Source organism: Parageobacillus sp. G301 (assembly GCF_030268025.1).
Lineage (GTDB): Bacteria > Bacillota > Bacilli > Bacillales > Anoxybacillaceae > Parageobacillus_B > Parageobacillus_B toebii.
The window spans coordinates 135172-250514 of the sequence record NZ_BSDB01000002.1; the positions used below are offsets into that span (position 1 = coordinate 135172).

General features: G+C 44.3%; 118 protein-coding genes (2 of these 118 only partly in view). 95 read left to right on the forward strand and 23 right to left on the reverse strand.

Going from position 1 to position 115343, the window contains the following annotated elements; genetic code table 11:
- The 6 genes from QSJ37_RS09380 to QSJ37_RS09405 form a co-directional block, all read left to right on the forward strand.
- On the forward strand, positions 1 to 647 hold the end of the coding sequence (locus QSJ37_RS09380; RefSeq protein ID WP_285754891.1) for an ATP-binding protein. Its footprint begins 736 nt before the window's first position; only the last 647 of its 1383 coding nucleotides appear in the window; the start codon falls outside the window, past its left edge; its stop codon occupies positions 645 to 647.
- Positions 648 to 835: 188 nt separating this feature from the next.
- Positions 836 to 1180, forward strand: coding sequence for a lmo0954 family membrane protein (locus QSJ37_RS09385; protein ID WP_285754893.1), 345 nt, complete (start codon positions 836 to 838; stop codon positions 1178 to 1180).
- 15 nt (positions 1181 to 1195) lie between these two features.
- Positions 1196 to 1825, forward strand: a complete 630-nt coding sequence (locus QSJ37_RS09390) for a PspA/IM30 family protein (RefSeq protein ID WP_285754895.1) — start codon at positions 1196 to 1198, stop codon at positions 1823 to 1825.
- A gap of 103 nt (positions 1826 to 1928) precedes the next feature.
- On the forward strand, positions 1929 to 2657 hold the full coding sequence (liaF, locus tag QSJ37_RS09395; RefSeq protein WP_285754896.1) for a cell wall-active antibiotics response protein LiaF: 729 nt from the start codon (positions 1929 to 1931) through the stop codon (positions 2655 to 2657).
- Positions 2654 to 3691 (forward strand): sensor histidine kinase, encoded by a 1038-nt coding sequence (locus QSJ37_RS09400; protein ID WP_285754898.1) that lies wholly within the window; start codon positions 2654 to 2656, stop codon positions 3689 to 3691. The genes liaF and QSJ37_RS09400 overlap by 4 nt, the downstream gene beginning before the upstream one ends.
- Positions 3688 to 4320: a response regulator transcription factor gene (locus QSJ37_RS09405; protein WP_081189689.1), complete on the forward strand. Its 633-nt coding sequence runs from the start codon at positions 3688 to 3690 to the stop codon at positions 4318 to 4320. Before QSJ37_RS09400 ends, QSJ37_RS09405 begins: the two co-directional genes overlap by 4 nt.
- Before the next feature lie 134 nt (positions 4321 to 4454).
- On the opposite strand, the gene pflA is transcribed toward QSJ37_RS09405, so the two are convergent.
- From pflA to QSJ37_RS09420, 3 genes are all read right to left on the reverse strand, one after another.
- Complete coding sequence (gene pflA, locus QSJ37_RS09410; protein ID WP_285754899.1) at positions 4455 to 5204, reverse strand: pyruvate formate-lyase-activating protein; 750 nt, start codon at positions 5202 to 5204, stop codon at positions 4455 to 4457.
- Positions 5205 to 5259: 55 nt separating this feature from the next.
- Complete coding sequence (gene pflB, locus QSJ37_RS09415) at positions 5260 to 7509, reverse strand: formate C-acetyltransferase (protein ID WP_285754901.1); 2250 nt, start codon at positions 7507 to 7509, stop codon at positions 5260 to 5262.
- A gap of 257 nt (positions 7510 to 7766) precedes the next feature.
- The gene (locus QSJ37_RS09420) at positions 7767 to 9161 is read right to left on the reverse strand and encodes an amino acid permease (RefSeq protein WP_285754902.1); all 1395 of its coding nucleotides are present in this window, start codon (positions 9159 to 9161) and stop codon (positions 7767 to 7769) included.
- 358 nt (positions 9162 to 9519) lie between these two features.
- Between QSJ37_RS09420 and QSJ37_RS09425 the strand changes: the two genes are divergently transcribed.
- The gene (locus QSJ37_RS09425; protein ID WP_285754904.1) at positions 9520 to 10233 is read left to right on the forward strand and encodes a TrmH family RNA methyltransferase; all 714 of its coding nucleotides are present in this window, start codon (positions 9520 to 9522) and stop codon (positions 10231 to 10233) included.
- 135 nt (positions 10234 to 10368) lie between these two features.
- Here the strand turns inward: QSJ37_RS09425 and QSJ37_RS09430 are convergent, their stop codons facing one another.
- The 3 genes from QSJ37_RS09430 to QSJ37_RS09440 form a co-directional block, all read right to left on the reverse strand.
- Positions 10369 to 11091 carry an amino acid ABC transporter ATP-binding protein gene (locus tag QSJ37_RS09430; protein ID WP_285754905.1) on the reverse strand — a complete coding sequence of 241 codons (723 nt, stop codon included), beginning with the start codon at positions 11089 to 11091 and terminating at the stop codon, positions 10369 to 10371.
- Positions 11088 to 11744, reverse strand: coding sequence for an amino acid ABC transporter permease (locus QSJ37_RS09435; protein WP_285754906.1), 657 nt, complete (start codon positions 11742 to 11744; stop codon positions 11088 to 11090). The genes QSJ37_RS09430 and QSJ37_RS09435 overlap by 4 nt, the downstream gene beginning before the upstream one ends.
- Before the next feature lie 72 nt (positions 11745 to 11816).
- Positions 11817 to 12641 (reverse strand): basic amino acid ABC transporter substrate-binding protein, encoded by an 825-nt coding sequence (locus QSJ37_RS09440; protein WP_285754907.1) that lies wholly within the window; start codon positions 12639 to 12641, stop codon positions 11817 to 11819.
- A gap of 400 nt (positions 12642 to 13041) precedes the next feature.
- Here QSJ37_RS09440 and putP point away from each other — a divergent pair, with 400 nt between their 5' ends.
- Positions 13042 to 14496 carry a sodium/proline symporter PutP gene (gene putP / locus QSJ37_RS09445; RefSeq protein WP_285754908.1) on the forward strand — a complete coding sequence of 485 codons (1455 nt, stop codon included), beginning with the start codon at positions 13042 to 13044 and terminating at the stop codon, positions 14494 to 14496.
- Positions 14497 to 14539: 43 nt separating this feature from the next.
- Here putP and QSJ37_RS09450 read toward each other — a convergent pair whose 3' ends face one another.
- From QSJ37_RS09450 to QSJ37_RS09470, 5 genes are all read right to left on the reverse strand, one after another.
- A complete protein-coding gene (locus QSJ37_RS09450; RefSeq protein WP_285754909.1) occupies positions 14540 to 15211 on the reverse strand; it encodes a GNAT family N-acetyltransferase in 672 nt (223 codons plus the stop codon).
- A 16-nt stretch (positions 15212 to 15227) separates the two neighbouring features.
- A complete protein-coding gene (locus QSJ37_RS09455; protein WP_081188532.1) occupies positions 15228 to 16079 on the reverse strand; it encodes a carbon-nitrogen hydrolase family protein in 852 nt (283 codons plus the stop codon).
- A 110-nt stretch (positions 16080 to 16189) separates the two neighbouring features.
- Positions 16190 to 17002, reverse strand: a complete 813-nt coding sequence (pdxK, locus tag QSJ37_RS09460) for a pyridoxine/pyridoxal/pyridoxamine kinase (RefSeq protein WP_285754910.1) — start codon at positions 17000 to 17002, stop codon at positions 16190 to 16192.
- 134 nt (positions 17003 to 17136) lie between these two features.
- Complete coding sequence (gene ald / locus QSJ37_RS09465; RefSeq protein WP_285754912.1) at positions 17137 to 18270, reverse strand: alanine dehydrogenase; 1134 nt, start codon at positions 18268 to 18270, stop codon at positions 17137 to 17139.
- 114 nt (positions 18271 to 18384) lie between these two features.
- Entirely contained in the window at positions 18385 to 19623 is a 1239-nt protein-coding gene (locus QSJ37_RS09470) for a PucR family transcriptional regulator (RefSeq protein ID WP_285754913.1), read from the reverse strand.
- 430 nt (positions 19624 to 20053) lie between these two features.
- On the opposite strand from QSJ37_RS09470, the gene QSJ37_RS09475 reads away from it, so the two are divergent.
- The 14 genes from QSJ37_RS09475 to QSJ37_RS09540 all read left to right on the forward strand — a co-directional run bounded on the left by QSJ37_RS09475 (position 20054) and on the right by QSJ37_RS09540 (position 32936).
- Complete coding sequence (locus tag QSJ37_RS09475; RefSeq protein WP_285754914.1) at positions 20054 to 20557, forward strand: PTS sugar transporter subunit IIA; 504 nt, start codon at positions 20054 to 20056, stop codon at positions 20555 to 20557.
- Between the two features lie 26 nt (positions 20558 to 20583).
- The gene (locus QSJ37_RS09480) at positions 20584 to 21414 is read left to right on the forward strand and encodes a PRD domain-containing protein (RefSeq protein WP_285754916.1); all 831 of its coding nucleotides are present in this window, start codon (positions 20584 to 20586) and stop codon (positions 21412 to 21414) included.
- A 189-nt stretch (positions 21415 to 21603) separates the two neighbouring features.
- The gene (locus tag QSJ37_RS09485; protein WP_285754917.1) at positions 21604 to 22977 is read left to right on the forward strand and encodes a sucrose-specific PTS transporter subunit IIBC; all 1374 of its coding nucleotides are present in this window, start codon (positions 21604 to 21606) and stop codon (positions 22975 to 22977) included.
- Positions 22978 to 23026: 49 nt separating this feature from the next.
- On the forward strand, positions 23027 to 24472 hold the full coding sequence (locus QSJ37_RS09490) for a sucrose-6-phosphate hydrolase (protein ID WP_285754918.1): 1446 nt from the start codon (positions 23027 to 23029) through the stop codon (positions 24470 to 24472).
- Between the two features lie 79 nt (positions 24473 to 24551).
- Positions 24552 to 26171 carry a M20/M25/M40 family metallo-hydrolase gene (locus tag QSJ37_RS09495; protein ID WP_285754919.1) on the forward strand — a complete coding sequence of 540 codons (1620 nt, stop codon included), beginning with the start codon at positions 24552 to 24554 and terminating at the stop codon, positions 26169 to 26171.
- A 97-nt stretch (positions 26172 to 26268) separates the two neighbouring features.
- On the forward strand, positions 26269 to 26694 hold the full coding sequence (locus QSJ37_RS09500; RefSeq protein WP_285754920.1) for a MarR family winged helix-turn-helix transcriptional regulator: 426 nt from the start codon (positions 26269 to 26271) through the stop codon (positions 26692 to 26694).
- Complete coding sequence (locus tag QSJ37_RS09505) at positions 26682 to 27023, forward strand: DUF3147 family protein (protein ID WP_285754922.1); 342 nt, start codon at positions 26682 to 26684, stop codon at positions 27021 to 27023. The genes QSJ37_RS09500 and QSJ37_RS09505 overlap by 13 nt, the downstream gene beginning before the upstream one ends.
- A gap of 70 nt (positions 27024 to 27093) precedes the next feature.
- Entirely contained in the window at positions 27094 to 28290 is a 1197-nt protein-coding gene (locus tag QSJ37_RS09510; protein ID WP_483313592.1) for an MFS transporter, read from the forward strand.
- 89 nt (positions 28291 to 28379) lie between these two features.
- Positions 28380 to 29201: a glycosyltransferase family 2 protein gene (locus QSJ37_RS09515; protein WP_015865374.1), complete on the forward strand. Its 822-nt coding sequence runs from the start codon at positions 28380 to 28382 to the stop codon at positions 29199 to 29201.
- Between the two features lie 308 nt (positions 29202 to 29509).
- Complete coding sequence (locus tag QSJ37_RS09520) at positions 29510 to 30892, forward strand: glycine--tRNA ligase (protein WP_285754923.1); 1383 nt, start codon at positions 29510 to 29512, stop codon at positions 30890 to 30892.
- A gap of 232 nt (positions 30893 to 31124) precedes the next feature.
- Positions 31125 to 31799 carry a uracil-DNA glycosylase gene (locus QSJ37_RS09525; protein ID WP_015865372.1) on the forward strand — a complete coding sequence of 225 codons (675 nt, stop codon included), beginning with the start codon at positions 31125 to 31127 and terminating at the stop codon, positions 31797 to 31799.
- A gap of 67 nt (positions 31800 to 31866) precedes the next feature.
- Positions 31867 to 32124 carry a YwdI family protein gene (locus QSJ37_RS09530; protein WP_015865371.1) on the forward strand — a complete coding sequence of 86 codons (258 nt, stop codon included), beginning with the start codon at positions 31867 to 31869 and terminating at the stop codon, positions 32122 to 32124.
- A 68-nt stretch (positions 32125 to 32192) separates the two neighbouring features.
- Positions 32193 to 32474 (forward strand): hypothetical protein, encoded by a 282-nt coding sequence (locus QSJ37_RS09535; protein ID WP_015865370.1) that lies wholly within the window; start codon positions 32193 to 32195, stop codon positions 32472 to 32474.
- Between the two features lie 90 nt (positions 32475 to 32564).
- A complete protein-coding gene (locus tag QSJ37_RS09540; RefSeq protein WP_062754481.1) occupies positions 32565 to 32936 on the forward strand; it encodes a DUF423 domain-containing protein in 372 nt (123 codons plus the stop codon).
- 92 nt (positions 32937 to 33028) lie between these two features.
- Here the strand turns inward: QSJ37_RS09540 and QSJ37_RS09545 are convergent, their stop codons facing one another.
- From QSJ37_RS09545 to hemQ, 5 genes are all read right to left on the reverse strand, one after another.
- Positions 33029 to 33958 carry a prenyltransferase gene (locus tag QSJ37_RS09545; protein WP_483313593.1) on the reverse strand — a complete coding sequence of 310 codons (930 nt, stop codon included), beginning with the start codon at positions 33956 to 33958 and terminating at the stop codon, positions 33029 to 33031.
- 27 nt (positions 33959 to 33985) lie between these two features.
- On the reverse strand, positions 33986 to 34486 hold the full coding sequence (locus QSJ37_RS09550) for a hypothetical protein (RefSeq protein WP_285754926.1): 501 nt from the start codon (positions 34484 to 34486) through the stop codon (positions 33986 to 33988).
- Between the two features lie 180 nt (positions 34487 to 34666).
- A complete protein-coding gene (gene gerQ, locus QSJ37_RS09555; protein WP_285754927.1) occupies positions 34667 to 35230 on the reverse strand; it encodes a spore coat protein GerQ in 564 nt (187 codons plus the stop codon).
- Between the two features lie 23 nt (positions 35231 to 35253).
- Positions 35254 to 35676, reverse strand: a complete 423-nt coding sequence (locus QSJ37_RS09560; protein ID WP_285754929.1) for a cell wall hydrolase — start codon at positions 35674 to 35676, stop codon at positions 35254 to 35256.
- Positions 35677 to 35863: 187 nt separating this feature from the next.
- A complete protein-coding gene (gene hemQ, locus QSJ37_RS09565) occupies positions 35864 to 36610 on the reverse strand; it encodes a hydrogen peroxide-dependent heme synthase (RefSeq protein ID WP_285754930.1) in 747 nt (248 codons plus the stop codon).
- A 202-nt stretch (positions 36611 to 36812) separates the two neighbouring features.
- Between hemQ and pta the strand changes: the two genes are divergently transcribed.
- Together pta and lipL are read left to right on the forward strand one after the other, a co-directional pair.
- Complete coding sequence (gene pta / locus QSJ37_RS09570) at positions 36813 to 37787, forward strand: phosphate acetyltransferase (RefSeq protein WP_285754932.1); 975 nt, start codon at positions 36813 to 36815, stop codon at positions 37785 to 37787.
- 83 nt (positions 37788 to 37870) lie between these two features.
- Positions 37871 to 38707, forward strand: coding sequence for an octanoyl-[GcvH]:protein N-octanoyltransferase (gene lipL / locus QSJ37_RS09575; RefSeq protein WP_285754934.1), 837 nt, complete (start codon positions 37871 to 37873; stop codon positions 38705 to 38707).
- 32 nt (positions 38708 to 38739) lie between these two features.
- On the opposite strand, the gene QSJ37_RS09580 is transcribed toward lipL, so the two are convergent.
- The gene (locus tag QSJ37_RS09580; protein WP_062754472.1) at positions 38740 to 39399 is read right to left on the reverse strand and encodes an RsfA family transcriptional regulator; all 660 of its coding nucleotides are present in this window, start codon (positions 39397 to 39399) and stop codon (positions 38740 to 38742) included.
- 266 nt (positions 39400 to 39665) lie between these two features.
- Here QSJ37_RS09580 and QSJ37_RS09585 point away from each other — a divergent pair, with 266 nt between their 5' ends.
- The 3 genes from QSJ37_RS09585 (at position 39666) to QSJ37_RS09595 (ending at position 41873) form a co-directional block, all read left to right on the forward strand.
- Entirely contained in the window at positions 39666 to 39893 is a 228-nt protein-coding gene (locus QSJ37_RS09585; protein ID WP_015865362.1) for a YuzB family protein, read from the forward strand.
- Between the two features lie 146 nt (positions 39894 to 40039).
- On the forward strand, positions 40040 to 41341 hold the full coding sequence (locus QSJ37_RS09590; RefSeq protein ID WP_285754937.1) for an HD domain-containing protein: 1302 nt from the start codon (positions 40040 to 40042) through the stop codon (positions 41339 to 41341).
- A 13-nt stretch (positions 41342 to 41354) separates the two neighbouring features.
- Entirely contained in the window at positions 41355 to 41873 is a 519-nt protein-coding gene (locus QSJ37_RS09595) for a YwgA family protein (RefSeq protein ID WP_285754939.1), read from the forward strand.
- 24 nt (positions 41874 to 41897) lie between these two features.
- Here QSJ37_RS09595 and QSJ37_RS09600 read toward each other — a convergent pair whose 3' ends face one another.
- Positions 41898 to 43199 carry an NCS2 family permease gene (locus QSJ37_RS09600; protein ID WP_285754940.1) on the reverse strand — a complete coding sequence of 434 codons (1302 nt, stop codon included), beginning with the start codon at positions 43197 to 43199 and terminating at the stop codon, positions 41898 to 41900.
- Between the two features lie 117 nt (positions 43200 to 43316).
- Complete coding sequence (locus QSJ37_RS09605) at positions 43317 to 43502, reverse strand: 2-hydroxymuconate tautomerase (protein ID WP_015865358.1); 186 nt, start codon at positions 43500 to 43502, stop codon at positions 43317 to 43319.
- 130 nt (positions 43503 to 43632) lie between these two features.
- Here QSJ37_RS09605 and QSJ37_RS09610 point away from each other — a divergent pair, with 130 nt between their 5' ends.
- Both QSJ37_RS09610 and QSJ37_RS09615 read left to right on the forward strand, forming a co-directional pair.
- Complete coding sequence (locus QSJ37_RS09610) at positions 43633 to 44304, forward strand: site-2 protease family protein (RefSeq protein ID WP_285754942.1); 672 nt, start codon at positions 43633 to 43635, stop codon at positions 44302 to 44304.
- Between the two features lie 22 nt (positions 44305 to 44326).
- Complete coding sequence (locus tag QSJ37_RS09615) at positions 44327 to 44839, forward strand: YwhD family protein (protein ID WP_285754943.1); 513 nt, start codon at positions 44327 to 44329, stop codon at positions 44837 to 44839.
- A gap of 175 nt (positions 44840 to 45014) precedes the next feature.
- On the opposite strand, the gene QSJ37_RS09620 is transcribed toward QSJ37_RS09615, so the two are convergent.
- Entirely contained in the window at positions 45015 to 47066 is a 2052-nt protein-coding gene (locus tag QSJ37_RS09620; protein WP_285754945.1) for a transglycosylase domain-containing protein, read from the reverse strand.
- A gap of 198 nt (positions 47067 to 47264) precedes the next feature.
- Between QSJ37_RS09620 and speE the strand changes: the two genes are divergently transcribed.
- From speE to QSJ37_RS09650, 6 genes are all read left to right on the forward strand, one after another.
- Positions 47265 to 48092 (forward strand): polyamine aminopropyltransferase, encoded by an 828-nt coding sequence (gene speE, locus QSJ37_RS09625; RefSeq protein ID WP_285756097.1) that lies wholly within the window; start codon positions 47265 to 47267, stop codon positions 48090 to 48092.
- Positions 48093 to 48107: 15 nt separating this feature from the next.
- Positions 48108 to 48992, forward strand: a complete 885-nt coding sequence (gene speB / locus QSJ37_RS09630) for an agmatinase (protein WP_081188512.1) — start codon at positions 48108 to 48110, stop codon at positions 48990 to 48992.
- A gap of 217 nt (positions 48993 to 49209) precedes the next feature.
- Complete coding sequence (locus tag QSJ37_RS09635; RefSeq protein ID WP_285756098.1) at positions 49210 to 49581, forward strand: cytochrome-c oxidase; 372 nt, start codon at positions 49210 to 49212, stop codon at positions 49579 to 49581.
- A 263-nt stretch (positions 49582 to 49844) separates the two neighbouring features.
- Entirely contained in the window at positions 49845 to 50276 is a 432-nt protein-coding gene (locus QSJ37_RS09640; protein ID WP_062678157.1) for a YwiB family protein, read from the forward strand.
- A gap of 4 nt (positions 50277 to 50280) precedes the next feature.
- Positions 50281 to 51951, forward strand: a complete 1671-nt coding sequence (gene argS / locus QSJ37_RS09645; protein WP_062678156.1) for an arginine--tRNA ligase — start codon at positions 50281 to 50283, stop codon at positions 51949 to 51951.
- Between the two features lie 148 nt (positions 51952 to 52099).
- Positions 52100 to 52267 (forward strand): XapX domain-containing protein, encoded by a 168-nt coding sequence (locus QSJ37_RS09650; protein ID WP_015865350.1) that lies wholly within the window; start codon positions 52100 to 52102, stop codon positions 52265 to 52267.
- 47 nt (positions 52268 to 52314) lie between these two features.
- On the opposite strand, the gene cls is transcribed toward QSJ37_RS09650, so the two are convergent.
- Complete coding sequence (gene cls, locus QSJ37_RS09655) at positions 52315 to 53502, reverse strand: cardiolipin synthase (RefSeq protein ID WP_285754949.1); 1188 nt, start codon at positions 53500 to 53502, stop codon at positions 52315 to 52317.
- 201 nt (positions 53503 to 53703) lie between these two features.
- Here cls and QSJ37_RS09660 point away from each other — a divergent pair, with 201 nt between their 5' ends.
- The 9 genes from QSJ37_RS09660 to QSJ37_RS09700 all read left to right on the forward strand — a co-directional run bounded on the left by QSJ37_RS09660 (position 53704) and on the right by QSJ37_RS09700 (position 67062).
- A complete protein-coding gene (locus tag QSJ37_RS09660; protein ID WP_285754950.1) occupies positions 53704 to 55803 on the forward strand; it encodes a heterodisulfide reductase-related iron-sulfur binding cluster in 2100 nt (699 codons plus the stop codon).
- 179 nt (positions 55804 to 55982) lie between these two features.
- Positions 55983 to 57161, forward strand: coding sequence for an acetyl-CoA C-acetyltransferase (locus tag QSJ37_RS09665; protein ID WP_015865347.1), 1179 nt, complete (start codon positions 55983 to 55985; stop codon positions 57159 to 57161).
- A gap of 241 nt (positions 57162 to 57402) precedes the next feature.
- Entirely contained in the window at positions 57403 to 58254 is an 852-nt protein-coding gene (locus QSJ37_RS09670; protein WP_015865346.1) for a 3-hydroxybutyryl-CoA dehydrogenase, read from the forward strand.
- A 21-nt stretch (positions 58255 to 58275) separates the two neighbouring features.
- Complete coding sequence (locus tag QSJ37_RS09675) at positions 58276 to 59415, forward strand: acyl-CoA dehydrogenase (protein WP_285754951.1); 1140 nt, start codon at positions 58276 to 58278, stop codon at positions 59413 to 59415.
- A 20-nt stretch (positions 59416 to 59435) separates the two neighbouring features.
- Positions 59436 to 60575, forward strand: a complete 1140-nt coding sequence (locus QSJ37_RS09680) for an acyl-CoA dehydrogenase (protein ID WP_062678150.1) — start codon at positions 59436 to 59438, stop codon at positions 60573 to 60575.
- Between the two features lie 27 nt (positions 60576 to 60602).
- Positions 60603 to 61235 (forward strand): TetR/AcrR family transcriptional regulator, encoded by a 633-nt coding sequence (locus tag QSJ37_RS09685; RefSeq protein WP_015865343.1) that lies wholly within the window; start codon positions 60603 to 60605, stop codon positions 61233 to 61235.
- Between the two features lie 16 nt (positions 61236 to 61251).
- Positions 61252 to 64509, forward strand: coding sequence for a fused isobutyryl-CoA mutase/GTPase IcmF (gene icmF / locus QSJ37_RS09690; RefSeq protein ID WP_285754952.1), 3258 nt, complete (start codon positions 61252 to 61254; stop codon positions 64507 to 64509).
- A gap of 236 nt (positions 64510 to 64745) precedes the next feature.
- Complete coding sequence (rpoE, locus tag QSJ37_RS09695) at positions 64746 to 65297, forward strand: DNA-directed RNA polymerase subunit delta (RefSeq protein WP_201030664.1); 552 nt, start codon at positions 64746 to 64748, stop codon at positions 65295 to 65297.
- 169 nt (positions 65298 to 65466) lie between these two features.
- Positions 65467 to 67062, forward strand: coding sequence for a CTP synthase (locus QSJ37_RS09700; RefSeq protein ID WP_285754955.1), 1596 nt, complete (start codon positions 65467 to 65469; stop codon positions 67060 to 67062).
- 55 nt (positions 67063 to 67117) lie between these two features.
- Here QSJ37_RS09700 and QSJ37_RS09705 read toward each other — a convergent pair whose 3' ends face one another.
- Positions 67118 to 67648, reverse strand: a complete 531-nt coding sequence (locus tag QSJ37_RS09705; protein WP_285754956.1) for a DUF2529 domain-containing protein — start codon at positions 67646 to 67648, stop codon at positions 67118 to 67120.
- A gap of 148 nt (positions 67649 to 67796) precedes the next feature.
- Here QSJ37_RS09705 and QSJ37_RS09710 point away from each other — a divergent pair, with 148 nt between their 5' ends.
- The 13 genes from QSJ37_RS09710 (at position 67797) to QSJ37_RS09770 (ending at position 80430) form a co-directional block, all read left to right on the forward strand.
- Positions 67797 to 68159: a response regulator gene (locus QSJ37_RS09710; RefSeq protein WP_062678145.1), complete on the forward strand. Its 363-nt coding sequence runs from the start codon at positions 67797 to 67799 to the stop codon at positions 68157 to 68159.
- Between the two features lie 168 nt (positions 68160 to 68327).
- Positions 68328 to 69191 carry a class II fructose-bisphosphate aldolase gene (locus QSJ37_RS09715; RefSeq protein WP_015865337.1) on the forward strand — a complete coding sequence of 288 codons (864 nt, stop codon included), beginning with the start codon at positions 68328 to 68330 and terminating at the stop codon, positions 69189 to 69191.
- Between the two features lie 104 nt (positions 69192 to 69295).
- The gene (gene fsa / locus QSJ37_RS09720) at positions 69296 to 69937 is read left to right on the forward strand and encodes a fructose-6-phosphate aldolase (protein ID WP_015865336.1); all 642 of its coding nucleotides are present in this window, start codon (positions 69296 to 69298) and stop codon (positions 69935 to 69937) included.
- Between the two features lie 33 nt (positions 69938 to 69970).
- Positions 69971 to 71257, forward strand: coding sequence for a UDP-N-acetylglucosamine 1-carboxyvinyltransferase (locus QSJ37_RS09725; RefSeq protein WP_089098262.1), 1287 nt, complete (start codon positions 69971 to 69973; stop codon positions 71255 to 71257).
- Between the two features lie 27 nt (positions 71258 to 71284).
- Entirely contained in the window at positions 71285 to 72247 is a 963-nt protein-coding gene (gene glpX, locus QSJ37_RS09730; protein WP_062754452.1) for a class II fructose-bisphosphatase, read from the forward strand.
- Positions 72248 to 72512: 265 nt separating this feature from the next.
- Positions 72513 to 73787: a transcription termination factor Rho gene (rho, locus tag QSJ37_RS09735; RefSeq protein ID WP_015865333.1), complete on the forward strand. Its 1275-nt coding sequence runs from the start codon at positions 72513 to 72515 to the stop codon at positions 73785 to 73787.
- Between the two features lie 160 nt (positions 73788 to 73947).
- A complete protein-coding gene (gene rpmE / locus QSJ37_RS09740; protein WP_285754958.1) occupies positions 73948 to 74148 on the forward strand; it encodes a 50S ribosomal protein L31 in 201 nt (66 codons plus the stop codon).
- 259 nt (positions 74149 to 74407) lie between these two features.
- Positions 74408 to 74566 carry a hypothetical protein gene (locus tag QSJ37_RS09745; RefSeq protein WP_171698835.1) on the forward strand — a complete coding sequence of 53 codons (159 nt, stop codon included), beginning with the start codon at positions 74408 to 74410 and terminating at the stop codon, positions 74564 to 74566.
- 289 nt (positions 74567 to 74855) lie between these two features.
- Positions 74856 to 75479, forward strand: a complete 624-nt coding sequence (locus QSJ37_RS09750) for a thymidine kinase (protein WP_062678141.1) — start codon at positions 74856 to 74858, stop codon at positions 75477 to 75479.
- 57 nt (positions 75480 to 75536) lie between these two features.
- The gene (locus QSJ37_RS09755) at positions 75537 to 75980 is read left to right on the forward strand and encodes a hypothetical protein (RefSeq protein WP_285754959.1); all 444 of its coding nucleotides are present in this window, start codon (positions 75537 to 75539) and stop codon (positions 75978 to 75980) included.
- Between the two features lie 178 nt (positions 75981 to 76158).
- On the forward strand, positions 76159 to 77307 hold the full coding sequence (locus tag QSJ37_RS09760) for an iron-containing alcohol dehydrogenase (RefSeq protein WP_285754960.1): 1149 nt from the start codon (positions 76159 to 76161) through the stop codon (positions 77305 to 77307).
- A gap of 2 nt (positions 77308 to 77309) precedes the next feature.
- Positions 77310 to 78956, forward strand: coding sequence for a sensor histidine kinase (locus QSJ37_RS09765; RefSeq protein ID WP_285754961.1), 1647 nt, complete (start codon positions 77310 to 77312; stop codon positions 78954 to 78956).
- Positions 78957 to 78975: 19 nt separating this feature from the next.
- On the forward strand, positions 78976 to 80430 hold the full coding sequence (locus QSJ37_RS09770; RefSeq protein WP_285754962.1) for a sigma-54-dependent transcriptional regulator: 1455 nt from the start codon (positions 78976 to 78978) through the stop codon (positions 80428 to 80430).
- 30 nt (positions 80431 to 80460) lie between these two features.
- Here QSJ37_RS09770 and adhP read toward each other — a convergent pair whose 3' ends face one another.
- Entirely contained in the window at positions 80461 to 81483 is a 1023-nt protein-coding gene (gene adhP / locus QSJ37_RS09775) for an alcohol dehydrogenase AdhP (protein WP_285754963.1), read from the reverse strand.
- Positions 81484 to 81757: 274 nt separating this feature from the next.
- Here adhP and prfA point away from each other — a divergent pair, with 274 nt between their 5' ends.
- From prfA to QSJ37_RS09965, 38 genes are all read left to right on the forward strand, one after another.
- Positions 81758 to 82834, forward strand: a complete 1077-nt coding sequence (prfA, locus tag QSJ37_RS09780; RefSeq protein ID WP_015865328.1) for a peptide chain release factor 1 — start codon at positions 81758 to 81760, stop codon at positions 82832 to 82834.
- Positions 82824 to 83690 carry a peptide chain release factor N(5)-glutamine methyltransferase gene (prmC, locus tag QSJ37_RS09785; protein ID WP_285754964.1) on the forward strand — a complete coding sequence of 289 codons (867 nt, stop codon included), beginning with the start codon at positions 82824 to 82826 and terminating at the stop codon, positions 83688 to 83690. The genes prfA and prmC overlap by 11 nt, the downstream gene beginning before the upstream one ends.
- A gap of 96 nt (positions 83691 to 83786) precedes the next feature.
- Complete coding sequence (gene spoIIR, locus QSJ37_RS09790; protein WP_285754965.1) at positions 83787 to 84569, forward strand: stage II sporulation protein R; 783 nt, start codon at positions 83787 to 83789, stop codon at positions 84567 to 84569.
- A 199-nt stretch (positions 84570 to 84768) separates the two neighbouring features.
- Positions 84769 to 85815 (forward strand): L-threonylcarbamoyladenylate synthase, encoded by a 1047-nt coding sequence (locus QSJ37_RS09795; protein ID WP_285754966.1) that lies wholly within the window; start codon positions 84769 to 84771, stop codon positions 85813 to 85815.
- A gap of 63 nt (positions 85816 to 85878) precedes the next feature.
- Positions 85879 to 86433, forward strand: coding sequence for a manganese efflux pump MntP (locus QSJ37_RS09800; protein WP_285754967.1), 555 nt, complete (start codon positions 85879 to 85881; stop codon positions 86431 to 86433).
- A 150-nt stretch (positions 86434 to 86583) separates the two neighbouring features.
- Positions 86584 to 87030, forward strand: coding sequence for a low molecular weight protein arginine phosphatase (locus QSJ37_RS09805; protein ID WP_062754430.1), 447 nt, complete (start codon positions 86584 to 86586; stop codon positions 87028 to 87030).
- An 11-nt stretch (positions 87031 to 87041) separates the two neighbouring features.
- On the forward strand, positions 87042 to 88337 hold the full coding sequence (locus QSJ37_RS09810) for a methyl-accepting chemotaxis protein (protein WP_285754968.1): 1296 nt from the start codon (positions 87042 to 87044) through the stop codon (positions 88335 to 88337).
- A 90-nt stretch (positions 88338 to 88427) separates the two neighbouring features.
- The gene (gene rpiB / locus QSJ37_RS09815; protein ID WP_015865321.1) at positions 88428 to 88874 is read left to right on the forward strand and encodes a ribose 5-phosphate isomerase B; all 447 of its coding nucleotides are present in this window, start codon (positions 88428 to 88430) and stop codon (positions 88872 to 88874) included.
- A gap of 19 nt (positions 88875 to 88893) precedes the next feature.
- Positions 88894 to 89472: a TIGR01440 family protein gene (locus QSJ37_RS09820; protein ID WP_285754971.1), complete on the forward strand. Its 579-nt coding sequence runs from the start codon at positions 88894 to 88896 to the stop codon at positions 89470 to 89472.
- 92 nt (positions 89473 to 89564) lie between these two features.
- Positions 89565 to 90800, forward strand: coding sequence for a serine hydroxymethyltransferase (gene glyA / locus QSJ37_RS09825; protein ID WP_285754973.1), 1236 nt, complete (start codon positions 89565 to 89567; stop codon positions 90798 to 90800).
- A gap of 122 nt (positions 90801 to 90922) precedes the next feature.
- Positions 90923 to 91552: a uracil phosphoribosyltransferase gene (upp, locus tag QSJ37_RS09830; protein ID WP_285754974.1), complete on the forward strand. Its 630-nt coding sequence runs from the start codon at positions 90923 to 90925 to the stop codon at positions 91550 to 91552.
- A 261-nt stretch (positions 91553 to 91813) separates the two neighbouring features.
- Positions 91814 to 92035: an AtpZ/AtpI family protein gene (locus tag QSJ37_RS09835; RefSeq protein ID WP_285754975.1), complete on the forward strand. Its 222-nt coding sequence runs from the start codon at positions 91814 to 91816 to the stop codon at positions 92033 to 92035.
- Positions 92036 to 92039: 4 nt separating this feature from the next.
- A complete protein-coding gene (locus QSJ37_RS09840; RefSeq protein WP_285754976.1) occupies positions 92040 to 92423 on the forward strand; it encodes an ATP synthase subunit I in 384 nt (127 codons plus the stop codon).
- Between the two features lie 18 nt (positions 92424 to 92441).
- Positions 92442 to 93155 carry a F0F1 ATP synthase subunit A gene (gene atpB / locus QSJ37_RS09845; protein ID WP_285754978.1) on the forward strand — a complete coding sequence of 238 codons (714 nt, stop codon included), beginning with the start codon at positions 92442 to 92444 and terminating at the stop codon, positions 93153 to 93155.
- A 53-nt stretch (positions 93156 to 93208) separates the two neighbouring features.
- Positions 93209 to 93421 (forward strand): F0F1 ATP synthase subunit C, encoded by a 213-nt coding sequence (gene atpE / locus QSJ37_RS09850; RefSeq protein ID WP_017436872.1) that lies wholly within the window; start codon positions 93209 to 93211, stop codon positions 93419 to 93421.
- A 151-nt stretch (positions 93422 to 93572) separates the two neighbouring features.
- Complete coding sequence (locus QSJ37_RS09855; RefSeq protein ID WP_285754981.1) at positions 93573 to 94106, forward strand: F0F1 ATP synthase subunit B; 534 nt, start codon at positions 93573 to 93575, stop codon at positions 94104 to 94106.
- A complete protein-coding gene (locus QSJ37_RS09860; protein WP_015865313.1) occupies positions 94103 to 94639 on the forward strand; it encodes a F0F1 ATP synthase subunit delta in 537 nt (178 codons plus the stop codon). The genes QSJ37_RS09855 and QSJ37_RS09860 overlap by 4 nt, the downstream gene beginning before the upstream one ends.
- 24 nt (positions 94640 to 94663) lie before the next feature.
- Positions 94664 to 96172 carry a F0F1 ATP synthase subunit alpha gene (atpA, locus tag QSJ37_RS09865; protein WP_015865312.1) on the forward strand — a complete coding sequence of 503 codons (1509 nt, stop codon included), beginning with the start codon at positions 94664 to 94666 and terminating at the stop codon, positions 96170 to 96172.
- A 79-nt stretch (positions 96173 to 96251) separates the two neighbouring features.
- A complete protein-coding gene (locus QSJ37_RS09870) occupies positions 96252 to 97109 on the forward strand; it encodes a F0F1 ATP synthase subunit gamma (protein WP_015865311.1) in 858 nt (285 codons plus the stop codon).
- 199 nt (positions 97110 to 97308) lie between these two features.
- Positions 97309 to 98730, forward strand: coding sequence for a F0F1 ATP synthase subunit beta (atpD, locus tag QSJ37_RS09875; protein WP_285754982.1), 1422 nt, complete (start codon positions 97309 to 97311; stop codon positions 98728 to 98730).
- A 25-nt stretch (positions 98731 to 98755) separates the two neighbouring features.
- Positions 98756 to 99157, forward strand: a complete 402-nt coding sequence (locus QSJ37_RS09880; protein WP_062678125.1) for a F0F1 ATP synthase subunit epsilon — start codon at positions 98756 to 98758, stop codon at positions 99155 to 99157.
- A gap of 189 nt (positions 99158 to 99346) precedes the next feature.
- On the forward strand, positions 99347 to 99715 hold the full coding sequence (locus tag QSJ37_RS09885) for an NADH-quinone oxidoreductase subunit A (protein ID WP_285754983.1): 369 nt from the start codon (positions 99347 to 99349) through the stop codon (positions 99713 to 99715).
- Positions 99706 to 100218 carry a NuoB/complex I 20 kDa subunit family protein gene (locus tag QSJ37_RS09890; protein WP_285754984.1) on the forward strand — a complete coding sequence of 171 codons (513 nt, stop codon included), beginning with the start codon at positions 99706 to 99708 and terminating at the stop codon, positions 100216 to 100218. The genes QSJ37_RS09885 and QSJ37_RS09890 overlap by 10 nt, the downstream gene beginning before the upstream one ends.
- Positions 100219 to 100221: 3 nt before the next feature.
- Entirely contained in the window at positions 100222 to 101565 is a 1344-nt protein-coding gene (locus QSJ37_RS09895) for an NADH-quinone oxidoreductase subunit C (protein ID WP_285754985.1), read from the forward strand.
- Positions 101566 to 101567: 2 nt separating this feature from the next.
- Positions 101568 to 102668, forward strand: coding sequence for an NADH-quinone oxidoreductase subunit D (locus tag QSJ37_RS09900; RefSeq protein WP_015865305.1), 1101 nt, complete (start codon positions 101568 to 101570; stop codon positions 102666 to 102668).
- Positions 102665 to 103666 carry an NADH-quinone oxidoreductase subunit NuoH gene (nuoH, locus tag QSJ37_RS09905; protein WP_015865304.1) on the forward strand — a complete coding sequence of 334 codons (1002 nt, stop codon included), beginning with the start codon at positions 102665 to 102667 and terminating at the stop codon, positions 103664 to 103666. The genes QSJ37_RS09900 and nuoH overlap by 4 nt, the downstream gene beginning before the upstream one ends.
- Before the next feature lie 19 nt (positions 103667 to 103685).
- Positions 103686 to 104105: an NADH-quinone oxidoreductase subunit NuoI gene (nuoI, locus tag QSJ37_RS09910; RefSeq protein ID WP_285754987.1), complete on the forward strand. Its 420-nt coding sequence runs from the start codon at positions 103686 to 103688 to the stop codon at positions 104103 to 104105.
- Positions 104102 to 104623, forward strand: coding sequence for an NADH-quinone oxidoreductase subunit J (locus tag QSJ37_RS09915; protein ID WP_062754408.1), 522 nt, complete (start codon positions 104102 to 104104; stop codon positions 104621 to 104623). The genes nuoI and QSJ37_RS09915 overlap by 4 nt, the downstream gene beginning before the upstream one ends.
- A complete protein-coding gene (gene nuoK, locus QSJ37_RS09920; protein WP_062754406.1) occupies positions 104620 to 104934 on the forward strand; it encodes an NADH-quinone oxidoreductase subunit NuoK in 315 nt (104 codons plus the stop codon). Before QSJ37_RS09915 ends, nuoK begins: the two co-directional genes overlap by 4 nt.
- 57 nt (positions 104935 to 104991) lie before the next feature.
- A complete protein-coding gene (nuoL, locus tag QSJ37_RS09925) occupies positions 104992 to 106845 on the forward strand; it encodes an NADH-quinone oxidoreductase subunit L (RefSeq protein ID WP_285754988.1) in 1854 nt (617 codons plus the stop codon).
- The gene (locus tag QSJ37_RS09930; protein ID WP_285754990.1) at positions 106845 to 108371 is read left to right on the forward strand and encodes an NADH-quinone oxidoreductase subunit M; all 1527 of its coding nucleotides are present in this window, start codon (positions 106845 to 106847) and stop codon (positions 108369 to 108371) included. The genes nuoL and QSJ37_RS09930 overlap by 1 nt, the downstream gene beginning before the upstream one ends.
- Before the next feature lie 5 nt (positions 108372 to 108376).
- Entirely contained in the window at positions 108377 to 109885 is a 1509-nt protein-coding gene (gene nuoN, locus QSJ37_RS09935) for an NADH-quinone oxidoreductase subunit NuoN (RefSeq protein WP_285754992.1), read from the forward strand.
- 84 nt (positions 109886 to 109969) lie between these two features.
- The gene (locus tag QSJ37_RS09940) at positions 109970 to 110212 is read left to right on the forward strand and encodes a DUF1146 family protein (protein WP_285754994.1); all 243 of its coding nucleotides are present in this window, start codon (positions 109970 to 109972) and stop codon (positions 110210 to 110212) included.
- Positions 110213 to 110337: 125 nt separating this feature from the next.
- The gene (locus QSJ37_RS09945) at positions 110338 to 111099 is read left to right on the forward strand and encodes a YwmB family TATA-box binding protein (protein WP_285754995.1); all 762 of its coding nucleotides are present in this window, start codon (positions 110338 to 110340) and stop codon (positions 111097 to 111099) included.
- A 31-nt stretch (positions 111100 to 111130) separates the two neighbouring features.
- The gene (gene murA, locus QSJ37_RS09950; RefSeq protein ID WP_285754997.1) at positions 111131 to 112438 is read left to right on the forward strand and encodes a UDP-N-acetylglucosamine 1-carboxyvinyltransferase; all 1308 of its coding nucleotides are present in this window, start codon (positions 111131 to 111133) and stop codon (positions 112436 to 112438) included.
- Between the two features lie 324 nt (positions 112439 to 112762).
- A complete protein-coding gene (gene spoIID, locus QSJ37_RS09955; RefSeq protein ID WP_097354011.1) occupies positions 112763 to 113791 on the forward strand; it encodes a stage II sporulation protein D in 1029 nt (342 codons plus the stop codon).
- A 124-nt stretch (positions 113792 to 113915) separates the two neighbouring features.
- Complete coding sequence (gene spoIIQ / locus QSJ37_RS09960; protein WP_062678113.1) at positions 113916 to 114824, forward strand: stage II sporulation protein SpoIIQ; 909 nt, start codon at positions 113916 to 113918, stop codon at positions 114822 to 114824.
- A 128-nt stretch (positions 114825 to 114952) separates the two neighbouring features.
- On the forward strand, positions 114953 to 115343 hold the 5' portion of the coding sequence (locus tag QSJ37_RS09965; RefSeq protein ID WP_285754999.1) for a gamma-glutamyltransferase family protein. Its footprint extends 1214 nt past the window's final position; 391 of the gene's 1605 nt are visible here — the first part of the coding sequence; its start codon is at positions 114953 to 114955; its stop codon lies off the right edge, out of view.

The following is a 115343-nucleotide window of genomic DNA, read 5'->3' on the forward strand; positions in this document are numbered from 1 at the left end:
CGAATCCAGAACGAACTGTCGTGATATTATATCCGTTCGATTTTCCAGATGAAACAGCTGCATCATATGAAACAGATATATATCAAGATATAGAACAGCATGATGATAGTGAAATGGATCTTACGTTAACGGAAGAAGACCTGAACTCCATAAATAAGCAGCAAAACTCCGTAAATAACGAAGATAGCTCTATAAATAGCGAAGAAAACTCCGTAAATAAACGAGAAAACTCCGTTAATAATCCGTCGGAATCCATAAATAACGGTGTTGACTCCGTAAATAACGAAGAAAACTCCGTGAATAACGAACCTAACTCCATAAATAAACGTCTTAACTCCGTAAATAATGAACTATCTTCATCTGATCCGTACAAAGAAAAGAGTGAAATCGATGAAAAACTATGGAACATTGCGGAGTTAGCGAGAAAGAAAAAACGATTGCCTCCAAGTGTGATGGAAAATATTATTTTGCAGCTTTGCGAGCAAAGGCCGCTGATGTTAAAGGAACTAGCAGCACTATTGGAAAGAACGCCAGATGGACTAAGGAATAACTATTTAGGAAAACTGATAGAGGAAGGAAAAATTCGTTTAAAATATCCAGATCAGCCGAACCATCCGAAACAAGCGTATATGAAAGCGACCGAATAGGAAGGCGCCCGTTAGGCAGCCTTCTTTTTTTATGTCATATCGGAGCCTTTTGCGATGTGTGATAAATGGTGCGATAACAGATGTTGATTAGAAAATACGACTCAGGTCTTAGAGAAAAATAACGCCTCGGCTCATTATCGAAATATGAAACGGTTGGTAGGATGGAGACAGAAAGGAGGGAGAAAAAAGTGAAAAAAATCGGATTGTTTATCATCGGTGCGATTGCGGCGGTTACGCTTTTTGCCAACCTTGGTTCTCTCGCTGTTTTGGCAGTGAGCCTTGTCATTTTGTATTACGCTTGGAAACGATGGATGAAAGCGGAAACAACGATGAAAAAACTGTTTTGGATCGCGATCGGAATCATCGCTTTCGTTGCTTCCGCTTCGAACGCGCCCGCGCTTATTGCGGTGGCCGCGGCGTATGTGTTGTATGTAGTTTATAAGAAATGGAATGAAACAAAACAGACGAAAGAAATCGATGACCCGTTTGCTCATTTTGAAAAGCAGTGGGCAGAGTTAGAACGAAGCTTTTAAAGGAGGAAAACCGTGATGGCTGATTTATTAACGAGAATCAAAAATATCATCATGGCTGATTTGCATGAGATGATCGATCAAAAAGAAAAGCAAAATCCAATTGCCTTATTAAATGAATATTTACGGCAATGCGAAAAGGAAGTAGAAAAGGTTCGTCATCTGCTTGAGCGGCAACACCTATTGAAGACAGAACTTATGCGTGAATACAATCAGGCGAAAGAGCTTGCGGATAAGCGGAAGTACCAAGCGCAAATCGCTTCCCAAGCGGGGGAAAATGAACTATATGAATTCGCCGTTTCGGAACAGACAAAATATGAAGAAAGAGCATCGCAAATACAAGAGTTGCTTCAAGAAGCAACAAACGAGTTAGAACAGCTGGAAAGAAAATATGAAGAAATGAAACATAAATTAAAAGATATGTACATTCGCCGCATGCAGCTCATGGGTCGGGAGAATGCCGCCCGCGCGCATTATCGAATGGATAAAGTGCTGCAAGCAGGATGGAACGATACCGCTTATTCTCGTTTTAACGAAACGGAACAATACTTAGAACGCCTGGAACAAAATATCAAAGCCAATTACTATGCAAGCACGATTGACGCACGCATCGCGCAATTGGAGAAAAAGCTAAATTCAATTTCATAACGAAACCGTGGAATTCCAAAAGGGCGTATACATATTAGCGCCCTTTTTTCACTAGCTGTATAATGGAGATGCGGCAATCGTTATAAAGGAGGGAGGAAAAAAGATGTTTCGTCAGCAAAAAACAGATTACGCCGCTTGGCTTGTCATGATCGCCATCGTTCTCTTTTTGGCAGAGTTGCTATTGTTTCAACATGGAAGTGTTTTCTTCCTGCTCTTCGCGATTGGCTGTATGTATATAGGGCGAAAGCGGATGCCGAAGCTGTCAGGTGTTGTTCTGTTTTGGTTTGGACTCATTAGTTTCATTATTTCGCTAGCTAGCATGGTGACATTTCGCATTTCATTGTTTTTTATTTTGGTGTATATCATTTGGCAGTACATGCAATCGAAAAAAGCTCCTGTGCAGATACAGCCAATCATGACCGAGCGAAAGCATGAGGAATCCTCCCTCCTTGAGCGAAAACCGCGTTGGAAAAACAGCTTCTTTAGCAGTCAAAAAACACCTGAACATGTTTATGAATGGGAAGATATTAACATTCAAGGCGGGATTTCCGATGTGGTGATTGATTTAAGTTATACGGTGCTTCCGAAAGGAGAAGCCGTCATTGTCATCCGCCATTTGATCGGGAATGTACAAATTCTTGTGCCATATGAGGTGGAAGTGCTCCTGCACCATTCAGTGATCTATGGCTCCGCTATCGTTTTTGAGCGAAAGGAAGCGAATTTGTGGAACGAAACCATTTGTTTTCAAACAAAAGGATATGAGGAAGCGGAGCAAAAGGTCAAAATAATCACCTCGATGATCATCGGAACAATCGAGGTGAAGCATGTATGAATATAATGCAGCGTTATATTGTCATGGGAATTGGCTTTTCGTTGTTCGTTTTCATCGTTACGGCGGTGCTCATATTTATCACGTATCCGTTACCAAAATGGTCTTTATTATGGGAAAAAGAAATAATGGGTGTTCCGTTTCTTTTATTTATGGCGGGGGTTAGTGTTGCCGCAGGAACAGCGTTTGGCACTGTGTTCGGATTTTTTTGGCAAAAACAGTGGCGAACGGTGATGGATTCGCTTCGCCAGCTCGAACATGGCCAGCCTGTTTCCTCTATAGAGCCTTCAAAGCTGAAAGAAGTGGCGTCGGTGGTAGCGCACATTCAAAAAATTCAAAAGCAGATGACGGAACAAGTGAAATTGTCGCAGCGGCTTGCCAATGAAAAGGCGGAAGAGCAAGAAAAGCGGATTCAAGAGATCATTTCCCAAGAACGGCATCGGCTTGCGCGCGAGCTTCATGATTCGGTCAGCCAGCAGCTGTTTGCCGCTTCGATGCTTATTTCCGCCATCAATGAAACAAAGACGTTTTCTGATGAGCGCGAAGAAAAACAGTTTCGTTTAATTGAGGAAATGATTCACCAATCGCAATTAGAAATGCGGGCGTTATTGCTTCACCTTCGCCCGATAGCCCTCAAAGGCAAATCCCTAAAAGAGGGAATTCAAGAGTTATTGATGGAACTAAAGCAAAAAGTGCCGTTGCACATTGAGTGGAAAGTGGAAGACATTCCGCTTGATAAGGGAGTAGAAGACCATTTATTTCGCATCTTGCAAGAGTCCATTTCCAATACGCTTCGTCATGCAAAGGCGACAAAATTGGAAGTATTGTTGGTAAAACGAGACCAACTTGTCATTTTGCGTGTATCGGATGATGGTGTCGGTTTCGATGTTGATCAAGTGAAAGCAGGATCGTACGGCTTGCAAAATATGCATGAGCGCGCGCTGGAGATCGGCGGGACGCTGCAAATCGTCAGTGTGCCGAATCAAGGAACACGGTTAGAGGTGAAAGTACCGATCATAGAGGAGGGGACATTGTGATCCGTGTCTTATTGGCCGATGATCATGAAATGGTGAGAATCGGCGTTTCTGCGTTTTTGGCGTCGCAGCCGGATATGGAAGTGGTGGGAGAAGCCGATAGCGGCAAACGAGCTGTAGAGCTGGCACTAGAGCTGCGGCCAGATATTATTTTAATGGATTTAGTGATGCCGGAGATGGACGGAATTGAAGCGACAAAGCAGATTATCGCCCAATGGCCGGAAGCAAAAATTATCGTTGTAACGAGCTTTTTAGATGATGAAAAAGTGTATCCGGCTTTGGAAGCTGGAGCAACGAGCTATATGCTAAAGACGTCGAAAGCGAACGAAATCGCCAACGCGATCCGTGCGACGTTTTACGGCCAATCGGTGTTAGAACCGGAAGTGACGAATAAAGTAATGACAAAAATGAAACAAAAGAAAGAACTTCTTCCTCACGAAGAATTGACGAACCGGGAGATGGAAGTGCTTTTATTAATGGCGCAAGGAAAAACGAATCAAGAAATCGCTGATGAATTGTTTATTGCCGTAAAAACGGTTAAAGTCCACGTCAGCAACATATTAAGCAAATTAGGAGTACAAGATCGGACACAAGCGGTCATTTACGCGTTTAAACATTCTCTAGTCAAATAGCTTCCGTTATTCGGTTCGTTGTTAAAATATTTGCTCCTTCCCCATAGAAAGAGGATGGCACATATATGAAGCAGCGGCCATCCTTTTATGTGGAAAAAGTTTCCATGGAAGGAAGGAGGTTATCATAAAAACAATTACGTAAGAGGCACTGTATCTTCTGTTCCGTTTAGGATTCGTTGTGCCATTTCCACGCTTTCTTCCGAAGGAGGTTCAATTCCTTCCAAAGGATACTTCAATCCAAGCGCTTTCCATTTGTATACTCCTAATTTATGATATGGGAGAATTTCAATTTTTTCTACATTATTTAACGTGCGAATAAAAGCGGCGAGACTGCGCAAATCATTCGGGTCGTCTGTAATGGTTGGAACGAGAACATGTCGGATCCAAACAGGAAGGTTTTTTTCGGATAAGAACCGAGCAAATTGTAAAATATGTTGATTTGTTTTTCCTGTCAGCTTCCGATGTTTTTTTTCGTCAATATGTTTTAAATCAAGCAAAATTAAATCAGTATAGGAAAGCAATTCGTTTAATTTTTGCTGGAACGACGCTTCCGCCGTGTAGCATCCTCCTGACGAATCGATCGCTGTATGAATGCCGAGTTTTTTGCATGCTTTAAATAGCTCGATTAAAAAGTCGATTTGCAACAAAGGTTCCCCGCCGCTGACGGTAATTCCGCCGCCGGAAGCGTTGATAAACGGCAAATACGTTTTTACATCATCGATAATTTCTTCTACGGTCATTTCTTTTCCTTTTCCGATTTCCCATGTGTCGGCGTTATGACAATATTGACAGCGCAGCAAGCATCCTTGTGTGAAGATGACATAGCGAAGGCCTGGGCCGTCGACGGTGCCGCATGTCTCAATCGAATGAATAAACCCTTTCATCGGATGGTCTCCTTCCTAAGAGAAATATACCCCCTCAAGAAGGAGGGGGAGATCGTTACATCGTTTCGTGGAACGTGCGGTTAATGACGTCAATTTGTTGTTCACGAGTTAATTTAATGAAGTTGACGGCATATCCAGAGACGCGAATCGTTAATTGCGGATATTTTTCTGGATGTTCCATTGCATCTAATAACGTTTCACGATTCAACACGTTAATGTTGAGATGGTGTCCGCCTTTTTCCATGTAACCATCTAAAATGGCGACAAGATTGCGAACACGGGTTTGCTCTTCTTTTCCTAAAGCTTTCGGCACGATTGAGAACGTATTAGAAATGCCATCTAATGCATGTTCAAATGGCAATTTCGCGACAGAGCTTAACGAAGCGAGCGCTCCCTTCGTGTCACGGCCGTGCAGCGGGTTCGCTCCCGGAGCAAACGGTTCGCCAGCGCGACGGCCATCTGGCGTATTTCCTGTCTTTTTCCCGTATACGACGTTCGATGTAATCGTTAAAATCGATAACGTATGTTTTGAATCGCGATACGTTTTATGTTTTTTCAATTTCGTCATAAAACGTTCGACTAAATCAACCGCAATTTGGTCGACGCGATCATCGTTATTTCCGTATTTCGGGAAATCTCCTTCGATTTCAAAATCAACGGCAATGCCGTTTTCATCTCGAATCGGTTTGACTTTTGCGTATTTGATCGCACTTAACGAATCAGCGACAACCGATAGTCCGGCGATACCAGTTGCCATCGTGCGTAAAATATGCGAATCATGAAGCGCCATTTCAATGCGTTCATAACAATATTTATCGTGCATGTAATGAATGACATTGAGTGTATTAATATAAAGTTCCGCAAGCCATTCAAGTACATGATCAAACTTACGCATGACTTCATCGTAATCTAAATATTCGGATGTAATTGGCGCAAACTCAGGACCAACTTGTATTTTTAATTTTTCATCAACGCCGCCATTAATCGCATATAACAATGCTTTCGCAAGGTTGGCGCGCGCTCCGAAAAATTGCATTTGTTTGCCAATTCTCATTGGCGATACGCAGCAAGCAATTCCGTAGTCATCGCCGAATTCAACGCGCATTAAGTCGTCATTTTCATATTGAATCGAGCTTGTTTTTATCGACATTTTCGCGCAATATTCTTTGAACGCTTCCGGCAATTGTTTCGACCAAAGTACCGTTAAGTTTGGCTCTGGCGCAGGTCCTAAGTTATCCAACGTATGAAGGAAGCGGAACGAGTTTTTCGTGACTAACGGACGACCATCGATCGCCATTCCGCCGATCGATTCTGTTACCCATGTCGGGTCGCCGCTGAATAGTTCGTTATATTCCGGCGTTCTTGCGAATTTGACAAGGCGCAATTTCATCACAAAATGGTCGACAAGTTCTTGCGCTTCTTTTTCTGTTAGCGTACCTTCTTGTAGGTCGCGTTCGATATAAATGTCTAAGAAGGTGGACACGCGGCCTAAGCTCATCGCTGCGCCGTTTTGTTCTTTAATAGCGGCGAGATAAGCGAAATAGAGCCATTGGAATGCTTCGTGTGCGTTTTGCGCTGGTTGGGAAATGTCGTAACCGTAGCTTAATGCCATTTGTTTCAATTCGTTTAACGCGCGAATTTGTTCAGCAATTTCCTCGCGAAGACGGATAATGTCTTCCGTCATCGTTCTTGCGCCAGTGTTTTTCAAATCCTTTTGTTTTTCTTCAATCAGACGATCGACGCCGTATAATGCTACGCGGCGATAGTCGCCAATAATGCGGCCGCGTCCGTACGCATCTGGAAGACCGGTGATGATTCCCGCTTTGCGCGCTAATTTCATCTCTTCGGTGTAAACGTCAAATACACCTTGGTTATGGGTTTTTCGGTATTCGGTAAAAATTTTTTTCACTTCGTCGCTTACTTTGTAGCCGTATGCTTCGCATGATTGTTGCGCCATGCGGATGCCTCCGAACGGCATTAATGCGCGCTTAAACGGTTTATCTGTTTGAAAACCAACGATTTTTTCCAAGTCTTTGTTTAAATAACCCGGTCTGTGGGAAGTGATGGTAGAAACAATGGATGTATCCATATCGAGAACGCCGCCTTTTTCGCGTTCTTGTTTCGACAATTCCATCACTTGTTCCCACAATTTTTTCGTTGCTTCCGTAGGTCCTTCTAGAAATGATTCATCCCCATAGTAAACGGTGACGTTGTTTAAAATAAAGTCACGGACGTCAATGGACTTTTTCCATTTTGACCCTTTAAAACTACGCCACGGGTCTAATACAGCAGTAGCTTGTTTCATAACAGATCCCCTCCCAATCGCCTGTAACTATAACAGACTGAAAAAATATATATAACAGATTTCAACTATACAATACTATATTTATTGACGCCTAGAACTATCTATTATTGAATAGTTTGTGAAATGTTGAACAATATTAATTGAATGACGGTGTTGGTATGTAACAGGGGGAAGGGAGAAATGATCATCAATGAACATGAAGAAGGATGTAAAAAAATAAACATCTCCATCCCTATAAAAGGGATGGAGACGGTTGTTTAGCTAACTTGCCTTTTATCAGAAGGGGAGGCATGGCGCTTATGCATGCCTTTTGCATAATAGACGACAACGAGCAAGATGAGCCAGGCTGGTCCAATGATAAGTGCGATTCGTGTGTCAGGGAAATATGCCATTAAACCGGTAACTCCGACTAAAAAGGCGAGAGCGATATAAGAGCTAAAAGGATAAAGCGGCATTTTATACTTTAATTGTTTTTGCTTTTCTAGGCTTAAACGTTTACGGAACTGCAATTGCGAAAGCAAAATAATCGCCCATGTCCAAATCGCGCCGAATGTAGCGACACTTGTGACCCATTGGAATACTTTTTCGGAAACGTAGTTTAAATACACACCGACTAACATCGCTAACGCCGTGACGATGAGGGCGACGCCTGGAATTCCGCGCTTCGTCAGTTTAGCGAAGGAAGATGGCGCTTCTTTTTGCTCAGCCAAGTTGAAGAGCATGCGGCTTGTGCTGAAAATTCCACTGTTGCAGGAAGACAACGCAGCCGTTAAAACGACAAAGTTGATGATTCCCGCAGCGGCGTGAATGCCGATTTTTTCAAATGTTAAGACAAACGGGCTTCCTTTTTCGCCGATTTCGTTCCAAGGGTAAATGGACATGATGACAAATAATGCGCCCACGTAGAAAATTAAAATGCGCCAAAATACGCTATTGACCGCTTTAGTCAGCGATTTTTCCGGATTTTTCACTTCGCCGGCCGTAACGCCGAGCATTTCGATTCCTAAGTAGGCGAACATCACCATTTGCAAAGACATTAACACACCGGTAAAGCCGTTCGGGAAAAATCCACCATGTTCCCAAAGGTTGCTGATGCCTGTGGCGACTCCGCCATTGCCGATTCCGAATAGAATCATGCCCAAGCCAACGATGATCATAAATACAATGGTGACAATTTTAATAAGCGCAAACCAAAATTCTAATTCCCCATACGCCTTGACAGCGAGGAAATTGATTAATGTCATCATCATTAAAGCGGCTAGCGCCCATATCCATCTTGGCGTATCAGGGAACCAAAATTGCATATAAATGCCGGCAGCGGTGATTTCCGCGATGCAAGTAACTACCCATAAAAACCAATAGTTCCACCCGGTTAAATAACCAGCAAGCGGTCCTAAATAGTCATGCGCGTAGCGGCTGAATGAACCGGCAACCGGGTTTTCCACGGCCATTTCGCCGAGCGCGCGCATAATAAAGAACATAATCACGCCGCTTACCGCATAAGCAAGCAAAATCGCCGGTCCCGCTAATTTGATGGAAGATGCAGAGCCAAGAAATAGCCCCACCCCAATCGCTGCCCCAAGAGACATAAGAGAAATATGTCTTTCCTCTAATCCACGATGTAATTTTTGTTCATTTTTTGGAGTTTGCATAATCGTTTCCTCCTATCGATCGGGACAATTTTGTAAAAAGCAAATAAAAAAATAAATTATTTTAAAAATTTTTTAAAGCGTTTACATTTAATATAGTACATGCTGAATAAATATTTGTAAATGTATTTATATATGAAATAAATGGTATTTTTGTTATTTAAATAAAATTAATAATATCCTAATAAATATATCATTTGCTTTGTAATATGTATTATGGTTCATGATAGGCAATAAAAAAATGGGAATGTATGGATTTATTAAGAAGTTTTTCGGCTTGTTGTGTTTGCTCGCATTGTCAAAATTTTGTACAATGAGATTCGTTCTAGGTAGATTATTAGAAGAAACGAAGGTGATGGCAATGAACGAGCAAGAAGCAAAAGCGTTCATTGAACAGCTGCAAAAAGATGGGTTTTTGACGGAAGAAACGCGTCTTATTTGGGAAATGATTTTACCCGAACGGTTAAAGCGGATGTATAATGTACTTCAAAAGCGGACGCGTTATATTACGGTATTGACTGAAGCAGTCGATGATCCGCACAACCAAGCGGCGGTGTTGCGGACAGCGGAAGCGTTTGGCGTGCAGGATGTGTATGTCGTCACTGGAAAAGCGCCGTTTCAGCCGAACCCGCTTGTGACGCGACATGCTGATAAATGGCTGACGCTGCAGCAAAAACCGGATATTGTAACGACGATTAAAGAGCTGCAAGCAAAAGGGTATCAAGTGTATGCCAGCTATCTCGGCGAAGGCACGCTTCGCCTTGGCGACATCGATGTGTCGCGGCCGACGGCGCTTCTATTTGGCAACGAGCATAGCGGTGTGTCGCAAGAGGCGATTCGTGCCGCTGATGCGACGTTTATGATTCCAATGTATGGGTTTGTCCAAAGTTTTAATATATCAGTGGCGGCAGCGCTTGCGTTATACGATGTAACCGAGAGAGCGCGCCAACAAGCAGGCGAGCGCTACCATTTATCATTTCAAGAAAAAAAGGAGCTATTTGAAAAATGGATGTGGCAAACGTTAAATCCGCGCATTCGCGAACGGCTGGCAAAGCAGCTGGGTCGTTCTGTTTAGCCTTCCCTAAATGCGAGGGAAGGCTTCTTTTTTTTGTTTGCGGATGGAAGCAGCATGGCGAAGACCAGCCTCTTTCTGTTGTGGTCCGTAAAAAAACCTCGCCGCTTTGTTGCGGCGACAAGGCAAATACAAAAGTTACAGCACCTTTGACAAAAACGATTTTGTCCGTTCATGTTTCGGATTGTCAAAAATTTCGCCTGGCGTGCCTTCTTCGATGATGTAGCCGCCGTCCATAAACAGGACGCGGTCGCCGACTTCGCGGGCAAAGCCCATTTCGTGCGTGACAACGACCATGGTCATTCCTTCATTTGCGAGCTGTTTCATGACGGCCAGCACTTCCCCGACCATTTCCGGGTCTAAGGCGGACGTCGGCTCGTCAAACAGCATCACTTTTGGTTCCATCGCCAGGGCGCGAGCGATCGCGACGCGCTGCGCTTGTCCGCCCGATAACGAATCCGGGTAGGCGTTTGCCTTTTCTTGCAGCCCGACTTTTTTAAGCAGCTCCATTGCTTTTGCTACTGCTTTTTCGCGCGGCCATTTCCGCACTTTTACGGGAGCAAGCGTGATGTTATCGAGCACGGTCATATGCGGGAATAAGTTAAAACGCTGGAACACCATTCCGACTTCTTCACGCACTTTGTTAATGTTTGTCTGCTTTTCTTTTATGTTGATTCCGTCAATGATGATTTCTCCTTCATCGAAGTCTTCTAAAAGGTTTAAGCAGCGCAAAAAGGTTGATTTCCCGGAACCGGACGGGCCGATGACAACAACGACTTCCCGTTCGCGGACATGGGCATTAATTCCTTTCAGCACTTCTAGGTTGCCAAATGACTTTTTTAAATTGCTTACTTTAATCATTGGTTTGAATACTTCCTTTCCAAATAATGTAGTAGTTTACTGAGGGAAAGGGTTAAAAGCAAATAAATAAACGCCACGGTTAAATATGGTTCCCAAACGCGGTAGTACTCTCCGGCAGCCGCTTTTCCCCAATACATAAGTTCTGGGGCGGCAATGACAAGGCCGAGGGACGAGTCTTTAATTAAAACGATAAACTCGTTTCCAAACGGCGGAATCATCCGTTTTAACGCTTGCGGCAAAATAATGTAGCGCATCGCCTGCGCATGCGTCATACCGAGCGAGCGGGCGGCTTCCATTTGCCCTTTATCAATCGATTGAATGCCGGCGCGGAAAATTTCCGCCACATACGCTGCCGAGTTTAAGGACAGCGATACAACCAGCGAGACGGTCGCGCTTGGCTGGGCAAAAAACAGCGGCATAACTCCAAAGTGTACAAGCAGCATTTGTACGACAAGCGGCGTGCCGCGGAAAAAGTTAATGTACCATTCAAACGGGAACCGGACGAGCCGCTTTGTTGACATTTTGCCAAGGCCGATCATAAGACCGAGAATCGAGCCAGCAATGATGGCGGCGATCGAAACCCCGATAGTTAATAGCACCCCTCTCAGGAAAAACGGGGCGTATTCCTGAATAATTTCAAAACGAAAATCCATCAGTCCTCACCTTTCTTATAAAAAATGCGTAACTAAAATAAAGTAGTTACGCATTTTTCGATGTTCGCGCGCTTATTGTTGTTTCAATAAGTTATCGACGTTTGGCTCTGTTCCAAACCATTTTTTATAAATCTCGGCGTATTTGCCGTTTTCCATCAGTTTTTTCAATGCTTTGTCTATTTTTGGCTTTAAGTCGCTTCCTTTCGGGAACATCATGCCGTAAAACTCCGATTCAAAGTGTTTTGAATCTGGAATGACTTTAATTTTTTTGTTTGGATTGTTTTTTACATATTCGCTTGCCACCGCGTTGTCCGTGACGACTGCATCGACGCCGCCGTTCAATAATTCCATAATCGCCACAACCGTGTTTTCGAATTTTTTAATGTTTTTATTGCCTTTGCCTAGCAATTTCTCTACTGCTTCCTGTCCAGTCGTAGCGTTTTGGACTCCGATCGTTTTGCCTTTTAAGTCAAGCGCGTTTTTGATTGGACTATTTTGTTTCACCATAATCATATGAGTGGATTCAAAATAAGGAATGGAGAAATCGTATGTTTGTTTCCGCTTATCATTGATCGTGATGCCGGAGATCGCCATATCGATTTCTTTGCTTTGCAATGCGGCAAAGAGCGGATCCCAGCCGATATTTTTCAGTTCATAGTCGATGCCAGCTTCTTTCATAACCGCATCTAACAAGTCAACGTCAAAACCGACAATTTCCCCTTTATCCATGTACTCAAACGGTGCAAACGCAGCGTCTGTTCCGACGATAATTTTTTTCTTTGTTTCCTCTTTTCCCGAAGAGGAAGAAGAACTCGGTTCCGCTGATTTTCCGCCACATGCAGCCAACGCTGTAAGCAACGCAAGCACTACAGCGAGAATTGCTCCTTTTTTTATCATGATAAACATCCCCCTTTGTGCGACCTTTGATGAATAAATACATACTATCAATCTATCAATATTTTTACATTTATGCAATACTATTTATAAAAATAATTATTTGAATATTTTGGTTAATATACATCGTGTTAATAAACCTCTTCACTATTATATTCTATTAGTTGAATTTCAATTTATAATATTCTTGAAATAAATGAATATTCATTTTTATAAAATAATGTAGCAGAAGTGGGTTGGTTTATTTTTATATTATAAATTAAATGAATATTCGTTTTGTTTTTTGGAAAACCTTATAATATATTTATGTTCTAAACAATTGGAAAATTATAATTATTATTGTAAAAATAATATTCTTTCGTTATGATGATAAAGAAGGCAACAAAGGAAAGGGGAGAATGCTTTGGTATTGATTTCTGTCGCAGTGTATATGATTGGGATGCTTCTTATTGGGTATTGGGCTTATAAACGTACGTCCAACCTTTCCGATTATATGCTTGGGGGAAGGACGTTAGGCCCTGCGGTCACAGCGCTCAGTGCGGGGGCTTCCGATATGAGCGGTTGGCTGTTGATGGGGCTTCCAGGAGCAATGTATGCGCAAGGATTAAGTGCATCATGGATTGTTATTGGGCTTACGCTCGGAGCATATGCGAACTGGTTGTATGTTGCGCCTCGTTTGCGTGTATATACGGAAGTGGCAAATGATTCGATTACGATTCCAGAATTTTTGGAAAATAGATTCGGCGATACATCGAAGCTGCTTCGGTTAATTTCCGGTCTTGTTATTATGATTTTCTTTACCTTTTATGTATCTTCCGGTCTTGTATCTGGAGCGGTGCTGTTTCAAAACTCATTTGGCACAAGTTATCATGCAGGGCTATGGATTGTTGCTGGTGTCGTTGTTGCGTATACATTGTTTGGAGGATTTTTGGCTGTTAGTTGGACCGATTTTGTGCAAGGAACGATTATGTTTATTGCTCTTATTCTTGTTCCGGTCGTAACGCTTTTCCATACGGGCGGTGTCGGCGATACGTTTACTACCATTAAAAACATTGACCCTAATTTGCTCGATTTATGGAAAGGAACTAGCTTCCTCGGTATTATTTCGCTGTTTGCGTGGGGGCTCGGTTATTTCGGACAACCGCACATTATTGTCCGTTTTATGGCGATTTCATCGGTCAAGGAAATGAAAAATGCCCGCCGCATTGGAATGGGGTGGATGATTTTCTCCGTTGTCGGCGCGATGTTGACAGGGTTATTTGGAATCGCTTACTTTTCTGAGCACGGTCCGAAGCTTGGCGATCCGGAGACCGTCTTTGTCAAGCTCGGAGAAATTCTATTTCATCCGCTCATTACCGGATTTTTGCTTTCAGCGATTTTAGCGGCGATTATGAGCACGATTTCTTCGCAGCTTCTGGTGACGTCAAGTTCCTTAACGGAAGATTTATATAAAGTATTATTCCGCCGTTCGGCTTCGGATAAAGAATTAGTTTTCGTCGGCCGGCTTTCCGTGCTCATTGTAGCGTTAGTAGCGTCGGCGTTGGCGTATACGAAAAACGACACGATTTTAAACTTGGTCGGCTATGCGTGGGCAGGTTTTGGCGCTTCGTTCGGTCCCGTCATTTTATTAAGTCTGTTCTGGCGGCGCATGACGAAATGGGGTGCACTTGCCGGCATGGTCGCAGGAGCAATGACCGTTATTCTCTGGACGCAATCAGCGTATTTAAAAAACTTGCTTTATGAAATGATTCCAGGCTTCGCTGCGAGTTTGGCGGCGATTGTGATCGTCAGCTTGTTAACAAAGGCGCCGGAAGGTAAAATTGCTGAGCAGTTTGACCGTTTCAAAGCATCGTTATAAGAAAAAAACCCGGACGTGTTGTCGCATCCGGGTTTTTTTTTCGTTAAATCGGCAGCAATTCCACTTCCGTTTTCGTTTTTAAGTTTTCTATCATGTCATGCCAGGCGTCTGATTTGTTTGGCAAAATCGCATAGTACGTTTGAAGAAAGCGGATGATGAGATCGGCCGGCAGCGTGTCTCCCTTATGGCTATAAGATAGGAAGCAAAAATCAAGGGCGGATACCGCTTCCCCATCATTTTTCCACGAAGGGTGGACGTACGGAAAGTTAAGCTTGCGGTAGCCGATATGGGATAACACTTCGCGGCGGACGTAAGGGTCCATCGGTTTAATGCCGCCGAACGAATGATCTTGCACGCGATAAGGATCGTAAATTTCCGCAAACATGCCCAATAGCTCGTTGCCGTGCTTTGCGGCCATCCCTAGCAAATCTTTCTCGCGGTGTTCCATTAAAAAGCGGCCGATGCCAAGCCCTTCTTTGCCGATGATTGTGAAGTCCGTCATCGCGACGTTCATGTCCGGGTAGTAGCGGTATTCGGTCGCGCCGACGACATTATCGTCTAGTATGGCGACACAGACGCGTAAATTCTGGTCTTGGAGCGGTTCTTTCCACAGCTCAAACTCGAGCACTTCTTCTTCCGGAAATACCGTTTTTAGCAACTCATACATTTTTGCAAAAAGCGGGTCGTCAATGCTTGTAATTCGTACGTATTTCATCGATTCGTCCTCTCCCTTATTTCCAGTCTGGGTACAAGTCGGTGCGGCGGTCGCGCCATGTCGTCACCGAACCTTTTTCCCGCACTTTATACAACAGCGACAAGTCGAGGTCGGCGGTGACAATCATGTCGTCGTTGATTTCCCCTTCGACTAAAATGCCGCGCGGTGGGAACGGAATATCGTTTGGTGTAATGACCGCGGCTTGGCCAAAGTTGGCGCGCATGAAGTCGACGGTTGGCAGCGAGCCGACCGTGCCTGTCGTGACGACATACACTTGGTTTTCGACGGCGCGCGCGTGGCAGCAATACCGTACGCGATGGAATCCATGACGGTCATCGGTGCATGATGGGCAGAAGATGACGTCTGCTCCTTTGGCGCGAACGATGCGAACGGCTTCCGGAAACTCAATGTCATAGCACGTCAACAGCGCGATCGTCCCTTTTTCTGTTTCGAACACATTGATGCTTTCTCCCGGAGTAATGCCCCATTCTTTTACTTCCGTCGGAGTAATATGCAGCTTTGCTTGTTGATGAATTTGTCCGTCTGGTGTAAATAAATGGGCGACATTATATAACTTTCCGTTTTTGCGAATAACATGTGTGCCGCCAATTAAGTACATGCCCGTTTGTTTCGCTAACGAAGTGAATAGCTCGTAATACGGTTCTGTATAATTTGGCAAGTCATCAATGGTTGCGGCTTTTCCTGAATTGGTCGGAATGGATAACAGCTGGGTGGTTATAAATTCGGGAAACAGGACAAATTCCGCTTCGAACTCTTGTGCGGTTTTTACGTAATGGGTTACTTGATCGGCAAATTGCTGGAACGAATCAATGGTATGGAGATGGTATTGAACAGCAGATACTCTCAATCGATTCACACATCCTTCTTTTAATAAATTATTTGTTTTTTTTATAATATTATCACGTTTGTTTTTTTGTATAAAGCAAAAGGAAAGCAGGAGATATTCCTCCTGCCTCATTATTGATGATAGCGGCGGTACGCGCCATGATTTGTTGGCCCGACATATTGGTTGAGCGGGAAAGAATGGCGAATTGCTTCCGTAATGAACTCCTTCGCCGTTGCGATCGCTTCTTTCACCGGCTTTCCTTTCGCAAGTTCTGCAGCGATCGCAGCGGAGAACGTGCAGCCTGCGCCGTGTGTATAGGTTGTTTCGATGCGATCGGATTCCAACAATTCGAACGTTTTTCCATCGTATAGGACGTCGATCGCTTTTTCATGAGGAATTTTGCGTCCGCCTTTTACGATTACATATTTTGCGCCAAGCTCATGGATTCTTCCCGCCGCTTCCTTCATATCTTCCACCGTTTCAATGCGGCTTAGCCCGCTTAATTGTGCTGCTTCGAATAAGTTTGGTGTTACTACTGTCGCTTTTGGCACAAGCACTTCGCGATAGCATACTGTGTTTTCCGGATGAAGCGGTTCGTCCGCTCCTTTACATACCATTACCGGGTCAATGACAACATTGGTCAATTGATGTTTTTCAATCGTTTTTGCGGCAAGTTCAATGATATCTGTTGTCGGAAGCATGCCGGTTTTCATCGCGTCGATTCCGACGCCAACAATAATGGTTTCGAGCTGCGCTTCGATAGTAGCGAGATCGACCGGAAACACTTGATGAAACCATTGTTTATGTGGATCCATCGCGACGATCGTCGTAATCGCGGTCATTCCGTATACGCCAAGTTCTTGAAACGTTTTTAAGTCCGCTTGAAGGCCAGCGCCGCCGCTGCTGTCAGAACCGGCGATGGTCAGTGCTTTAGGCATTGCCATGGTGCATTCCTCCCTCGTATGTATCATGATTCTTTAATAATAGCATAAAATCACTTCGATAAGATAGAAAAGTGATTGTGGCAAAGGAATAAAAAACCGGCACTGCGCCAGGCGCGCAGTACCGGTATGATGGATTAATTTGCGATTAGTTGTTTTCCTAGCGCTTCTTCCACTGGGACATAGTTGTAGCCAAGGTCGCGGGCAACTGCTTCGTAAGTGATTTCGCCGTTTGCGACGTTGACGCCAAGTTTTAACGCCGGGTTGTCTGCGATGGCTTGATGAACACCTTTGTTAGCGATTTGCAGAGCGTATGGAATCGTTACGTTCGTTAATGCGAGCGTGGACGTTCTTGGAACCGCCCCAGGCATGTTGGCAACCGCATAGTGAACGACACCGTGTTTGACGTATGTTGGGTTGTCGTGCGTCGTGACGTGGTCGCTTGTCTCGACGATACCGCCTTGGTCAATCGCGACATCGACAATGACAGAACCTGGTTTCATCGCTTTGACCATTTCTTCTGTAACAAGTTTTGGTGCTTTTGCTCCTGGGATTAAAACAGCGCCGATCACAAGATCGGACTCTGCGACCGCTTGAGCGATGTTCATTGGGTTGGACATTAATGTCGTAATTTGGTGGCCGAAAATGTCATCTAGCTCGCGAAGGCGGTCTGCGCTTAAATCAATGATCGTTACATCTGCGCCTAAACCAACTGCGACTTTTGCCGCATTCGTTCCGACAGTACCACCGCCGATGATCGTCACTTTACCGCGGCTTACTCCTGGAACACCACCGAGAAGAATGCCTTTTCCGCCTTTTGGTTTTTCTAAAAATTGTGCGCCGATTTGCGCCGCCATGCGTCCTGCTACTTCGCTCATCGGCGTAAGAAGCGGAAGGGTGCGGCCGACTTGTACAGTTTCGTATGCGATCGCAATTACGCCTTTTTCTTTCAGTGCACGCGCCAATTCCGGTTCTGCAGCAAGATGCAAATACGTGAATAAAATTAGTCCTGGGCGGAAATAGTTATATTCGCTTGGCAGCGGCTCTTTTACTTTCATGATCATATCCGCTTTTGCCCATACGTCTTGTGCTTGATCGATAATTTGCGCTCCAGCGCTTGCATAATCTTCATTAGTGAAACCGCTTCCAATTCCTGCGTCTTTTTCCACTAACACCGTATGTCCAGCTTGAACGAATGACATAACGCCCGCCGGCGTGATCGCAACGCGGTTTTCGTTATTTTTAATTTCTTTTGGTACCCCAATAATCATGAGTGAAATTCCTCCCTCGTATTTTGGCCTTAATTATATTATAAATGGTCGTAATGATTTTTTCTTTGTTAAGAAGAAAAAAAGAAGCGCTATCATTTTGTGGATTTCCACAAATTAATGGAGCGCTTCATATTTGGCAAGTTTAATATCGATATATAGTTTTACTTTTTGATTGATATCATGTAAGTCAATTTCACCAATTTCGGCGATGCGTTTTAGTCGGTAAGCAAGGGTGTTTGGATGAATGTTTAACGCTTTCGCCGTTTCATTGACATTGCTGTCGTGGTCGAAAAAGATTTCAAATGTTTCGACTAAATCGCTATGATGTTTTTGATCATACGATTGTAATTTGAGTAAAGCCGTGTTGGTAAACTCTCCTTGTCGTTTTTTCTCTAACAATAAATCAAAAAATTGATAAATGCCCAATTGTTGATATCCATAAATGGAGCTAATTTGCGCCGGAAACTTTTCTTTCATTTTCAGCACTGTTAAAGCTTCCTTGTAGCTTTTTTCGATGCATGTATACGTTTCGTATATACCGCCGAAGCCGCTTTGAATGCTGTTAATGTGAAATCGCTCCTTCATTTTCGTCGCGAATGATTGGATAAAGCAGTTAAACTCTTGCAGCGGTTGATTTACATTTTTCGGTGTTGCCAATAAAATGACATCACTCCGGTCTGTCGTATACAGAAGAAGTTGAATTTGTTGAGTTGTCTGTAACAGATAAGAAATTTGTTTTTCAATCTCTCTCGTAATTTCGTTGGCAAGCCGAAAAACGATGACGGAAAATAAAGGAGCGGTCGGGATTTGCATTATCTCGAAATTTTCTTTAATTTCTTCCTCTGTCGTCATATGTCCCGTCAACAGCTTCCAAAAAAATTCTTGAACCCGTTCTTCTTTTTTATTTTTGCGCATATACAGCTGCAATACTTTATTTTTCGCCGCTTTTGCTGCTTTTTTTAACAGCTCCATATCCTCTTTCGATAACGTGCGGTCTGTTTCCAATGCCCAAATAAATCCGATTACTTCGTCGTTTTTCCAAATCGAGACGGCGACACGACTGCCGAGACCGACTTCGGAAATAGCCGCGACACGGACAGGGTCACGACTGTTTAATAACGCCGGGATCGCCCCTTGCTTCCATAAACTATTAATCACTTTTTCGGGTACGCGCCGGCTGATAATTGTTGCGGTACGCGCCGGATCGGTATAGTCATCGTGAGCGCTATAGGCGATGAGCCGATGGTTTGCGTCTTCAATCGTAATCGGACATTGCAACAGATCGCTAATATGGTCCGCAAATTCTTCGAGGCTGTCGAAGTTCCCTTGAAATGGGTCGTCGTGATGATTCATATCCGTTTCCCTCGTTTCATAACGTGAATTTGTGGAAATGCACAAACAAAAAATTGTTTGTTTTTATTTTAGCACGAAACCAATTTTTGAGAGGAGTGTGCAGGGGCTTTATTATAAAGGAACCGATTATCAAAGTGTAGCAACAGATGGCATAAAAACTTCTGACATCGGCGGGAAATTGACTATCCGTGAAGTGGCGGACGAGATTTGCCGACGCTTAAGACAATGAGCATAGCCAAAATATGAATTTCCAATGAACTTATATCGTTATTCTTTGACAAATGTGGCATTTCCATTTACCCTAAATATGAAAAAGGATGGGATTGTGACTGCGACTGCAGGCAAGACCTAAGACGAACACGATGGTGGCGTTTTAGGTCTTTTTTGTTCATTTATCTCGTTTATTTAAAAAGAAGAAAGGATGAACTACATGTTTAAAAAATGGTTTGGCAAAAAAGAAAAGCCGATTCATGAAGATGTGGTTGCGCCGTTGGCAGGCACAATCAAGCCTCTAGAAGAAGTTCCTGATCCCGTTTTTTCGCAAAAAATGATGGGAGACGGTATCGCGATTGAACCAACGGAAGGAGAAGTCGTTGCGCCTGTCAATGGGGAAGTCGTACAGGTATTCCCAACAAAACACGCGGTCGGTTTGCGTTCGGAAGCGGGCGTAGAGCTGTTAATTCATGTGGGATTGGAAACGGTTTCGATGAATGGCGAAGGATTTACAGCGCATGTAGCAGCCGGAGACCGTGTCAAAGCCGGCCAGCGTTTATTAACGGTAGACCTAGATCTTGTCAAACAAAAAGCGAAAAGCACGATCACACCGATTATCGTGACAAACGGCGATGCCGTGGCAAGCTTGCAAAAAACGTCTGAAACGAAGGCAACAAAAGGAGAAACAGTCATTTTTCATATCGAAACGAACAATGCGTAATAGCGAATCAATCGGGGGATGAAGCCATGGCGTTAAGAATCCATAAAATTTTAAATAACAATGCGGTTGTCGTGGTAGATGATGGAAAAGAAAAAATTGTCATGGGAGCTGGGATTGCCTTTCAAAAAAGAAAAAACGATATTATTCCTCCTTCGAAAATCGAAAAAATTTTTGTGATGGAGGAGGAAAATGAAAAGTTTCAACAATTATTGCGGACATTGCCGGAAGAGCATATTGAAATTGCCGAAGAGATTATTAGCTACGCGGAGGGACAGCTGCAAGCCCCGTTAAACAATCATATTCATATCGCGTTAACGGATCATTTATCATTTGCGCTTGAGCGACTGGAGCAAGGTTACCGCATCCAAAATAAATTGCTCAATGAAATTAAAGTGCTGTACAAAAAAGAATATCAAATTGGACTATGGGCGAAACAACTCATTAAAGAGAGGCTCGGCATCGAAATTCCAGACGATGAGGTAGCACATATTGCGCTTCATATCCATACTGCTAAGATGGATGCCGCCAGCATGAATAAAACGCTTCGGCAAACCACGCTTATTCGCGAAATGATCGATATTATTCAAGCTGAACTAGGCATTGATATTGATGAAGAAAGCATTTCGTACCAGCGGCTGCTTACCCACTTGCGTTTTGCGATCAACCGCATTGAAGACCATGAACGGCTTCATTCGATGGATGATGAAATGCTTATGCTTATTCAAACAAAATATGAAAAAGAATATGCTTGCGCAAAAAAGATGGCCGAGCATGCAAAAAACGAATATGGTCTCGAGTTTCCTGATGCGGAGCTTGCTTATATCGCTCTTCATATTCAACGGTTACAAAAACGTTGACGAACGATTTCGAGTCGATTATAATGAAAGCGCATTACAAAAAAAATATTGTGGGATTGTGACTGCGAGCGCAGGCAAGACCTAAAACGTATGAAGGGAATGGCAGATTGTTTCTGTCATATATGCCCTTTGTATGTTTTAGGTCTTTTTGTTTTTCTTCAAAAAATATAAAAAGAGAGGGGTTCACAAATGAATTACGAACACGTCGCAAAACAACTCATTCCATTATTAGGCGGGAAAGAGAACATCATCAGTGCCGCCCATTGTGCGACAAGGCTTCGCTTAGTGTTAAAAGACGACAAGAAAGCGGACACAAAAGCGATCGAGAACATCGAAGGAGTGAAAGGGGCGTTTTCTAGTTCCGGGCAATATCAAATTATTTTTGGTACTGGTGTTGTCAATAAAGTATACGACGCGTTTGTAAAAGAAACGGGATTGCAGCATGTAAGCGCGGATGTTCATCAAGAAGCGGTCAAGCAAAAAATGAATCCATTAGCACGCCTGGCGAAAACGTTATCCAACATTTTTGTTCCGATTATTCCTGCGATTGTCGCCAGCGGTCTATTGATGGGACTATTAGGAATGATGAAAGCGTTCAAATGGGTTGCGCCTGACAGCCCATGGTATGTGCTGCTCGATATGTTTTCCAGCGCAGCGTTTATCATCTTGCCAATTTTAATTGGCTTTAGCGCTGCAAAAGAGTTCGGCGGCACTCCGTTTTTAGGAGCAGTCATTGGCGGGATTATGACACACCCTGCGCTATTGAATCCGTGGGGATTGGCAGAAGCAAAACCGGAATATATGCATTTTCTCGGCTTTGATATTGCAATGATTGGTTATCAAGGAACGGTCGTTCCGATTTTGCTTGCAACTTATGTGATGTGTAAAATCGAGCGGGGGCTGCGAAAAGTCGTTCCACATGCGGTCAGCTTGCTTGTTGTTCCGTTTGTAACGGTCATTGCGACAGGGTTTATTACGATTTTAGCGATAGGTCCGTTAGGGAATCTACTTGGCGATGGGATTACAACGGTGCTCAACTTTATTTACCATTATGGCGGCGCGCTTGCTGGACTGCTTTTCGGCGGCTTGTATTCGATGATTGTCATTACCGGCGTGCATCATAGTTTCCACGCGATCGAAGCAAATTTACTAGCGAAGCTCGGTGTGAACTATTTACTGCCGATTTGGTCAATGGCTAATGTGGCGCAAGGAGGTGCAGGCTTGGCGGTATTTGCGAAAGCAAAACGAGCCAAAACGAAAGAAGTCGCTCTACCATCAGCATTGTCAGCATTTTTAGGAATTACCGAACCAGTCATTTTCGGGGTGAACTTAAAATACCGTAAGCCGTTTATTGGCGCAGCAATCGGCGGCGCGTTAGGAGGGGCGTATGTTGTGTTTACCAACGTTGTCGCGAACGCCTACGGATTAACCGGTATCCCGATGATTGCCATCGTTGCTTCGGAAGGAATGCAAAATTTAGTAAACTATTTAATCGGGTTTGCTATTGCGGTAGGCTCTGCGTTTGTTGCAACATTATTGCTCGGATTTCATGAAGAAGAATGAATCAGGCAAGAAGGATCTTGCCTGATTGGTTGCAATAGAGGTGAGCAAAATGAAATCGGAAAAAGAACAACAACTAATCGAACAGGCGTATGCCGAAATCGAAAAATATCAAGACATGGTAGAAAAAGACTACTATCGTCTTCATTATCACTTAATGCCGCCGGTCGGGCTAATGAACGACCCGAACGGATTGATTCATTGGAACGGAGTTTACCATGTGTTTTATCAATGGATGCCATTTCATACTGGGCATGGCGCCAAATTTTGGGGGCACTACACATCTTGTGACCTCGTTCATTGGAAACAAGAAAACATTGCGCTTGCCCCCAGTGAATGGTTTGATAAAAACGGATGCTATTCCGGAAGTGCAATTGACAATAATGGTGTATTAACATTATTTTATACGGGAAATGTGAAGGATGAACACGGCAACCGCCAGACGTACCAATGTATGGCCGTGTCAAAAAACGGCATTGACTTTGAGAAAAAAGGGGTTGTGGTGAAGCTTCCTGACGGCTATACGGCGCATTTTCGCGACCCGAAGGTTTGGAAAAAAGGCGAAAACTGGTACATGATTGTCGGAGCCCAAAGCAAAAGTTTAGATGGGCTTGCGGTGTTATTTCGTTCAAAAAATCTTTTTGATTGGGAACATCTCGGCGCGATTGCCGGAGGAAACTTGAATCAATTAGGCGATTTTGGCTACATGTGGGAATGTCCCGACTTATTTGAATTGGATGGACAAGAAGTGCTCCTTGTTTGTCCGCAAGGGTTAAAAGCGGAAGGAATGAAGTATCATAACGTATATCAGTCCGGTTATTTTGTCGGTCGTCTTGATTACGAAACGGCCCAATTTCTTCACGGACCATTTACCGAATTAGACCGCGGTTTTGAATTTTACGCCCCGCAAACGATGCTTGATGCAAAAGGACGGCGCATTTTAATCGCCTGGATGGGAGTTCCCGGTCAAGATGAGGATAAGCATCCGACCATTGCGCATCGCTGGATTCATGCACTAACATTGCCGCGTGAGTTGAAACTGAAAAATGGTAAGTTATATCAAACACCAGTTGAAGAGTTACAAATGTTGCGAAAGGATAAAATTGCATATTCAAATGTCACGATTGCGAACGAAGAAATGATGTTAGAAGGAATCAGCGGGGATGTTATCGAGCTTAATCTAGAGAATATTCGATTATTAGGGGGCATAATGGAAATTGCTATTCGCAATACGGCGCGCATCATTTACAACAGCGGTGAACGCGTGCTAACGTTGGAGCGCAAAAGTTTTGCCAACGGTCTGACCGAAAAAAGACAATGCCGTTTGGAACGTTTGCATTCGCTGCATATGTTTTTAGACACGTCCTCGATTGAGGTATTTGTGAATGAAGGGGAAGAAGTATTTACGGCACGGTTCTTTCCGTATAAAAATAATCAAACGATTTCATTCGCCGCAAATGGGCACCTTGTTTTTGACATCCAAAAATGGAGTTTGTAACGCCGCACCTGCCATAGGTGGCGGCGTTATTTTTTGCTAAAATAAGGGAGAACGATATCAAAAATAATGGGGGATCGGGATGAAATGGCAAACGACGCAACAATTAAAGCAATTGCTTTGTCATTTAGTTGAATATCCAAGCATTAGCGGGACAGAAGCGGAAGTGTTACTTGCACAATACATCACGGAACAGTTGCGCACACTTGATTATTTCCGGGGAAATAATAATTTTGTGCAATTGCATCCGACAGGTGATGGCCGTTATTTTGTAACCGCACTGGTGAAGAAAGCGGAACAAGTGCGCGATACCGTCATTCTCATCAGCCATTTTGATGTGGTCGATGTGCAAGATTACGGGGCATGGAAGGACGCCGCGTTTTCTCCCGAAAAGCTGACGGAGCGGTTTTACGAACAGAAACAACAGCTTCCTTCTGATGTGCAAGCTGATATGGAAGAAGGGGAATGGTTATTTGGCCGCGGCGTGATGGATATGAAGTGCGGTCTTGCTCTTCATATGTCGCTGATCGAGCAAGCATGCCAAGGAAAGTTTGAAGGAAATTTACTGCTGCTTACGGTACCGGATGAGGAAGTGAGCTCGGTAGGAATGCGTGCGGCCGTGCCGATCCTTGTCGAAATGGCAGAAAAATACGGATTAACCTATCGGCTTGTGCTTAATTCCGAACCGATGTTTACTCGCTACCCAGGGGACAAAGCGAATTACATTTACACCGGCTCGATTGGAAAAGTGCTGCCGGGCTTTTATTGTTACGGAAAAGAAACGCATGTCGGAGAACCGTTCGCAGGGCTAAATGCCAATTTCATGGTGGCGCAAATCGCTAATGAATTAGAATTTAACACTGATTTTTGCGAAGTGTTTAGTGGGGAAGTCAGTCCGCCGCCGACAAACTTATTGCAGACCGATTTAAAAGAAGAATATTCTGTGCAAATACCGCATCGCGCGGTAACGTTATTTAATTTATTTTTGCAGAAAAGGTCGCTCGACGACGTGACGAACTCGTTAATCGCGATCGCAAAGCGGGCGGCAAAACGCATCGAAGAGCGTTATAACGATGAAGCGTCCCGCTTTGCGAAACTCGAAAAATGGGCGCCGAAACCGCTGTCTATCAACGTATTCACTTTTTCAGAGTTAAGAAAGAAAGCAGTGGAGATGGTTGGATTAGAAAGAATCGAACAGCTTGAAGCAAGCGTTTTATCAACGGAAGCAGCGAAAGACGAGCGGGAGAAAACGATCAAACTAGTCGACCGGCTTGCTATACTTTGTAAAGATTTCGCGCCGATGATCGTTCTTTTTTATGCTCCTCCGTATTACCCGGCTGTCAACGCCAGCAGCGATCCGCTCGTTCAGCGTCTTGTTGCGAAGCTGCAAAAATACGCGCAAGAAAAGCATGGTATTTCTCTTGTGCAGCAACATTACTTCGGCGGAATTTCCGACTTAAGCTATGTCGGCTTGCAGCAATCTTCATCTTCTTTACAAGTCCTTACCGATAACATGCCGGTGTGGAATCGCGGCTATCATTTGCCGTTTGATGCGCTTGCAAAATTCAATGTGCCGGTGCTTAACATTGGTCCGATCGGACGCGACGTCCATCAATGGACGGAACGCCTCAACGTTCGTTTTGCGTTTACGACGGTGAAATCGTGGCTGGAGTATACAATTAACGAAGTATTTGCAAGATAGCATAGCTGAGGATAAGTCAAATGGCTTATCCTCTTTTTATATCTTTACTTAAGATTATATCGTATATTAAGATATATTTGAAAGAGGAGGGACAAAAATGCAGATTGACGACATGATCGAAACGATTAACGAGCAATGGACCGATATTTATTACTTGCTGCACTATGTAAACGAGGACAATCTTACACATCAAGCCATTCGCTTGCTGCAGTATATTGAAAAAAACGGAGAGGCAACAATTGGAGATTTAGCAAAGCATTTGGCAGTATCTCATAACACGGCTTCCGAACATACAAAGCGGTTGATAAAAAAAGGCCTGGTTAGTAAAAAAAGAGGCAGCCTTGATGAGAGGAAAGTATTTGTTGTGTTAACGGAGAAAGGAAGACATATCTTATATCGGCATACCCGATTAGACAAAGACAAACTAAAAGAAGTTTTCAAACAAATGGATGAATCTGATTTAGAACTCATACAAAAAGCGTTTACCATTCTTAGTGAGGGAGCGAAAAAATGTTTGCGCTAGTCAAAGTAGTTGTTTCCGCTATTGTGATCGGCTTTGTAACAGAAGTGGCCCGGAGATATCCAGCCATTGGAGGAATCATTGCGGCATTACCGCTAGTCAGCTTGCTAAGTTTATTTTGGTTATATTTTCAAGGAGAAGAGGCAAAAATTTTAAGTAAGTTTGTGTATGGGGTGTTATGGGGATTTCCGGCAACCGCGTTTTTATTGCTGATTATCGCTTTATGTTTAAAAGCTTCTTTTCCATTCATTTTATCAATCGGGCTAGGGATAGGCGGTTGGGGAATATTTCTTATGATGCAAAACATTCTATTTAAAAATATCTTTTATTGAATCATCCGGCAAAACCCCCTATAATGATGTAAAATGATGTCTTTACACTTGTAAAAATAGGGGGATTTACATGATTCAACAAACGATTTCACAGCGAAAGCTGTTAGGAGTTGCCGGGCTTGGCTGGATGTTTGACGCGATGGATGTTGGCATGCTGTCGTTTATTATCGCGGCGTTGCGAAAAGATTGGAACTTAAGTGTCGAACAAATGGGATGGATCGGCAGCGTCAACTCCATCGGTATGGCAGTCGGCGCGCTGTTATTCGGATTGTTGGCCGACCGCATCGGCAGAAAAAACGTGTTTATTATTACACTATTATTATTCTCGATCGGAAGCGGGCTATCTGCCTTAACGACGACATTGACGGCGTTTTTAGTTTTACGTTTTCTTATAGGAATGGGCTTAGGCGGAGAACTGCCGGTTGCTTCGACGCTTGTATCAGAAAGCGTGTCGGCGCAAGAACGCGGAAAAACTGTTGTACTGCTGGAAAGCTTTTGGGCAGTCGGCTGGTTGTTATCCGCATTAATTTCGTATTTTGTCATTCCAACATACGGTTGGCAAACAGCGCTATTGCTTGCGACGATTCCGGCGTTATACGCCCTATATTTACGATGGGGATTGCCTGATTCGCCAAGGTTTACAAGTGCGCGCAAAGAAGAAACCGTATGGGACAACATCGTCAAGGTTTGGTCGTCTTCTTACCGGAAAGAAACGTTCATGCTTTGGGTGCTTTGGTTTTGCGTCGTATTTTCTTACTACGGTATGTTTTTATGGCTGCCAAGCGTAATGGTCATGAAAGGGTTTAGCTTAATTAAAAGCTTCGAGTATGTCTTGATTATGACGCTGGCGCAATTGCCTGGCTATTTTAGCGCCGCATGGCTTATTGAACGAGCGGGGCGGAAATTTGTGCTCATCACGTATTTGATTGGTACGGCCGCGAGTGCCTATTTCTTTGGCAACGCGGATTCGCTTGCGCTGCTCATGACCTTTGGCATTTTACTATCGTTTTTTAACCTTGGCGCATGGGGAGCGTTATACGCCTATACTCCAGAGCTTTACCCGACTTCGATTCGCGGCACGGGAGCTGGGATGGCGGCGTCATTTGGACGCATAGGCGGCATTTTAGGACCGCTTTTCGTCGGCTATCTTGTCAATAGCCATATTACGATTACAACGATTTTTCTGATTTTCTGTATTTCTATTTTCATTGGCGTTATTGCGGTATGGGTGTTAGGAAAAGAAACGAAGCAACAGGAATTGGCATAGCGGTTGACAAAAAGGGGAAGGAGCTTATACCTTAAGGGTAATTGCTCCTTCTTTTTTGTGGGGAGAAAAAGAGAGGCGGTGAGCGGACTTTGCGTCCCTTTGTATCGGTTGTCGTTCCCACCTATAATCGTCTGTATCCGCTTGCGGAATTATTAGAATCATTAAACAGACAGACATATCGTTATTTTGAAGTGATCGTTGTAAATGATGGTGGCGAGCGTGTTGATGATATTGTCGCGTTATATCCAGAGTTGCGCGTCCATCTCATCCATTGCCGCGACAATGTCGGACATGTCGAGGCGAGAAATATCGGCGTTAAAGCGGCAAAAGGGGAACTCATTATGCTTTGCGATGATGACGATATATTGCTTCCTTGTCATATAGAGCAAATGGTTGCGGAAATTGCCGATGTGGACTTCGTTTATTCAGATGTAGAAATTTTCCATTATCGAATCGAAAACGGACAGCGTATCCCGACAGACCGCTTCTTATTCGCTTATGAATATGACCGGGAAGCGATGCGGAGATTTTCTACATACGTTCCATCCGGGAGTTTATACCGAAAATCGATTCATGATCACCTCGGTTATTTTGATCCGAATGTTCACCATTATTGGGATTGGGACTTTTTTTTACGCGTGTCCGAGGCGTTTCGCATCAAGCGTGTCGCGGTCGCGAGCGTATTGTACGCTTTTTCCAATGATGGAGACAACTTGTCGCGACAGATGAGCGACAAACGACAAATGTACTTAAATCGGTTAAGCGAAAAGCACGGGCTTGGAAATTTGCCGATGAAAAACTTTTGGTTGCTGCTTGATGAGCCGGAAGTGAAAAAACGAAGAGCAAAAAGCAAGATTGTTTGGGATGGAACGCCGATAATATCAAGACTGTGTCGTTTAAAACATGTTTAAAAAATGGTGTTGGCCATTGACGAGCGTTTTTTGATTTTGCTATTATAATTAGCAAAATGGAATATGCTGTAACGATGATGGATCGATAGTAGTTAGCCCTCTCTTCCATAGCGAGCCGGGGACGGTGGAAGCCTGGCGAAGATGGTTAATGAAACGGCAGTCCGGAGTTACTTTCCTGAAAAAGTGGATGCGCAGGTCGCATCAACTAGGGTGGAACCGCGGGAGTCACGCTCTCGTCCCTAGGCATAAGGCCTAGTGGCGAGAGCGTTTTTGTATGTCTAAAGAAAATAGTAAAGGAGGAAACAGTTATGTCAGTGACAATGGAGCAAATTGTTGCACATGCAAAACATCGCGGCTTTGTATTTCCAGGTTCAGAAATTTACGGCGGCTTAGCAAACACATGGGATTACGGCCCATTAGGAACGGAATTAAAAAACAACATTAAGCGGGCATGGTGGAAAAAGTTCGTTCAAGAATCACCTTATAACGTCGGTTTGGACGCGGCGATTTTAATGAATCCAAAAACGTGGGAAGCATCCGGCCATTTAGGCAACTTCAATGACCCAATGATTGACTGTAAACAATGCAAAGCTCGTCACCGCGCTGACAAGCTGATCGAAAATGCGTTAGAAGAAAAAGGAATCGAAATGGTCGTCGATGGTCTTCCGTTTGAAAAAATGGAAGAGCTCATTAAAGAGCATAATATCGCTTGCCCAGAATGCGGCAGCCATGATTTTACGAACATTCGTCAATTTAATTTAATGTTTAAAACATATCAAGGAGTAACGGAATCAAGTGCAAACGAAATTTATCTCCGCCCGGAAACGGCGCAAGGCATTTTCGTGAACTTTAAAAACGTCCAGCGTACGATGCGAAAAAAACTGCCGTTCGGCATCGCGCAAATCGGCAAAAGCTTCCGCAATGAAATTACGCCAGGAAACTTTACGTTCCGTACCCGCGAATTCGAGCAAATGGAGTTAGAATTTTTCTGTAAACCTGGTGAGGAGCTAGAATGGTTTGATTATTGGAAACAGTTTTGCAAGCAATGGCTGTTGTCATTAGGCATGAAGCCGGAAAACATCCGTCTTCGCGACCATACGAAAGAAGAATTGTCGCACTACAGCAACGCCACAACCGATATTGAATATAAATTCCCGTTTGGCTGGGGCGAGCTATGGGGAATTGCGTCACGTACGGATTATGATTTAAGACAACATATGGAATATTCCGGCGAAGATTTCCGATATATTGACCAAGACACGAACGAACGTTATATCCCTTATTGCATTGAGCCATCTCTTGGGGCGGACCGCGTGACGCTTGCGTTCATGATTGACGCCTACGATGAAGAGGAGCTGGAAGACGGTACGACACGGACAGTGATGCGTCTGCATCCGGCGCTAGCTCCTTATAAAGCAGCTGTCTTCCCGCTGTCGAAAAAACTATCGGAAGGCGCGCGCCGCATTTATGAAGACCTATCGAAATATTTCATGGTGGACTATGACGAGTCTGGTTCGATCGGCAAACGTTATCGCCGTCAAGATGAAATTGGTACACCGTTCTGTATTACGTACGATTTCGATTCCGAGCAAGACGGCAAGGTGACGGTGCGCGACCGCGACACAATGGAACAAGTGCGAATCCCGATTTCAGAGCTAAAAAACTTTTTAGAAGGAAAAATTCAATTTTAAGTTCGAAGGAGAGCGCCTTTATTGATAAGGCGCTCTCAGCTTATCGACAAGCTGGAGACGGTTGGCAAGTGCTTCAACATCATCGGTTTTATCTGCGCCGAATTCACCGATCGTGCTAGCTTGCAGCGATTTGGTGCTGTTCATTTGCCTGTTTCGGTTCATTGCTGAATGGTTTTATATTGAAGTCGGCTGTGGTACATTAATGGTGAACAAACGAGAAGGAGTTATGCGTATGGCGATTTTAAAAAATGACTGGGCTCCATTGCTCGAAGAAGAGTTTCACAAGCCGTATTACATCAAACTGCGCGAATTTTTGAAAGAGGAATACCGTACGAGAACGATTTACCCTGATATGTATGATATTTTTAATGCACTTCATTATACGCCGTATGCGCAAGTGAAAGTGGTCATTCTAGGGCAAGACCCGTATCACGGACCAGGACAGGCGCATGGATTGAGTTTTTCCGTCAAACCGGGAGTTCCGATACCACCATCGCTAGCCAATATTTTTAAAGAGCTTCATGACGATTTAGGGTGTTACATACCGAATAACGGTTATTTAGTAAAGTGGGCAAAGCAAGGAGTATTATTGCTAAACACTGTATTAACAGTAAGGCGCGGGGAAGCGAATTCACATAAAGGAAAAGGATGGGAATTTTTTACGGACCGTGTGATAGAGCTTGTTAATGAAAAAGAAGATCCCGTTGTCTTTCTTTTATGGGGACGGCATGCGCAAGCGAAAAAAGAACTGATTACCAATCCGCGTCATCATATTATTGAAGCGCCTCACCCAAGCCCATTTTCCGCAGCGCGGGGCTTTTTTGGGCATCGTCCTTTTTCGCGAACAAATGCCTTTTTGCAAAAAGTGGGGCGCGAACCGATTGATTGGCAGATTGAAAATATTTAAAACGAGCGGGAAGAGATGACAGCGCTAGGAGTTCAGCGTGATTTTATGTAGATAGGAGTGAAAGGAGTTGCATATACCGATCACCACCATTTTAACGAAAATGGAGGAACAGCTGCGGCAGGCGAAGACGACTGCCAGCCCGCAGCATCTGCGCGAGCATATCGCCATTGTCCGTGCTCTTTGCGATTTGGTGTTAGAAGAAGAAACAAAAGAAATGACCGTTTCTCCTTCCGTGGAGGTGTCGCCGCTTTCCATCTCACAAGGGAAAAGTGAGCGGATCGAAATCGGAGATGACGCAAACGGACCATCGTTATTCGATTTTTAAGTTAAGATTTTCTTTTCTCATAATCGGTAGACAAAAGGGAATAATGGTCAATAAGCGGAGGTGACCATATGCCAGATCGTTTTGATTTTTTCCCTTTTGTCGATACCGATGCAAATGAAGTAAAATTGACCCATGATCGTTACGAAGTATACGTAAACGGCGATTTTGTCGGATATAAAACATTGTTTAGCCCAAAAGAGGAAATCATTGATATTGAAGAGTTTTTGCATCATCAAGGATTTTCGAATGTGACGGCAAAAGTGGATGGAGATCACTATGAAATTCATGCCGATCGCGATTCGGCGGAAAAAGTAAAACAAGTATTAGAGATGTATTTGCAGCAGCGATAATGCGGCCCTTCCTGAGCAGAAGGGTTTTTCTTTTGTGTGGAAATACGTTATCATAGTGATGGAAAATTGTTCATGAGAGGACGGAGATCAATGAAAATGTTTGTGCTCCTTGGAGCGATCAATGCATTTTTAGCGGTTGCGCTCGGGGCGTTCGGAGCGCATGGGTTAGAAGGAAAAATTCCGGACCGTTACTTAGAAATATGGAAAACGGGCGTACAATATCAAATGTTCCACGCGCTCGGCTTGTTTGTCGTTGGTCTATTGCTCGGTAAGTTTCCGAATATCAGCCTATTGACAACAGCTGGCTGGATTATGTTTATTGGCATTGTGCTTTTTTCCGGAAGCTTATATGTGTTAAGCGTGACGCAAATCAAACCGCTTGGGATGATCACCCCATTTGGCGGCGTTGCCTTTTTAATCGCGTGGGTGCTGATCGGTTATGCGGCAATGAAAATAAGTTGAAAGGAGCGTTTCCATGAAGCGCTCCTTATTTTTTGGAATATAAACGGTTCTTTGCGGGTGGCAAATGGCCGAAAGTTTTTTCTGACGTTCGTTTACAGGGATATGCCAAAAACAAAGAGCAATCCGAAGACCCAGTGATGCCAGGCCGCCCATTTCATACCGCTAATTTCATCCATCCGTTCGGCCCCATGGCGGAAACACCAGCGAAGCCGAATGGCTAGCGGTAGAGCGAGCAAGGCCGCTCCCGCTGTCCATGGAACGATATGAAAAGCGATCAAACTAATCATGGACAAGTAGGCGAGAGTGAGTATAACGGAAAGAAGATGTACAGCGCCCGCGCGTCCAAGAACGATCGCTAAGGTGTGACGAAATGTCCGGTCTTTTTCGATGTCGCGTATATTGTTAGATAAAATCATGGAAGCGATCAGCAGAGCGAAAGGGAGAGAAACGGCAAAAACTTGGACATCGGGCGGATCGCCTTGCACGGTATAGGCGAGGGCCGTGGTCACCGGACCCATGAATACAGCAGCGACAAGCTCCCCTAAACCTAGCGATGATAAAGGACGAGGACCGGCCGAGTAGGCGTAACCGAACAAGATTCCTAACGCGCCGGCGATGGCAATCCATAAATGGCTGTGCCAGGCTAAGTATGCGCCAAGCAGCGCCGCCGCAGCGAGCATGACGCCGGCGACAGCAGGAATAGCATGATGGGCGGGACCGCGGCCAAATGATGGATCTCCGGGTGCCGCCCACTTGTCGCGGTCTTGACCGCGCAGGACGTCAAAATAATCATTTAACATATTTGTCGCCGCTTGTACCAACAGAGAGGCGACAAACATCGCCGCAAACATGTCGGCGCGGACGTGCCCTTTTTTAGCGGCTAAGACGGTGCCGGCCAGCACCGGGCCGATCGTACCAGTGAAGGTCAGCGGCCGCATGAGGTGAACCCACGAAAATCGATAAGACCAGTTATGACGACGATAACCAGAACGATGTTCCTTCTTGATGCCCAATCTGTTCACCTCCTTGCAGCGTAAGTAACTCTTCTATCAGCGCAGCAAAAGCATACAGATGATCAAAGCGACAAAGCCGATCGCTTCTACCGACTCTACGGCGACGATGGTCGCCATTGCCTTCGCCAGCGGCGCGGTGTCACCGCTTTCTGCTTGTTGCCAAAGGGAATCGTCGGTAAAAATGTTCATTGCCTGCCGATAGCCGACAAACACTCCCCATACCAAGGTCGCAATGCCGATGAGAAGAGCGGCCAGCCATATATGGCCGTATGTCGTGTTCCACAAGTCATGCCAGTGGCGGATCGGTCCAGCGACGGTACCGAGCAAAATGCCGGTTATGATCACTCCGGAGCCTGCCAATGTAAGCGGCCAATGCGTCCATCGCATAAGAGAACGAAAAAATAGCTGCTGCTGGGAAGTCGGCATTGTTTTCGCTACGGGGTAGATCCCCCAACCGATAAAGAAAATGCTTCCTACCCAAATCACCGCGAGAAAGATATGCATTCCTAGCAGAATTTCATGAACTGTCCAGGCCATGCCAGGCCACCTCTTTTGCTTTGTTCGAGACCATTATACAATGCAGCATGCGGGCTAAGTGTGATTGGCATCACATAATTGGGGTGAATATGCGGCCAGGTTGAAGCTTTTCCCTGAGGCGGCGCGGCGTGGGATGGCATAAAAAAATAAGGTTGCCGCTAGCAACCTTATTTTTTGCGGTTATCGCGGGGAATAGCTGCTCAATTGCGCTGTCGCCCCAGCAAACGGATATTCGTAGGCAATTTCCCCGTCAAACGTAATATAATCAAGGTAAATCATCGGCAATAAGTAGCGCATTTCCGTTTGCGGGTCTCTCAAGATTAAATGGTCGCGCCCCGCCGCTTCGATGGTTCCGCGGAATATTTTTGCGTTCCACTCGCGGTTGTTTTCAAACGTCATATATACGGTAACGAGTTTTCCTTTGTTGAGGCGCAAAATGTTTTCAATGTAAGACTCTTCGATTGGCAGCATGCCAGGGATGGACGGCTGGCTTGCCATTGTCGGTGTTTGCGCCGCGAAAGAAGGCGCCTGCAAACCAAATTCAGAAGTTGGCGCCATCATTGGCTGTTGGTACGCTGTCATTGGTTGTTGGTAGTATGGATAAGCCATTGGGTAGTAGGTTTGTGGGTACATATATCCATATGGATACTGCTGATAAGGTTGATAAAATTGATAAGGTTGATACGGTTGTTGACGCTCATCTTCTAGCGGGTTATACGCATTTTCATATGAATTATTGGACATAGGGGAACCTCCTCTATGAAAATTTAATATACTCTTGGGCAATCACTACGCGATGGCGCATAAAAACAATGCGACTTATAACGACCGACGTTCCATTGGTTAAACCATTGCGGTGGACATTCTCCTGCCGGTTTAAAAAACCAAAGCGCGTTTGTCGCAGGATGGTATCGCCAGCCGCGAATCACTTGACGGGCTAATTGAATGTCTAGTTGTCTTGCTCGTTGATAAAAATATCCTTTTTGCACTGCTTCAAAACCGCCCGGGCTTTGAAATACCATTTGGCGGATGGTGCGTATTCCCCGAAAGTCAAGGCAATCGGCAATGCAACGGTTCACTCCGACGTTTCCTACCATTAACATGCCAAGTCTTCCGTCACCTTCTGCTTCTGCCCGCATCAGTCTTGCCAGCAATTTGACGTCCTCATCTGTGTGTGCCACAACAGCCATGTCGTCACCTCAAATATCATTTTTCTCGACAATAATAGGCTATTGCGGAAGCGAGAAATGGTGACAAATTTATAAACGAATTTCTGATTTTATATTTATGGGGAAGAAAAACGGTATATGACAGAAAAAACGGAGATTGTCCAAAAAAAATCGGGAATGCTTAAAAAGCAAAGCATCCCCGTCGAGGTTACACGTGTAAAAATACCGGTACTTTTTCTACTGTTAAACGATTTCCAACAAAGAACGATCCAAATTCTCCGTAGCGGGCGCTCACTTCGTCAAAGCGCATCTCATAAACAAGCTTTTTAAATTGCAATGCGTCATCAGAGAATAAGGTAACGCCCCATTCAAAGTCATCTAAGCCGACGGAGCCGGTGATAATTTGCGTCACTTTGCCGGCATATTTGCGGCCGGTCATGCCATGGGCGCGCATTAAATTGCGGCGTTCTTCCATGGAAAGCATATACCAGTTGTCATTGCCTTGACGACGCTTGTCCATAGGATAGAAGCAAACATGTTTCGTTTTCGGCAAAATTGGATAGAGGCGGCGGCGCACTTCCGGAATTTGATAAGGATCCTCGTCGCCGGAGGCTAAGTAGTTGCTTAGCTCGACAACAGAAACATATGAATAGGCTGGCACCAAAAATTCGGCTAGTTTTGTTTTGTTTAGCGCCGTTTCGATTTCATTTAATTCTTCGATCGTCGGACGTAAAATCATAAACATAATATCTGCCTTTTGACCGACGATTGTATAAATGGCGTGGCTGCCTTCTTGTTTATCTTCTGTTTCTTGCCATTTTTCGACTAAAGATAAAAACTCACGAATCGCTGCTTCACGCTCATCACTCGTTAACGTTTTCCAAGCGCTCCAGTCGATCGAGCGGAAATCATGAAGACAATACCAACCATCGAGTGTTTGTGCAGCTTCACTCATTATATTCACTCCTTATATGTAATTTACAGTTCTACTATACCATAGTTTAGCCAAAAAACACGCGAATGTCGCATGTAGAAGCCAGTAAACTGAATTATTTTAATAAATCGACTATTCATTGCGAGTGCTTAAATTGGTTGCGTTTCTACATAATAAGAGTATCCTAGTATATGGGGATTTTTTATATTGAGGAGGATTATTCGTGAGTAGCGATTTATTTTCTGCCTTAAAACAAAAAGTAGTAGGAAAACAACGGAAAATTGTGTTTCCAGAAGGTCTTGACGAGCGTATTTTAACTGCGGTAAGCCGTCTGGCCAATGAACAAGTTGTCATACCGATTGTGATCGGCAACGAGGAAGCGGTAAAACAAAAAGCAAATGAGCTTGGATTGACCCTTCCAAATGTTGAAATCATCGACCCGCATCAATACGAGGAAATGGACGAGCTTGTCAAAGCATTTGTCGAACGCCGCAACGGAAAAGTGACAGAAGAAGCGGCGCGGGAAATGCTTCTGGATGAAAATTACTTTGGCACCATGCTTGTGTACATGGATAAAGCGCATGGGCTTGTAAGCGGTGCGGCACATTCGACTGCCGATACAGTAAGACCTGCTTTGCAAATTATTAAAACGAAACCAGGTATCCGCAAAACGTCAGGCGTATTTATTATGGTGCGCGGTGACGAGAAGTACGTGTTTGCCGATTGCGCAATTAACATTGCGCCAGACAGCCAAGATTTAGCGGAAATTGCTGTAGAGAGCGCCAACACCGCAAAAATGTTCGATATCGAACCACGTGTGGCGATGTTAAGCTTTTCGACAAAAGGATCGGCGAAATCACCGGAAACGGAAAAAGTCGTCGAAGCGGTGCGGCTTGCGAAAGAAATGGCGCCAGACTTAGTGTTAGACGGCGAGTTTCAATTTGACGCGGCATTCGTTCCATCTGTCGCGAAAAAGAAAGCGCCGGATTCGGTCATTCAAGGAGATGCGAATGTATTTATCTTCCCAAGCTTAGAAGCGGGAAATATCGGTTATAAAATCGCTCAGCGTCTCGGTAATTTTGAAGCAGTCGGTCCGATTTTGCAAGGGCTGAATAAGCCTGTTAACGACCTGTCTCGCGGCTGCAATGCGGAAGATGTATACAAGCTTACGCTCATTACCGCGGCGCAATCGCTATAATCGAAAAAAGGGTGACAAGTGGTCACCCTTTTTTCATATTGTGATATAATTTTTTGCAGATTACTTCGTTAAGGAGAAAAGCAATGGTTCACGAATTGTTGCAACAGGCGAAATGGCGCATTATTGATCAGTCGAATTTCGGCCCGATGTTTGATGCGAAACAATCGTTTGCGATCGATGATACACTTTGCACATCGGTAGGAACGGGACAGTCTGATACGGTCGTTCGTACATGGGTTCATTACAATACGGTAGTATTGGGGATTCAAGATGCGAAGCTCCCCTATTTGCACGAAGCGGTGTCATTTTTAAAGACGCAAGGGTATCACGTCATTGTCCGTAATTCTGGGGGGCTTGCCGTCGTGCTGGATGAAGGGGTGCTCAATATATCCCTCATTTTTCCGGAAACGACGAAAGCAATTGATATCAACCAAGGATATGAAGCGATGTGGCAGCTTATACAGGCGATGTTTTCGGCTTACAATAAAACGATTGAAGCGAGGGAAATCGTCGGTTCGTATTGTCCGGGAAGCTATGATTTAAGCATTGCTGGAAAAAAATTTGCCGGTATTTCTCAGCGGCGCGTGCGCGGTGGAGTCGCGGTGCAAATTTATTTATGCATAAATGGAAGCGGATCAGCGCGAGCGGAGTTAATCCGGCAGTTTTATGAGCTTGGACTAAAAGGAGAAACGACGAAGTTCGTATACCCGACGATTGTTCCAAGCACGATGGCATCGCTTTCCGAATTGTTAAACGAGGATTTGACAATACCGTCGGTCATGCTTTTGTTGCTTCGCACGCTGCAATCGTTTGGCGGCGAGCTTTATTCGTCCGCTTTGACCGGGGAGGAGCTATCGCTATACGAATATTATTGGGATCGGATCGTCAAGCGGAATGAGAAAGCGTTGATGACACAATAATGGCTGCCTCGATGGAACCGGGCAGCCATTATTTATTCTGCGATTTTTTCCAGATTTCCGTTTTGGTCCATTCGGAATTTGAGCGTTTGCCGCTCTTCTTCCTCTTGCAAGACAAGTTTGCGGGCTCTATTAATAATTCTTACTAATGTTTCATAATCTTCTTGAATCGTGGAAGAGTTTTCTTCTAATTTGGCAATTTTCTTTTCTAATTCTTCATTTTTTGCGCGCATTTCTTCATTTTCTTTTCGTAAACGCTCGTTTTCTTTTGCTAATGCTTCGTGGTTGCGGTGAGTTGTTTTTAATGTTTGTAAAAAGGCAATCACGTGATCGATCGTCATCGACGCTGTTTCATTGGAAGGAGATACAACAGCTGGTAATTGGGCGATTTCTCCTATTTCCTCCAAAGAAGGAACCGGTGGATTGTACAACAATTTTTTCTTCCCGCCTTGCTGTTTTCCTAAAAGGCGCTGCCGTTCTTTTCGCTGCCGTTTGGCGAGCTGCAATGCTTGCTCATAGCGACGCCGGACAACCGCGTTCCAGCGGAATCCGCAGGCAGCTGATGTTCGGTTTAGTTTGTCTCCAACTTCTTCAAACGCGTTAAGCTGTGTACTTCCTTCCCGCACATGCCGCAGCACCGTTTCCGCTAATAGCAAATCATCTTCTTCTGTCCATGCATCTTGACGTTGTTTCATTATTCTCAACTCCCTTTTTTTCTTGTTTGCTAGTAGAAGCATGGACAAAAATAGTAAATTTTATACTATTTTTAGTTTCCGTGAATAAAAATTTGCAAGAGTTGCTGTCTATGCGAAAAAAGAACTTGCTGACTTTCGTTATACAAACATAAGGAAGTAAATGGAATCAAGACTTCAAGCAAACAAACTTGCATTGGCGAAAAAGAAGCGTTAGAATACACGTTAGTGTAATCCACAGGGCAAGCGAAGAGAAAGGGTGACAAGAGATGGCGAATGAATTTCGCGTCTGTGACGATTGTAAAGCACCAAATTTAAAAACGTTGATTCCCCGTTTGAAAAAGCTAGATCCAAACGCGACGATTAAAATTGGCTGCCAGTCGTATTGCGGTCCCGGCCGCAAAAAAACGTTTGCCTTTGTCAATAACCGTCCAGTCTCCGCGCTGACAGAAGATGAGCTTATTGAAAAAATTGCCGAAAGATTAAAGAAAAGCTAAAATCGCCTTCATTTTTTAAGAAGAAGGTGATTTTTTGTTTCTATTTTTAGGAAATACTGATAGTTGAAGGGGGAAAAATCAAGTATTTTTTTATCATTTGAAACGGCTTATAATAGATTCATGTTAGAAATGAAAGAGGGGATAACATGGTATATCCCGGCGGGCAACTTAGTGAGGAGAAAGTATTTAAAGATCCAGTTCATCGATATATACACGTTCGCGACAAAGTTATTTGGGATTTAATCGGAACGAAAGAATTTCAACGATTGCGCCGCATTAAACAGCTCGGTACGACGTATTTGACGTTCCACGGCGCCGAACATAGCCGCTTTAACCATTCGCTTGGAGTCTATGAAATTATTCGCCGCATTGTTGATGATGTGTTCGTCGGCCGCGAACATTGGGACCATAGTGAACGGCTCCTATGTTTATGTGCGGCCCTGCTGCACGATTTAGGCCACGGTCCGTTTTCCCATTCATTTGAAAAAGTATTTCATCTTGATCATGAAGATTTTACCCAGGCGATTATTTTAGGAGATACGGAAGTAAATGAAGTGCTTCGGCGCGTAGGAGAAGATTTTCCAAAAAAAGTGGCCGAAGTCATTGCGAAAACATACCCGAATAAACTTGTTGTCAGCTTAATTTCGGGTCAAATTGACGCTGACCGAATGGATTATTTGTTAAGAGATGCGTATTATACCGGCGTCAGTTATGGCAATTTTGATATGGAGCGGATTTTGCGCGTCATGCGCCCGCGCGAAGATCAAGTGGTCATTAAGCGAAGCGGCATGCATGCGGTGGAAGACTATATTATGAGCCGCTATCAAATGTATTGGCAAGTATATTTTCATCCAGTGACGCGCAGTGCCGAAGTCATTTTAACGAAAATTTTGCATCGGGCGAAAAAGTTGTATGAAGAAGGATACAATTTTCAAACGAAACCGATTCATTTTTATTCTCTCTTTACTGGAAAGGTAGATTTGCAAGATTATTTAAAGCTTGATGAAGCGGTCATATTATTTTATTTCCAGCAATGGCAAGACGAGCGTGACGCGATTTTAAGCGACCTATGCCGTCGTTTTGTGAATCGTCATTTATTCAAATATGTCGAATTTAATCCAACAAATGAACAGATGACAAAGCTGATCGAACTGACAAACTTATTTAAAAAAGCGGGCATTGATCCGGAATATTACTTAGTTGTCGATTCTTCTTCCGATTTGCCGTACGATTTTTATCGTCCGGGCGAAGAAGGGGAGCGGCTGCCGATTTACTTGTTAATGCCGAACGGAGAGCTCCGCGAACTGTCACGGGAATCGGTGCTTGTCGATGCGATTTCCGGAAAGCGGAGAACTGACCATAAGCTATATTTTCCAGCTGATTTCATTTATGATTTTTCAACGAAGCGGACAACCAAGAAAAAAATTATCGAAATTTTAGAGGGTTAGGAGATGACGGGGAGTGTTCACAGAGCATGCAAAAGTGATGAAGGCGTTGGCGGCAGCTGGGGAAATTGTTGGTCGCAAAAAGCTACAAAAAATGATTTACATCGCGAAAAAATTACAGTTTCCGTTTTACGAGAAGTTTGACTTTCACTTCTATGGACCGTATTCCGAAGAATTGACATGCCGCGTTGAGGAGCTTTGCGATTTAGGATTTTTGCATGAAGTAAAAGAGAAAAAGGGCGGTTATTTCCAATATCGCTACACGTTGACGGAAGCAGGAAAGCAGTTTTTAAACCACTACGAGTTGGACATGCCTCATTTACAAGAATGTATGCAAGATATGAATGAACAAAATTCGCGGTTTTTGGAACTCGTATCGACATTGCTGTATTTTGAGCATTTAACGAAAGAAGAAGTGAAAGAAAAAGTATTTTTATTAAAAAGCAAGCAGCGTTATACGGAAGAAGAAATTGAGCAAGCGTATGCGTACATAGAGAAATTGCGCGCCAAAGTAAAAAACGAAGTCCACGCCTGAACGGGACTTCGTTTTTTTGTTGCGTTAATGCGGCAGGAAGGCAAGCTGATAGAAGAAGAGGACGGCAAAGATATAAACGAGCGGATGTACTTCACGCCATTTACCGCGCGTGATTTTTAACAGCGGGTAGGAAATAAAGCCGAGCGCGATTCCCGTTGCAATGCTTGAAGTAAGCGGCATGCTTAAAATAATGAGAAACGCTGGGAATGCCTCATCGAGCTGATCCCATTGAATCCGGGCGATGTTTCCCATCATTAAGCTGCCGACGATAATAAGCGCCGGCGCGGTAATCGCTGAAATGCCGGATACGGCGCTAACAAGCGGCCCGAAAAAGGCGGATAATATAAATAATATAGCGACCGTTAACGCTGTAATACCTGTGCGCCCTCCGGCGGCGACGCCCGAAGAAGATTCGATATAAGCGGATGTTGGGCTAGTGCCGAACATTGCTCCGATCGTGGTTGCGATAGAGTCGGAAAGCAATGCTTCACGGACGCGTGGCATCGTTTTTCCTTTCATCAGTCCGGCTTGCTGGGCTACGCCAATCATCGTTCCCGTCGTGTCAAAAATCGTCACAAGCAAAAAGGAAAATACAACGGCATACAATCCGTAATGGATGACATCGCTAATGGCGGTAAGCGGATTGGCGACAACAAGCCCTTCCGGAAGCGATGGCATAGAAACGAAGCCTTTTTCAAATTTCAATTGTCCGGTGAAATAAGCAATCACTCCGGTGATGACCATCCCGAAAAAGAGCGCGCCGTTGACGCCAAGCGACATAAGCACAAGCGTAGCCGCTAAACCGACTAACGTCAGAATGACCGATGGGGAGTGCAAATCCCCTAGCGCGACTAAGTTTTGTGGATGCGCTTGAATAATGCCGGTGAGGCGCATGCCGATAAATGCGATAAACAAGCCGATTCCAGCGGTAATGCCATGTTTTAAGTTTTCTGGAATCGCTTCGATCAGCTTGCTGCGAAATGGCGTCAGCGACAAAATGACGAAAATGATTCCGGCAACGAACACAGCCGAGAACGCCACTTCGTAGGAAATATTGCCATGCGAACCAACAACGGAGTAGGCAAAATATGCGTTTAACCCCATTCCCGGCGCAATTGCGATCGGATAGTTCGCAAACAGCGCCATCCATAGCGTTCCGATGACGGTAGCGATAATCGTGGCGGTGAACACTTGGGAAAATGGAACGCCGGCATCCGATAATACAACAGGGTTCACGACGATGATATATACCATTGTTAAAAACGTCGTAAATCCTGCAATGATTTCTGTTTTTAAATTCGTGTTATGTTTCGTTAAATCAAACATCGTTTACCTCCAAAAAACGAACATTTTTAAATGCATATATAATAATATTCGTTTTTAAAAAAATTAGCAATAAAAAAAAGCAAGGAACATAATAAAAGTTTCTTGCCTTCATGCTTATTATTCGTCGCTCAAACGTTTTCCGCCAATAGCGTAATGATTTTTTGACATTTCTTCAATAAAAACGACAATTTTGTCTTTTGAGGCGCCTGTTGTTTCGGCGACCGCTTCTGTTACTTTTTCGACAAGCGCCTTTTTCTGCTCTTCCGTACGTCCTTCGAGCATTTTGATCGTAACATAAGGCATGGCCCGTCCCGTCCTCCTTTTGGTCATCTGTCGCGTTTATTATATCATGAAAAATGGAACTTTAGTCCACTTTTTCTGTCAAATCATGTATACTTAAGTAATAAATGAATGGAAAAAGGAGTTAAAAAAAGTGGAACAATTATTGCCTTATTCGCTTAATGAAATTCCATATGTGTTTATGACGCTTGCGATTGCTTTTTCAATTCACGAATTTGCCCATGCCTATGTCGCTTATAAGTTCGGAGACCCGACGGCAAAAAACGAAGGAAGATTAACGTTATCGCCGTTTGCCCATCTTGATTTGCTCGGTACATTGCTTATTTTTCTCGCTGGACTTGGCTGGGCAAAACCTGTTCCAGTGAATCGTTTTCACTTTAAACATCCTCGCCTTGCCGGGATTCTTGTATCAGTTGCAGGCCCCTTAAGCAATTTATTGCTTGCCGCCCTTGGTTTTCTTGTGTGGTATAGCATGATTTATTTCGGAATTATGCAGGCGATCCCAGATTGGTTTGCTGCGGGATTTGATTTATTTTTTCAAATTTTTATTGGCTTAAATACGGTATTGTTTGTATTTAACTTGCTTCCATTTCCACCGCTCGATGGTTATCGGATTATCGAGGATTTGGCCCCGCAAGGCATTCGCGCGAAAATGGCGCAGTGGGAAAGTTACGGAGCGCTTATTTTTCTTATTCTTGTGTTGACGCCGCTTGACCGCTATACGATACAGCCGATTTTTCATGTGGCGATTCCGTTTGTATTAGAAAACTTGCAATCATTTTTTTCTACATTATTCTTTTTTTAAGTCGTGAAGGAGGCGTTTTTGGATGGAGAAGAAAAAGAAAACGATCGGGTTTAATATCATTAAAGATGATCCAACGGGCGGCCACGGCGGGTTTGGCGCAGGGGTATTAAGCTTGGAAAATGTTTCTCCGGTGATTATCGATGTCGAAGCGGGGGAAGCGTTCGTAGATATGGGAGCGATGCATGCCCGGAGCGCAGTGGAACGGGGAATTAAATTTTTGCCAAATCGCGATGAAGTGCCAAACGGAAAACCGTATTGGATCGTATGGGTAACGATTGAGCGAAAAGAAGATGGACCGTATTATGCCGGCGTAACGGCGTGCGAAATGACGGTCGACAGGGAGGCTCGCCGCGGCTATAAACTGCTTCCAGAGCATGTAAATCGTTTAGATAAGTCATTAAAGCGCCATATTATCGTGGATCATATGGATGAGAAATCAAAACGGGTGCTTGCGGACTTTTTAAAGCAACACGATATCGAAATGTGGAATCGTTCGAGTGAGGAATTGAAAAAAGGACTCGAAGGCGAAAAATAACAAGAGAAGATGTCCAATGCTTTCATGAAATTCCATATATGTGACATTTTTGTGAATGTTATGTGACGAATACTTGTCGTCTAACAGGAAAAAGGGTAAACTAGACCTAAATGTATAACACAATAAAACTAGGACAGGAAAACCCCTCAAGCGATTTCGCTTGAGGGGTTTTCCTTTAGAACCAAGGAAACAGTTTTTCAAACCAATTTTTCTTTTCTTCTTTTTTCTTTGATTTCTTTTGATGTAAATGGTCGGTGCAGTAGTCGTTCGGTTCTGAGCCAGAGATATAATAAGTAAGACGCTTTACCGGACATGACTTTGTCGCAAGTTTGCCGTTATCCGGGTCGACATAGACCCCAACGACCCCTTTGGTTGGTTTAAACTTTTTCTTTGGTTTTCCTTGCAAACTTTTTTCCATAAATTGCACCCAAATTTGTTTTGCATATTGTTTTTCCGCAATTTTATCAATCGTTTCCCCGCGGTCGTAACCGGTCCATACCCCTGCAACTAGTTGTGGCGAAAATCCAATCATCCAGCTATCTGTTTCTGTTGTTCCCGATTTTCCTGCGTATGGGCGTGTGATCTCCTTTCGAATCGATTGCCCGGTGACTGTTGTATAATCATTTAATTTCGGATCAAACATGCCTGTCATCAGCTGAGTCGTTACATATGCGGCGTCCGGATCTAGCACTTGTTTGCTTGATGGTTTGTATTCGTAAATTGTTTCTCCATGATGATTGACGACTTTTTTAATAAAAACTGGCTCGACTTTTTTGCCGTTATTGGCAAATACGCTGTAAGCTTTCACCATATCGATCACTTTCACCGGCGATGTTCCGAGCGCGAGTGAAGGAACAGCTTTTAATTTGCTTGTAATGCCTAGTTTTTTCGCTGTCTCTACCAGTTTTTCCTCACCGATAAATAAATGCGTTTTTACAGCAAAGACGTTATCCGATAACGCGATGGCTTGAGCGAGGGTAATCGAGTCGTTCGCATAGTAGTTATTGTAGTTATGTGGTGTATACGTTGCTTTTCCATTGTCAAAGGCAAAGGTGGTCAACTCGCTTCGCATTTGTGTCGACGGCGTAAATCCCTGTTGAATGGCTGCGTAGTATAGAAATGGTTTAAACGTAGAGCCCGGCTGCCGTTCCGCTTGCACGGCGCGGTTGAAAGGGCTTTTGTTGTAATCTCTGCCGCCGACGAGCGCTTTTACTTCTCCTGTGCGCGGATCCATCGCTACAAGTGCCGCTTGAATGTTCGAGTGAGGGTCAATGATGTTATGAATGTTTTGTTCCGCAATTTCCTGCATTTTCGTATTCAGCGATGTATACACGCGCAATCCGCCCATTTCAATCGTGCGTTCATCCAATCCTAATTGATTTCGCAGCACATATTTCACTACATCTTGAAAATAAGGGGCGATCTTTTTCGTTTCTATTTTGTGATGGGGAGAATAAACAAGCGGTTCTTTATACGCTTGTTCTGCTTCTCTTTTGCTGATGTATCCAGTTTGCGCCATTGACAAAAGCACCGTTTTTTGCCGCGCTTTTGCCCGCTTCTCATCAATAAGTGGCGAATAGTAATATGGACCTTTCGGAATTCCGGCTAACATTGCCGCTTCGCTTAAGGTAAGCTGTTTTGCCGGTTTTCCAAAATAATAATGAGCAGCCGCTTCAATTCCGTAAGCGCCATGGCCGTAGTAAATGGTGTTTAAGTATCCTTCTAAAATTTGTTTTTTGCTGTAATTCGCTTCGAGGCGAATCGTATATAATGCTTCTTGCAATTTCCGCGTCCATGTTTTTTCGTGATTCAAAAATAAATTTCGCGCATATTGCTGGGTGATGGTGCTTGCTCCTTGCACTTTCGCCATCGCCTTTATATCGGCGATAATGGCCCCGATAATGCGCTTTATATCAAAGCCGTGATGTTCATAAAATTTCCGGTCTTCTACAGCAACCGTTGCTTGTACAATATAGGGGGATATATCATCAAGGTCTACCCAGTAACGCGTCTGCCCGTTATCGCTCTCGCCGATTTTTGTGCCATCATCTGCATAAAAAATTGTCGTTTGCGGCACGGCTAAAGGTGGGGCTCCTTTTAATTTGGCAAACGCGATCAAACCGGCAAGCGTAACGACGAATAAGATTGCTAGGATAAAACTAATAAAAACGAATGCCCGAATGTATTTCCATGTTCCGCGAAACCGGCTGCTTGGAATGATTTCCAACGTTCATCACCTCATGATCGTCTTTGTATTAGTATGCAAAAATTTTTTTTATTTTAAACATTTTTCTATTAAGTTTCGCTTGCATTTTTGCTAGATTGCTCTATACTTTTTCATGTTTGGTTTTTTCTTTACCAGGGAAAGATGAAAAGTAGTATATAGTTATGATAGACGAAATGAGTAAAGGAAGGGTTGTTGAAGATGGAATTATGGTTTACGGAAAAGCAGACAGAGCATTTTGGCATTACAGCGAGAATTAAACGAACTTTACATACAGAGCAAACCCCATTTCAAAAGCTGGACATGGTGGAGACAGTAGAGTTCGGCAATATGCTTATTTTAGACGGAATGGTGATGACAACGCAAAAAGATGAGTTTGTGTATCACGAAATGGTTGCACACGTTCCGCTCTTCACCCACCCGAATCCGGAAAATGTGCTTGTCGTTGGCGGCGGCGATGGCGGTGTTATTCGTGAAGTATTAAAACACCCGAGCGTAAAAAAAGTGACATTGGTGGAAATTGATGGGAAAGTTATTGAATGCTCAAAAAAATACCTTCCGGAAATTGCTGGAAAGTTAGATGACCCGCGTGTAGAAGTAAAAGTGGATGACGGTTTTATGCATATTGCGAAAAGTGAAAACGAATATGACGTCATTATGGTCGATTCGACAGAGCCAGTCGGTCCGGCTGTCAACTTATTTACAAAAGGTTTCTATGCTGGAATCGCAAAGGCTTTGAAAGAAGACGGCGTTTTTGTCGCGCAAACAGACAACCCTTGGTTTAAAGCAGACTTAATCCGTAATGTTTATCGCGATGTTCGCGAAATTTTCCCGATTACGCGTCTATACACTGCCAATATCCCGACATATCCAAGCGGTCTATGGACGTTTACGATCGGCTCGAAAAAATACGATCCGCTTGAAGTAAGCGATGAACGCTTCCACGATATTGAGACGAAATATTACACAAAAGAGCTTCATAAAGCTTGCTTTGTTCTGCCGAAATTTGTCGCTGATTTATTGAAGTAAGGGAGGGGCATGACGATGCGATTTGATGAGGCGTATTCGGGCAATGTGTTTATTAAAAGCCATCCGAATTTTGAGGAAAGCGAAGCGGTGATTTACGGAATGCCGATGGATTGGACGGTGAGCTACCGCCCTGGTTCCCGCTTCGGTCCGGCACGCATCCGCGAAGTATCGATCGGCTTGGAAGAATATAGCCCGTATTTAGATCGCGAACTTGAAGAAGTAAAATATTTTGATGCGGGCGATATTCCGCTTCCGTTTGGAAACGCGCAGCGCAGTTTAGAGATCATTGAAGACTTCGTGGATAAAATTTTAGCGGCCGATAAATTCCCGCTTGGCATCGGCGGCGAACATCTCGTTTCTTGGCCGGTCATTAAAGCGGTGTATAAAAAATATCCCGATTTAGCGGTCATCCATATGGACGCTCATACCGACTTGCGTGAACATTATGAGGGCGAACCGCTGTCTCATGCGACGCCGATTCGCAAAGTAGCAGAGCTTATCGGCCCGACCAACGTATTTTCGTTCGGCATTCGTTCTGGCATGAAAGAAGAATTCGAGTGGGCGAAAGAGAACGGGATGTACATTGCGAAATTTGAAGTGCTCGAGCCGCTAAAAGAAGTGCTTCCAAAGCTAGCTGGGCGTCCGGTGTACGTGACGATTGACATCGACGTTTTAGACCCTGCCCACGCCCCGGGCACGGGAACGGTCGACGCCGGCGGCATTACGTCTAAAGAACTGTTGGCGGCGATCCATGAAATCGCGAAATCGGATGTTCGCGTCGTCGGAGCGGATTTAGTGGAAGTAGCGCCTATCTATGACCATTCGGAACAAACCGCCAACACCGCAAGCAAACTCATTCGCGAAATGATTCTCGGCTGGGTGCAAAAACGGAACGCATAAACGAGGTGGAAGGTCGTTTTTCTGGTGCAGGCAAAAAGCATCCTTGCTATGGTAGCGAGATATGCTCATGACAAAATATTTGCAACGAAAATCCTGCCTTTGATTGAAAAAGGCAGGATTTTTTATATTTTTTTGGGAATATAGACGGGTACGGAATAATATAGTTTAGTATCATTATCACTGTATGAATGTTAATAAATAGTGAAAAAGGAGGAATATTACATTGGGGGTTCGATTGATTAAAATTTCCGCAATTTATTTTGCCATCGGCGTTTGCCTTGGATGGTACATGTCCATTTCCCACTCGTTTACATTAACACCTGTCCATGTTCATATTAATTTGCTTGGCTGGACCGCGTTAACGCTAGCCGGAATTATTTATCATCTATTCCCGCAAGCGGCGGCGACGAAATTAGCAAAAACCCATTTTTGGCTTCATAATATCGGGTTGCCGCTTATGATGATTGGACTTATTTTTGTCGTTTATGGCAACCATGCGTTTATTCCCGTTACTGCAATCGGAGGCACGCTTATCGTTATTGCTGTTATTATATTTACTATTAATGTTTTACAACATGTAAAAGAATAGTTATGTAAGAAGGCGGCATCTTTGAAAGATGCCACTTTTGTTTTGTTCATCATAATGGTCCCCAATCAAACGATTCATTTAGGAAATGTTGAAGATAGAATGGCGGCTCCAAGCATGAATATATTAGGAGCGGATAATCATTCATCATTTTTATGATTTATTCATGATCCGCACGTCTCATCCTCTTGAACATTAGGAAACGATTCCTTTATACTTAATAAAGTTAGTTATTACTTGTTTTTGATCATAAGGATGTGTCCTTGATGGAAAAGCAACACGGAATTCCTATTCGCCTCAAGCAAATTACCAATATTCGCGACGGATTTCGCAAAGAAACGGTTGCTTTGGAAACGGAAGGATTTTACTACATAAAAGAAAATGCCGTTTATTTGCAATTTGAGGAACAGCAAGAACTAGGCAAAGTAAACACGGTGATGAAAATAACGGATCATGAAGTTGTCGTAATGCGGTCCGGAGCGGTTCGGATGCGCCATGTCTTTCGCAAAACAGAAGAAACGACTGGACACTACCATACTCCGTTTGGACAGTGGACGATAAAAACAAAAACGGACAATATTGAATTTCGGTATAATGAAAAAAGAAAGAAAGGACACCTATTTTTATCGTATCAATTGGAGATGCAAAACGAACAAGCAGGACGTCATGCGATGACGATCATGTTTAAGGAGGCATAGATTCATGAATATTGTCGAACAAATGAAAGAACGCATTAAAGAGGAAATTAAACGCGCTGTCGTAAGCGCAGGGCTTGCTGCGGAGGAAGAAGTGCCAGATGTCATTTTGGAAGTACCGAGAGAGAAAGCGCATGGGGATTACTCGACAAATATGGCGATGCAGCTAGCGCGCATTGCAAAAAAACCTCCGCGCGCAATTGCTGAAGAAATCGTCCAGCATATGGATAAAACAAAAGCGTCGATTGAAAAAATTGATATTGCCGGTCCTGGCTTCATTAACTTTTACATGGACAACCGTTACCTTACGGAGCTCATTCCAACGATTATTCAAGCCGGCGCATCTTACGGTGAAACAAATGTCGGAAAAGGACAAAAAGTCCAAGTGGAGTTTGTTTCCGCGAATCCGACTGGGGACTTGCATTTAGGGCATGCGCGCGGCGCGGCGGTTGGCGATTCTTTATGCAATATTTTAGAAAAAGCGGGGTTTGACGTAACGCGCGAATATTATATTAACGATGCCGGAAATCAAATTTACAATTTGGCGAAATCGGTGGAAGCTCGTTATTTCCAAGCGCTCGGGATCGATAAAGAAATGCCGGAGGACGGCTATTATGGCGAAGATATTATCGAAATCGGGAAAAAGCTCGCCGAGGAGCATGGCGACAAGTATGTTCATATGGATGAACAAGAACGTCTCGCCTTTTTCCGCGAGTACGGACTCAATTATGAATTAGAAAAGATTAAAAAAGATTTGGCAGACTTCCGCGTGACGTTTGACGTTTGGTATTCGGAGACATCTTTATACACAAGCGGAAAAATTGATGAAACGTTAGCCATATTGCGCGAACGCGGGCATATTTACGAAAAAGATGGCGCGACATGGTTCCGTTCGACAACGTTTGGCGACGACAAAGACCGCGTCTTAATTAAGAAAGACGGTACATATACGTATTTGTTGCCGGATATCGCCTACCACCAAGACAAGCTGCGTCGCGGCTTTACAAAAATCATTAACATTTGGGGCGCAGACCACCATGGTTATATTCCTCGGATGAAGGCGGCAATTGAGGCGCTTGGCTATGATCCTGACGTGCTCGAAGTCGAAATCATTCAATTAGTCAATTTGTATCAAAACGGCGAAAGAGTGAAAATGAGCAAACGGACCGGAAAAGCGGTGACCATGCGCGAATTAATGGAAGAAGTCGGTCTTGACGCGACGCGTTACTTCTTTGCGATGCGCTCAAGCGACACCCATTTAGACTTTGATATGGACCTTGCCGTATCGCAGTCGAATGAAAACCCAGTGTACTACGTACAATACGCTCATGCGCGCGTTTCTAGCATTCTTCGTCAAGGGGAAGAACTGCAGTTATCGTACGAAGGAGATTTGCAGCTTGATTATATCCAAACCGAAAAAGAAATCGAGCTATTGAAAAAACTAGGGGAATTTCCAAGCGCAGTTTCGGAAGCGGCGATCAAACGGATGCCGCATCGGATCACTGGCTATGTTTTTGAATTAGCGTCAGCATTGCATAGCTTTTACAATGCAGAAAAAGTACTGGACCCAGAAAACATCGAAAAAAGCCGTGCCCGTTTAGCGTTAATGAAAGCTGTCCAAATCACGCTACAAAACGCTTTAGCGCTCATTGGCGTATCCGCTCCAGAAAAGATGTAAGAGAAGTGAAAGCCGGAAAGCCGAAAAAACCGAAGACGTTTTTTTACAATAATGATACAATAGATACGGGATCGAGGGGGAACTTTGCGAGTGACCCCTCTTTCTTATGGGCATAATGACAATAAAAAACACACATGGAGGAAAACTGATGAAAGAAGTGATTTTATCATTAGTGACAGGCATCGTGGTCGGTTTCTTATTTACGCTGTTTCGTTTGCCGATCCCTGCTCCTCCAGCATTAGCGGGCATTGCTGGCATTGTTGGAGTATACCTAGGAATGAAAGTGTTTGAATGGGTAAGTTATTTTTGGAAATAAAACAATGTTGAGGGCGATTCCTCAACATTGTTTTTTTAAATCATACGCTACAGCCATGCAGAAAGGAGGGTAGATATCGATTCTTTGCCGCGCTGCCATAATGTGCGCTTTTTCCAAAAATCGAGCGTCAGCGGTTCCGAGCGAGCCAGATCATGCCTGATCGCTTCTTTTACTTGCTGCACAAAATTGCGATCATAAATATAACAATTGATTTCGCTATTTAAGAAAAAGCTTCGTTTATCAAAGTTAGTCGTACCGATATCACAACAATCTTCGTCAATGACCATCGTTTTGGCGTGATAAAATCCTTGATAAAACCGATAAATATGTGCTCCAGCTTTTAAAAGGCGGTAAAAGTAAGGATATGCGGCCTCTTTGACAAATAAGTGATCGGCTTTTAACGGTACGAGAATCGTCACCTTTACTCCGCGGGATAGTGCATCAAGCAGTGCGTTCATCACAGCGCTGCTAGGGATAAAATACGGACTTCCAATGATCAATTCTTTTTTCGCTTGGCGAATGAAATCGATGAATTGTTGTTCTAACAAATAACCGTTCGTGGCAGCAAGCTGGTGAGAAACCGTTCCTTTTTGAAGAGGAGGAAAATATTGATCTTCCACAATCGATGTATTTGTCGCTTCTTTCCAATCACGGCAAAACTGCATTTGTAAATCGCCAACCCCTTCTCCTACTATTTTCAAATGGTAATCACGCCACTCGCCGAATTTTGGATCTTGTCCAACATATTCTTTGCCGATATTAAAGCCGCCGATATATCCGATTTTTCCATCAATGACGGTAATTTTCCGGTGATTCCGCCGGTTTAGCCGATAAAAGAAAAATGGAAAACGCGGTTTATGTGCATACGCGAATTCGATGCCGCTTTCTTTTAAGGAACGTATCAATTTTTTTGGCAATCCGAAGCTGCCGACCCAATCGACAAGAAGACGAACGCGAACGCCTTCTTCTGCTTTTTGTTTTAACAATTGAAAAAATTGCTGGCTAATTTCATCCGTCTTCACGATATAAAACAAAATGTGTATATGATGTGTTGCCTTGCGAATTTCTGCAAAATAATCGGCAAATAGATGTGTACCGTTTATGAAAAAAGAAAGATCGCTTTGGCGTTCTGGATACACGATTTTTTCTTTTTTCTTTTTGTAAAAGTATTCTCCCAGCTTGTCATCGAGATAAATTAGCGCTAATATAATAACAATAACGAAAAGTACAATCATTTCGTGCCCTCCTGATTACATCGTTATTTATTAATGTACCCGTCATGAGAAAAAATAGCAGGACAACTTGTAAAAACATTATTGACTGAATGCTCATTCATTATGTAAAATAAACACAAGGTTATAATTCTGAAAATTTATTCTGTTGTAAATATTTTTGATGATCATCTCATCGATTTAAAGGGGGAAGGGGAGACAATAATGAATTCACTGTTAGTCATTAATTTTCTCGCATTTTTAATTGTAACCGCTTACGCTGTCTACTTGTTTGTCTACTTGGTTAAAACTCGCGCCGCTTACATTAAACTCGGTAAAAAAGTCGAGTTTGATGACAAGGTAAAAGAGCGTCTCCAAAAAATTTGGGTGAACGTATTTGGACAGAAAAAGCTATTAAAGGATAAAAAAAGTGGAATCATTCACGTTATGTTTTTCTACGGGTTTATTCTTGTTCAATTCGGGGCGATTGACTTTATTATTAAAGGTCTTGTCCCTGGGGCGCATCTTCCGTTAGGGCCGCTTTATCCAGGCTTTACGTTTTTCCAAGAAATCGTTACTTTGCTCATTTTGATCGCAGTGTTCGCCGCGTTTTATCGCCGCTATATTGAAAAACTCGTTCGTTTAAAACGAGATTTCAAAGCTGGTCTAGTGTTGATTTTTATCGGCGGATTAATGATCTCCGTCTTGTTTGGAAATGGAATGAGCATGATTTGGCACGGTGAGGAAGCCTCGTGGAGCGAACCGGTCGCATCATTCATCGCTGGCGCTTTCAGCTGGGTCGGCGAAACAGGTGCAGCAGTATTGTTCTTTATCGCTTGGTGGGTGCACTTATTGATTTTGCTTACATTTTTAGTATATGTACCACAATCGAAGCATGCTCATTTAATTGCTGCGCCGATTAATGTCTTTTTCAGCCGTTTGTCCCGGCCAAAGCTATCGAAAATCGATTTTGAAGATGAAACGCAGGAAGCGTTTGGCGTCGGAAAAATTGAAGATTTTACGCGAAAGCAGCTCATCGATTTATACGCCTGTGTCGAATGCGGAAGATGCACAAGCATGTGTCCGGCAACAGGAACTGGGAAAATGTTGTCGCCAATGGATCTAATTTTAAAACTGCGCGACCACCTGACTGAAAAAGGGGCGGCCGTTACGTCCCGCGCTCCGTGGGTGCCGACGTTTGCCTTTAAAAATACGAGAGGTAACCAATTGGCGTTTGCCGCGCAAGGAGTGCAGGAACAAGCGGCGGCATTGGAGATGCCAAGCCTCATCGGCGACGTCATTACCGAAGAGGAAATTTGGGCCTGTACGACATGCCGCAACTGTGAAGACCAATGCCCGGTCATGAACGAGCATGTCGACAAAATTATTGATTTGCGCCGCTATCTTGTGCTGACGGAAGGAAGAATGAACCCAGATGCGCAGCGGGCGATGACCAATATCGAACGCCAAGGAAACCCATGGGGATTGAACCGCAAAGAGAAAGAAAACTGGCGCGAGCTTCGCGATGATGTGCATATTCCAACAGTAAAAGAAGCGAAAAAAGCTGGCGAAGAGTTTGAATATTTATTCTGGGTCGGCTCAATGGGGGCATTTGACAACCGCAGCCAAAAAATCGCTTTGGCGTTTGCGAAATTGTTAAACGAAGCTGGCGTGAAATTTGCGATTTTAGGAAATAAAGAGAAAAACTCTGGAGACACGCCACGTCGCTTAGGAAACGAATTTTTATTCCAGGAACTCGCGGCCAACAATATCGCGGAATTTGAAAAAGCGGGCGTGAAAAAGATTGTGACGATCGACCCGCACGCATATAACACGTTTAAAAACGAATATCCTGATTTTGGATTAGAAGCGGAAGTATACCATCATACAGAACTGCTTGCGAAGCTTATTGAAGAAGGCAGATTAGTACCAAAATACGAAGTAAAAGAAAGAGTTACTTTCCATGACTCCTGTTATTTAGGCCGCTACAACGATGTGTACGATGCGCCACGTAAAATTTTGCAAGCAATTCCGGGCGTGGAGCTCGTGGAAATGGAACGTAACCGCGAACGAGGCATGTGCTGCGGTGCAGGCGGCGGTTTAATGTGGATGGAAGAAACAACAGGCAATCGGATTAATGTTGCTCGTACAGAACAAGCGCTTGCCGTCAACCCAACGGTCATCAGCGCTGGCTGTCCATACTGCTTAACGATGTTAACCGACGGTACAAAAGCAAAAGAAGTCGAAGATCGCGTCACTACTTACGACGTCGCAGAACTGCTTGCTAAATCCGTATTTGGCGAAGAAAAGGAAGCTGCTTCATAAAAAATAATTGAATATATAATTCTCATTTTTTAAAATATTAGTATAATAGATAGAGAGGGTGTGCGCTCAAATGTACACCTTCTCTTGACCATCAACATCGAGCGAGCGTTCAGTCTGCATTGTTGTAATCGCTTTCTTGAGCTGGTGGTCAAGACATATAAACAAAGGGGAGAGGTTTTATGGGAAAAACGGTTATTTTAAGTGGGGTTCGCACACCGTTTGGAAAATTCGGTGGAGCACTGCAGCCGCTTACGGCACCTGAGCTTGGCGGCATTGCGATCAAAGAGGCGCTTCGTCGAGCTAACATTAGCGGTGAGCAGGTCGATCAGGTGATTTTAGGAACGGTGCTGCAAGGTGGACAAGGACAGCTTCCATCCCGTCAAGCGATGCGTTATGCCGGCATTCCATGGGAGGTGCGGACGGAAACGATTAATAAAGTATGCGCTTCAGGAATGCGGAGCGTTACTCTTGGTGATCAAATTATCCGCCTAGGAGATGCGGAAGTCATCGTCGCAGGCGGAATGGAATCGATGAGCAACGCGCCATATATTTTGCCAAATGCTCGTTGGGGATTACGAATGGGCGATTCTACCGTAAAAGATTTAATGGTGTATGACGGGCTGACATGCAGTTTCACCGGTGTGCATATGGGTGTGTACGGTGGTGAAACGGCGAAAGAATTAGAAATTTCCCGCAAAGAACAAGATGAGTGGGCATACCGCAGCCATCAGCGGGCGATCGCCGCGATGGAAGCCGGATTATTAGCGGAAGAAATCGTACCAGTGGAAGTTCCGCAACGTAAAGGAGCGCCGCTATTGGTGGAGCATGACGAAGCACCAAGAAAAGATACATCTCTCGAAAAGCTGGCGAAGCTCCCGCCTGTATTTGATCCAGAAGGGACGGTAACAGCGGGGAATGCACCTGGGGTCAATGATGGTGCTGCGGCGCTCGTGTTAATGAGCGAGGAAAGAGCAGCGCGGGAAGGAAGAAAGCCGCTCGCAACGATTTTGGCACACACATCGATTGCAGTGGAAGCAAAAGACTTTCCGAAAACGCCAGGGCTTGTGATTAACGAATTGCTTCGCAAAACAGGGAAAACGGTCAATGACATCGATTTATTCGAAATTAACGAAGCGTTTGCCGCAGTTGCATTGGCTAGCATCAAAATCGCTGGCATCGATCCAGAAAAAGTGAACGTCAACGGCGGCGCGGTCGCATTAGGCCATCCGATCGGCGCAAGCGGTGCGCGCATTATCATTACATTGATTCACGAATTAAAACGCCGTGGCGGCGGCATCGGAATCGCGGCGATTTGCAGCGGCGGCGGTCAAGGCGATGCCATTATGGTGCAGGTATAGAAAAGCTGAGGTCGCCCCAATTTCGCCTAAAGGCGGCCCGCATCCTGCGGGCAACGGCGAAATATCGCCGTTCTAGCTCCCCCGAAGCGAAATGTTCTTTGCGCGCGGAAGTGCTTGCACTTCAAGGGCGAAGGTTATTTCGCACAAGGGAGCTAGACAATAAGAAAAGCAATAGTCTCGATATTCCATCAGACAAACTGTACTTCACTTGGAAATGACTAAGGATAGGGGATGTGGAACAATGGACGTCAAAACGATTATGGTTATCGGTGCAGGACAAATGGGATCTGGCATTGCGCAAGTGTGCGCGATGGCAGGATACGACGTTTTCTTGCATGATATTAGCCAACAACAGCTCGACAAAGGATTGGCGAATATCGAAAAATTGCTGTCACGCCAAGTCGAAAAAGGAAAATTGACAGAAGAGGAAAAAGAGGCGACATTGTCGCGGCTTACTCCTTCAACCGATTTGCAAAACGCCGCGAAAGCCGATTTAGTCATTGAAGCGGTCGTCGAAAACATGGATGTTAAAACAAAGTTGTTTGCCCAGCTTGATGAAATTGCTCCGCCGCACACGATTTTGGCGACAAACACGTCTTCGCTGCCAATTACGGAAATCGCAGCGGCGACGAAGCGGCCGGAAAAAGTGATCGGCATGCACTTTATGAATCCGGTTCCTGTAATGAAACTTGTAGAAATTATCCGCGGATTGGCTACCGCCGATGAAGTATATGAAACGATTGAAGCGATTACGCGCAAGCTGAACAAAGTTCCGGTGGAAGTCAATGACTTCCCAGGCTTTATCTCGAACCGCGTGCTCATGCCGATGATTAACGAAGCGATTTACGCGTTATATGAAGGGGTCGCGACAAAAGAAGCGATTGATGAAGTAATGAAGCTTGGCATGAATCATCCGATGGGACCGTTGACATTAGCGGATTTTATCGGGCTGGACACGTGCTTATACATTATGGAAACACTTCATGAAGGATTTGGCGATGATAAATACCGCCCATGCCCGTTATTGCGCAAATATGTGAAAGCCGGCTGGCTTGGCCGCAAAACAGGCAGAGGTTTTTACACGTACGATTAATCAGCAAAGAAGGTGGCATACATGAATTTACACTTTACAGAAGAGCAAGAAATGATGCGGAAGATGGTGCAAGAATTCGCGCAAACGGAAATCGCTCCATTTGTTGAACGCATGGAACAAGGCGAATTTCCGCGCCCGATTTTAAACAAAATGGCCGAACTCGGTTTGATGGGAATTACCGTTCCTGAAGAGTACGGCGGTGCGGGAATGGACTTTATTTCCTATATTATCGCCATCCATGAAATTTCGAAAATTAGCGCTACAGTTGGTGTCATTTTATCGGTGCATACGTCGGTCGGCACCAATCCGATTTTATACTTTGGAACGGAAGAGCAGAAGAAAAAATACGTTCCAAAATTAGCCAGCGGCGAATATTTAGGCGCTTTTTGCCTTACTGAACCGGGCGCCGGATCGGATGCGAAAAGTTTAAAAACGAAAGCGGTCCGCCAAGGAGACTACTACATTTTAAACGGCTCGAAAATTTTTATCACCAACGGCGGAGAGGCGGATACGTATATCGTATTTGCCCGCACCGATCCGAATGAAAAAGGAAGCCGCGGCATTTCCGCCTTTATCGTCGAAAAAGATACGCCGGGATTTATCATCGGCAAAGACGAGAAAAAAATGGGGCTTCATGGTTCACGGACGGTGCAAATTACGCTGGAAGACGCGAAAGTGCCGGCAGAAAACTTGCTTGGCGAAGAAGGGCAAGGCTTTAAAATCGCAATGGCCAACCTCGATGTCGGGCGCATTGGCATCGCCGCGCAATCGCTAGGCATTGCCGAAGCGGCGCTCGAACATGCGACCGCTTATGCGAAAGAACGCATCCAGTTTGGCAAACCGATCGCCGAACAGCAAGGCGTTGCTTTTAAGCTTGCCGATATGGCGACAGCGGTCGAAGCGGCGAAACTGCTTGTCTATCATGCCGCGTTTTTGCGCGCGCAAGGCCTCCCATGCGGAAAAGAAGCATCGATGGCGAAATTGTTTGCCTCCAGAACGGCGATGGAAAACGCCATTGAAGCGGTGCAAATTTTCGGTGGCAATGGCTATACGAAAGATTATCCGGTCGAGCGGTTGTTCCGCGATGCAAAAATTTGTGAAATTTACGAAGGAACAAGCGAAATTCAACGTCTAGTCATTAGCAAATATTTATATCAATAAATAAATGGGGGATCGGGATTATGAACTTTCAGTTAAGTGAAGAGCATGAAATGATAAGAAAAATGGTGCGCGAATTTGCTGAAAAAGAAGTAGCACCGACTGCAGCCGAACGGGATGAAGAAGAACGATTTGACCGCGAAATTTTTAATAAAATGGCTGAATTAGGCCTTACCGGAATTCCATGGCCGGAAGAGTACGGAGGTATCGGCAGCGATTATTTAGCGTATGTCATCGCAGTAGAGGAGCTATCGAGAGTATGCGCGTCTACCGGGGTAACGTTGTCTGCGCACATTTCACTCGCAAGCTGGCCGATTTACAAATTCGGCACAGAAGAACAAAAGCAAAAATATTTGCGCGCGCTTGCGACAGGTGAAAAACTTGGCGCATATGGCCTTTCGGAACCAGGTGCCGGTTCGGACGTCGCCTCCATGAAAACGAGGGCTGTAAGAGATGGCGACTATTACGTGCTAAACGGCTCGAAAGTATGGATCACCAACGGCGGCGAAGCGGAAATTTACGTGGTGTTCGCCGTAACCGATCCAGAAAAGCGCCATAAAGGAATCAGCGCCTTTATCGTTGAAAAAGGCACACCAGGCTTTTCGATCGGGAAAAAAGAGAAAAAACTCGGCATTCGTTCATCGCCGACAACCGAGCTTATTTTTGAAGATTGCCGCATTCCGAAAGAAAACCTTCTCGGGCAAGAAGGGGAAGGATTTAAAATCGCGATGATGACGCTTGACGGCGGCCGAAATGGAATCGCTGCACAAGCGGTCGGTATCGCGCAAGGAGCCTTAGACGCAGCGATTGAATATGCAAAACAACGGGTGCAATTTGGCAAACCGATCGCTGAACAGCAAGGAGTTGCTTTTAAACTTGCTGATATGGCGACCGCCATCGAAGCGGCGCGCCTGCTTACGTATCAAGCGGCATGGCTCGAAACAAACGGTCTTCCGTACGGCAAAGCATCGGCGATGGCGAAATTGTTTGCCGGCGATACAGCGATGAAAGTAACGGTCGATGCCGTGCAAATTTTCGGAGGCTACGGCTATACGAAAGATTATCCAGTCGAACGGTTTATGCGCGACGCAAAAATTACACAAATTTATGAAGGAACGCAAGAAATTCAACGTCTCGTTATTTCGCGGATGCTTACAAGATAAGCATTCCGCGGCATACAGGTGATGCATATGAAAAAACGGGAAGTGATAGCGTCCGTAAAAGATGAAAAACTGGTGAAAAAACGCCGTAATCAAATGATTAAAGGGGCCATTGCCTTGTTTAAACAAAAAGGATTTCACCGCACGACAACGAGAGAGATCGCGAAAGCCTCGGGGTTTAGCATTGGAACGCTTTATGAATACATTCGCCAAAAAGAAGATGTGTTATATCTTGTCTGTGACCGTATATATGACGAAGTGCGCGAACGGATGGAAAAAGATATCGACACCCATCACGGGACATTGGAAAGCTTTAAATTAGCGATTGCCCGTTATTTTAAAGTCATCGATGATTTGCAAGACGAAGTGCTTGTAATGTATCAAGAAGCAAAATCGCTTAGTAAAGAATCGCTGCCATATGTGCTCAATAAGGAAATACAAATGGTCGCGATGTTTGAAAAAATTTTGCAGACGTGTGTCGACAATGGGGTATTTCAGTTAACAGAACAAGAAATTAAATTGTTCGCCCATAACATCTTTGTTCTAGGGCAAATGTGGGCGTTCCGCCGCTGGGCGCTGCAAAAAATGTATACGCTCGATGAGTACATTGCATTGCAAACGGAATTATTGCTAAAGGGAATTATGGAGAAACGGTCATCATGACAAAGGGGGAGAAAGGATGGCACATATTTACCGTCCAAAGCATCATGTTCGTTTTGTGACAGCTTCTAGCTTATTTGACGGACATGACGCATCGATTAACATCATGCGCCGCATTTTACAAGCAAGTGGAGCGGAAGTGATTCATTTAGGACATAACCGTTCCGCTAATGAAATTGTGAACGCCGCTATTCAAGAAGATGTGCAAGGAATTGCGGTATCTTCCTATCAAGGCGGACATATGGAATTTTTCAAATATATGTATGACCTGCTTCAAGAACGTGGCGCTTCCCACATCCGCATTTACGGCGGTGGCGGCGGCGTCATTATTCCAAGAGAAATAAAAGAGTTGCACGAATACGGAATTGCGCGTATCTTTTCGCCGGAAGATGGCCGCAAGCTCGGATTGCAAGGCATGATTAACCTCATGCTCGAAGAATGTGATTTTCCGACTGTAACAGAAATTACCGATGAATTAGAGCGGCTGCCAAAAGGGGACGTTCAGGCGATCGCTCGCTTGATCACGCTATGTGAAAACCGTGTTGATGTGACGAATGAAGCAGCTGCGGCGATGGAAACAGTGCTGGAAAAAGTAAAAGAGCTGACGAAACCGGTGCCAGTTATCGGAATTACCGGTACAGGCGGATCCGGGAAGAGTTCGCTTACCGATGAGCTTGTCCGCCGTTTCTTAAACGAAATACCAGATATTAAAATCGCGATTTTATCGATTGACCCGACGAAACAAAAAACAGGCGGCGCGCTTTTAGGTGACCGCATTCGCATGAATTCGATCAACACACCGCGCGTGTATATGCGCAGTTTAGCGACGCGAAATTCCCGTTCCGAATTGTCGCTTGCGATTAAAGATGCCATCTCGGTCGTCAAAGCGGCAGGGTTTGATTTAATTATCGTCGAAACGAGCGGGATCGGCCAAGGTGACGCGGCGATTGCCGAAGTATGTGATATTTCGATGTATGTGATGACAAGTGAATTCGGAGCGCCAACACAGCTTGAAAAAATCGATATGATTGATTATGCGGATTTAATCGTCATTAACAAATTTGAACGAAAAGGCTCCGAAGATGCGAAGCGTCAAGTGCAAAAACAATATCAGCGCAGCCATCAATTATTTGATAAAGACCTTTCCGAAATGCCGGTATATGGCACGATTGCGAGTCAATTTAACGACCCGGGAACGAATACGCTATTTGTGGCGCTTGTTGATCTCATTAATCAAAAAGCAGGAACCAATTGGAAAACAAGCTTAAAAACCGTATCGAATGTCGAAAAACATAACGTCATTATTCCGAGCGAACGCCGCTACTATTTGCGCGAAATTACCGAAACCGTTCGCAACTATCATAAACGCGTCGAACGGCAAGTAGAAATCGCGCGCCGCTTATTCCAAATCGAAGGAGCGATTGAAGCGGCAAAAGAGCGCGGTGAAAGCGAAGACGTCATCGCGTCTTTAGAGACGCTCAAACAACATTACGAAAACGAACTAACGCCGGAATCAAAACGAATTCTTGATTCATGGGAAGACTTGAAGGCAAAATACTCCGCAAAACAATTCGTGACTAAAGTTCGCGATAAAGAAATCGTAACGGACTTAACGACCAAAAGTTTATCAGGATTAGATATTCCAAAAGTGGCGCTGCCGAAATTCAAAGACTATGGCGAAATTTTGCGCTGGGTGTATAAAGAAAATGTTCCGGGTTCGTTCCCATATACAGCAGGCGTCTTTCCATTTAAACGGCAGGGAGAAGATCCGAAACGGCAGTTTGCCGGGGAAGGAACGCCAGAACGGACGAACCGTCGCTTCCATTATTTATGTAAAGAAGATAAAGCGAAGCGCCTAAGCACCGCGTTTGACTCGGTAACGCTTTACGGTGAAGACCCAGATTACCGGCCAGACATTTTCGGGAAAATTGGGGAAAGCGGCGTCAGCGTCTGTACGCTCGATGACATGAAAAAATTATATAAAGGCTTTGACTTATGCGACCCGCTAACGTCCGTATCGATGACAATCAACGGTCCAGCACCGATTATTTTAGCGATGTTTATGAACACGGCAATTGACCAGCAAGTCGAAAAGCGGGAAAAAGAGCTAGGCCGCCCGCTTACGAAAGAAGAGTACGAAGAAGTAAAAGCATATACGCTGCAAACGGTGCGCGGTACGGTGCAAGCTGATATTTTAAAAGAAGACCAAGGACAAAATACGTGTATTTTCTCCACCGATTTCGCCTTAAGAATGATGGGCGACATTCAAGAATACTTTATTAAAAATAAAGTTCGCAACTATTACTCTGTTTCGATATCGGGATATCATATCGCCGAAGCAGGAGCAAATCCGATTACACAGCTTGCATTTACGCTTGCCAACGGCTTTACGTACGTCGAATATTATTTAAGCCGCGGCATGAAAATTGATGATTTCGCGCCAAACCTTTCGTTCTTCTTCAGCAACGGCTTAGATCCGGAATATTCGGTTATCGGCCGGGTGGCGCGCCGCATTTGGGCGATCGCCATGCGGGAAAAATATGGAGCAAACGAACGCAGTCAAAAGCTGAAATATCATATTCAAACATCAGGCCGGTCGCTTCATGCGCAAGAGATTGATTTTAATGATATCCGCACAACATTGCAAGCGTTAATAGCGATTTATGATAACTGCAACTCGCTGCACACCAATGCCTATGATGAAGCGATCACAACACCGACCGAAGAGTCGGTCCGTCGAGCAATGGCGATTCAGCTGATCATTACGAAAGAATTTGGTCTCGCGAAAAACGAAAACCCGCTTCAAGGCTCTTTCATTATTGAAGAGCTTACCGATTTAGTCGAAGAAGCAGTGTTAAAAGAGTTTGAGCGCCTCAACGACCGCGGCGGCGTGTTAGGCGCGATGGAAATGCAATATCAGCGCGGAAAAATTCAAGACGAATCGATGTATTATGAAATGAAAAAACATAGCGGCGAGCTTCCGATTATTGGAGTGAACACATATCTCAATCCGAACCCGCCGTCTGAAGAAGAGCTGAACAATATACAGCTAGCGCGCGCGACATATGAAGAAAAAGAATTGCAAATTAAGAACTTGCGTGAATTCCAAGAGAGAAATAAAGATAAAGTAGATGCGGCGCTAGAGCGTCTCAAACAAGTCGCGATTAGCGGCGGCAATATTTTCGAAGAGTTAATGGAAACCGTAAAAGTCGCAAGCCTTGGACAAATTACGCGCGCTCTCTATGAAGTTGGCGGTCAATATCGCCGCAATATGTAACGTTGAAAAAAGGAAATCGCTTGCCGATTTCCTTTTTTCATGGCATAAAAAATATGGGTTATGATTTACAGTTCGCTGCAAAACATGCTTTCTACGATTGTCAAAACAATTTTATGAGGAAATTCGCATTTTTTTCAGTAAACATCTAGCATAAACAACGAGAATTTGTTTATAATGAATGGTATGTATTCGAATCGCATTCATCGCCAGTTTACATAGGAAAGGGAGTGCCGAATTTGAGTTTGCAGCAATACTCTCAAGAGGAATTGCGAGAAATGTCGTTTGTGGAACTCGCTAGTCTCGTTTTATCTGAAAAAAGGGAAGCGTTATCGTTCCAACAGCTTGTGAATGAAGTTGCTGCGCTAATTGGTTTATCGGAGCAGGAAGTAAAACAGCGGCTTGCTCAATATTATACAGATTTAAATATTGACGGTCGTTTTATTTGTGTTGGAGAAAATGTCTGGGGTCTGCGCGTTTGGTATCCGTTCGATCAAACAGAAGATGAAACGGTAATGATCGCCAAGCCGAAGAAGAAGAAAAAAGCGCTTGATGATTATGAGGATTACGATGATATTATCGATGATGAAGATATCGATTATGATGATCTTGACGAATATGATGAAGACGAGCTTGATCTTGATGAAGACGAGCTTCTTGATGATGACGAATTTGATCTCGACGACGACGAAGCGTTTGATGACGAACTTCTTGATGACGATGAATTTGACTTAGGAGATGACGAACTGGACGAAGATTTAGATATAGACGTCCCGGAAGAAGATGAGTAATATTCTCTTGACTTTATCCATGGAACTATGTAAAATCTTATCTGGGCTCTTAAAAACAGACGGTACAAATATATCGCTCCCTTACATATACGTAAGCGGAGCGTTTTTTATTTTTGTATTTGGCACACACTTAAACTGTTATATATATTTCGGCAGGGGGGAACACAATATGACAAAATATATTTTTGTTACCGGCGGTGTCGTATCATCGTTAGGAAAAGGGATTACGGCGGCGTCGTTAGGCCGGTTATTAAAAAATCGCGGCTTGAACGTAACGATTCAAAAGTTTGACCCATATATCAATGTAGACCCGGGAACGATGAGTCCGTATCAACATGGAGAAGTGTTCGTTACTGACGATGGCGCAGAAACGGACCTCGATTTAGGACACTACGAGCGCTTTATTGATATTAACTTAAATAAATATAGCAACGTAACAACGGGAAAAATTTATTCCGCTGTGATCAAAAAAGAGCGCCGTGGGGATTATTTAGGAGGAACGGTACAAGTTATTCCGCACATTACGAACGAAATTAAAGAACGAGTATTTCGGGCCGGTCAAGAAACCAATGCGGATGTTGTCATTACGGAAATTGGCGGAACGGTCGGCGATATTGAGTCGTTGCCATTTTTAGAAGCGATTCGCCAAATCAAAAGCGACGTTGGCCGCGACAATGTAATGTACATTCATTGTACGCTTGTTCCATATATTAAAGCGGCTGGCGAAATGAAAACAAAACCAACCCAACATAGCGTAAAAGAACTACGGAGCCTTGGCATTCAACCAAACGTCATCGTCGTTCGCACCGAGATGCCAATTTCTCAAGATATGAAAGAGAAAATTGCGCTATTTTGTGATATTGATCCGAAAGCGGTCATTGAAGCGCGCGATGCGGATACTTTATACGCTGTTCCGCTTATGCTACAAGAGCAAAAATTGGATCAAATCGTTTGTGAACATTTGAAGTTAGACTGTAAAGAAGCGGACATGACGGAATGGAAGGCGCTTGTCGAAAAAGTGCGCAATTTGTCGCGGACAACGAAAATCGCGCTTGTCGGAAAATACGTGGAATTGCAAGATGCGTACATTTCTGTAGTAGAAGCGTTGCGTCATGCCGGATATGCGTTTGACACCGATATTGATATTAAATGGATTAACTCCGAGCATGTAAATAAAGAAAACGTAGCCGACTTATTGAGCGATGCGGACGGCATTCTCGTGCCAGGCGGATTTGGCGACCGCGGCATTGAAGGAAAAATTGAAGCGATTCGTTACGCGCGCGAGCAGAAAGTTCCATTCCTCGGAATTTGTCTCGGAATGCAGCTTGCTTCGATTGAGTTTGCCCGCAATGTAGTGGGGCTGAAAGAAGCTCATTCCGCTGAATTTGACCCGAATACACCTCATCCAATTATCGATTTATTGCCGGAACAAAAGGATATAGAAGATTTAGGCGGAACGCTTCGACTAGGTCTTTATCCTTGCAAATTGTCAGAAGGAACGCTTGCCTACGAAGCATATCAAGATGAAGTCATTTATGAACGCCATCGCCATCGTTATGAGTTCAACAATCAATATCGTCAAATAATGGAACAGCACGGATTCGTCTTTTCCGGTACAAGTCCGGACGGCCGTCTCGTCGAAATTATTGAGCTAAAAGATCATCCTTGGTTCGTCGCTGCCCAATTCCATCCGGAATTTACATCACGGCCGACAAGACCGCAGCCATTGTTCCGTGATTTTATTAAAGCATCATTAAAACAATAATCGTGATTGCACAAAAAAGGACTATCTTCCGCATAGGTTAGATAGTCCTTTATTATTACTCATATTCTTCTAAAATGTCATAAATGGTAAGCAACAGACAATAGTATGCAAACGAGGCTGTAATGACCGTCGGGAAGCCAATGCGGCTGCCATCCTCTTTCGGAACGATCGGCTTTAGCAATTTGCTGTCGATATGGACATCGACAATGTCAACTAGTGACGGTTGCTCATCTTTGACCACAGCGGAAATGGCGGCAATTTCAAGACCTTGTTCTTTTAATCGTTCGGCAAGACTGATGGCGTCTTTATCATTGGAAAATCGCGCAATCAATAAAACGCGATCCGTTTCATCGATATCATTGCGAAGATGTCCATTTTCCATTAAGCGTACCGCTTTTGGCAGTTTATCTTGTCCGCAGAGAGCCTCGATGACAACGGCTTCCATTTCGTGAAATCCGTGAAGCAAAATGCGCCCTTCTCCGATGATCGCCTGTGCGAGCAGACGCGCTCCATCCTCGAATGCCATTTCTTCTTCTTCGGCAATTTTTTTCAAATAACCGATCATTTGAGTCGTAAAAATTTTCACTGTTCGTCCTCCTTTCGTTGCTATTATATAATAAAATGATTTGCTAATTGGAATTTATCCAAATGCAAAAAATTTGGCAGGAAAATAACTGAACGATGCGAAACTAATAACATGGAAGAAAAACAAAGAATTGAGGTGCATAATAGCGATGGGAAGTAAAATTTTAATTGTTGATGATCAATACGGGATTCGCATTTTGTTAAATGAAGTGTTTCAAAGAGAAGGATATACGACATATCAAGCCGCTAATGGCATGCAAGCGCTGGAAATTGTCCGCAAACATCAACCCGATTTAGTGTTATTAGATATGAAAATTCCTGGAATGGATGGAATTGAAATATTAAAGCGATTAAAAGAAATTGATCCAGATATTAAAGTGATTATTATGACTGCTTACGGAGAACTCGATATGATTCAGGAAACAAAAGAATTAGGCGCGATTATGCATTTTGCGAAACCGTTTGATATCGATGATTTGCGCGAGGCAGTAAAAAAGCATTTAGTTTCGTAAGAAAGTTGTCATAGTTTGCTCTAAGTTACAATGTTGCTGTTTTGTTTATAAGTTGGTATGCTTATTAACGTAAGACTATTGACGCCTTTCATACATATCCCCCGTTGGAATGACGCATAGCTATATTGAAGAAAGGCGAAGACGTTAAAGCATAAGGAGGATTTTACTATGCCTTTAGTATCCATGAAAGAAATGCTTAATAAAGCGTTGAAAGAGAAATACGCTGTCGGTCAATTCAACATTAATAACTTAGAATGGACGCAGGCGATTTTAGCCGCGGCAGAAGAAGAAAAGTCACCGGTGATTCTCGGAGTGTCTGAAGGCGCGGCGCGTTATATGAGCGGTTTTAAAACGGTAGTAAATATGGTTAAAGGATTAATGGAAGATATGAATATTACCGTTCCGGTAGCGATTCATCTTGACCATGGTTCTAGCTTCGAAAAATGTAAAGAAGCAATCGATGCCGGTTTTACTTCTGTCATGATTGACGCCTCCCATCATCCATTTGAAGAAAACGTCAAAATCACCTCTCAAGTGGTGGAATATGCTCATGCACGCGGTGTATCGGTAGAAGCAGAATTAGGTACGGTCGGCGGCCAAGAAGATGATGTTATTGGGAAAGACATTATTTATGCGGATCCGAAAGAATGTGAAGAATTAGTCAAACGGACGGGAATTGACTGCTTGGCTCCTGCATTAGGTTCTGTGCACGGTCCGTACAAAGGGGAGCCAAAATTAGGTTTTGCGGAAATGGAACAAATTCGTGATCTAACTGGCATTCCGCTCGTGCTTCACGGTGGTACAGGCATCCCAACAGAACAAATTCAACGTGCTATTTCTCTCGGTACATCCAAAATTAACGTCAATACAGAAAACCAAATGGCATTTACAAAAGTCGTCCGCGAATTGTTAGCGAAAGACGAAAAAGTATATGACCCTCGCAAAATTATCGGTCCTGGCCGCGATGCGATTAAAGCGACAGTAATCGGGAAAATGCGCGAGTTTGGTTCTTCCGGAAAAGCAGTCCAATAACATTTTCAGGTAAAAAGGAAAAACCGCCTAACGGAACAACGAACGTTGTGACGTTATCGCGGTTTCCTTTTCTTGCCCCATCAATGATAAGGGAGGATATCGCCATGAAATTTTTTATCGATACGGCAAATTTAGAAGAAATTAAAAAAGCGAATGAGCTCGGGATTTTAGCCGGTGTGACGACAAACCCTAGTCTTGTTGCGAAAGAAAATGTCCCATTCCATGATCGTCTTCGCGAAATTACGTCCATTGTTTCCGGGTCGGTTAGCGCGGAAGTGATTTCCACGGATGCAGAAGGAATGATCGAAGAAGGCGAAGAACTAGCAAAAATTGCCCCGAACATTACGATTAAAGTGCCGATGACAAAAGAAGGGCTTAAAGCGGTAAAGGTATTTAGCGAAAAAGGGATTAAAACGAACGTTACATTAATTTTTACAGCAAACCAAGCACTATTAGCAGCACGTGCCGGAGCAACATACGTGTCTCCATTTCTTGGTCGTCTAGACGATATCGGTCATAACGGTTTTGAACTCATTTCCACCATCGCCGACATTTTTAATATCCACGGAATCGATACAGAAATTATCGCTGCCTCCATTCGCCATCCGCTTCATGTAACGGAAGCTGCACTAAGAGGAGCGCATATCGCTACTGTTCCGTACAAAGTATTAATGCAATTGTTTAACCATCCGTTGACGGATCAAGGAATTGAAAAGTTTTTAGCAGATTGGAATCGGCAAAAATAGAAGTCAACTTCTCGTTAAAGAAGGGAGACTATAATGGAAAAAATCAAAATTATCGGCGGTGATCCGCTGCAGGGAACGATCAAGGTAAGCGGCGCAAAAAATAGCGCCGTTGCCCTCATCCCTGCTACGATTCTCGCTGATTCACCGGTTACAATCGAAGGATTGCCGGACATTTCTGATGTGCGAATTTTAGGCGACTTAATTAAAGAGATTGGCGGAACGTTCCATTTCGATGGCAAAAAAGCGGTCATCGATCCGACCAATATGGTACCGATGCCGCTGCCGAATGGAAAAGTAAAAAAATTGCGCGCTTCGTATTATTTAATGGGAGCAATGCTTGGTCGTTTTAAAAAAGCGGTTGTCGGGCTGCCAGGAGGCTGCCATCTAGGTCCGCGCCCGATTGACCAGCATATTAAAGGCTTTGAGGCGCTAGGAGCGAAAGTAACGAACGAGCAAGGTGCGATTTATTTGCGCGCGGAGGAATTGCGAGGTGCCCGTATTTTTTTAGATGTGGTAAGCGTAGGGGCAACGATTAATATTATGTTGGCCGCGGTGCGCGCCAAAGGCCGGACGATTATTGAAAACGCTGCAAAAGAGCCGGAAATTATTGATGTGGCGACATTGCTTTCCAACATGGGAGCAAAAATTAAAGGCGCCGGAACCGATGTCATTCGCATCGACGGTGTTGAGAAATTATCAGGATGTCGTCATTCGATTATTCCGGACCGCATTGAGGCTGGTACATATATGATTGCTGCGGCAGCGATGGGGAAGGAAGTAATCGTCGATAACGTTATTCCTCAGCACGTTGAATCATTGACCGCAAAATTACGCGAAATGGGCGTGCATGTGGAAACGAGTGACGATCAAATCCTTGTTTCTAGTGTACCAGCTTTAAAAGCAGTAGATGTGAAAACGCTTGTTTATCCTGGTTTTCCAACCGATTTACAGCAACCGTTTACAGCGCTTTTAACAAAAGCGCAAGGGACAAGCATTGTGACTGATACGATTTATAGGGCCCGCTTTAAGCATGTCGATGAACTCCGTAGAATGAATGCGAACATAAAGGTGGAAGGCTGTTCCGCCATTATTACCGGTCCGGTTCGGCTGCAAGGCGCAAAAGTGAAAGCGAGTGATTTACGCGCAGGCGCGGCGCTTGTGGTTGCAGGTTTAATGGCAGAAGGGCTTACGGAAATTGCGGGAGTAGAACATATTGACCGCGGATATAGCAATCTTGTCGAAAAGTTAACCAACATAGGCGCAACGATTTGGCGAGAAAAAATGACGGATGAAGAGATTGAACAAGTCAAAAATGCGTAAGCGACAAAGGGGAAGGGGGAAATTCCGATGGAAAGAAGTTTAACAATGGAACTTGTTCGTGTCACGGAAGCAGCTGCTCTCGCCGCCGCCAGATGGATGGGGCGAGGCAAAAAGAACGAGGCAGACGAAGCAGCAACAACGGCCATGCGCAATGTATTTGATACCGTTCCGATGAAGGGAACGGTCGTCATCGGTGAAGGAGAAATGGACGAAGCGCCGATGTTATATATCGGAGAAAAGCTCGGCAACGGCTATGGGCCTCGTGTGGATGTTGCAGTAGATCCACTAGAAGGAACAAATATCGTTGCTTCCGGAGGTTGGAACGCATTAGCGGTCGTTGCGGTGGCGGACCATGGCAATTTGCTTCACGCTCCTGACATGTACATGGATAAAATCGCCGTCGGTCCTGAGGCGGTCGGAATGATTGATATTGAAGCACCGGTGATTGATAATTTAAAAGCGGTTGCAAAAGCGAAAAACAAAGATATTGAAGATGTCGTTGCTGTCGTATTAAACAGGCCGCGCCATGAACGGCTCATCGCTGAGCTAAGAGAAGCGGGAGCGCGCATTAAGCTGATTAATGACGGCGATGTTGCCGCTGCGATTAATACCGCATTTGATCATACAGGTGTGGATATTTTGTTCGGTTCTGGCGGGGCGCCGGAAGGAGTATTGGCTGCGGTAGCACTGAAATGTTTGGGAGGAGAAATTCAAGGAAAATTATTGCCGCAAAATGAACAGGAAGTAGAACGATGCAAAAAAATGGGGATTGATGTAACGAAAGTGCTTCGCATGGAAGATTTGGTGAAAGGCGACGATGCTATTTTTGCCGCAACTGGCGTGACAGATGGGGAATTGTTGCGAGGCGTTCAATTTAAAGGAGCATATGGCGAAACTCACTCCGTTGTGATGCGTGCGAAATCAGGAACTGTTCGTTTTATTGAAGGGCGGCACAGCTTGAAGAAAAAACCAAATTTAGTCATCAAGTAAAAGCGATGCCAGCGGGGCGAAAAAGGTTCAACCTGTCGCCCTTGCTTATTTTATATCACGAAATAAAAAACTGTTGATTAAAAAACGATAAAAAGGGTAAAATAGTCATGCTGCGTGTGCATAAAATAAGCTCTGCCATTTCTACTTCTTTATTTTCAGCCTTCATCGCCTTCTTTTCATCCCATCCGTTTTAAAATTCATAATAAATTGAAGGTTTGGAGTGAGTATGGAAGAACATGAAAAATTGCAAAAGTGTGGTGTCGAAATGGAGTTAACACTTTCTACGTTAGAAAATATGAAACTGAAAGAGCTCTATGAGCTTGCTCGCCAATATAAAATTTCTTATTACAGTAAACTGACAAAAAAAGAGCTTATTTTTGCTATTTTGAAAGCGCGTGCGGAACAAGATGGATTGTTTTTTATGGAGGGCGTGCTTGAAATCATTCAATCAGAAGGATTCGGCTTTTTACGTCCGATCAACTATTCCCCAAGTTCTGAAGATATTTATATTTCCGCGTCACAAATTCGCCGATTTGATTTGCGAAACGGGGATAAAGTGTCTGGAAAAGTGCGTCCTCCAAAAGAAAATGAACGCTATTTCGGATTGCTTCATGTCGAAGCAGTCAATGGCGAAGACCCAGAAGTCGCAAAGGAACGCGTGCACTTCCCGGCATTAACACCTTTATACCCAAATCGACAAATGAAATTAGAAACAACCCCGGACAAGCTATCAACGAGAATTATCGACTTAATTGCCCCGGTTGGATTCGGGCAGCGCGGATTGATTGTAGCTCCTCCAAAAGCCGGAAAAACAATGCTATTAAAAGAAATCGCCAACAGCATCACGACCAATCATCCAGAAGTAGAACTCATTGTTCTCCTCATTGACGAACGTCCAGAGGAAGTAACAGACATCGAGCGGTCGGTCAATGGTGACGTCGTCAGCTCGACGTTTGACGAAGTGCCGGAAAATCATATTAAAGTAGCGGAATTAGTGTTAGAAAGAGCGATGCGTCTTGTCGAACATAAACGAGATGTCGTTATTCTTATGGATAGCATCACTCGTTTAGCACGCGCTTATAACTTAGTCATCCCGCCAAGCGGCCGCACGCTTTCAGGGGGGATTGATCCGGCTGCGTTCCACCGTCCGAAACGGTTTTTCGGAGCGGCCCGCAATATTGAAGAAGGCGGCAGTCTAACGATTTTAGCTACTGCTCTTGTTGATACGGGTTCACGTATGGATGATGTTATATACGAGGAATTTAAAGGCACCGGAAATATGGAACTCCATCTTGACCGATCGCTGGCGGAGCGGCGTATTTTCCCAGCCATCGATATTCGTCGCTCAGGTACGCGTAAAGAAGAGTTGCTCATTCCGAAAGAGCATCTTGAAAAATTATGGGCGATTCGAAAAACAATGTCTGATTCCCCTGATTTCATTGAGCGGTTCTTAAGCAAACTCCGTCAAACAAAATCAAACGAAGAATTTTTTGCGATGCTTGATGAAGAATGGAAAAGTAATGGAGCCGTGCGAATTTAATAGAACCGAGGGAAGAAATCGGCAAAAATCACTGGTTGCAAAAGAACATTAAAGTTGTTATAATTTTACCATGTGTGTTTTGACAAACGCCAAAATATGATAAAAATAATGATATACAAACTCTGTTTCGAAATGATACAGGGCGGAAGGAGTGAAGATCATGAAACCAGGAATTCATCCAGAGTACAAAAAAGTAATCGTACGTTGCGCATGTGGAAACGAATTTGAAAGCGGTTCTGTAAAAGATGAAGTGCGTGTAGAAATTTGCTCCGAATGTCATCCATTCTTTACAGGACGTCAAAAATTTGTTTCTGCTACAGGACGTGTTGATAAATTCAACAAAAAATACGGCTTGAAATAAAGAAAAGCGGAGGGCGCTTGCTCATCGGCGACACGCGCTGGAGGACCCGCGAGGAGGCTCAGACCAAACAAAGTTTGGTCTTGCGTGGCTGACTCAGAGAGGTCTCCTCAATTTGTCGCCGCCACAGCGGGGCCGAAGCGTCGCGAGCCGATAGCGCCCGGAGCTGGACAATAAAGAAAAGCGAAGGCGAGCTGCTTAACCGCGAAGGGCAAATGTTCTTCGCCCGTAGGGGTGCTTGCACCCTGAGGGAGAAGGTTATTTGACCCCGAGCGGTTGCGAGCCGAGCTGGACAATAAGAAAAGCGGAGGCGGCGCGATTAGCTCCCGAAGCGAAATGTTCTTCGCTCGCGGAAGTGCTTGCACTTCAAGGGCGAAGGTTATTTCGCACAAGGGAGCTAGCCGCCGGAGCTAGACAGTAAGAAAAGCGGAAGCGGCGCGATTAGCCTTCGAAGCCAAATGTTCTTCACCCGCAGGGGTGCTTGTCACCCCAAGGGGGAAGGTTATTTGGCAGAAGAAGGCTAGCCGCTGGAGCTAGACAATAAGAAAAGCGGAAGACGCCCGCCTATCGGCGCTTAGGCGTCTATCACGTCCTAACGAATTCCATGAAAAACAGGCAAGCGGCTGATTCTTGCCTGTTTTTTTATGGGCAAACAAGGTACAATAAAACATACATACGCCGGCAGATGAGAACGAAGGGAGAGGCATTTCATGTATATTATGAAGCAGTCCGGCTGGCTTGAGGTCATTTGCGGAAGCATGTTTTCCGGAAAATCAGAAGAATTGATCCGCCGCGTTCGTCGCGCGACATTTGCCAAACAAGAAGTGAAAGTATTTAAACCGACCATTGATAATCGTTATAGCGACGAAGCGGTTGTGTCGCATAACGGCAATTCGGTGATCGCCATTCCTGTTTCCTCGCCGAAAGAAATTTTTGAGCATATTTCAGAAAAAACAGACGTCATTGCTATCGATGAAGTGCAGTTTTTTTCCGATGACATTATCGATGTCGTGCAGACGCTGGCAGACCGCGGCTATCGCGTCATTGTCGCGGGGTTGGACCAAGATTTCCGTGGCGAACCGTTTGGACCTGTACCAACGTTAATGGCGATTGCCGAATCAGTAACAAAACTGCAAGCGGTATGCACGGTATGCGGCTCTCCGGCAAGCCGGACGCAGCGGCTCATTAACGGCGTTCCGGCCTCTTATGATGATCCAGTGATTTTAGTAGGCGCCAGCGAGGCATACGAACCGCGCTGCCGCCATCATCATGAAGTTCCCGGCAAACCGAGGAAAACGGATAAAACAAACCATCATTCGCCCGTTAAACGGTGAATCCTACCATTTATATTTTTGGGAATGCGGGAAAACCTAACAGCAGGGAGGCGACAAATGATGAGAAACTTGCTGCTGTTAGGTTTTGCTATGGTTCTTTCCGCTTGTTCGATGAATCCAAATCATGCTTCTTACCACGAACAAAGTGAAGATAAAAATGGCACGAAGCTAATGACCGATGATAAAACGAAAAGCGATTATGACCGCTATTTATATAACAACTTTGACGACCCGGAAAAAACACGGCAAAATCCGAATTTCATCAACACCACAGACAACAGTGGAAATGATCGCGCCGATGTCGGGAAAGCCGTACAAGTCATCGAGACATATACCGATTACAAACCTGGGTCTGTTTGGATGAACGGAAACGATATGTACGTGACGGTTCACGTTCCTTCCTCGATGTCAGAGGAAAAACGGCAAAAAGAACAGAAACGGATTCATCAGTTGCTCACAAAAGCCATTCCGACGTACGATATTCATGTGCGTTTAGATTAAGGATTCATCTTCTGAGAAGAAGATGGATCTTTTTCTTCATCCATATCGCAATTAGACGGTGAGTGATGCTTTTTATATAATTTTTTTAGTAAAAAGGTAAAACGTTTGCAAACTTCGATAAAAAGACCAATCATATTCTTTAGAATGACTTTGACAATTTTTTGGTTAGGTGGGTAATATGAATATTCATAAATTCGTGATGCCGGAGATCATTTTTGGGAATGGTGCTATTGAGCATGTAGGGGAAAGCTGTTTGCGGCTTGGAGCAACTAATGTTTTAATTGTCAGCGACCCAGGAGTGATCGAAGCCGGATGGTTGGATGTCGTCGTAAAAAGCTGCAAACAGGCGAATTTAAAATACACGATATTTCACGATGTAACGGTTAATCCAAAAGATATCGAAGTGGAAAAAGGATGCAAAGTTTACATAGAAAATGAATGTGATGCGATCATAGGAATTGGTGGAGGAAGTCCTTTAGATGTGGCGAAGGCCATTGCCATTTTGGCCACCAATGGAGGAAAGATTCACGATTATGAAGGGGTGGACAAAATCAGAAACCCATTGCCTCCACAAGTGATGATTCCTACAACGGCTGGATCGGGTTCTGAAGTATCACAATTTTCCGTCATCGTAGATACATTAGGACAAAAAAAGATGACGATTATTTCCAAATCCCTTATTCCAGATATTGCAATTATTGATCCGGAAACATTATCGACAAAAAGTGCTCGTTTAACTGCTTCGACTGGCTTGGATGTTTTAACACATGGCATCGAAGCATACGTAAGTTTGGCCGCAACCCCATTAACGGACGTTCAAGCAAAAAACGCTATTTCTTTAGTATCAGAATACTTGCGCCCATCTGTTGCTTCAAAAATCAACAAAGAAGCGAAGACACATATGGCAATGGCTAGTTTGCAGGCTGGCCTTGCGTTTTCTAACGCCATTTTAGGCGCGGTGCATGCGATGTCGCATGCGGTCGGAGGAAAGTATCCCGTTCTTCATGGCGATATTAATTCTATTTTACTTCCATATGTAATGGAATATAATCTATTGGCCAATCCGAAAAAATTTGCGGATATTGCGATATTTCTCGGTATTGATATTCGAGGATTGTCGTACATGGAAGCGGGAAGAAAAGCAATTGAGTATATCAAACAATTAACAATGGAGATTGACGCTCCGCAACGATTATCCGATATAGGATTAGAAAAAGACGAAATACCGCATATGAGTGTCATCGCCCTCCATGATGCTTGTATGATCACTAATCCTCGAGATGTCACCGTAGAGGATATTGAAGAAATATTTAGAAGGGCATGGTAGAGATGGAAGTAAAAGATCGGCAACAAATGATTAACTTATTAACTGGCGTTCAATCTTCGAAAAAAAGTTACTATAACGAATTAAAGAAAACGGTGATTGAGCTCAAAAAGAAAAATATGCAGCTTGAAATTATTAATGATGTAACAAAAAGTTTTAATATTGATATGTCTATCGATGAAATGTTGAAAAACGTTCTTGATAAGCTGCGAACGATTTTTCCCATCGAAAGAATCAGCTTATCTATGTACGAAAACGAAAAATTGATTTTAACCAATGTTTATCCTTCCCACTCATTATATTTTCCGATTGGATTTGAGTTTTCAAAAAAGCATTCCCTTTATTGGAAAGTCATTGAATCACTTGAAAAAGTCTTTTATCAAGTAGATTCCAGTAAAGAAGACTATACGGAAAATAAAATATATAAATCTTTAGGAATTCGCAGTGTATTGTTAGTCCCGCTTATTCATAAAGGGAAAGTCATCGGTGTGCTCTGCATAGGAAGCAAAGAAATCATAGAATATGACGAAGATGATTTGACCTTTTTCCAACAGTTTTGTGACCAGTTAGCCGTGTGCATCGAAAACGCTCGTCTTTATAACGAGGTTCTCACTAGCAAAAAGGAATGGGAGGAAACATTTCGAGCGGTTTCAGAGATGATTTTAGTCGTTGATTTAGAAGGAAATATTTTAAAATATAATGACGCAGCGAAAGATTTTTTCCAGCTGCATTATAAAAGTGAGAAACGAAACTTTCATCAACTTTTGTCGATAGACGTCCATAACAGTCCCGTGCTGAAAATTGTTCAAACAAAAAAGCCTGTCTATCAGGAGATTCATTTTCAAAAGCGAGTATGTGAATTGCGTGCTTATCCGGTATTCAATGAAAGTCAACACATCTATGCCATTATTATTTACATTAATGACATTACGGAAAAACGCCGGATTGAAGCGCAATTAGTCCAATCAGGAAAGTTGGCCGCGATCGGAGAGATGGCAGCGGGAATCGCCCATGAATTGAATAACCCATTGACGGCTATTTTAGGCAATGCCCAATTGCTGTTAAGAACAGCAGATGATCGATCCCACAAATTGCTTTCCGATATTTATTCGTGCGGAAAGAGATGTAAAACGATTATCCAAAATTTATTGACTTTCTCAAGGCAAGATGAATATATGTTTGAAGATTGCTCTGTCAATGAAGCGGTGGAGCAAGTGCTAGGGTTAATCGGTGATCAAATTAAGAAACAAAATATCACCATTCAGAAAAAATTAGATCATTCACTGGAATTGATTGAAGGAAATATTCAGCAAATCGGACAAATTGTTTTAAATCTTTTAATTAATGCAAAAGATGCGTTAGAGGAGATGGATATTCCAAAAAAAGTAATTTCTATTGAAACAAAATCGGTGACGGAAGACGGCAAGAAGTGGGTTCTTTTATCGGTTCAAGATAACGGCAAAGGAATTGAAGAACAATACTTGCAAGAGATTTTTAATCCTTTCTTTACGACAAAAAGGCCAGGGAAAGGAACGGGACTTGGATTATCCGTCAGCTTAGGAATCGCGCAAGCTCACGGAGGGACCATCGAGGTGATAAGCCATCTTGGAAAAGGAAGTACATTTATGTTAAAGCTGCCGGCAAAGCAATAAACGTGGGAGTGAATAATCAATGCCCAATGTGTTAGTGATTGACGACGAACGAGAAGTATGTACATTTTTTCTTCATTTGTTAGAAGGAAAAGGATATCATGTCAAGTTAGGATGGAATGGAAAAGACTTTTTCAAATTAATTCAACAGTATTCATTTGACCTTGCCTTAATTGATGTAAAGCTGCCAGACACAAATGGTTTGGAACTATTAAAACAGTTAAAAGCCGTTCAACCATCGTGCAAGGCTATTATTATGACGGGATACAGCACCGTGAAGACCGCGTTAGAAGCAATTAAGTATGGTGCAAGTGATTATATTGAGAAGCCATTTGATGATATTGATGAGTTAGAAAAAATCATTGAAGAATTGCTGGATAGTGAAATCCATTCGTCTCAACAGGATATGTATAAGTTGGCGGAAGCGCTCGGCTTTGTTATCGGAACGAATAAAGAAATGAACGATTTAATCAAGCTTGCTTATAAAATTGCGAAAAAAAATGTAAACGTATTAATTGAAGGAGAGACGGGAACGGGAAAAGAAGTGCTCGCACATTTTATTCATCAAGCAAGCATGCGCTATGATCAGCCTTTTATTGCAATTAACTGCGGAGCGCTGTCGGAAACGCTGCTTGAAAGCGAATTGTTTGGCCATGAAAAAGGGGCGTTTACCGGAGCATTGAAAGAAAAGAAAGGGATTTTTGAAATAGCGAACAGAGGGACATTATTTTTGGACGAAATAGGGGAAGCATCCTTAGCTACACAAGTAAAGTTATTACGTGTGTTGGAAACAGGAGAGTATATTCGCGTCGGTGGCGAAACCGTCCGTAGAACCAATGCTAGAATTATTGCCGCTTCCCATGTCAATCTCAGTCAGGCGGTAAAAGAAAAAACGTTTCGTGAAGACTTATTATACCGGTTAGATGTAGTAAAATTAACGATCCCTCCTTTAAGAGAACGAATAGATGATTTACCTGTTTTGATCAAGCATTTTTTAAAAAAGCTGAATTCTACTCTTACTTTTTCCGACGATGCTATTTTGCAAATGAAACAATATCCATGGCCGGGAAATGTAAGAGAGCTTTTTAACGTCGTAAAAAGAGCGGTGACGTTGGCGGAAGGCGAAACGATGGTAATCACTCCTGATTATCTTCCGGAAAAAATAAGAACGGAAACGAATGTATCTTCGATTCCATCAAGTGAAATTAAAAATAACAACGAGATGGATTTAGAATCTTACTTGCAAAACTGGACCAGCTATATTTTATCATTATGGAAAGAAAACAATGAGCGGCTCGATCTTCAACATGTTTTAGATGCCGTAAAAGATTTAGAAACACAGATCGGACGATTTTTCGTTTGGAAAACGTTGAAGGAAACATTAGGAGATAAAAAAGAAGCGGCAGAACGGTTAAACATTACGGTGCGCCAGCTTCGCTATTTATTGAAAGAAAAAGGGACTGCTTCAAAAGAATAAACTTAAAGCAGTCCCTTATCGTATGTTCCATTAACGGTCTGTGCCAATTGTCAAAACGATCCGGCCGTTAATTTTCCCTTTTTCCATTCTGTCAAATACTTCATTGATTTGTTCTAATGGAGCGGTTTCTACAATAGGGCGCACTTTTCCTCTCGCAGCGAAATCCAACGCTTCTTGCATATCTTTTCTCGTACCGACGATTGATCCTTTCACCGTAATTCCATTTAATACCGTATCGAAAATAGGGATTGGCAGTTCATCGTTAGGCAATCCAACAACAACAAGGCATCCGCCGCGTTTTACGGATTTATAGGCTTGTTCAAACGCTTTTTTCGTTACAGCCACACTAATGGCAGCTTGTACTCCGCCTACTTTTTCATGAATAGCTTCTACTGGATCCTCTTTTAGCCCATTAATGGCAATATCCGCCCCTAATTGTTTTGCAAGATCTATTTTTTCATCGCTAATATCGACCGCGACAACGTTTAATCCCATTGCTTTTGCGTATTGAAGAGCAATATGCCCTAATCCTCCGATTCCGTAGATGGCTACCCATTCTCCCGGTTTGGCGTTAGACACTTTTAGCGCTTTGTATGTCGTTACTCCCGCGCAGAGAATTGGCGCGACTTCCACTGGATCTAAGTTTTCTGGAATTTTTGCGACATAATCGGCAGGTGCTTTGCAGTATTCCGCATATCCCCCATCGACGGAATATCCACCGTTTAATTGATGTGGACAAAGTGTTTCTTGCCCGCTCAAGCAATATTCACATTCTCCGCAAGCGGAGTATAGCCATGGAATACCGACACGGTCTCCTACTTTAACGGATTTTACTCCTTCTGCTACTTCGACAACAATCCCTACCCCTTCGTGTCCAGGGATTAAAGGCAATTTTGGCTTGACTGGCCAGTCTCCGTGCGCAGCATGCAAATCAGTGTGGCAAACCCCGCAAGCTTCAATTTTGACAAGTACTTCTCCATAGTTTAGTTTTGGTTTTTCCACCTCTTTAATTTCTAATTGTTGCTTAAATTCAGTGACAACCGCTGCTTTCATTCTCCCTACCCCTTTCTAAATTTCAAACAAGTTCCACTAGTTTATCCTGCAAAAACTGTGCCAATAGAAAAAATGACTTTTCTGTGACAAATCCACATGGTTTTGCCGAATTTTTGTTAAAATTGGACGAAATCTCGATAATTTTTGACTAATTTTCGTAATATTGATTTTAATTGGCTTGTGAAGCTCTCTTCACTATGCACCCTTTTCTATTTCATATATTTGGGATATAATAATAAATCAGACTGTGCATCGAAAAACAGAGGTGAAAAACGTGTTTGAACGTCTGGAAGCAGTAGAAGAACGTTATGAAAAATTAAATCAACTGCTAATGGATCCAGAAGTGATTAACGATCCAAAAAAACTTCGCGACTATTCGAAAGAGCAATCGGATTTATCAGAAACGGTACAAACGTATCGCGAATACAAATCGGTCCGCAAGCAGCTGGATGAGGCAAAAGCGATGTTAGAAGAGAAGCTTGATCCAGAAATGCGGGAAATGGTGAAAGAAGAAATTGATGAGTTGGAACAAAAAGAAGAAGAGCTTGTCAATAAGTTAAAAATTCTTCTTCTTCCGAAAGATCCGAACGATGAGAAAAACGTTATTATGGAAATCCGTGCCGCGGCAGGCGGCGAGGAAGCGGCGCTATTTGCCGGCGACTTGTACCGGATGTATACACGCTATGCGGAATCGCAAGGATGGAAAACGGAAGTTATTGAAGCGAGTCCGACCGGGCTTGGAGGATATAAAGAAATTATTTTTACGATTATCGGAAAAGGAGCGTATTCCAAGCTGAAATACGAAAACGGCGCGCACCGAGTGCAGCGCGTCCCGGAAACGGAATCTGGCGGACGTATTCACACATCGACGGCAACGGTTGCTTGTTTGCCGGAAATGGAAGAAATCGAAGTCGAAATTAACGAAAAAGATATTCGCGTCGATACGTTTGCATCGAGCGGACCGGGTGGACAAAGCGTGAACACCACGATGTCGGCGGTTCGTTTGACGCACATTCCAACGGGAATTGTCGTAACGTGCCAAGACGAAAAATCGCAAATTAAAAACAAAGAAAAAGCAATGAAAGTGTTACGCGCCCGCATTTATGACAAATACCAACAAGAAGCGCGCGCGGAATACGATCAGACGCGCAAACAAGCAGTTGGAACAGGGGATCGTTCGGAGCGAATTCGCACGTATAACTTCCCGCAAAACCGTGTGACCGACCATCGCATTGGATTGACGATTCAAAAGCTTGACCAAGTGTTAGACGGCAACCTCGATGAAATTATTGAAGCACTGATATTAGACGATCAATCAAAAAAATTGGAGCAAGCGAACAATGAGCTATAAAATTTACGAAGTCCTCACATGGGCTTCTTCTTTTTTAAAACAACATGGCAAAGAAGAGCGGGCCGCGGAACTATTGCTTTGCCACCATTTGCAAATCACAAGAGCGCAGCTGTTTGCCCGGCTGCGCGATCCAATCGATGAAAACGTGCGCCAATCATTTGAAGCAGATGTTCGTAAGCATGTGTATGAACATGTTCCGGTGCAGCATCTGATCGGTTTTGAACAATTTTACGGCCGGCCGTTTCTCGTCAATCGCAATGTGCTGATCCCCCGCCCGGAAACAGAGGAATTAGTGGAAGGCGTGCTAACCAGAATCACACAATTATTCCCGGGAAATAAAACGATCGATGTGGTCGACGTCGGGACAGGAAGCGGGGCGATTGCGATTACGCTGGCGTTAGAAAACAAATCGCTTCGCGTTGCGGCCATCGATATTGTTCCCGAGGCTCTGGAAGTGGCAAAGCGAAATGCGGAACGTCTTGGAGCGGATGTTGCATTTATTTGCGGCGACTTATTGCAGCCCCTTATAGAGGCCAATCGCAAAGTAGACGTTGTCGTTTCCAATCCGCCGTATATTCCGGAAAATGAAATTGCTTCGCTTTCCCCTGTCGTAAAAGATTACGAGCCTTTACGGGCGCTTTCCGGCGGCAAAGACGGCCTTGATTTTTACCGCCGCTTCGCCCGCGAGCTGCCATTCGTATTAAAAGAACACGCGCTTGTCGCGTTCGAAGTAGGGGCTGGGCAGGGAGAGGCGGTCGCGGCAATATTGCGGCAGACGTTTCCACAAGCAGAGGTGGAAGTTGTTTTCGACATTAACGGAAAAGACCGAATGGTATATACATCATTAGGAAAATAACTTCCAGTACCACCTGGAAGTTATTTTTTTAGATTGATAGAGTTTAAAATTTGCTTGCGTTGTCCACAATGAAAAGTGAAAGGACGGTGCAAGCAAATGAATCAAAAGAATATCGGAATTATTTTATATATACTACTATTAATCATCGGCGTGCTGGTAAATGTATATGGGCATCAAACGGAAGCGGGGGAAAACGCGACGGTCGCTATTCCGGACGAAGCGATCCGTCTGCGGATTTTAGCCAATAGTGATTCTGCGGAAGATCAAGCGTTGAAACGAAAAGTGCGCGACGCGGTGAATGCGCAAATTAATGGGTGGGTAGCCGATTTAACGTCTTTTCAAGAGGCAAAGCGAGTGATTCGATCCCATATTCCAGAAATTGAACAAACTGTAGCGGATGTGTTGCGAAAAGAACACAGCGATCAATCGTATAAAGTGCAGTTCGGGAAAGTCGATTTTCCGACAAAAATTTATGGGAATTACGTTTATCCAGCCGGGCAATATGATGCTGTTTTAATTACGCTTGGCGAGGGAAAAGGAGCAAACTGGTGGTGCGTTTTATTTCCGCCGCTTTGTTTTCTTGATTTTAGCAATAGCGATGCGGTGCGAATGAACGAGCAACCATACGACGCCAATGACAATAAAAAAGAGGTGTTCGCTCCTGCACAAGGAGAGAATAAGGAAACGGTGGAAACAGAGGAAACAGACGAAACAAACGAGCAGCAAGAACAAAGCGGCAAGACGGAAAAACCAGTAAAAGAAGAGGAAGTAAAGCAGGCAAGTATAGCAACAACGCCGTCTCCGTTTGTAGCAGAAAATGATCAACCTGTGGAAGTCAAATTTTTCGTGAAAGAACTTATTGAACAATTGATTCCATAATAGTTTGTGGATAAATGTGTAAAACTCACTAACATATCCACAAACTTATCCACTAAAATAACATATTTATCAACAAAATGTGGATAAATTTTGCGAAACTTTTTTCTTTTTTTCATTTTAAGATATAATTCTCGAAGAGGTTGTTGATATTTTTATACTATTTTACTAGCAAGCAGCAACGATAGTTGGGGGGAACAGAGTGAAAACGAATGTTTGGGTTGTGGATAATATTGTTGATAAACAAAGCATTTATCCACAGATTAAAGAGGCTGCACAACTATTGAAATCCGGCGAGGTTGTCGCTTTCCCAACGGAGACGGTGTATGGACTGGGGGCAAACGCGAAAGATGCAAAAGCAGTGGAAAAAATTTTCGCGGCAAAAGGCCGCCCAAGTGATAATCCGCTTATTGTCCACATCGCTCATCTTAAACAGCTAGAAGAGATTGTTTCTGCCATTCCTGATGTGGCGCATACGTTAATAAAACGCTTTTGGCCAGGACCGCTTACGCTCGTTCTGCCAAAAAAAGAAGGAGTGATTTCTGATCCAGTAACAGCAGGGTTGCCTACTGTAGCGGTACGCATGCCAGCACATCCAGTCGCCCTTGCGTTAATTGAAGCCAGCGGATTGCCATTGGCCGCGCCGAGTGCTAATATATCAGGGCGTCCGAGCCCAACGACAGCGGCGCATGTGTTCGCTGACTTAAATGGACGGATTGCTGGGATTGTCGATGGCGGGGAAACAGGTATTGGAGTGGAATCGACCGTTCTTGACTGTACGACGAAAGTGCCGGCAATTTTACGTCCGGGCGGTGTAACAAAAGAAGCACTCGAGAAAGTGATCGGAAACGTTGCCGTAGATAGCGCGCTAACCGATGAACGGCAAACACCGAAATCACCGGGAATGAAATATACACATTACGCCCCAAAATCACCAATGGCGATTGTTCAAGGCTCCCCTGCTTTTTTGCAAACGCTTGTGAATAAACAACGTGCGCTTGGAAAAAAAGTCGGTGTCCTAACGACAGAAGAAAACCGCTTTTTTTATGATGCCGATGTGGTATTAGCTTGCGGATCGCGTTATGATTTACATACCGTAGCAAGCCATTTATATGATACGCTTCGAAAATTTGACGAAACAGATGTTGATTTCATTTATAGCGAATCGTTTCCGACAGAAGGAATTGGAGAAGCTATTATGAATCGGCTGAAAAAAGCCGCAGGTCATCAAGTGATTGATGAAAAATAAATCTTCTAAATATTCCCGGACATGCATATGTTAACAGTAAGGCAAGTCCGGGAGGGAAATCAAATGAAGATGTTCATCGGCGAACTTGTGACACTATCGATGATGGCGTTTGCATTAGGAATGGATGCATTCTCCGTCGCATTAGGCATGGGGTTGTTTTTCTTGCGATTAAAACAAATTTTTTACATAGGCATTATGATTGGGCTTTTTCATATTATTATGCCGTTTTTAGGAATGTTCCTCGGCCGCTTTTTATCACACCAATTTGGCAGCATCGCCTCTTATATCGGAGGGGCGTTGCTGCTATTGTTAGGAATTCAAATGATTGTTACATCCTTTAAAAAGGAAAGCGATAGGTTTGTTTCGCCAATGGGAATAGGACTTATTTTTTTTGCTTTTAGTGTGAGCCTTGACAGCTTTTCCGTCGGGCTTAGTCTCGGCATTTACGGCGTGCGAACATTGCTTACGATTTTATTGTTCGGTTTTTTCAGCACGGTGTTGACTTGGATGGGATTAATGTTGGGGCGTCATTTCCAACAATGGCTTGGTGCTTACAGTGAGGCGCTTGGCGGCAGTATTTTGTTAGCGTTGGGGCTGAAACTATTATTTTCGTTTTAAGTTGGCCGCTGCTCACTAAAAAACAAAAGAGCTGCTCCAAAAAGAAGTTTGAACTTTTTGGGCCGCTTTTTTGACGCTATATTTTGCTGGTAATTTTTATTATAATTAATTTGTACGTTAGTCGAGTTATGAACGGTAAGAGGTGTTTGTATGTCGCATCGCATTTTATTTGTTTGTACGGGAAACACATGCCGCAGCCCGATGGCGGCAGCGTTATTAAAAAGCAAACAATTGCCAGATTTGGAGGTGAAATCAGCGGGGGTGTTTGCTGCGGAAGGAAGCGATGCTTCGCTTCACGTAAAAACGGTGTTAAAGGAAAAGGGAATCGAAACAAAACATCGTTCATCAATGCTGAAAAAAGAAGATATCGATTGGGCGACGCATATTTTTGCCATGACGGCTGGGCATAAGCAGTTAATCATTGAAAGATTTCCAGAAGCGAAAGAGAAAACGTTCACTCTCAAAGAATTTGTTTTCGGAAAACAAGGGGACGTATCCGATCCGTTTGGCGGTTCTGTTGAAACGTATCGCAAGACGAGAGATGAGCTAGAAAAGCTGATTGATCACCTCGTGCGTAAGCTTGGTGGAAATCAGTAGGAGGAAAGGGAATGGAAAGGGAAAAACAGAGATATCGTTTTAGTTTACGTCTAAAAATTGTTGCATTTACAACCATATTGGCCATCATTACGTATTCTACAAGCGCATTTTTTATTTATGTTTTGTATGATTTATTCTTCACTTCGATGAACAAAAGCGCGTTTACCATTATTATACTATTGCTTGGAATCATTTGGTCAGGCTTGCTTGCATACATGGCATCAGGATTGATCGTAAAGCCGTTGCATCGGTTAGAACAGGCGGCAATCAAAGCAGCAAGCGGACAAATTAATGAAGATGTTCCGTTGTCCAAATCAGATGATGAAATCCGCTCATTAGGGATTGCTTTTAATGAAATGTTGCGAAGTTTGCGAACAATCGTGAAAAATATTGAAGATAATTTTTCTCGTACGAATGAGAAAGTCGTGGAAATTACGAGCGCTTCCCTTGTTGCGGCAGAGCGTTCGAAAGATATTGCCCGCACGATTGAGGAAATTTCTAAAGGCGCGAATGACTCTGCTGTATCGATGCAAACGGCCGCTGAGTCGGTGGATGATGTGCTGCGCATTGCGAATCAAGTGCAGCAAAAGGCGAATCAATCCGAACAATTAGCGAAGGAAATGGTGACAACATTACATAAAAGCCGTGAAGTCATTAGTTCGCTTGTCAGCGGAATCGAACAATTGGCGCGCAATAATCAAACGTCTTTAAGTGCGGTCGAGCGGCTGGAGCAACATGCGAAAGAAGTGGAAAACATTATCTCTCTAGTCGGTGATATTGCCGGGCAAACGAACTTGCTTGCCTTAAATGCCTCCATTGAAGCGGCGCGCGCTGGCGAGCATGGAAAAGGTTTTGCTGTTGTCGCGGAAGAAGTCCGGAAGCTTGCGGATGAGAGCGCAAAAGCGGTTCAAGGGATTTCTGAGCTGATTCAAAACATTCAAAAGGAAGTCGCACATGTCGTATCACAAATTCATGAGCAAGTAAAATCCGCGAATGAAGAAGCCGCAAAAGGTGCCGATACGAACGACGCGATTGCGGAAATGACCAAATCGATTCACGAAGTCGTTCGTTCCGTCCATGAAATTGCTGAATTAGTGAAAGAACAAATGTCACATATCGAAAAAGCGTCGATTCAATCACAAGAAGTTGCGGCGATTGCCGAAGAAACGTCGGCTGGGGCGATGGAAGTAACGGCGGCAACACAAGAACAAACTTCTGTTATTCAGCATGTAAACAAACTAGCGGAAGAATTGGCGGAACAAGCGAAAAAATTAAAAGAAACGATCGACCAATTTGGTACAAGATAAAATTAGAAAGGTCGCCTTCTATATCGGAAACATGTAAAATGAATAGAAAGGCGGCTTTTTTCTATATGACAAAACAAGGAGGAAATGAACATGAAAGTAGCGATTGCATCTGATCACGGCGGAATTCATATTCGTGAAGAAATTAAAAAATTAATGGACGAAATGGGGATCGAGTACATCGACTTAGGATGTGAATGCGAAACATCGGTCGATTATCCTGATTACGCGATTCCAGTTGCGGAAAAAGTCGCAAACGGGGAAGTGGATCGCGGCATTTTAATTTGCGGTACCGGAATTGGCATGACGATTGCCGCTAATAAAGTAAAAGGCATTCGTTGCGCGCTCTGTCACGACGTATATAGCGCCAAATTAACGCGCCAGCATAATGATAGCAACATATTAGCGATGGGAGAACGCGTCATTGGACCAGGATTAGCGCGTGAAATCGCGAAAGTGTGGTTGACGACGGAATTTGAAGGCGGACGTCACGCACGACGCGTGGAAAAAATTACACAATATGAAAACAAACATTTATAACATGGGAGGAATCATCAATATGTCTTCCCCATTATCCGAATGGAAGCAGCAATGGCAGACGATTATTGGTGAATTTCGAAAGCAAGTCCCGCTTTCATCCGAGCATATTCTTGTCATCGGCTGCAGCACAAGCGAAGTGATCGGCGAGAAAATCGGAACAGCTGGCTCAACGGAAGTCGCCGAAATGCTGTTTGCCGAATTGAAAAAGTGGCATGAGGAAACAGGGGTGCAGCTAGCGTTTCAATGTTGCGAACATTTAAACCGTGCGCTTGTTGTAGAAAGACAGACCGCCATGTCCCGTCAGCTTGAAATCGTCTCGGTCATCCCTGTCCGAACAGCCGGCGGAGCAATGGCTGAATACGCGTATCGTCATATGAACGATCCCGTCGTTGTCGAATTTATTAAAGCAGATGCCGGCATTGATATCGGCGATACATTGATCGGCATGCATTTAAAGCATGTCGCTGTTCCTGTGCGCGTGTCGTTAAAGCAAGTGGGACATGCCCATGTGACATTGGCAAAAACGAGGCCGAAACTGATCGGCGGCGCCCGCGCAGTCTACTCTTTAGAAAATCCGAATACTTCTTGCACTTCCTGATGATTTTGTTCATTTTTTCTTTGAATCTACCCGCAAAAGGCTGGTAAAATAAAAAAGAATATTCATTATTTCGAAATGAGGGGGAGCTAGTGATGAACTACTTGCCACAACAAGATCCGCAAGTATTTGAAGCGATTCAAAATGAGTTGAAACGGCAGCAATCAAAAATTGAATTAATCGCGTCAGAAAATTTTGTCAGCCGCGCTGTTATGGAAGCGCAAGGATCGGTATTAACGAATAAATATGCCGAAGGATATCCGGGCCGCCGCTATTATGGTGGCTGCGAATATGTCGATGTCGTCGAGGATCTCGCGCGCGAACGGGCGAAAAAATTGTTTGGCGCGGAACATGCCAACGTACAGCCGCATTCTGGCGCACAAGCGAACATGGCGGTATATTTTACTGTTTTGGAACATGGCGATACGGTGCTTGGGATGAATTTGTCGCACGGCGGTCATTTAACGCATGGCAGCCCAGTCAACTTTAGCGGCATTCAATATAACTTTGTCGAATACGGTGTCGATCCAGAAACACATGTCATTGATTATGATGATGTGCTTGAAAAAGCGCGCATACATAAGCCGAAACTGATTGTAGCAGGGGCAAGCGCTTATCCGCGCATCATCGATTTTAAACGTTTCCGTGAAATCGCTGATGAAGTAGGGGCGTACTTGATGGTAGACATGGCGCACATTGCAGGTCTTGTTGCGGCAGGTCTTCATCCAAATCCGGTGCCATATGCGCATTTTGTGACTACAACGACGCATAAGACGCTCCGCGGGCCGCGCGGCGGCATGATCCTTTGCAAAGAAGAGTTTGCAAAACAAATTGACAAAGCGATCTTCCCAGGCATTCAAGGCGGACCGCTCATGCACGTCATCGCGGCGAAAGCAGTCGCGCTCGGTGAAGCACTGCAAGACAGCTTTAAAACATATGCGCAAAATATCATCAACAACGCAAAACGCCTCGCGGAAGCATTGAAAAAAGAAGGCTTTACACTCGTTTCCGGCGGAACAGACAACCACTTGTTGTTAATTGATTTACGTTCCCTTGGCCTCACTGGAAAAGTGGCGGAAAAAGTGTTGGACGAAGTCGGTATCACCGTCAACAAAAATACGATTCCGTACGATCCGGAAAGCCCATTTGTGACAAGCGGCATCCGTATCGGCACCGCCGCGGTAACGACGCGCGGATTCGGTTTGGAAGAAATGGATGAAATCGCAAGCATTATTAGTCTTACATTAAAAAATCACGAAGACGAAGCAAAATTGGAAGAAGCGCGAAAACGCGTAGCGGCATTAACGGAAAAATTCCCATTATATCGTTGACAAAAAACGCGCCTCTAAGACGAATGTCTTTAGAGGCGTGTTTTTGTTTGTAGTTGAATACACGTATATTTTTCGGTAGAATTAATGGAAGTGTAAACCGCAAACAAAGAGGAGAGTGCAAAATGGGAAAAGTATATGTATTCGATCATCCACTTATCCAACATAAGCTGACATATATTCGCGACAAAAACACTGGCACGAAAGAGTTTCGTGAACTTGTCGAAGAAGTGGCGACGTTGATGGCGTTTGAAATTACGCGCGATCTCCCGCTTGAAGAAGTCGAAATTGAAACACCGGTCAGCAAAGCAAAATCGAAAGTAATCGCCGGCAAAAAACTTGGTGTAATCCCGATTTTGCGCGCAGGAATGGGCATGGTCGATGGCATTTTAAAATTGATTCCAGCCGCGAAAGTCGGCCATATCGGGTTATATCGCGACCCAGAAACGTTAAAACCGGTTGAATATTACGTGAAGCTGCCGACCGATGTAGAAGAGCGCGATTTTATTGTTGTGGACCCGATGCTCGCGACAGGCGGATCAGCGGTAGAAGCGATTAACGCCTTAAAAAAACGCGGCGCAAAAAGCATTAAATTCATGTGCTTAATTGCTGCCCCAGAAGGGGTGGAAGCGGTGAAACAAGCACACCCGGATGTCGATATTTACATTGCTGCACTCGATGAAAAACTAAACGATCACGGCTATATCGTTCCAGGCCTTGGAGATGCCGGTGATCGCTTATTCGGCACAAAATAAATTCTAAAGACGGTATCATTTCATGGAAGTGATACCGTCTTTTTTTTAAAGATTATGTCTAAAAGAATAAATATATCATTATACACTAATTAAGTGAAAAAGAAATTAATAAATGTCACAAATTATTAACATTTTCGTTGTTATAATACAGTTTTTTTCTATGAAACACATTGACATTGAACCCATGGTATTGTATGCTTGACAGGGGATATTATGATAAGGTTTTCACAGCATGTAAAATAATGATAGGGAAGTATGTGTATGCGCCCTAAACAACGCCACCCATTTCAAGCGATGGCACTGATGTCAGCAATCGTATCTCAGTTGGTTGGTTCGATTTTGGTGGGGGTTTTTGGAGGAAAATGGATCGACGAGAAGTTTCATACAGAACCAATTTTTCTTATTGTCGGTCTGTTGATCGGACTAGCAGCTGGGGTATATGGAATGTTGCGTTTAATTCGTCAATATTTCCCAGAGGAGTAGCAACATGGAGAAATTCCGGCAAATGTTCTTTCGACAGCTAAAATACATATTGTATTTGCTTTCGCTTTATACGTTAGGGTGGGGTTTTACCGAATATAAGACGTTTTTTTTAAGCCTGATTCTTGGAACAGTGATCAGCGCATTAATGCTGTGGAGTTTAACGAGTAAAATCGAAAAATTCGGACAAGCAGTTTCACAGCGGAAAAAAGTGCGCACGATCGGGACGCTTTCCCGCTTGGCTTTAGCGGCGCTTGCAGCTGCGATCGCCGTCGAATATCCGCAATATTTCGCTATCCTTCCTGTTGTGTTGGGATTAATGACATCCTATATTGTCATTATAATAGATTTTCTTCTGCAAAAACTCCGCAATAATGGACAACATGTATGAAAGAGAGGTGAGGGACGGTTGCAACACGAAGCGCCTATTCGAGAGTTTTTAGGGCTAACATTCAACTTATCTAACGTATTAATGATTACGATCACAAGTTTGATCGTATTCATCATTGCCATCGTGGCAACGCGGTCTTTACAGTTACGCCCGACGGGAATGCAAAATTTCATAGAATGGGTATTTGATTTTGTGAAAGGAATCATTAATAGCACCATGGATTGGCAAACAGGCGGCCGCTTTTTAACGTTAGGTGTAACGTTAATCATGTACATCTTCGTTGCGAACATGCTTGGCTTGCCGTTTTCCGTTCGCGTAGGAGATGTGCTCTGGTGGAAGTCGCCGACGGCGGATGCCACGATTACGTTGACTCTCGCTGTGATGATCGTTGGTCTCACACACTACTACGGTGTGAAAATGAAAGGCGTAAAAGAGTACATGCGCGATTATACGAGACCGATGGCATTTTTATTTCCTCTTAAAATTGTCGAAGAATTCGCCAATACGTTAACATTAGGTCTCCGTCTTTACGGTAACATTTTCGCTGGCGAAATTTTGCTAGGATTGTTAGCTGGACTTGCTACGAACGGCGGAGTGGTCGGTGCCATTGGCGCGGCGATTCCGATGATGGTATGGCAAGGATTCAGTATTTTCGTTGGCTGTATCCAAGCATTCATTTTCACGATGTTAACAATGGTTTACATGGCCCATAAAGTCAGCCAAGACCATTAATCATAAAAAATTTAAAAATAAAGGAAAAGCAAAGAAAAAGGAGGATATTTACCATGAATTTAATTGCAGCTGCTATTGCAGTAGGTTTAGCGGCACTTGGTGCTGGTATCGGTAACGGTTTAATTGTAGGTCGTACAGTAGAAGGTATCGCACGTCAACCAGAATTGCGCCCTGTACTTCAAACGACAATGTTTATCGGGGTTGCGCTAGTTGAAGCATTGCCGATCATCGGCGTAGTTATCTCATTCATCGTTATGAACAGATAACGAAATAACTACTTTATGATGGCGAAGTTCGTGTAGACGATCACCTTCGCCATTCCTTTATGTATGTATTGGAGGAAAGGAAAAGCTGTTCGTCGTTGCATCGAAAACGGACGGCGCAGGTGTGGATAGCTGTCGAAAGGAGTGAAACGCAGTGTTAGTAAACTTGAAACTGTTGGCGCTGGGCGAGGCCGCGCATCATACGGGCATTAATAGCGGCGATATTATCTTTCAATTATTAATGTTTATCATTTTATTGGCATTGCTCCGAAAATTCGCTTGGCAGCCGTTAATGAATATTATGAAACAGCGCGAAGAGCATATTGCAAACGAAATCGATCAAGCGGAAAAACATCGCAAAGAAGCGGAAAAGCTATTGGAAGAACAGCGCGAACTAATGAAGCAATCTCGCCAAGAGGCGCAGGAGCTCATTGAAAACGCGCGCAAAATGGCTGAGGAGCAAAAAGAGCAAATTATCGCGTCTGCCCGTGCGGAAGCAGAGCGTTTAAGAGAAACAGCGAAAAAAGAAATCGAACGCGAAAAAGAACAAGCGATGGCCGCGTTGCGAGAACAAGTTGCTTCACTATCTGTATTAATTGCTTCCAAAGTGATTGAAAAAGAGTTAACCGAGCAAGATCAAGCGAAGTTGATTAGCGAGTACATTCAAGAGGTAGGAGAAGGGCGATGAACAAAGAAATCATAGCAAAGCGATATGCGTTAGCTCTTTTTCAAATCGCCACGGAAAAGCAGCTTCTTGATCAATTAGAGGAAGAAATTCGCGCCGTTTGGCAAGTGTTTGCTGAAAACGATAAATTCTTATCGCTATTGACATACCCGAAGCTATCATTGGAAAAGAAAAAAGCGTTAATAAAAGAAACGTTCGCGGCGGTGTCAAGCCCGTTACGAAATACATTGCTGCTTTTGTTGGAACGTCATCGCATTGATATCGTTCCACAGCTTGCAGAGCAGTTTATCCATTTGGTGAACGAAGCTCGTGGCGTCGCTGAGGCGACCGCATATTCGGCTCGTCCGCTAACGGAAGAGGAAAAACGCGCACTTTCGGATGTGTTTGCGAAAAAAATGGGCAAAACGACGCTTCACATTGAAAATATCGTCGACCCAAGCTTAATTGGCGGCGTGAAGCTGCGCATCGGCAACCGCATTTACGATGGCAGCATCAGCGGAAAATTAGAACGAATTCAACGACAGCTTATCGGCTAAGATTTGAAGATAGGGGTGAAATGAATGAGCATCAGAGCGGAAGAAATAAGCGCGCTCATTAAGCAGCAAATCGAAAACTATGAGTCTGAAATTCAAGTAAGCGATGTCGGTACGGTAATTCAAATTGGTGACGGTATCGCGCGCGCCCATGGTTTGGACAACGTAATGTCTGGGGAACTTGTCGAGTTTTCCAACGGTGTCATGGGAATGGCGCTAAACTTAGAAGAAAACAACGTTGGTATCGTTATTTTAGGTCCATATACAGGGATTAAAGAAGGCGATGAAGTGCGCCGTACAGGACGTATCATGGAAGTGCCTGTCGGTGAAGCGTTAATTGGCCGCGTCGTTAACCCTCTAGGACAACCAGTCGACGGTTTGGGCCCAATCGAAACGACAGAAACTCGTCCAATTGAAAGCCCAGCACCAGGTGTTATGGACCGTAAATCGGTTCATGAACCGTTGCAAACAGGGATTAAAGCGATTGACGCATTGGTGCCAATCGGCCGCGGTCAACGTGAGTTAATCATCGGAGACCGTCAAACAGGGAAAACATCGATTGCGATCGACACGATTATCAACCAAAAAGATCAAAATATGATTTGTATTTACGTCGCGATCGGACAAAAAGAATCAACGGTCCGCACGGTTGTCGAAACATTGCGGAAACACGGTGCGCTAGATTATACGATCGTTGTGACGGCATCTGCATCACAACCAGCGCCACTATTGTTCCTTGCGCCATATGCCGGTGTAACGATGGGCGAATATTTCATGTATAAAGGTCAGCACGTGCTTGTTGTTTATGACGACTTATCAAAACAAGCGGCGGCTTACCGTGAGTTGTCACTATTGCTTCGCCGTCCACCAGGCCGTGAAGCATATCCAGGGGATATCTTCTACTTGCACTCTCGCCTCTTAGAGCGCGCAGCAAAATTAAGCGATGCCAAAGGCGGCGGTTCGTTAACAGCGCTTCCGTTTGTCGAAACGCAAGCTGGTGACATTTCTGCTTACATTCCGACGAACGTCATCTCCATTACAGACGGGCAAATTTTCTTGCAATCTGATTTGTTCTTCTCCGGCGTTCGCCCGGCGATTAACGCTGGTCTTTCCGTATCCCGCGTCGGTGGTGCGGCACAAATTAAAGCGATGAAAAAAGTATCGGGTACGCTTCGCCTTGACTTAGCGGCGTATCGTGAACTTGAAGCGTTCGCACAGTTCGGTTCAGACCTTGATAAAGCGACGCAAGCAAAGCTCGCACGCGGTGCTCGTACGGTAGAAGTGTTAAAACAAGACTTGCATGCACCGATTCCAGTAGAAAAACAAGTGGCGATCATTTACGCGCTTACTCACGGTTTCTTAGACGACATTCCAGTCGAAGATATTCGCCGCTTTGAAAAAGAATTCTTCTTATGGCTCGACCAAAACGGCCAACACTTGCTTGAACATATTCGTACAACAAAAGAACTTCCAAACGAAGAAGATTTCAACAAAGCGATCGAAGCGTTCAAGAAAACGTTTGTTGTTTCTCAATAAAGCAGGGCGGAACAGAAGGATGACGGCTTCTGTTCCTCCTCTATTCTAGATTTCGTGCATAAAAAAGGTGGTGAAACCTTTGGCATCCTTACGCGACATTAAAAAGCGCATCAACGCGACGAAAAAAACAAGCCAAATTACGAAGGCGATGGAGATGGTTTCCGCTTCGAAGTTAAACCGCGCGGAAATGAACGCGAAATCGTTTGTTCCATATATGGATAAAATGCAAGAAGTCGTTGCGAACATCGCCCTTGGTGCCGGCAATGCGACACATCCGATGCTAGTGACGCGCCCGGTGAAAAAGACAGGCTATTTAGTGATCACATCGGATCGCGGCTTGGCGGGAGCGTATAACAGCAACGTTCTTCGCACTGTGTACCAAACGATTCAACAGCGCCATCAATCTCCAGATGAATATGCGATTATTGTCATTGGACGTGTCGGTTTAAGCTTTTTCAAAAAGAGAAATTTCCCGGTCATTTTAAATATTACTGGGCTGCCGGATCAACCGTCTTTCGCGGATATTAAAGAAATTGCGAATAAGGCGGTCGGATTGTTTGCGGATGGTACGTTTGATGAGTTGTATATGTACTACAACCATTACGTCAGTGCGATCCAACAAGAGGTGACAGAAAGAAAGCTGTTGCCGTTAACGGATTTAGTCGATAACAAACAACGGACAACGTATGAATTTGAACCTTCTCAAGAAGAAATTTTAGATGTGCTTTTGCCGCAATATGCCGAAAGTCTTATTTACGGTGCGCTGTTAGATGCGAAGGCAAGCGAGCATGCAGCGCGGATGACGGCGATGAAAAACGCGACGGACAACGCGCACGAGCTTATTCGTACGCTTACTCTTTCCTACAACCGTGCTCGTCAAGCAGCGATTACCCAAGAGATTACGGAAATCGTGGCGGGAGCAAACGCGTTGCAATAACGGTAAATTGGAAGCTGCAATTATATAAACGCAACTTGATATTTCATCTTATCGAAAGAATTTTCGACTGTCGGAGGCAAGTCGATAACTTGCCTTCGTCACGCATAAGCGCAGTCGAAAAAATAGATCGCAAAAGTAGAATTTTCAAGTTTCACTATATAGGTACTGCTGTCCAACTAGCAAGTTAGGAGGGAAAACGATGACAAAAGGACGCGTTATTCAAGTTATGGGTCCGGTTGTAGACGTAAAGTTCGAAAACGGACATCTTCCTGCGATCTACAACGCTTTGAAGATTCAACATAAAGCGCGTAATGAAAATGAAGTCGACATCGACTTAACATTAGAAGTAGCACTTCATCTTGGCGATGATACGGTTCGTACGATTGCAATGGCATCGACAGACGGATTGATTCGTGGAATGGAAGTCATTGACACAGGTGCGCCAATTTCCGTTCCAGTCGGAGAAGTTACCCTTGGCCGCGTATTCAACGTCTTAGGGGAACCGATCGACATGCAAGGGGAAATTCCAGATGATGCGCGTCGTGACCCAATCCATCGTCCAGCGCCAAAATTCGAAGAGCTTGCAACAGAAGTAGAAATTTTGGAAACAGGTATTAAAGTCGTTGACTTGCTTGCTCCATACATTAAAGGTGGAAAAATCGGTCTATTCGGCGGTGCTGGTGTAGGAAAAACGGTCTTAATCCAAGAACTTATTCATAACATTGCGCAAGAGCACGGTGGTATTTCCGTATTCGCCGGCGTAGGGGAACGCACTCGTGAAGGGAACGACCTTTACCATGAAATGAAAGATTCCGGCGTTATCAGCAAAACGGCGATGGTATTCGGACAAATGAACGAGCCGCCTGGTGCGCGGATGCGCGTAGCGTTGACAGGATTAACGATGGCGGAATACTTCCGTGACGAGCAAGGACAAGACGTGCTGCTCTTTATCGACAACATTTTCCGTTTCACGCAAGCTGGTTCTGAGGTTTCGGCGCTATTAGGCCGCATGCCTTCTGCCGTAGGTTATCAACCGACGCTTGCGACAGAAATGGGTCAATTGCAAGAACGGATCACTTCTACAGCCACTGGTTCTATCACATCGATTCAAGCGATTTACGTACCAGCGGACGACTACACAGACCCAGCGCCAGCAACAACGTTCTCTCACTTGGACGCAACGACGAACCTAGAGCGGAAACTTGCGGAAATGGGTATTTATCCAGCAGTGGATCCGCTTGCGTCCACATCTCGCGCGCTTGCGCCTGAAATCGTTGGTGAAGAACATTACCAAGTAGCGCGCAAAGTGCAACAAACATTGCAACGTTATAGAGAATTGCAAGATATTATCGCGATTCTCGGTATGGATGAGCTATCCGATGAAGATAAACTCGTCGTTCATCGCGCTCGCCGCATTCAATTCTTCTTATCGCAAAACTTCCACGTCGCGGAGCAATTTACAGGTCAACCTGGTTCTTACGTGCCTATTAAAGAAACAGTTCGCGGCTTCAAAGAAATTTTGGAAGGAAAATACGATCACATTCCAGAAGATGCTTTCCGCTTAGTAGGGCGCATTGAAGAAGTTGTTGAAAAAGCGAAGCAAATGGGCGTAGAAGTTTAATTGAGGGACATAGGAGGATTTCATGATGAAAACGATCAAGGTCAGTGTCGTTACTCCTGATGGCCCGGTATATGAAGCGGACGTAGAGATGGTAAGCACGAAAGCAAAAAGCGGAGAGCTTGGAATTTTGCCAGGGCATATTCCGCTTGTTGCTCCGCTTGAGATCAGTGCCGTTCGCCTGAAAAAAGAGGGGAAAACGGAATATATCGCGGTCAGCGGCGGGTTTTTGGAAGTCCGCCCTGACAAAGTGACGATTTTGGCGCAAGCGGCGGAAAGAGCGGAAGATATCGATGTGACCCGAGCAAAAGCAGCGAAAGAACGCGCGGAACGGCGTCTGCAAAGCAAAGAGGATGATATCGACTTTAAACGTGCGGAACTGGCACTAAAACGGGCGATTAACCGCTTAAACGTAGCAAACATGAAATAAAAGACGGGAGGAAATCGTTTCTCCCGTCTTTTTTATTGTTATTTATTGTTATCGCTGTCGTTATAAAAAATGGATGGTCTGTCGACACTTCTGGATATAAATGTTATAATGGCACTGGAAACATTCGTAATTGTGTAATATTTCAAAACAATATAAAGTAGCATAATAATGAAGGGAGCGAACGGCATATTGTGGAACGTATACGTCAATAACTATGTGATTGTCTTTGTATTTTTGTGCATCGGCATTTTGCTTCCAGTTGGCGCATTAACAATAGGACGACTTCTGCGTCCGCATGTTCCGAGTGAGGCAAAGCAAACCACTTATGAAAGCGGTAACAATCCGTTCCATGACTCGCGTGTTCAGTTTCAAGTTCGTTACTATATGTTTGCGCTATTATTTGTCATTTTTGATGTCGAAACGGTGTTTTTATATCCATGGGCAGTCGCTTATAACAAATTAGGATTATTCGCTTTAGTGGAAATGCTTATTTTCGTGCTGATGCTCGTTCTTGGTCTTGTCTATGCTTGGAAAAAGAAGGTGTTACAATGGATGTAAAATGGTTGGACATGCCGGAAGGAGATATGGAAGAGTTAAAGCGCAACGTGTTTTTCACTACATTGGAACAATTAAAGGCGTGGGCCCGCAGCAATTCTCTATGGCCGTTAACGTTTGGTCTTGCCTGCTGCGCGATTGAAATGATGGGAGTCGGCGGAGCTCATTATGATTTAGACCGATTCGGTTCCTTTTTCCGTGCGTCTCCAAGACAGTCTGATGTCATGATTGTATCCGGAACGGTGACGAAAAAGATGGCGCCAATCATCCGCCGTTTATATGATCAAATGCCAGAACCGAAATGGGTCATTGCCATGGGTTCATGCGCAACGGCAGGAGGGCCGTATGTGAAATCATATAGCGTCGTCAAAGGGGTAGATCAAATCATACCAGTTGATGTATATATTCCTGGTTGCCCGCCGAATCCGGCAGCGTTAATTTACGGGATTAATAAATTAAAAGAAAAAATCCGTTATGAAGCAAAGACGGGGAAGAAGGTGCTGTAATCGATGAGTGAAGAAAAAGATTTACAGCAGCGGAAAAAAGAAGCGGCAGAGAGAGCGAAACAGTTGGCGCGCGAACGATTAGCGGCGAAACGAGCCGCTGAACAAACTGAACAGCGGCTCGAAGAACCAAAAGTCCCAACCGAAGAAAAACTTGCCGAAGACGATCTCGCCCTTGCGAAGAAAAAAGCGGCGGAAGAGGCGAAAGCAAAAGCGGCGGCGCTGGCGAAACAAAAAGCAAAAGAAGCACAGCAGGCAGAAGGAGAAAAGCAAGAAGCCCCAGAAGATGATCTGGCGCTTGCGAAGAAGAAGGCGGCAGCGGCGGCGAAAGCAAAAGCGGCGGCGTTGGCGAAACAAAAGGCAAAAGAAGCGCAACAGGCAGAAGGAGAAAACCAAGAAAGCGCCGAAGATGATCTAGCGCTTGCGAAGAAGAAAGCAGCAGCGGCGGCGAAAGCGAAGGCGGCGGCGCTGGCGAAACAAAAAGCAAAAGAAGCACAGCAGGCAGAAGGAGAAAAGCAAGAAGCCCCAGAAGATGATCTGGCGCTTGCGAAGAAGAAGGCAGCAGCGGCGGCGAAAGCAAAAGCGGCGGCGCTGGCGAAACAAAAGGCAAAAGAAGCAGCGGGCGACGGAGCGGAAGAAGATCTTGCCAAACAAAAAGCGATTGCGGCAGCGAAGGCGAAGGCGGCAGCCGCTGCAAAAGCCAAAGCGCTGGCAAAACAACAAGCAAGCGGCACCGCTGGCGAAAATGATGATGATCTCGCAAAAGCGAAAGCAAAGGCGATTGCGGCAGCAAAAGCAAAAGCAGCGGCTGCGTCGAAAGCGAAAGCCGCAGGAGATTCAGGGCCAGCAGTGAAAAAAGAAGAAACTCCATCGCCAAATCAGCCGCTTCTTGATAAATACGTCAAAGTGATTTGCGAACATCTCGGCGAAGATGTGCTAGAAGATGCCTATATTAACCGCCTTTCCAAAGATGTTCCGACATTGGTCGCAAAAAAGGATACATATTACAAAATCGCCGAGTTTCTAAAATATAACGAACAGCTTAGTTTTGATTATTTGTCGGAGCTGCATGGAACGGATTTTCAAACACATATGGAAGTATATGTGCACTTATATTCTTATAAAAACCGCCAAGCTGTCGCATTAAAAGTGAAAATCGACCGCGACCAGCCGGAGATTGATTCTCTCGTTCCGCTTTGGCAGGGGGCAAATTGGCCGGAATGCGAGGCGTACGACCTATTAGGAATCCGTTTTAAAGGGCACCCGAATTTAATCCGTATCTTTTTAGGAGAAGATTGGGTCGGATATCCGCTTCGCAAAGATTATGAACCATACGACGCGGAGGTATAACTATGCTTCGGACGGAAGAAATGATTTTAAACGTAGGACCGCAGCACCCGAGTACACACGGAGTTTTCCGCCTTATTTTAAAAATAGATGGAGAGATCATTCAAGAAGCGAAACCTGTCATCGGCTACCTCCACCGCGGAACGGAAAAGTTAGCGGAAAACTTACAATATACGCAAATCATCCCGTATACAGACCGGATGGATTATTTATCGGCAATGACCAATAACTATGTTATTTGTCATGCAGTGGAAACAATGATGGGCATTGAAGTTCCGGAACGAGCGGAATATTTGCGCGTTTTGGCAATGGAACTTGGCAGAATCGCCAGCCATCTTGTCTGGTGGGGGACGTATTTGCTCGACCTTGGCGCCACAAGCCCGTTTTTGTACGCATTCCGCGAGCGGGAAATGATTATTAATCTATTAAACGAGCTGTCAGGGGCGCGACTGACGTTCAATTACATGCGCGTCGGCGGCGTGAAATGGGATGCGCCGGATGGATGGATTGAAAAAGTAAAACAATTTGTCCCGTATATGCGGGAAAAACTCGCTGGTTATCATGACCTTGTGACAGGAAATGAAATTTTCCGCCATCGCGTCATCGGTGTTGGCAAATATACGAAAGAAGAAGCGATCAACTATTCGTTAAGCGGCGTAAACTTGCGTTGTACCGGCGTGAAATGGGACTTACGGAAAAACGAGCCGTATTCGATTTATGACCGTTTTGATTTTGACATTCCGGTGCGGGAAGAAGGAGACTGCCTTGCCCGTTATGAATGCCGCTTGGCGGAAATAGAAGAATCATTAAAAATCATCGAACAAGCATGTGAACAATTTCCAAAAAGCGGAGAAATTATGGGGAAAGTGCCGCGCATCATTAAAGCGCCGCCGGGAGAGACATTTGTCCGCATTGAATCACCGCGCGGGGAAATCGGCTGTTACATCGCCAGCGACGGAAAGAAAGAGCCGTACCGCATCAAATTCCGTCGGCCGTCGTTTTACAATTTGCAAATACTCCCGAAACTGTTAAAAGGGGAAAATATTGCGAATGTGATTGCGATTCTTGGCTCGATTGATATTGTGCTCGGGGAGGTCGACGGATGATGGAACAATTGCTGAATTCTGCTCCAAGCTGGACGAATCTCGTGATCTTCTTCGGACTTGGTCTTGCCTTGTTGTTTGCCGTTCTTGCTTTTGTGACGTATGGTATTTTAGCGGAACGAAAAGTCATGGGATTTATGCAAGGCCGTTACGGCCCGAACCAAGTCGGAGGCCGATGGGGGCTATTGCAAACGGTCGCGGACGTATTAAAGCTGCTTTTAAAAGAAGATACGATTCCAAAAGCTGCTGACAAGCCGTTATTCATTTTAGCGCCGATTATCGCTTTTGCGCCGGCGTTTATGGTATTGGCGACATTGCCGTTTACTGACGCATTTCAATTTGCCGATATCGGCGTTGGCTTGCTTTATTACATTGCCGTTTCGGGACTGACGACGATCGGCGTTGTGGCCGGCGGATGGGCATCGAACAATAAATATGCGCTCATCGGCGCAATGCGTGCGGCGGCACAAATGATTTCCTATGAAATTCCGCTTGTTGTGTCTGTGCTTGGCGTTGTTTTGCTAACGGGCAGTTTAAATTTAAACGATATTGTCGAAGCGCAAAAAGATGTATGGTATATTTTCATACAGCCAATTGCGTTTATCGTATTTTTCATTGCTGCTGTCGCGGAGTTAAACCGCACTCCATTCGACTTGCCGGAAGCGGAATCAGAGCTTGTTGCCGGGTTTCATGTCGAGTATTCCGGTTTTCGTTGGGCATTCTTTATGCTTTCGGAATATGTGTATCTTTTTGCTATGGCGGCGCTTACAACGATATTATTTTTAGGTGGATGGCACCCGGTGATGTTTTTAGACTTCATTCCAGGAGCCGTTTGGTTTGCGTTAAAATTCAGCATCGTTGTTTTCGTCCTGATTTGGTTCCGTGTGACATTTCCGCGCCTTAGAGCGGACCAGCTCATGGAATTAGGATGGAAAGTATTGTTTCCTGTGGCGCTTTTGAATATTTTTGTTACCGCGCTGATACAAGAACTATTTTTCTAATAAGAATGGGGTGGCATGCATGATCGGTTTAGCCAAAGGGTTGGCATATACCCTGAAAAATTTAACTCGGGAAAAAGTAACGTACGACTATCCGAATGAACCGCTTCTCCTTCCAGATCGGTTTCGCGGCATTCAAAAATTTTATCCCGAAAAATGTATCGTTTGCAATCAATGTGCTAATATTTGTCCAACCGACTGTATTCAATTGACAGGAAAAAAGCATCCGGATCCGACGAAAAAAGGGAAAATCATTGATACGTACAGCATTAACTTCGAAATTTGCATTTTATGCGACCTTTGTACAGAAGTATGTCCGACGGAAGCCATCGTCATGACGAACAATTTTGAGCTGGCGGAATATAGCCGCGATGCCCTTTATAAAGATTTGGCATGGCTCGATGAAAACGACACCAATGTCCGAAAGGAGAATAAGCCGTGAGCGGAGAATATCTCGCCTTTTTAGTGCTCGCCCTCGTCGCAATCATCGGCGGAGTGCTCATGCTGAATTTAACGAAAGTCGTTCATATGGTCATCGCGCTTGTGTTTACGTTCATCAGCATCGCGGGTCTTTACGTGCTCTTATCAGCCGAATTTGTTGCTGCTGTGCAAGTGCTTATTTACTCTGGCGCCATTACCATTATCATGCTGTTTGGCATCATGTTGACGCGCCATCGGGAGGAAGAAAAAGAAGAAACGACAACAGGCGGATTTTGGCGAAAAACATTCACCGCCATCGCGGTCTTTGCCTTTGGCATCGCCGTTTATCTCGGCATTTATCAGCTTGATTTTGGCGAGGAAGCCGCAAATCTCCATGAAAACAATACGGAACAAATCGGCCTCGCCCTATATTCTCATTATATCATTCCGTTTGAAATTACATCGATCATTTTGCTTGTGGCGCTTGTTGGCGCGATTATACTAGCGAAAAAAAATGATAAGGGGGCGCCAAAAAAATGAGCTCCGTTCCATTATCCGTATATCTGGTACTTGCGCTCATCTTGTTTTGCATTGGGCTGTATGGAGCGCTCACCAAACGAAATACCGTGATTGTGCTCATTTGTATTGAGTTAATGCTGAATGCCGTCAATATTAATTTAGTCGCTTTTGCGAAACACGGGGCTCATCCCGGTATTTCAGGGCAAATTTTTGCCCTGTTTACCATCACGGTGGCAGCTGCTGAAGCCGCGGTGGGACTCGCGATTTTAATGGCGCTTTATCGCAACCGCAAAACCGTTCATATCGATGAGATCGATTCGATGAAACATTAAAGCAAGAAAATGCAAAGAGCTCTTCAAGCTCTTTGATCAAAAGGGGACTGTGATACCATGATGGAAATGGCTTGGATTGTGCCGCTTTTTCCGCTGTTTTCCTTTTTCTTATTGCTGCTTTTCGGAAAACGAATGAAAGAAGCGAGTGCTTATGTTGGAATACTAGCGACGTTCATTTCTTTCCTTGTTTCTGTCGCCGTGCTGTTTGACCGCATTGGCGGTTCGACTTACAAAGCAGAACAAGTATGGCTTGCGATCGGCAGCACGAAATTGACAGCTGGATTTGAGGTGACGGCGCTAAATGCATTAATGCTTGTCGTTGTCTCCCTCGTTAGCTTTCTAGTACATATGTATGCAAAAGGGTATATGCGCGGCGATGAGCGGTTCTCGGTTTTCTATGCGTATTTAGGGCTGTTCACGTTTGCGATGCTCGGTCTTGTCGTTTCGCCGAATTTATTGCAGACGTATATGTTTTGGGAACTGGTTGGCCTTGGTTCGTTTCTATTAATCGGATTTTATTTCTATAAAGAAGAAGCGAAAGCGGCTGCGAAAAAAGCGTTTATTATGACGCGGATCGGCGATGTCGGCTTTTTTATCGGCATGATTCTATTATTCTGGCAAGTGGGCAGTTTTGAGTATGATGACATTTTTAAAGCCGTGCAAGACGGAACGCTGTCGCAGACGATGGTGACCCTAGCGGCGATTCTCATTTTCGTGGGAGCGATCGGAAAATCTGGCCAGTTTCCGCTTCATACGTGGCTTCCAGATGCCATGGAAGGTCCGACGCCAGTTTCGGCGTTGATCCACGCGGCCACGATGGTAGCTGCAGGGGTTTATTTAGTGGCTGCGCTGTTCCCGTTATACGAAGCAAGCGAAACGGCGATGCTGACGGTCGCGGTTGTCGGAGGATTTACGGCGATTTTCGCCGCGTCCATCGGCCTTGTGCAGACCGATATTAAGCGCGTGCTTGCCTACTCGACGGTAAGTCAGCTCGGCTACATGATGCTTGCGCTCGGTTCGGGAAGCTATGTAGCGGGAATATTCCATTTGACGACACATGCGTTTTTTAAAGCGCTCTTGTTTTTAGCGGCAGGAAGCGTCATTCATGCCGTCGGCACGCAAGACATTGAAAAAATGGGCGGACTTTGGCGGAAAATGCCGCTTACCGCGCCGCTATTTCTAGTCGGAACGCTGGCCATCAGCGGGGTCCCGCTTTTATCAGGATTCTTTAGCAAAGACGAAATTCTTGCCGCCGCTTGGACGCATGGTCATGTCGTTTTATTCTGGATGGCGGTTTTTGCTTCGTTTTTCACCGCGTTTTATATGTTCCGTCTCTTCTTCCTTGTCTTTAGCGGCGAGGGGCGGCATGAAGCGGAGGAAATTCATGAATCGCCAGCGGTTATGACGTTTCCGATGCTCGTCTTGGCCGTGCTTGCCGTCATTTCCGGGTACATTCATACTCCATGGTTTGGGACATTTCTTGGAGATTGGCTGACAGATGGCCATTATGCTCATGAAGAAGCGCCAAGCTGGATTATGGTCGTTGCTGCCATCGTTTCGTTGCTTGGCATTTTCCTCGCGTGGCTGATGTACGGAAAACGTTCGCTTGCGAGAGATTGGCTTAGCTCGCGCGTTCCGTTTGCGTACAACGTGTTATGGAATAAATATTACATCGATGAATGTTATGCGTGGACGGTTGGCTATGCGGCAAACGCCATTAGTCTATTATTCTATTATATTGATCGCTTTATCGTAGAGGGAATGGCCAGTCTCGTTGCAGCGGCAGTAAACACGGTTGGTTCAATCGGATCGCGGCTGCAAAACGGGCAAGTTCAAATGTATGGCGCGGTGACGTTGATCGGCCTTGCGCTTCTCGTCGTCATTCTCGCGTTCACAGGGGGGTATTTATAATGAATGGAACGTATTTTCTCTCCCTTCTCGTTTTCTCCCCGCTTGTTGGCATTCTTTTGCTTGCGTTTGTACCAAAAACGCAAGAGCGGACGATAAAATGGCTCGGTTTTTTATCTACGCTGCCATCGCTGATTTTATCGCTATTTGCCTTTGCACAATATTTGCGGGGTTACCGCCTGGAACATTTGGCAGAAAAACACGATTGGGTTCGCTTCGCGGATTTTCCGTTTTTAACGGAGTCCACGTTCGCCATCCGTTATGAGCTGAGTATCGACGGCTTTTCGCTTGTCATGATCGTGCTTACGTCGCTATTGGCGACGCTTGCCGCCGTCGCCTCCATTCATATCAAAAAAGAGTGGAAAGGCTATTTCATGCTCTTTCTTCTATTAGAAATCGGCATGCTTGGCGTGTTTGCGGCAGGAAATATGATTTTATTCTTTATCTTTTTAGAAATCACACTCGTTCCGATGTTCTTTTTAGTTGGAAAATGGGGCGGTTTTGAACGGGAGCGCGCCGCATACAGCTACTTGCTTTACAACGGGATTGGTTCGGCGATTTTATTGATTGCCATTATCGTTTTATTTGCCCGCACCGGGACGTCCAATGTCGAGTTGGTAAAAGAAATGCTTCATAATCCGGCGGTCGAGGCGCAGCTGATTGCACCAATTTCGAGCGATTTGCGCTTAGGATTGTTTATTGCATTGTTGATCGCATTTGGGATTAAGTTGCCGATCGTTCCGTTTCACCGCTGGATTTTGCGGGTGCACGTACAAGCGCCGCCATCGATTGTGATGCTGCACTCCGGCGTGTTATTAAAAATCGGGGCGTACGGTTTGATTCGGTTCGGCATCGGTTTATTCCCAGATCAATTCCGCGATTTCGCTTTTTGGATTGCGATTTTAGGGGTTGTCAACTTATTGTACGGAGCGTTTTTAGCGTTCGTCCAAGACGATTTTAAAATGGTGCTTGCCTATTCGAGTGTTTCCCATATGGGAATTGTGCTCATTGGATTGGGAGCGCTGAATGAAGCAGGGATTCAAGGGGCGATTTTCCAGGCTGTTTCCCATGGATTTATTTCCGCATTGCTGTTCTTGCTCGTCAGCATTTTATACGAGCGAACGAGTACGACGACGATCGACCGTTTAGGAGGGCTGGCGAAAGTGATGCCGCTGACGGCGGGGTGCTTATTGGCAGGAGCGATGGCGTCGCTCGGATTGCCGGGAATGTCTGGGTTTGTAAGTGAGTTTACCGCATTTTTAGGTTTGTTCAAAACAGAGCCGGTCGTTGCGGCGGTCGGTGCGCTCGGCATTATTATGACCGCGGTTTACCTGCTTCGCGCCGTATTGAACATGACGTTTGGCGCCTCCAAGCGCGATGACGTACAAGTGCTTGATATGAGCCTGGCGGAAGCGATTCCGGTGTTCGTATTGCTCGCATTGATTGTGATGATCGGCGTATATCCGCACATTTTAGCGAAACCATTGCAAGCGACGATTGAAATGATGATGAACGGGTTAGGAGTGTGAGAGAAATGAGCATGCATACATTATTGCAATACAAATGGGGGATGATGACACCGGAATTCATCGTTCTTGGAACGGCGCTCATTCTCTCGCTGATGGACCTGTTTATGCCGGATGATAAAGACCGCCGTCCGCTTGCATGGATTGCTTTTGTTGGAGTTGCCATTGCGTTGATCGCGACAATCGGACTTATTCCGGCCAAAACGGTTTCGATTTTGAACGATACGTTTCGCTTAGACGCGTTTGGCAAAGCCTTTAAGCTTCTTTTATTAGCAGGCGGAGCGCTTTCGCTGTTGCTTGCGTTTGATTATCGCCCAAAAGAAGGGTTAAAAGATCGTGGGGAATTCTACTATTTATTGCTTTGCGCCTTGCTTGGCGCGATGATCATGGCCTCAAGCGGCGATTTAATCACCTTATTTGTCGGGCTAGAGCTATTATCGATTTCCTCTTATATCTTGGCGGGAATACGAAAAACATCGATGCAGGCAAACGAATCGGCGATGAAATATGTGATTAACGGCGGGATTTCGACAGCGATTACGCTGTTTGGGATGAGCTATATTTTCGGCTTAACAGGCACGACGAACATAAAAGAAATTGCCTTAGAGGTACAGAAGCTAACCGATAGCGGATACCAATACATCTTGGCGATTGCGTTCTTGATGATGCTTGTCGGTTTATCGTTTAAGATTTCATCCGTTCCGTTCCATATGTGGACGCCGGATGTCTATCAAGGAGCGCCGACTCCTGTTACCGCGTTTTTAAGCGTCGTTTCGAAAACGGCCGGGTTTGTCATCGTTTTACGATTGTTTATCACTATCTTTGCCCAAGCGCCGGCGCAAGGAAAAGATCCGTCTTCGCTATTGTTTTCGATGCAAGATTATATCGCCTTTTTAGCCGGGGCAACGATGATCATTGGAAATACGATAGCGTTAAAGCAGCGGAGCATGAAGCGGCTGTTTGCTTATTCGAGCATTGCCCACGCCGGATATATTCTTGTCGGTTTTGCGGCGATGTCATGGGTCATGATCGATTCGATTTGGTTTTATTTGCTTGCGTATTTGTTCATGAATCTTGGCGCATTTGCGATATTGCAACGAATATCTGACGAAGCCGATTCCGATGATCTCAGCCATTTTGCCGGCCTTTATCAGCGAAACCCGCTTTTAGCGGTTGCGATGGGAATTTTCTTGCTGTCGCTTGCGGGAATCCCGGGTACGGCTGGTTTCATCGGAAAATTGAACATTTTCCTTGGGGCGCTCATGACAGAGCCGGGTCATTATGTGCTTGCCGCGGTGATGATCGCTGCAACGGTTATATCGTATGTATACTATTTTGGCATTTTTGTGCAAATCTTTTTCCGCCCTGCCGATGAGACATCATCGGTGAGACTATCGATCGGGCTGGCGATCGTTGTTGTCATTTGCGCGCTTGGCACGTTGCTATTCGGTATCGTTCCAGGGCTAGCTTATCACTTTCTTGAACAATTCGATCACTTTAGCGATTTCCTTCAATAGCGTTACAATAAAGGGGGTTATTCCCCCTTCTTCTTTTATCGTCAAACCGCGAAGTAATGGATGGAAAGAAAGGAGTGAAAAACGATGATGCCCATGCTGGGCCAGCAGGCGTTAGTAAGCATTGTTGTCCATCTCGTGTTTATCGCCATTACGTGGTGGACATTACAAGGAGTTCGGCTCGAGGTGATCATCAAACCAAACCGTGTATTTCAGGGACGATTGCTTTATATTTTATTGACGATTATGATCGGTTCGACGGTGGCCAACTTTTTTCTTGACTATTTATCATGGTCGAAACAACTCCCGTTTCTATTTGGAGGCGAGTAATGCCATATTACTCGCTTTTTTTTGAACTGACAGCGCTTTCATTTTTGGTTATTGTCGATTTTTTTTATGTATGTTCACTTCCGATCTGGCAACAATAACAATTAAGGAGAGGAAGTGAAACGAATATGAAAAAAAGACAAGTGCGTCCATTCATTTTTTTATGGACATTATTGTTTATTATGATTATTGGAATGTATCAATATTCATCCGGAGAAGCGATGGGGAACGAGTCTCTTCAGCCATTAAAAACGATCGCGCGCGTTTTAGAAGACAATGAAGTAGAAATTGAACAATGGACTGTTTACACAAGAGAGTATGCCCAGCATATTCGAAATGATGCAACTTTTTTTAAAAAGCTAGACGAACTCAAAAACGAAAACCGCGCCTTTCATTGGCATTTGGAGGCAAACCACCATATGAAAAAAGCAACGGGTATATACAACCGCCCCTTCTTTCAAGAAAAAATTCAACTCGTCATGACCGACACAAAGGACAAGCCACAAACGTATATCCTCTATGAACTCAAAGGGTTAGGTTGGAGCGAAAAAATATGGAAAAAAATTGTCGAAACGATAGAGAAAAAGTCGAGCCAATTATTTGTGAAACAGCCTACATTTTTCACTTGTATCAAAGGGGATTTCAGTGATAATATGGAAGGTGGTTTGTTCTACAATGCTTTACATCTTCTAAGAGAATTTCAAGCAACACCAGTTGAATCATTACAAGAAGAGTCATTTGTTTCCCTGTCTGCATATACTGGGCAGTGGGAATACGTTCTTCCAACTAGCAAACATCAGCCAATGAACATTCAACTTGCATTGCGAGAAAGATTGGGCGGGAAGACGGTTGTCGTCATTGGAACCCCAATCATTACGATTGAATATTAATATAGAGAAATTGGACGCGGAGGGGAATAACTTGGAAAAGATCATCGTCCGTGGCGGAAAACGGTTGAGCGGCACCGTAAAAGTAGAAGGAGCGAAAAATGCCGTTTTGCCTGTGATCGCCGCAACATTATTAGCCAGTAATGGGAAAAGTGTTATTCATGATGTGCCTGCTCTTTCCGATGTATATACAATTAGTGAAGTACTGCGTTATTTAGGCGCAGATGTAAAAATAGAGGAAAATATGATCACTGTCGATGCATCCCAAGAGCTAAAGTCCGAAGCGCCGTTTGAATATGTGCGTAAAATGCGGGCATCGGTGCTTGTGATGGGATCATTGCTTGCCCGAAATGGCCGCGCCCGCGTCGCGCTGCCAGGAGGCTGTGCGATCGGTTCGCGCCCGATTGACCAACATTTAAAAGGCTTTGAAGCGATGGGCGCCCACGTAAAAGTCGGAAACGGATTTATTGATGCCGAAGTAAAAGGAAGATTGCGCGGCGCAAAAATTTATTTAGATTTTCCAAGTGTTGGAGCAACAGAAAATATTATGATGGCCGCGGTATTGGCGGAAGGCACCACCATTATTGAAAACTGCGCCAAAGAACCAGAAATTGTCGACTTGGCAAACTTTTTAAATGCGATGGGTGCGAAAGTGCGCGGGGCTGGGACCGGCACGATTCGCATCGAAGGGGTGGACCAGCTGACTGGCACGACTCATACGGTCATTCCTGATCGCATCGAAGCAGGTACGTTTATGGTTGCTGCGGCAATTACAGGCGGAAACGTCCTTGTACAAGGTGCTGTTCCAGAACATTTAAGTTCCTTGATTGCCAAAATGGAAGAAATGGGTGTCACTATTATCGAAGAAGGAAATGGACTGCGGGTAATAGGTCCAGAAAAATTAAAAGCGGTGGACATTAAAACAATGCCATATCCAGGTTTTCCAACGGATATGCAGTCACAAATGATGGCATTGCTGCTTAAAGCAGAAGGTACCAGTATGGTTACGGAAACGGTATTTGAAAACCGCTTTATGCATGTGGAAGAATTTCGCCGCATGAATGCCGACATTAAAATTGAAGGACGTTCTGTTATTATTAACGGTCCTTGCAATTTGCAAGGCGCGGAAGTAGCTGCTACCGATTTGCGGGCAGCGGCAGCGTTAATTTTAGCCGGCTTAGCGGCGGAAGGCTATACGCGCGTGACGGAATTAAGACACCTCGACCGCGGATATGTTCGCTTTCATGAGAAACTAGCGGCGCTTGGTGCCAACATCGAGCGTGTCAATGACGAAAGCGAAACGGCGGCAGAGGATGTAAAAGTGAAGGATCTCAACATATAAAAATAAAAACGACCGTCAACTACATATGTAGTGAATGGTCGTTTTTATTTTTATGACATTGGAAAAGCTGCCGCCATGATCCGAGCGATTTTCGCTTCATGCGCGCGCAAGAAAGCATCTCTGTATACGGCGAAAAATACACGTCCTATCAGATGCAAAGGAGCGAATGAAAAGAAGTTGTCATATATACTTGTCCGAGCCCATAACTATATAACGAACAAAAGCACAAACCAAGTGTCCCTAAGTGCAAATATGCAAATAGCGCCTAACTGGGAACGGATATACGCTTGTGCTTGGAAAATGAATATTGGGGGCTCGGAGTATATGAAACGTATAAAACCACTTATCGCACTCCTTTCTTTTTTATTTGTCGTTGTATTGCTCATTCCAACAGTGCTAGTAATTCCATTTAACGACGGTGAGGTTGGAAAATTGGCTGAAGAGCTTCGCAAACAGGAGAAAGTGCCAAACGTAAAAGCAACCGAAAACGGACCGGCCGTGGAAGTAGCGGTATACCGCAGTAAAGAAAAGCGGATTGAACGGATTCCGCTTGAACAATATGTCATCGGCGTTGTCGCAGCGGAAATGCCGGCGGAATTTGAAATGGAAGCACTAAAAGCACAAGCGCTTACCGCCAGAACGTACATTGTCAAACAATTATTAAATGATCAACCAATCAGCCTGCCAAAAGGAGCGAATGTGACTGATACGGTCATGCATCAAGTGTACTACAGCAATGACGAATTAAAGCGTCTATGGGGAAGCGATTATGAATGGAAAATAAAAAAGATTACAGAAGCGGTACAAGCAACAAGCGGGCAAATTTTAACATACGACAATAAACCGATTGAAGCGTCGTTTTTTTCAACAAGCAACGGTTTTACCGAAAATTCCGAAGCGTATTGGCAAAACGAATTTCCATACTTAAAAAGCGTTGCTAGCCCGTGGGATAAAAAGTCGCCCAAATTCTATCACCAAAAGGTAATTTCGGTGGCGGAATTTGAACGAAAACTAGGAGTGAAACTACCGGAAAACGGCTCGGTTGGCGTCATTTTATCGCGTACGCCGGGGAAACGTGTCGACGTTGTAGAGATTAACGGGAAAAAACTAAAAGGAAGAGAAGTACGAGAAAAATTAGATTTAACATCCACCGATTTTACGTGGGTTCGAAAAGGCGATCAAATCGTCATCACGACAAAAGGATACGGGCATGGTGTCGGCATGAGCCAATACGGCGCCAATTTCATGGCGAAAGAAGGGAAGACATACGATCAAATCGTCAAATATTATTATCGGGGAGTGAAAATTTCTTCTGCGACCGCTTTTTTAAATAAGCTGACGGTGAAAAAATAGAGGCTGGGATGCCTCTATTTTTTTGTATAAAATCACGCATTTTTTCAAAAAATAAATGAAAAAATTGTTTTTTCGTGTATATATTTTCCTCTTTCTGTTCAAAATGGTTGCTGAGGTGATGAACATGAGAGAGGAAGAAAAGAATCCAATTTCTCCAAAGAAACCAAGTTTACAACGTTTGTTCAGAAAGCGTTGGGTGTTTCCAGCTATCTATTTAACATGCGCCGCCCTCATTGTAGCAGGAGCGCTTTGGTTCCAAAACAAGCAGGATGAAAAAACTAAAAAAGACGAATACGAATACAGCCAAGCAGGCACTTCGCAACAAAATGAGCCGGCCGTTCCAGTCAACGAAGCGGTAGAAAAATTCGCGATGCCGGTTCTTGATCCAAATTCCGTGGAAATCCAAAAACCGTTCTACGATTACCATGCGTCAAAAGAAGAACAGGAAGCAGCTCTCGTCTTTTATGATAATACGTATCATCCAAACCGCGGAATCGATATCGTGAGAAAGGACGGCAAAGCGTTTGATGTTACTGCTTCGTTAAGCGGTACAGTAACCAAAGCGGAAAAAGACCCGATTTTAGGTCATGTCGTGGAAATCGACCATGAAAACGGCGTCGTCACCGTTTACCAATCGCTTGCCGATGTGAAAGTGAAAGCTGGAGATACGGTAAAACAGGGACAAGTGATCGGAAAAGCAGGACAAAGCCAATTTAACCAAGAAGCCGGCATTCATGCTCACTTTGAAATCCGCAAAGACAATAAGCCGGTCAACCCGATCGATTACATTGACCAACCGTTTACAGCGCTAACGGAACAAAAAGCTGGAAACGAAAACGCGACTGAACAAAACAATGCAACGTCAACCGATGAGCAAACAAAAGAAAACGAACAAACAACATCTGATGAACAAAGCCAGTTGAATGAAGAAACACCGTCAACGGAACAATCAACCGATGAAGAAACAACGACACCGAGCGATGAACAATCTTACAAAACGCCAGACGCCTCGATCGGCATGGCAAGAACGTAAACCATCGCCTGTTTCCTTCCTATTAGATGGAGGGAAGCAGGCGATTTTTTTATAGAACTATAAAAAAAGGAAAAACATTTCGGAAAGCGAATAATAGCGATAGATTCACTGGTATAGGGGGGAATGCAATGGACTATTTACACTATCCGTATCCGTCACAGCGGATGACGACGTTTGCGGCAAACGGCATGGTGGCGACATCACAGCCGCTCGCGGCGCAAGCGGGGCTAGAAATACTAAAAAAAGGCGGAAATGCCATCGATGCGGCGATTGCGGCCGCCGCGTGCTTAACGGTGGTGGAGCCAACATCCAACGGCATCGGCAGCGATGCGTTCGCGATCGTTTGGACGAACGGAAAGCTTTATGGATTAAATGCAAGCGGGTACTCGCCGAAGTCGATTTCTATCGAAGCAGTAAAAGAGCGTGGATATAAAGAAATTCCAAAACACGGCTGGATTCCGGTCACCGTCCCAGGCGCGCCGGCGGCGTGGGCCGCGTTATCCGAACGATTCGGGAAGC

Coding starts and splice junctions, on each gene's coding strand:
- QSJ37_RS09390 (WP_285754895.1), top strand. CDS start 1,196: ATGGCTGATTTATTAACGAGAATCAAAAATATCATCATGGCTGATTTG.
- liaF (WP_285754896.1), top strand. CDS start 1,929: ATGTTTCGTCAGCAAAAAACAGATTACGCCGCTTGGCTTGTCATGATC.
- QSJ37_RS09400 (WP_285754898.1), top strand. CDS start 2,654: ATGAATATAATGCAGCGTTATATTGTCATGGGAATTGGCTTTTCGTTG.
- pflA (WP_285754899.1), bottom strand. CDS start 5,204: ATGAAAGGGTTTATTCATTCGATTGAGACATGCGGCACCGTCGACGGC.
- pflB (WP_285754901.1), bottom strand. CDS start 7,509: ATGAAACAAGCTACTGCTGTATTAGACCCGTGGCGTAGTTTTAAAGGG.
- QSJ37_RS09420 (WP_285754902.1), bottom strand. CDS start 9,161: ATGCAAACTCCAAAAAATGAACAAAAATTACATCGTGGATTAGAGGAA.
- QSJ37_RS09425 (WP_285754904.1), top strand. CDS start 9,520: ATGAACGAGCAAGAAGCAAAAGCGTTCATTGAACAGCTGCAAAAAGAT.
- QSJ37_RS09430 (WP_285754905.1), bottom strand. CDS start 11,091: ATGATTAAAGTAAGCAATTTAAAAAAGTCATTTGGCAACCTAGAAGTG.
- QSJ37_RS09435 (WP_285754906.1), bottom strand. CDS start 11,744: ATGGATTTTCGTTTTGAAATTATTCAGGAATACGCCCCGTTTTTCCTG.
- QSJ37_RS09440 (WP_285754907.1), bottom strand. CDS start 12,641: ATGATAAAAAAAGGAGCAATTCTCGCTGTAGTGCTTGCGTTGCTTACA.
- QSJ37_RS09450 (WP_285754909.1), bottom strand. CDS start 15,211: ATGAAATACGTACGAATTACAAGCATTGACGACCCGCTTTTTGCAAAA.
- pdxK (WP_285754910.1), bottom strand. CDS start 17,002: ATGGCAATGCCTAAAGCACTGACCATCGCCGGTTCTGACAGCAGCGGC.
- ald (WP_285754912.1), bottom strand. CDS start 18,270: ATGATTATTGGGGTACCAAAAGAAATTAAAAATAACGAAAACCGCGTT.
- QSJ37_RS09470 (WP_285754913.1), bottom strand. CDS start 19,623: ATGAATCATCACGACGACCCATTTCAAGGGAACTTCGACAGCCTCGAA.
- QSJ37_RS09475 (WP_285754914.1), top strand. CDS start 20,054: ATGTTTAAAAAATGGTTTGGCAAAAAAGAAAAGCCGATTCATGAAGAT.
- QSJ37_RS09480 (WP_285754916.1), top strand. CDS start 20,584: ATGGCGTTAAGAATCCATAAAATTTTAAATAACAATGCGGTTGTCGTG.
- QSJ37_RS09485 (WP_285754917.1), top strand. CDS start 21,604: ATGAATTACGAACACGTCGCAAAACAACTCATTCCATTATTAGGCGGG.
- QSJ37_RS09490 (WP_285754918.1), top strand. CDS start 23,027: ATGAAATCGGAAAAAGAACAACAACTAATCGAACAGGCGTATGCCGAA.
- QSJ37_RS09495 (WP_285754919.1), top strand. CDS start 24,552: ATGAAATGGCAAACGACGCAACAATTAAAGCAATTGCTTTGTCATTTA.
- QSJ37_RS09500 (WP_285754920.1), top strand. CDS start 26,269: ATGCAGATTGACGACATGATCGAAACGATTAACGAGCAATGGACCGAT.
- QSJ37_RS09505 (WP_285754922.1), top strand. CDS start 26,682: ATGTTTGCGCTAGTCAAAGTAGTTGTTTCCGCTATTGTGATCGGCTTT.
- QSJ37_RS09510 (WP_483313592.1), top strand. CDS start 27,094: ATGATTCAACAAACGATTTCACAGCGAAAGCTGTTAGGAGTTGCCGGG.
- QSJ37_RS09520 (WP_285754923.1), top strand. CDS start 29,510: ATGTCAGTGACAATGGAGCAAATTGTTGCACATGCAAAACATCGCGGC.
- QSJ37_RS09525 (WP_015865372.1), top strand. CDS start 31,125: ATGGCGATTTTAAAAAATGACTGGGCTCCATTGCTCGAAGAAGAGTTT.
- QSJ37_RS09535 (WP_015865370.1), top strand. CDS start 32,193: ATGCCAGATCGTTTTGATTTTTTCCCTTTTGTCGATACCGATGCAAAT.
- QSJ37_RS09540 (WP_062754481.1), top strand. CDS start 32,565: ATGAAAATGTTTGTGCTCCTTGGAGCGATCAATGCATTTTTAGCGGTT.
- QSJ37_RS09550 (WP_285754926.1), bottom strand. CDS start 34,486: ATGGCCTGGACAGTTCATGAAATTCTGCTAGGAATGCATATCTTTCTC.
- gerQ (WP_285754927.1), bottom strand. CDS start 35,230: ATGTCCAATAATTCATATGAAAATGCGTATAACCCGCTAGAAGATGAG.
- QSJ37_RS09560 (WP_285754929.1), bottom strand. CDS start 35,676: ATGGCTGTTGTGGCACACACAGATGAGGACGTCAAATTGCTGGCAAGA.
- hemQ (WP_285754930.1), bottom strand. CDS start 36,610: ATGAGTGAAGCTGCACAAACACTCGATGGTTGGTATTGTCTTCATGAT.
- lipL (WP_285754934.1), top strand. CDS start 37,871: ATGGTTCACGAATTGTTGCAACAGGCGAAATGGCGCATTATTGATCAG.
- QSJ37_RS09580 (WP_062754472.1), bottom strand. CDS start 39,399: ATGAAACAACGTCAAGATGCATGGACAGAAGAAGATGATTTGCTATTA.
- QSJ37_RS09585 (WP_015865362.1), top strand. CDS start 39,666: ATGGCGAATGAATTTCGCGTCTGTGACGATTGTAAAGCACCAAATTTA.
- QSJ37_RS09590 (WP_285754937.1), top strand. CDS start 40,040: ATGGTATATCCCGGCGGGCAACTTAGTGAGGAGAAAGTATTTAAAGAT.
- QSJ37_RS09600 (WP_285754940.1), bottom strand. CDS start 43,199: ATGTTTGATTTAACGAAACATAACACGAATTTAAAAACAGAAATCATT.
- QSJ37_RS09605 (WP_015865358.1), bottom strand. CDS start 43,502: ATGCCTTATGTTACGATCAAAATGCTCGAAGGACGTACGGAAGAGCAG.
- QSJ37_RS09615 (WP_285754943.1), top strand. CDS start 44,327: ATGGAGAAGAAAAAGAAAACGATCGGGTTTAATATCATTAAAGATGAT.
- speE (WP_285756097.1), top strand. CDS start 47,265: ATGGAATTATGGTTTACGGAAAAGCAGACAGAGCATTTTGGCATTACA.
- speB (WP_081188512.1), top strand. CDS start 48,108: ATGCGATTTGATGAGGCGTATTCGGGCAATGTGTTTATTAAAAGCCAT.
- QSJ37_RS09640 (WP_062678157.1), top strand. CDS start 49,845: ATGGAAAAGCAACACGGAATTCCTATTCGCCTCAAGCAAATTACCAAT.
- argS (WP_062678156.1), top strand. CDS start 50,281: ATGAATATTGTCGAACAAATGAAAGAACGCATTAAAGAGGAAATTAAA.
- QSJ37_RS09650 (WP_015865350.1), top strand. CDS start 52,100: ATGAAAGAAGTGATTTTATCATTAGTGACAGGCATCGTGGTCGGTTTC.
- cls (WP_285754949.1), bottom strand. CDS start 53,502: ATGATTGTACTTTTCGTTATTGTTATTATATTAGCGCTAATTTATCTC.
- QSJ37_RS09660 (WP_285754950.1), top strand. CDS start 53,704: ATGAATTCACTGTTAGTCATTAATTTTCTCGCATTTTTAATTGTAACC.
- QSJ37_RS09665 (WP_015865347.1), top strand. CDS start 55,983: ATGGGAAAAACGGTTATTTTAAGTGGGGTTCGCACACCGTTTGGAAAA.
- QSJ37_RS09670 (WP_015865346.1), top strand. CDS start 57,403: ATGGACGTCAAAACGATTATGGTTATCGGTGCAGGACAAATGGGATCT.
- QSJ37_RS09675 (WP_285754951.1), top strand. CDS start 58,276: ATGAATTTACACTTTACAGAAGAGCAAGAAATGATGCGGAAGATGGTG.
- QSJ37_RS09680 (WP_062678150.1), top strand. CDS start 59,436: ATGAACTTTCAGTTAAGTGAAGAGCATGAAATGATAAGAAAAATGGTG.
- QSJ37_RS09685 (WP_015865343.1), top strand. CDS start 60,603: ATGAAAAAACGGGAAGTGATAGCGTCCGTAAAAGATGAAAAACTGGTG.
- icmF (WP_285754952.1), top strand. CDS start 61,252: ATGGCACATATTTACCGTCCAAAGCATCATGTTCGTTTTGTGACAGCT.
- QSJ37_RS09700 (WP_285754955.1), top strand. CDS start 65,467: ATGACAAAATATATTTTTGTTACCGGCGGTGTCGTATCATCGTTAGGA.
- QSJ37_RS09710 (WP_062678145.1), top strand. CDS start 67,797: ATGGGAAGTAAAATTTTAATTGTTGATGATCAATACGGGATTCGCATT.
- QSJ37_RS09715 (WP_015865337.1), top strand. CDS start 68,328: ATGCCTTTAGTATCCATGAAAGAAATGCTTAATAAAGCGTTGAAAGAG.
- fsa (WP_015865336.1), top strand. CDS start 69,296: ATGAAATTTTTTATCGATACGGCAAATTTAGAAGAAATTAAAAAAGCG.
- QSJ37_RS09725 (WP_089098262.1), top strand. CDS start 69,971: ATGGAAAAAATCAAAATTATCGGCGGTGATCCGCTGCAGGGAACGATC.
- glpX (WP_062754452.1), top strand. CDS start 71,285: ATGGAAAGAAGTTTAACAATGGAACTTGTTCGTGTCACGGAAGCAGCT.
- rho (WP_015865333.1), top strand. CDS start 72,513: ATGGAGTTAACACTTTCTACGTTAGAAAATATGAAACTGAAAGAGCTC.
- rpmE (WP_285754958.1), top strand. CDS start 73,948: ATGAAACCAGGAATTCATCCAGAGTACAAAAAAGTAATCGTACGTTGC.
- QSJ37_RS09750 (WP_062678141.1), top strand. CDS start 74,856: ATGTATATTATGAAGCAGTCCGGCTGGCTTGAGGTCATTTGCGGAAGC.
- QSJ37_RS09755 (WP_285754959.1), top strand. CDS start 75,537: ATGATGAGAAACTTGCTGCTGTTAGGTTTTGCTATGGTTCTTTCCGCT.
- QSJ37_RS09760 (WP_285754960.1), top strand. CDS start 76,159: ATGAATATTCATAAATTCGTGATGCCGGAGATCATTTTTGGGAATGGT.
- QSJ37_RS09765 (WP_285754961.1), top strand. CDS start 77,310: ATGGAAGTAAAAGATCGGCAACAAATGATTAACTTATTAACTGGCGTT.
- QSJ37_RS09770 (WP_285754962.1), top strand. CDS start 78,976: ATGCCCAATGTGTTAGTGATTGACGACGAACGAGAAGTATGTACATTT.
- adhP (WP_285754963.1), bottom strand. CDS start 81,483: ATGAAAGCAGCGGTTGTCACTGAATTTAAGCAACAATTAGAAATTAAA.
- prmC (WP_285754964.1), top strand. CDS start 82,824: ATGAGCTATAAAATTTACGAAGTCCTCACATGGGCTTCTTCTTTTTTA.
- spoIIR (WP_285754965.1), top strand. CDS start 83,787: ATGAATCAAAAGAATATCGGAATTATTTTATATATACTACTATTAATC.
- QSJ37_RS09800 (WP_285754967.1), top strand. CDS start 85,879: ATGAAGATGTTCATCGGCGAACTTGTGACACTATCGATGATGGCGTTT.
- QSJ37_RS09805 (WP_062754430.1), top strand. CDS start 86,584: ATGTCGCATCGCATTTTATTTGTTTGTACGGGAAACACATGCCGCAGC.
- QSJ37_RS09810 (WP_285754968.1), top strand. CDS start 87,042: ATGGAAAGGGAAAAACAGAGATATCGTTTTAGTTTACGTCTAAAAATT.
- rpiB (WP_015865321.1), top strand. CDS start 88,428: ATGAAAGTAGCGATTGCATCTGATCACGGCGGAATTCATATTCGTGAA.
- QSJ37_RS09820 (WP_285754971.1), top strand. CDS start 88,894: ATGTCTTCCCCATTATCCGAATGGAAGCAGCAATGGCAGACGATTATT.
- glyA (WP_285754973.1), top strand. CDS start 89,565: ATGAACTACTTGCCACAACAAGATCCGCAAGTATTTGAAGCGATTCAA.
- upp (WP_285754974.1), top strand. CDS start 90,923: ATGGGAAAAGTATATGTATTCGATCATCCACTTATCCAACATAAGCTG.
- QSJ37_RS09835 (WP_285754975.1), top strand. CDS start 91,814: ATGCGCCCTAAACAACGCCACCCATTTCAAGCGATGGCACTGATGTCA.
- QSJ37_RS09840 (WP_285754976.1), top strand. CDS start 92,040: ATGGAGAAATTCCGGCAAATGTTCTTTCGACAGCTAAAATACATATTG.
- atpE (WP_017436872.1), top strand. CDS start 93,209: ATGAATTTAATTGCAGCTGCTATTGCAGTAGGTTTAGCGGCACTTGGT.
- QSJ37_RS09860 (WP_015865313.1), top strand. CDS start 94,103: ATGAACAAAGAAATCATAGCAAAGCGATATGCGTTAGCTCTTTTTCAA.
- atpA (WP_015865312.1), top strand. CDS start 94,664: ATGAGCATCAGAGCGGAAGAAATAAGCGCGCTCATTAAGCAGCAAATC.
- atpD (WP_285754982.1), top strand. CDS start 97,309: ATGACAAAAGGACGCGTTATTCAAGTTATGGGTCCGGTTGTAGACGTA.
- QSJ37_RS09880 (WP_062678125.1), top strand. CDS start 98,756: ATGAAAACGATCAAGGTCAGTGTCGTTACTCCTGATGGCCCGGTATAT.
- QSJ37_RS09890 (WP_285754984.1), top strand. CDS start 99,706: ATGGATGTAAAATGGTTGGACATGCCGGAAGGAGATATGGAAGAGTTA.
- QSJ37_RS09895 (WP_285754985.1), top strand. CDS start 100,222: ATGAGTGAAGAAAAAGATTTACAGCAGCGGAAAAAAGAAGCGGCAGAG.
- QSJ37_RS09900 (WP_015865305.1), top strand. CDS start 101,568: ATGCTTCGGACGGAAGAAATGATTTTAAACGTAGGACCGCAGCACCCG.
- nuoH (WP_015865304.1), top strand. CDS start 102,665: ATGATGGAACAATTGCTGAATTCTGCTCCAAGCTGGACGAATCTCGTG.
- nuoI (WP_285754987.1), top strand. CDS start 103,686: ATGATCGGTTTAGCCAAAGGGTTGGCATATACCCTGAAAAATTTAACT.
- nuoK (WP_062754406.1), top strand. CDS start 104,620: ATGAGCTCCGTTCCATTATCCGTATATCTGGTACTTGCGCTCATCTTG.
- nuoL (WP_285754988.1), top strand. CDS start 104,992: ATGATGGAAATGGCTTGGATTGTGCCGCTTTTTCCGCTGTTTTCCTTT.
- QSJ37_RS09930 (WP_285754990.1), top strand. CDS start 106,845: ATGAATGGAACGTATTTTCTCTCCCTTCTCGTTTTCTCCCCGCTTGTT.
- nuoN (WP_285754992.1), top strand. CDS start 108,377: ATGAGCATGCATACATTATTGCAATACAAATGGGGGATGATGACACCG.
- QSJ37_RS09940 (WP_285754994.1), top strand. CDS start 109,970: ATGATGCCCATGCTGGGCCAGCAGGCGTTAGTAAGCATTGTTGTCCAT.
- QSJ37_RS09945 (WP_285754995.1), top strand. CDS start 110,338: ATGAAAAAAAGACAAGTGCGTCCATTCATTTTTTTATGGACATTATTG.
- spoIID (WP_097354011.1), top strand. CDS start 112,763: ATGAAACGTATAAAACCACTTATCGCACTCCTTTCTTTTTTATTTGTC.
- spoIIQ (WP_062678113.1), top strand. CDS start 113,916: ATGAGAGAGGAAGAAAAGAATCCAATTTCTCCAAAGAAACCAAGTTTA.